Here is a 111945-nt window from a genome sequence, read left to right on the forward strand (position 1 = left end):
TGTAGATCTTCTATGGACGGTCCTCTACTCTGCACCTTCACCCGACCGACGCTCTCTTTCTAGCCAGTGAAACGGAGAATCATGGAAGCGAACGAAGGCGACCCGGGCGAACGTGGTGAGGACAAGTCCAATGCCATGGTTCGCTTCTTCCAGGACATGACGGTCAAGGTCGTCCGAGATGGGGTCGGCCCGATCACCGGATCGGTCACCTATGCACAGGACCGGCTCAGCAAGGCCCTCCCGGCCACAGAGGGCTCGATCATCGACTCCGACGGCCAAGCCCTGGACGGTAAGGCGCGGGAAGCAGCAGTCGAGCGGGTGATCGATCGACTGATCATGGAGTCGGTGGCAGCCTCTTCGACGAACGGGTTCGTCACTGGCCTGGGCGGTTTCGTGGCCATGCCCGTCACGATCCCCGCGAACATCGCCGGGTCACTGGTGATCAACGCTCGACTCGTCGGGTCGATCGCGCACCTGCGGGGCTACGACATCTCGGACCCGCACGTCCAGACCATCATCATGCTCACCACGGCAGGCGGGACGCTGGCGAGCAGCCTCCACGGGGTCGGGGTCAAGATCGGAACGAAGCTGACCGCGCAAATGATCAAGGCGATCCCGGTCACTGCCATCCGACAGATCAACGCGCGAGTCGGCTTCGCGCTCCTCGCCAAGTACGGGACGCAGCGGTCCGTGATCACCTTGGCCAAGGGCATCCCGATCGCCGGTGGCCTCGTCGGTGCCGGGGTGGATGCCACCCTGACCGCTCTGGTCGGTAAGGCAGCCAAGGCGAACTTCCCGGCATCCATCTGACGCCACCCCGGTCCTCCGGGGGAGGGCAGTCCGACCAGCGACGGCTGCCGTGCTGACCGCCGGAACCGGAGAGGGCGGAGGGTCCAGGACGGCCGGGCTAGCCCGCTGAGTCGGCCTTGAGCCCGGTCAGGAAACCGGCCCAGGCGGAGGCGTCGAAGGTGAGCATCGGGCCGCTGCGGTCCTTGGTGTCGCGGACATCCACCGCACCGCCACCGAACCGCACCTCGACGCAGTTGGCATTGTTGGAGCTACGGGAGGACTTGAACCAGCCCTCCCCGGAGCTGTACGACGAGGTCACGTCATCTCCTTGGCGATCTGGCGGATCAGGTCGAGCGAGTCTTCCGAGCCTAACGCCCGCTCGCGCGCCTCGGCGAAGGTGACCTGATAGTCGGTGACCCGGGTGGACTGGTCGATGATGTCGATGGAGGTCAGCACCTCCTGCCAGACCAGGTCGGGCAGCCGGGGAGACGGAAACGACAGGATCTGGAAGGAGCCGCCCAGCGCCGGGTGCGCTCCGGCGGCGAAGGGCAGCACGCGGATCTCGAACTGCTCTGGTCGCTCGACCGCCAGCCGCACCAGGTGGTCAAGCTGCTCGCTCATCACGGCCGAGCCGCCGACCTGCTGGCGTAGTGCGCCCTCGCCGAGCAGCGCCGTCATTCGGAGCGGGTTCTCGGTGTGCAGTCGCGCCTGCCTGGCCATCCGCGCCGTCACCCGCCGCTCCACCTCGGTCAGGCGGATGGTCGTCGTCCCTCCGGCGATGACCGCTCGGGCGTACTGCTCGGTCTGCAACAGGCCGTGCACCAGCTCGTTGTCGTAGAAGCGGATGTGCTCGGCACCGGCCTCGTAGCCGAGGAAGCGGATGAACTCGGCCGGAAAGAGCTGGCCGTACTCGTGCCACCACGCGCGTCGACTGGCGCCCAGGCGCAGCTCCTCCAGCTCGGCCGCCTCCTCCGGCTCCAGTTCGTAGACCTCGATGATCCGAGCGAGGCGGGAGGCAGGGAGCTTCACCCGTCCCGACTCCACTCCCGAGACGTACGCCTGGATGATGCCGATGGCGCGACCAGCCGCCGCTGCGGTCAGACCGACCTCCTCGCGGCGCTGGCGTAGCCGCATTCCCAGCTCCCACGCCTGCACGACCGGCGACTGTCCTGGCTGGACCGGCGACTGACGCACACCCGAGGGCCTTGCGGACGGCACGGACATCTACGACCTCCCACTCCGACGAGGATGGCTCCCAGTATTCTCGTCGTGACACTTGATATCAAGCTTTGTCAGGTGCATCCTCATCTAAGTTTCGGACAACGAGTGGGAGGAGGCGGCATGTCGAGTGCGGTCATGTGGATATCCCGGGAGCCGGAGGTGCGGTACGCCCTGTCGCTCTGCCGGGTGGTCGACCCGGGCACCCGCGACGAGCGGTACGACCTGCTCGGAATCATCCAGGTGCCGGCCGGTGAGCGTGATCCCGACACGCTGCGCGACCAGCTCCGGCGGTGGGCGCTGGCCACCCTGGCGACCGGCGGCTACGGCTTCGGGCGCTACTACGCGAGCTACTCCACCCTCGACGAGGACGACGAACCCCACAGATCCATCGCGGACGACGACATCAACTGGTCCGGCACCCAACTCCTGGTCCCCGCCGAACCACCGACTGATGACTGAGCCGTCGATGACAGCGACGATCGAGCGGGCCGCCCTGGTGGCCCTCCTCCGCCGTCCCCAGGCTCGCTGGTCGGAGACGGCCCTGGACATCCAGGAGAACGGCAGCGCCAAGGCCGTCCTCGACCGCACAGTCGGCCAATCTGACACCCTCTTCCCAGACACGGATTCGACGGCCAAACTGGTCGACGCTGCCGCCGCCGAGATCGCCGACTGGCAGCGGGAAGGGGCGTCCACGCCTTCTTCGACGCCACCTATCCCGCCCAACTGCTCGGCATCCGTGAGATGCCACCACTCCTGTTCAGCCGAGGCGACCTACGGGTCTATGACCGGGCGGTCGCCGTCGTCGGCAGCCGCAAGGCAAGCAGGGACGGACTACGCATCGCCCAAGCGGTCGCCACCACCCTGGCGGGACGTGGGGTGACCGTGGTCAGCGGGCTCGCCGCCGGCATCGACACTGCCGCACACACCGCCGCCCTGGAGGCGGGAGGACGCACCGTCGCCGTCATCGGCACCGGAATCCGCCGGCACTACCCCGCAGACAACCAACGCCTCCAGGACCACATCGCCGACGTCGGGTTGGTGATCTCCCAGTTCTGGCCCGATGCCCCGCCGAGCCGCCAGAGTTTCCCCATGCGCAACGCCGTCATGAGCGGATATGCAGTCGCCACTGTTGTCGTTGAGGCAGGCGAGACCAGCGGAGCGCGCATTCAGGCCCGACTCGCCCTCCAGCACGGCCGCCCCGTGGTTCTCACGAATCAGGTCATGCAGTGCGACTGGGCCAAGGCGTTCGCCGAAAAGCCCGGTGTCTACGTCGTCCACGGCACAGCGCAGTTGTTGGAAGCCGTCGATGACATCCTCAATGACCAACCCACCGAAGCTGGCCTGGAGAACTTCCCTGACTTCGCACTCCACTGACCATCGCTGGACCATCATCCGCCGATACGTCGAAGTTCAGCGCGGCTACCTACGCAATCCGCTGCCGGCGTACCCCTGATCTGTCCCACGTGCCGCGGTCTTCGGTGTGAGCGCACCGGTCCGCTGGCGCGGCTCACCTGAACCGCTTCACCGTGCGATACGGCCTGCTCAGCTGGGCCAGGCGCGCAGGAGCAGGTCGCGGGTGTCACCGAGCAACTGCGGCAGGACCTTGGTGCGGCCGATCACCGGCATGAAGTTGGCGTCGCCGCCCCATCGGGGCACGACGTGCTGGTGCAGGTGGGCGGCGATGCCCGCGCCGGCCACCCCGCCCTGGTTCATCCCCAGGTTGAAGCCGTGGGCGTTGCTGACCTTGCGGATCACCCGCATGGCGGTCTGGGTGAAGGAGGCCAACTCGGTGGTCTCCGGCCCGTCCAGGTCGGTGTAGTCGGCCACGTGCCGGTAGGGGCAGACCAGCAGGTGGCCCGGGTTGTACGGGTACAGGTTGAGCACCACGAAGACGTGCTCCCCCCGGGCCACCACCAGGCTCTCCTCCTGGGTTCGGCCGGGGGCCAGGCAGAAGGGGCAGCCGGAGGGCTTCTCGTAGCCCCCCTCGGGCCGGTCCTCACCGGAGATGTAGGTCATCCGGTGGGGGGTCCAGAGCCGGTCCAGCCCGTCTGCCATGTCCCTGTCGGTGTGCTGCTCGTCCGCCCCAGTCACACGGCGATCCTACGTACCGCGTGGGGGCGGTCCGCCACCCGCACCGTGCGGTATCCGGTGACCGCGGCCGGCGATGAGGTCCGTTCGCAGATGGAAACCAGGATTTATTGACGATTACATCGACATCGGTAAAACTTTCAGTCCCCTCACCTCGAAGATCGTCGATTTGGAGTGGCTGTGGAACGACGTACCGTCCGGCACCGTCTGGGGCGTGCCCTCACCGCCTGCGTACTGGCCGCGCTGGCCAGCCTGGCGGCGGTGGCCGCCACCGGCACCCCCGCCCAGGCCGACGCCTGCTACACCTGGGGTCGAGCCCTCTCCTCCGGCATGACCGGGGAGGACGTACGCCAGTTGCAGATCCGGGTCTCCGGCTACCCCGGCTACGGCGCGGTGCTCACCCTGGACGGGGCGTACGGTCCCGCCACCCGGTCGGCGGTGATCCGCTTCCAGCAGGCCTACGGCCTGGCCGCCGACGGGGTGGCCGGTGCGCAGACCTTCAACCAGATCTACGCCCTGCAGGACCCGGACTGCACCCCGGTCAGCTTCAGCTACGCCGAGTGGAACCGGTGCAACAGCGACTGGTCCGGCGGCGCGGTCCCGGCCAGCACGGCACGGTTCAACGCCCTGGTCTCGATGTGGAAGCTCCAGGCGATGCGCCGGGCCATGGGCAACGCCCCGCTCTACTTGAGCAGCGGATTCCGCAGCTACTCCTGCAACAGCGCGGTCGGCGGCGCCGGCAACAGCCGACACCTCTACGGCGACGGGATCGACCTGGTCGGGTCGCACTCCTTCTGCGCGCTGGCCCAGCAGGCCCGCAACCACGGGTTCACCAACATCCTCGGCCCGGGATACCCCGGACACAACGACCACACCCACCTGGGCACCTCGCCCAGCCGGTCCTGGTCGGCACCGAGCTGCGGGATCTGAGGCACCCATGCGACGGCGGCCCCACCGAACGGGGGGCCGCCGTCGCGGCGGGTCAGGCGGCCGAGGGGCCGATGTTGGTGCGGGACTTGACCACGTCCAGGACGTGGGTCACCGCCTCGGTCAACGGCACCCCGTTGCGCTGCGAGCCGTCCCGGTAGCGGAAGGAGACCGTGCCGGCGGCCACGTCGTCGTCCCCGGCGATCACCATGAAGGGGATCTTCTGCTGCTGGGCGGTACGGATCTTCTTCTGCATCCGGTCGTCACCGGAGTCCACCTGGGCCCGGATGCCCTCGGCGCGCAGCGCGGCGACGAAGCCGTGCAGGTAGTCCGCGTGGTCGTCCCGGATCGGGATGCCGACCACCTGCACCGGGGCCAGCCAGGCCGGGAAGGCACCGGCGTAGTGCTCGGTGAGCACCCCGAAGAACCGCTCGATCGACCCGAACAGGGCCCGGTGGATCATCACCGGCCGCTGCCGGGTGCCGTCCGCGGCCTGGTACTCCAGACCGAAGCGCTCCGGCAGGTTGAAGTCGACCTGGATGGTGGACATCTGCCAGGTCCGGCCGATGGCGTCCTTGACCTGCACGGAGATCTTCGGGCCGTAGAAGGCCGCTCCGCCCGGGTCCGGCACCAGGGCCAGCCCGGACTCCTCGGCCGCCGAGCGCAGGGCCTCGGTGGCCCGCTCCCAGTTCTCGTCCGTGCCGACCGACTTCTCCGGGTTACGGGTGGACAGCTCCAGGTAGAAGTCGTCCAGGCCGTAGTCGCGCAGCAGTTCCAGCACGAAGGCCAGCAGCGACTTCAGCTCGCCGGCCATCTGCTCCTGGGTGCAGAAGATGTGCGCGTCGTCCTGGGTCAGGCCGCGTACCCGGGTCAGGCCGTGCACCACCCCGGACTTCTCGTACCGGTAGACCGTGCCGAACTCGAACATCCGCAGCGGCAGTTCCCGGTAGGAACGCCCCCGGGAGCGGAAGATCAGGTTGTGCATCGGGCAGTTCATCGGCTTGAGGTAGTAGCTGGCCCCCTCCACCTCCATGGGGGGGAACATGCCGTCGGCGTACCAGTCCAGGTGCCCGGAGACCTCGTACAGGTGGCCCTTGGTGATGTGCGGGGTGTTGACGAACTCGTACCCGGCCTGCTCGTGCTTGAGCCGCGAGTAGTTCTCCATCTCCCGACGGATGATGCCGCCCTTGGGGTGGAAGACCGCCAGGCCGGAGCCCAGCTCGTCCGGGAAGCTGAACAGGTCCAGGTCCGCGCCGAGCTTGCGGTGGTCGCGCCGGGCGGCCTCCTCCAGCAGCTTCAGGTACGCCTTCAGCTCGTCGCGGGTCGGCCAGGCGGTGCCGTACACCCGCTGCAACTGCGGATTCTTCTCACTGCCCCGCCAGTACGCGGCGGCCGAACGCATCAGCTTGAACGCACCGATCAGCCGGGTGTTCGGCAGGTGCGGGCCCCGGCACAGGTCCGACCAGCAGACCTTGTCCTCGGTGGCGGCCAGGTTGTCGTAGATGGTCAGCTCGCCGCCGCCGACCTCCATCACCTCGGAGGAGTCCAGCCCCTCACCCTTGACGTCGATCAGTTCCAGCTTGAACGGCTCGGCGGCCAGCTCGGTCTTGGCCTCGTCCAGACTGTCGAACCGGCGCCGCCGGAACCGCTGCCCGGACTTGATGATCTCCTGCATCCGCTTCTCGAGCTTGGCCAGGTCGTCCGGCTGGAACGGCTTGTCGACCGAGAAGTCGTAGTAGAAGCCGTTGTCGATCGGCGGGCCGATGCCGAGCTTGGCCTCCGGGAAGATGTCCTGCACCGCCTGGGCGAGGACGTGCGCGGTCGAGTGCCGCAGCACGTTCAGCCCGTCCGGGGAGTTGAGGGCGACCGGCTCGACGACGGTGTCCTCGGCCGGGCTCCAGTCCAGGTCGCGCAGCATCCCCTGCGGGTCGCGGACCACCACGATCGCCTTCGGGCCACTGGTGGGCAGTTCGGCGGCGGCCACCGCGTCGGCCGCCGTCGTCCCGGCGGCGACGACGACGGGGTCGGCCACGGCGGGGGTACGGGGTGCGGACACGGGAGACTCCTCGCAGCAGATGTGACGGTAGGTGCCGATCTCGGCTCCCTGTGATGCTATCGGTCGCCCCGCAGGCGAGCGCCGCCGATACCGGCCGGGGCCCGTTGCCCCGGCCGGAACCGGGGCCGGCCGTCGTTGAACCTTTCCGGCCCGGCATCCGAACTACCTGGTGTGACCGGAGTCGGTTCCGGTCCTGGGACAGGGATGGGGACCCGGATGGCGAGGACCTGCGGTGGGAGCCGTCGACGCCGGGGCGGGCCGGTCGCCGTACTGGTCACCGCCCTGGTGCTGCTCTGGCCGACGGCGGCCTGGGCCGACGGGGTGAGCTTCACCCCGACCGAGGCTCAGCAGGGCAACTCCGTGAAGATGGAGTTCACCGTGCCGGACGAACGGCCGGGGGTGCGTACCGAGCGCATCGAGATCCGGATGCCGGTGGACCCGCCGATCGCGGAGGTCTATCCGCTGTCGGTGCCCGGCTGGGCCCCGACCATCACCCCCCGCAGGCTCCAGGTGCCGGTGGTCGGCCTGCACGGCCCGCCCACCGATGTCGTCACGGCCGCCCTGACCTGGACCCGGGCCCCCGGTCCGGCGGAGGCCGGCCCGGCCCGGCTGGCCTTCTCGATGGCTCCCCTGCCCCAGGCCGAGCAGGTGACCTTCGAGCTGATCCAGACGTACGCCGACGGGCTCCAGGTGCACTGGGGTGCCGGGCCCGGTCAGCGTCCGCTGCCGCCGCTGACCCTGACCCCGGGCGACCCGGCCTACCCCGCGCACGGTGGACACGGTGCCGCCCCGACCGCAGGGTCGGCCGCCCCGGGCGACACCGGTCCGAACGCCAACAGTCTGCTCGCCGCCGGCCTGGTCGCCGGTCTGGGTGGCGGCGCGGTGGTGGGCTGGCTGATCAGCCGGCGCCGTCGCGGCGACACCATCGACCGCTCGGTGCTCTCCGAGGACCCGGCGGCACCGGCCGCCGGGCGGGAGCAGCCGGCCCGCGCCGGGCGCTGAGCCGATCCGGGTCAGTCGACCCAGTCGGGTAGCGGTTCGCGGGCCGCCAGCCAGTCGGCGGGAACCCCGCCGGGGGTACCGACGGAGGTGTATCCGGCCACCACCCCGCCGACGATGGCGGCCGTGGTGTCCACGTCCCCGCCCGCCTCGACACAGGCCCGTACCGCCGAGGGGTAGTCCGCCAGGTGGGTGGCGGCCACCCAGAGGGTGAAGGCCACGGTGTCCTGCGCGGTGACCCGGGCACCGTTGCCGAGGGCCGCCACGACCTCGGCCAGGGGACGGCCGAGCAGCCCACCCGCCCGGCGTACCCCCTGGTGCACCTCGGTCGCCGGGTCCAGGGCGGCGGCCACCGCGGCCAGCAGCCGGGCCGGGGCGGGGCGGTCCCCGTCCAGGCGGGCCCGGGCGGCCAACGAGGCGGCCACCGCCACCGCCACCGCACCGGCGATGCCCTCCGGGTGGGCGTGGGTCACCTCGGCGGAGGCCCGCGCCTGGGCGGCGGCCCGGTGGGTGGAGTCGGCGAACCAGGCCCCCAGGGGGGCTACCCGCATCGCCGCGCCGTTGCCGCAGGAGCCCTGCCCGTCGAAGGCGGAGGCGGCGGCGACCGGCCAGGGGGTGCCGGTACGGATCAACCGCAGGATGCGCACCGCACCCGGGCCGTAACCCCGGTACGGTTCGCACCGCTGGGCGAAGTCGACCGCCAGGGTGTCCCGGTCGATGGTGCCGGCCTGGGCCAGTGCCGTCAGTACCGAGCAGGCCATCTCGGTGTCGTCGGTCCACTGCCAGGGCGGCGGCGGGAGCAGACCGGCCGCCAGGTCCCCGGGGGCCCGGCCGGGTACGAAGAACTGGGAGCCCAGGGCGTCGCCGACCGACAGGCCGGCGAGACTGTCCCGGGCCAGCATCAGTCGGGTGTCCGGGTAGAGGGTGAAGGTCATCGTTGGACCAGCTTGGCGGGTTCCGGGGTGGGCCGCAACAACGCCCGGTGCGTCGCGCCGAGTACCGTGCTGGGGTGGCCACCGTCCTCCTGGTCGAAGACGATCACGTCGTACGCGGCGCGATGCTTCGTTCCCTCACCGATCGGGGCCACGCGGTGCACGCGGTGGGCACCGCCCTGGACGCCCTGCGTCGGGTCGCCGCGGAGGCACCTGACCTCGTCGTGCTGGATCTGGGGCTGCCGGATCTGGACGGCTCGGACGCCCTGCGGATGTTGCGCGGCATCACGGACGTGCCGGTCATCATCGCCACCGCCCGCGACGACGAGCAGTCCGTGGTGCGGCTGTTGCGCGCCGGGGCGGACGACTACATGGTCAAGCCCTTCACCGGGGCCCACCTGGACGCCCGGATCACCAGCGTGCTGCGCCGGGTGGGGCGGGCCAGTCGGGCGGAGCAGCCGGTGGTGCTGACCGTCGGTGGCCTGCGGGTTGACCTCGGCGAACGCAGCGCGCAGCTGGACGGGGTGGCCCTGGCGCTGACCCGAAAGGAATTCGACCTGCTGGCGTATCTCGCCGCCCGCCCGGGCCGGGTAGTGTCCCGGCGGGAGCTCTTGGAGGAGGTATGGCGGCAGCCATCGGTCGGCGAGGATCAGACAATCGACGTTCACCTGTACTGGCTACGGCGCAAAATGGGCGAGTCCGCGGCGAGACCGCGCTACCTGCGCACCGTGCGGGGGGTGGGCTTTCGGCTGGTCACCCCGGACTGAGGCGGTCGCTGGCCCTGCTGACGGCCGGGATGGGGGCCCTGCTGGCGCTGACCTTCCTGGTGCCGCTGGGGCTGACCCTGGGCGCACAGGCCCGGGAGGAGGCGATCGCCGACGCGGCCCGACGCAGCGCCCTGGTGACCGGGGCCCTGGCGGTGAGCACCAAGCCCGAGGTGGTGGCCCGGGCGATCGACGCCAGTGGCGACGATCCGGCGACCCGCCCGGTCGTGCACGGCCTGGAAGACGTCCCCTCGGCCGGACGCGCCGAGGCCGGGCAGTTGGCGCAGGCCCGCTCCGAGCGGCGGTCCCTGGTGCTGGAGGTCGACGGGGGCGTGCTGCGGCTGGATCCGGTGGTGCTGGCCGACCGTACCGCCGTGGTGGAGGTCTTCGTCTCCGACTCCGCCCTGGACGAGGGCGCCGGCAACCGGTGGCTGCTGCTGGCCGGGGTGGCCGTGGCCCTGGTGGGCGCCGCCGTGCTGGTGGTGGACCGGGTGGCCGTCCGGGCGGTGGACGCCACCCGGGATCTGGTCAAGGCGGCCCTGGCGGTGAGCGACGGCGACCTGGGGGTACGGGTCGAACCCAGCGGCCCCCGGGAGCTGGCCGAGGCGGGCCACGCCTTCAACCGGATGGCGGAGCGTTTCGTCGCGGCCCGCACGGAGGAACGGGAACTCGTGGCGGATCTGTCGCACCGGCTGCGTACCCCCCTGACGGTGTTGCGCCTGGATGCCGAGGCCCTGGAGTCCGACGACACCAGCGTGGGATCGTTCAGCCAGGCGGAGCTGGATCACCGGCGGGGGATCCGGCGGATCCGGCAGGCGATCGTCACCCTGGAGGGTGAGATCGACACCCTGATCAAGACCACCCGCAAGGCGGTGGCCACCGAGGCCGGTCCGGCCATGTGTGATGTGAGCGAGGTGGTCCGGGAGCGGATGGTCTTCTGGGCCGCCCTGGCCGGTGACCAGAACCGCCCATACCGGGTGATCGGGGCCCAGTTGCGGATCCCCGCGCCGGTGCCCCGGGCGGAGCTGGCCGCCGCCCTGGACGCGGTGATCGGCAACGTGTTCCGCTACACCCCGCAGGGCACCGCCTTCGAGGTGGCGGTCTCCCGGCGCGACGGGTACGTGGCCATCCGGATCGATGACGCCGGGCCGGGCATCCCCGATGCGGACCGGGCCCTGCGCCGGGGTGCCAGCGACCAGGGTTCCACCGGTCTGGGGTTGGACATCGCCAAGCGGGTGGCCTTGCAGGCCAACGGTTCGGTGAGCATCGACCGGGCGCGGCTGGGCGGGGCCAGCGTGGTGATGCTGCTGGCCGACCCGGAGGCGACCCCCCGGCAGGTCAGCCGGTTCGGCCTGGTGGGCCGGATGGCCCGGGAGCAGAAGAGCAGTGGACGCCGGTGGCCCCGACAGCGTCCTACGGACAGCTGAATCGCCCGGAAGATCCGGGGATGACCGTTCGGGTTGTGCCCCGGCGCAAGTCTTCCTTAGATCCGGATTAATCCCCACCCGGCACCGGCCGAGCACTGTCAGGATTCGGTGCGAAACCAGCAGTTCCCCGGCCTTCCGCTCCCAGCGCATCGGCCGGTGGAGCCGTGCGCGCGGCGGGAGACACGGTCCCCCCACATACCTTTCTTCCGCCGCGCGCCTCTAGATCGGCTCGGGAACCTCAGGCCGACGCGGCGGCCAGGTAGGCGTCGATCTCCTCGAGGATCCGCCGCTTGCCGGTCTCGTCCAGGAAGGACGCGGTCACCGCGTTGCGGGCCAACTGCGCCACCTGCGCCGGACCGGCCTCCAGCAGGCGGGCCGCCACGGCGTACTCGTCGTTGAGGGTGGTGCCGAACATCGGCGGGTCGTCGGAGTTGATGGTCACCAGCAGCCCGGCCTCGACCAGCCGGGGCAGGGGGTGCTCCTCGATGCGCGGCACCGCCCGGGTCCGCACGTTGGAGGTCGGGCACACCTCCATCGGGATCTGCCGCTCGGCCAGGTGTTCCAGCAGCTTGGGGTCTCCGGCGGCGGAGATGCCGTGCCCGATCCGCTCGGCCCCCAGCTCGCGCAGGGCGTCCCAGACGGTCTGCGGGCCGGTGGTCTCCCCGGCGTGCGGCACCGACCGCAGCCCGGCCGCCCGGGCCTGGTCGAAGTAGGGCTTGAACTGCGGGCGGGGCACCCCGATCTCCGGCCCGCCCAGACCGAAGCTGACCAGCCCCTCCGGTCGCTGCTCCAGACAGATCCGCAGGGTCTCCTCGGCGGCGGCCAGGCCTGCCTCCCCCGGGATGTCGAAGCACCAGCGCAGCTCGATGCCGAAGTCGGCGGCGGCCCGCTTGCGGGCGTCCTCGATGGCCTCGCAGAAGGCCTCAGCGGGGATGCCCCGGTGCACGTGCGAGTACGGGGTCACCGTCAGCTCGGCGTAGCGGACCTGCTGGCGGGCCAACTCCCGGGCCACCTCGTGGGTGAGGATCCAGACGTCCTCCTGGTCGCGGATCAGATCCACGACGCTGAGGTACAGCTCGATGAAGTGTGCGAAGTCGCGGAACACGAAGTAGTCCGCCAGCAGTTGCGGATCCGCCGGGACCGGGGTGCGTCCCTCGTGCCGGGCGGCCAGCTCGGCCACGATCCGGGGTAGGGCGGAGCCGACGTGGTGCACGTGCAGCTCCACCTTGGGCAGTCCGGCGATGAAGGTAGGCAGATCGGTCACAGACTCTCCTGGGCGCTGGCGCCGGTCCGGGCGACGACGAAGATCCGGCGGAACGGGAAGTACACCTGCCCCTGCCGCACCGGGTACGCCTCGGTCAGGCGTACTCCCAGGGCGGCCCGGAAGGCCGACCAGCGGGCGGGGTCCAGCGCGGCCCGGACCGGGCGCAGGGCGGTGCCCTCCATCCAGGTCAACACCGGATGGTCCGCGTCGGGCGGGGCCGCCAGCAGGTGCACATAGACAGTCTCCCAGGCGTCCACCGCACAGTCGGCGGCGACCAGCGACTCGGAGACCGGCTCGGCGGGCGGCCACGGGAGCAGGTCGGCCTGCCAGGCCGACAGACCTTCGGGCCCACATCCCGACCTCCCAAAAATACAAACCGTACGTACGTATTGCTAGATTACGGCCCGACCCGGCCGGAGGCAACCGCGGCCACTAGGCTCCCCCCATGGAGCAACGCACCTTCCCCCGACTCGGCCGGCAGGCCGGCGTGGTGGGCCTGGGCGCCTGGCAGCTCGGCGCCGACTGGGGCACGGTCAGCGAGGACGACGCGATGCAGGTGCTCAGCGCCGCCGTCGAGGCCGGGGTCACCTTCCTGGACACCGCGGACGTGTACGGCGACGGACGCAGCGAGCAGCTGATCGGGCGGTTCCGCGCCGCCCACCCGGAGGCCGCACTGACGGTGGCCACCAAGATGGGCCGCCGGGTACCGCAGGCCCCCGAGGCGTACACCCTGGACAATTTCCGGGCCTGGACCGACCGGTCCCGGGCGAACCTCGGAATGGACACTCTGGATCTGGTGCAGTTGCACTGCCCCCCGACGGTGGTATTCGCCGACGACGCGGTCTTCGACGCCCTGGACACCCTGGTCGAGGAGAAGCGCATCGCCGGGTACGGGGTCAGTGTGGAGACCTGCGAGGAGGCCCTGACCGCGATCGCCCGACCCGGGGTGGCCAGCGTCCAGATCATCCTCAACGCGCTGCGCCACAAGCCGATCGAGCGGGTGCTGCCGGCCGCCGCCAGCGCCGGGGTCGGCATCATCGCCCGCGTTCCGCTGGCCAGTGGGCTGCTCTCCGGCCGCTACGACGAGCACACCACCTTCGCCGCGGACGACCACCGGTCTTTCAACCGGCACGGGGAGGCCTTCGATGTCGGGGAGACCTTCTCCGGTGTCGACTTCGCCACCGGCCTGGCCGCCGTACGCCGGCTGGCCCCCCTGGTCGGCGACGACCGGACGATGGCCCAGTTCGCCCTGCGCTGGGTGCTCGACCAGCCGGGGGTCACCGTGGTCATCCCGGGGGCCCGGGACGGGGCACAGGCCCGCGCCAATGTCGCCGCAGCCGGTCAGCCGCCACTGTCGACATCGGAACTGGCCGAGGTGACCTCGGTCTACGACGAGCTGATCCGACCGCAGGTGCATCACCGATGGTGAACGAACCGGCCGGCGGGGTCACCGACCGGCCCGAGGACAAACAGGTCGTGATGAGCGGCTGGTTCCGGCTGACCCTCGGCCTGCTGGGGGTGGTCCTTGGCGCGGCCTGCACGGTGCAGGGGCTGGGCTATGTCGAGGGCAGTGTGATGGCCGGCCAGCGGATCTGGGCCGTGATCGGCCCGGTGCTGATGGTGGCCGGCCTGGTCCTGCTCTGGCTGGGGGTACGGGCCCGCAACCGCCGCTGACCCCGTACCGGACCTCAGGGTCCGGTACCGGATGCGGCCGGCACGGTCGGAGGTGGATTCGCCCCGGGCCAAGCACGAAAGGGCCCCGCGCACGGGAAAGCCCCGCGTCCGGTAGGAACGCGGGGCTTCACACCGATGTCTGGGGCGGCCTCGCCACTGGCCGGCAGCCGCCGACCGGTGTTGTCAGAGGGGGCGGACCTGCTCGGCCTGCGGACCCTTCTGGCCCTGGGCGATCTCGAACTCCACCCGCTGGTTCTCCTCCAGCGAGCGGTAGCCGCTGGTCTGGATGGCCGAGAAGTGGACGAACACGTCAGCACCCCCGCCATCGACGGTGATGAAGCCGAAGCCCTTGTCTGCGTTGAACCACTTCACGGTTCCCTGCGCCATCTGTATCTCCTTCTAAAACTGGCGGCCAAGCACGCCGGTGCGGCCGGTTGGCCGTTTTCGAGCAGCGGCGCCTGAGGCGGCCCCCGGTGAAGGAGACTTCTCTCAACCCACGCCATCTCTCAACAGCGTGGAATAGCAAACCACGTACGCAAAAACTCTGCACAGCCTACCGGACGAAATTCTCCGACATGTGACCTGACGGATAGGTCAGGCCCACTAGGTGGTGGCCGCGCATGAGTCGAAGGGCCCCTTACCGGGCGGGTCTAATCGGGCCAACTGCCGGTCAACCGGCGTACCCCGACGGCTCCACCCCGGTCCACAGCGGCCCGTACCACCGAGAAGATGGCACCCTGCAAGGCGGCGGCGGCCAGGATCTCGGCCCACCGGCGGTCCTCGTCGGTGGGGTTGGGCGCCTCACCGTCCCCGGCGGTCATCTTCCACACCTGACGGAAGATGACGCCGGCGAGGGCACCGGCGGCCAGCCCCATCAGCACGCCGACCGGTCGGTAGGCCGCCTTGCCGATTGTGTTGCTCATCCACGCCTCCCCTGGATGATGGCCAGAATCACTGCGGCGACGACCGCCCCGGCGGCCAGCGCCAGGAAGGGCGCTGGACCACTGCGGGCGCTGCCTGTGGTGGCGTCGCGCCGCATCCCGGTCTGCGCGCGCATCCGCGCCACCGTCACCGCGGCCTGGTCCCGTACCCGTTCCCGGGTCTGGTCCGCAGAGGACTTCAGCCGCTTCTTGATGTCCGCCTTGGCGGCCAGCGCCTCCATCGTCTCGCCCAGCTCGACCCGGGTGCGCTGGATCTCCTCCCGCAGCGCCTCGGTGTCACCGCTGCCGTTGCGTGTCATGCCCGCCCCCTGTCCCGGACGGCGGCGCTGACCACGTCGACGTCGGCGCGCAGGCTGCGCACGGTGGCCTGCGGCACCGGCGGCACCGCCCGACGAAGCTCCCGTCGTCCGATCAGGGCGAGCACCCCGGCGATCGGGAACATGACCACCCCCACGATCAGGGCGGCGGCCCACGCCGGCAGCACCAGGGCCAGCAGCAGGATCGCGGTGGTGATCAGCGCGGTGAGACCGAAGAACGCGAAGACCCCGCCCCCGGCCAGCAGACCGACCCCGATGCCGGCCCGCTTGCCCTTCTCCGTCACCTCGGCGCGGGCCAGCGTCAGTTCGTCGCGTACCAGGCGGGAGACCTGCTCGGCCGCCCGCTGGACCAACTCGGCGGTGGACGGTTCGCCCCCACTGTGGGGCGTCCGCCCATTGTGGGATGTCCTCCCGTTGTGGGATGCCCGGATGTTCGCCACGTCGGCCATGCTGTCCCCCTCTCGTTCATCTTCGCGCTGTATGCCCGAACTCGGCGCCGGTCAATCCTGCCTGCGGATGGTCGACTTTCCGCCCGGCGGCAGGCACCGAGAGATGGGACAGAAGCGTCCCGCAGCAGGTCCCCGGAAAACCCGGCGACAAACCCGGCCTCCGGTGGTTTCCCTCCGGATCAGGGCGGTTTCTCTGCCCCGAGCAGCCGGGGACCCAGCGGCGCGGCCCGGCCGGGCGGGGGGTCAGTGGCGGGCCTGTGCGGGCTCCTCCGGGCCGACGAAGGCCTCGCTGCGGGCCTCGCCGTCGTCACTGCCGCCGAACAGGCGCGCGTCGTCCGGCACCTCGGCGTGCCGGCGGGGCGCCCGTGCGGGTCGTACCCACTGCCAGGGCAGGGTGCCGGCACCGTCGCCGACCTCGGCGCGCAGCCGGGGCATCGCGGTGGGCCGGTGGTCGCGTACCCACGCCACCAGGTGTTCCCGGACCAGACAGCGCAGGTCCCACAGGGCCCCGGCGCTGCCGGCGCTCACCAACGCCCGAATCTTGATCATGCCGCCGGTGGCGTCCGTCACCTGGAGTACGCAGACCCGGCCGTCCCACAGCTCGGTGCCCTCCACCAGGCGACGCAACTCCTCCCGCATGGCCTGCACCGGGACCGACCAGTCGACCTCGAACTCGGCCGTGCCCAGCACGGCGGCCTCGGTCCGGGTCCAGTTCTGGAAGGGGGTGCTGATGAAGTAGGAGGTGGGCAGGATCAGCCGCCGGTCGTCCCAGATCTGCACGACCACGTAGGTGAGGGTCAGCTCCTCGATGCGACCCCACTCCCCCTCGACCACCACCACATCGTCCAGCCGGACTGCGTCGCTGAAGGCCAGTTGCAGCCCGGCGAAGAGGTTGCCGAGCAGACTCTGGGCGGCCAGGGCGGCGACGATACCGACCACACCGGCGCTGGTCAGGACCCCGGCGCCGATGCCGCGTACGGCCGGGAAGGTCATCAGCATCACGCCGACCGTGAGGATCACGATCACCACGATGGTGACCCGGCGGAGCATCACCACCTGGGTACGCACCCGGCGGGCCTGGCGGTTGTCCGGCACGTCTACCCGGAACCGGGCCAGGGCGGTGTCCTCGACCACCACCAGCAGGGAGGTGACCAGCCAGGCGGTGGCGGCGATGACCGCGAGCACCAGCAGATGCAGCAGCACCTGACGCCAGGCGGTGCCGACGGCGTACCCGGTGCTGAACCGGATGGCGAACTGCACCGCCAACACGGTCGCGGCCACCTGGGCGGCCCGGTGGGCGTGCTCGGCCAACTCGGTCAGCAGCACCGAACGGCGGCCCCACCGTTTGATCAGCCGATGCACCACCTCCACGACGACGACGGCGATCGCCGCCGCAGCGAGCGCGGCGACGACCGTAACCAGGTAGCTGTGCACGTGTTGCTCCTCCTCCGAGCCGACGGCAAGATCCGCACAAAGGGGCTATCGTGCCTCGGATCGCCGCCGCCGGCCACCGCTGGGAGGCGGTGGCCGGCCGGAGGATCAGACCTTGCGGTAGCGGGACTGGAGGAAGCAGTAGACGCCGAAGGCGGCGATACCCAGGCCGATCAGGAGCAGCAGAATGGTGCCGAAGGGCTGGTCACGCAGGGTACGCAGAGCGGCGTCGAGCCCTCGGGCCTTCTCCGGGTCGTAGTTGACCGCGGCCAGCACGACCAGCAGACCGGTGACCGCGAAGGCGCTGCCTCGGGAGATGTAGCCGGCCATGCCGAGACGGCGGGCGAGCTGGGTGGTCCGGCCGTTCATCTCGCCGGTCTTGAGCCGCTTCATGAACTTCTTCTTGGCCCCGTAGATGACCATGCCGACACCGATCCCGGCGAGGACCAGGCCGGCCAGGCCGACCAGCCAGCGGCCACCGGTGGACTCCATCATCCGGGCGGTGAGCTCCTCCTGCTGGGAGGCGCTGTCGGAGTTGGCGTTGGAGAAGACCTTCCAGGCCGTCCAGGCCAGCCAGAGATAGATGACCGTCCGGGCGGCGGAGACGACCCGCTCCTTGGTCCGGTCGTTGCCCTGGGCGGCGTGGTGCCCGACGGCCGCCTCCAGGGCCTGCCAGATCGCCATGGCCAGCATCCCGACGGCGATCGCGACTACAAGGAACTTGCCCATGGGTTGCGCCGCGAGGGTACGCAGCGCGCCGGACTGGTCGCCGTCGTCGGCAGACTTGCCGAACGCGAGCTGGAGGACCAGCCAGCCGAACAACAGGTGGACGATCCCGTAGCCGATGAAACCGGCCCGGGCGAGGAGTTCCAGCCACCGGCTGTCGGCCGTACGGGCGGCGGTGGCTTCGGCATTCCGGGTGAGAGACATGGGCTCTCAATCACCGGACGCGAAGATTTCCAAACGTGGCGCCGCCGCCCGTGGTGACCGTCAGCTCGGGTTGCGGGAGATTCGCACCGCGACCTGGGAATCGGTGACGCTGTCCAGGGTGACCGCGAGACCACCGACCTCGGTGGCCTGCTGGCCGACGGTGAGGGTCAACTGTTCACCGGCGATGTCGAGGGTGACCTGGTCGTTCTGGACGCCGACCAGCTTGGCCTCGACACCGAGAATGTTGGCGTTGGCCTCGACCCCACGGTCGAAGGTCACCGTGCAGGCGTCCAGTCCGCAGTCGGTGCTGGCCCCTTCGGAGCTGCAACCGGCCAGCAGGGCGGCGCCCAGGGCCAGCCCGGCCAGCAGGCCGGCGAGCCTACGGGGGGAGGTGGGGGGAGTCTTACCGGCGGAGGGTCGGTTCATCACGCCGCCAAGGGTACGCAAGACCCGCGAATCCCCATCGGTACGCGACCTGATCACCAGCCGGGGGTGCCGGCGACCCCGCTGAGCACCTCGGCCGCGGCCCGCCCGCAGGCCCGGGTGGCGCCGTGGGTGGCGATGTGCACCGGCCCGGTGACCAGGGCGGGGACCCCCAGTTCCACCACCACCGCGTCGGGTCGGGTGGCCAGGGCCCGGTCGACCGCGGCCCGCATCCAGGAGTGCCGGTGCAGGTCCCGCACGACCAGGACCAGGGGGCGGCCGGCGGCCCCGGCGCTGGGATCGGCCGGGGTGGCCTCCTCGGTGTAGCGGACTCCGGTGGTGCCCGGCAGCAACTCGGCCAGGGGGGTGGCCACCCCCCAGGGGGTGTCCGTACCGATCGCCAGGTGGTGGGGTGGGGCGAACTCCACCACATGCGCGGCGCCGTCCAGGGGCAGGGTCCGCTGCCCGTCGGTGTGGGTGACCCGGACCGCCCGGCGGGCGGCGGCCAGCCCGACCCGCGAACCGGCCCCCTCGGCCCAGCCGTCGCCCGACCCGGTCCGGCCCTCGACCGACCCGTTCCGGCCGTCGACCGTCGCGGTTCGGGCGGCCACCGTCCAGGCGGCCAGTTGGCCGACCCGCTTGGCCGCCTCGGCCAGTCGTTCCTCCGGCAGTTCCCCGGAGACGACCGCGCCGACTATGGCCTCCCGCAGCTGGTCGACGACCTGCTCGTCGGCGTGTTCGCCGCCGACACAGATCGCGTCCGCTCCGGCGGCCAGGGCCCGGACCACCGCCCCGGGCAGGCCGTACCGGCCGGACACCGCCCGCATCTCCATCCCGTCGGTCACCACCACCCCCTGGAAGCCCAACTCCTCCCGGAGCAGGCCACCGAGGATCCGACTGCTCAGGGTGGCCGGGAGCTGCGGGTCCAGCGCCGGCACCAGCAGGTGACCGGTCATCACGGCCTGCACCCCGGCGGCGACCGCGGCCCGGAAGGGGGCCAGCTCGACGGCCGCCAGGCGGGCCCGGTCGGCGGTGATCCGGGGCAGATCGTGGTGGGAGTCGACATGGGTGTCGCCGTGGCCCGGGAAGTGCTTGGCGCAGGCGGCGACCCCGCTGGACTGCAGGCCGCGTACCCAGGCGGTGGTGTGCCGGGACACCAGGGCGGCGTCGGCGCCGAAGGAGCGCACCCCGATCACCGGATTGTCCGGGTTGGAGTTCACGTCCGCGTCCGGGGCGTAGTTCAGGGTCACTCCGGCGGCGGCGAGTTCGGCGCCGAGATCACGGGCCACCTCCTCGGTCAGCGCCGGGTCGTCCACCATGCCGAGGGCCAGGTTACCCGGCCGGGAACTGCCCCGTACCCACTCGATCCGGGTGACGTCGCCGGCCTCCTCGTCGATCGCGACGATCACCTCCGGGCGTTCCGCCCGCAGGGCCGCGGTCAGCGCGCTGACCTGCTCCGGGTCTACGACGTTGCGGCTGAACAGGACGACCGAGCCGAGCCCCTCGCCGAGGAGGCGACGGACCCAGTCGGGCGGGACCGTCCCGACGAAACCGGGCTGCAGCACCGCGTTCGCCAGCGCCGCCAGGTTTCCGTTGGACGCCCTCATGCCTGCTCTCCTCCACTTCGTACCGTCACCCGACGGTTCAGCCATGGTCACACTCGCACCCGGGAATAGTCAATAAACCTTACAGTTGCCTTGGGAGCGCTGTCCGGCGAGAGTGCGGGGATGGAGCTGCTGCTGCTGAGCGACGCGACCAGCCCGGCCGACATCCCCGGCGTACGCCTGCTCGGCCTGGTGGTCGGCGGCCTGCTGTTGCTGCTGGCGATCCGGGCGATGTTCCGGCGCTGAACCGCCGGTGAGGTGGCCCGACCCCGGGAGCCGGTCCGGTTTCGGCATCAGGTCGCCCGGGTACCTGCGGCCCTCGATGAAACTGACCACGCACTCGATGTCGTTGCGCCGCGCGGCTCGCAGCCTGTTCGGTTGGAGCACCCTGCGGCCCAACCAGCTCGCCGCCATGCGGGCCGTGATGAAGCGCCGCGACGCCCTGGTGGTCCTGCCCACCGGCGCCGGCAAGTCGGCGATCTACCAGATCCCGGCCAGCCTGATCCCCGGCCCCACCGTGGTGATCTCGCCCCTGCTGGCCCTGCAACAGGACCAGATCGCCGCGCTCAACGAGCGCCAGCGACCGGAGCTGCGGGCGGTACGGATCAGCTCGGACGAGTCGCCCAGCCAGCAGGCCGAGGCGATCGCGGAGATCCGCGACGGCCGGGCGGAGTTCCTGTTCATCACCCCGGAGCAGTTGGCCAACCCCGAGCGACTGGCCGAGGTGCGGGAGCTGAAGCCCGCCCTGGTCGCCATCGACGAGGCACACTGCATCTCCGCCTGGGGACACGACTTCCGCCCGGACTACCTGGCCCTGGGGCAGCTCATCGAGGGCCTGGGCCGCCCGCCGGTGGTGGCGCTGACCGCTACCGCCTCCCCACCGGTACGCGAGGACATCGTCGCCCGGCTCCGGCTGCGCGACCCGGAGATCGTGGTCTCCGGGTTGGACCGGCCGAACCTCTTCCTGGAGGTGGCGCACTGCCCGACCGAGGACTACCGGTGGCGGCGGCTGATCGCCCTGCTGGAGCAGGACGAGCGGCCCGGCATCATCTACGTGCCCACCCGGCGCGCCGCCGAGGAGTTGGCCGAGCGACTCACCTCGACCGGTTTCCCGGCGCAGTACTACCACGGTGGGATGGCCGGGGGTGCCCGGGCCCGCCTGCACGAGGCCTTCCTCGCCGACCAGGTGCCGATCATGGTGGCGACCTCGGCGTTCGGCATGGGCATCGACAAGCCCAACATCGCCTGGGTGGTGCACATGGCCCTGCCCGACTCGCCGGACAGCTACTTCCAGGAGATCGGTCGCGCCGGACGCGACGGCCAGCCCGCCCGGGTCCTGCTGCTCTGGCAGGCCGAGGACGTCGGGTTGCAGCGGTATTTCAGCGGTGGCCTGCCGGATCTCACCGAGCTGCGCGACCTGGCCGCCTTGCTGCGCAGTGGCCCGAGCACCCGCAAGGAACTGCGCGAGACCACCGGCCTTGGCCCCCGCAAGCTCGGCCAGTACCTGGCGCTGCTGGAACAGGTGGGGGCCGCCCAACCCCGGGCGGGGCAGCGGATCGGGGCACCCCGCTACTCCCCCACCCCCGTCCAGGCCGCCGAGGCCGCCCTGGCCGAGGCCGAACGGCAACAGAACCTGACCCGCTCGCGTACCGACATGATGCGTGCCTTCGCCGAGACCAGCGCCTGCCGGGGCCAGACCCTGCTGGCGTACTTCGGGGAACAGATGAGCGAGATCTGCGGGCACTGCGACAACTGTCACGCCGGCACCAGTGTCGCCGACGACGGCGCGGTGGGTCCCTTCCCGGTGCACAGCCAGGTCCGGCATCCGGAGTGGGGGCCCGGCCTGGTGCTCAGCTACGAGGAGGGCCGGATGACGGTGCTGTTCGACGAGGTCGGGTACAAGACCCTGTCGGTCAGCGTGGTGTCCGAACAAGGGCTGCTGTCGCTGGATTAACCTGGGCCAGCCGTCGGCCGCACCGACCCGGGTCCGGCCGAGGGAAAGACCGACGACGAGCGGGAGAGGCACATGATCGAACAGCCGGCGTACACCGGTTTCGGTTTCACCGACGAGGAATGGGGGCTGCTCGTCGGTCTGCCGCAGTCGGTGCTCACCGCGGCCAGCGCGGCCGAGTCCGACGGCACCAAGGCGACGATGGCGGAGAGCGCCGCCGGGCTGGAGAGCATCTCCGCCGGCCGGGAGTCCGCCAGTCCCCTGGTGGCCGCGGTCGCCGGTGAACTGGTGACCCGGGTGGGCGACCCGGAGGCCGGCGAGGAACTGCCCGCCATCGCCCCCGCCGACCCGCGCGGCTACGCCGAGGACGTGCTGGCCCGGGCCAAGGCGGCCATGGAACTGTTGGCGGCCAAGGTCGACGAGGGGGAGGCCGGGGCGTACCGGCACTGGCTGGTGGAGATCGCCGACCAGGTGGTCGGCGCGGCCAGCAGCGGCGGGGTCCTGGGCCTGGGCGGCAGCGTGGTCAGCGCCTCGGAGCGCCGCTTCCGCGACCGCCTGCAGCAGGTCCTCAACGACTGACCCCCACCCCCACCCAAAACACCCCGTGGATCATGACGTTAGCGGCAGTTGTCGATCTTCGAACTACCGCTAACGTCATGATCGACACGTGAGGGGCGGGGGGTCAGGTGACTCGGTGGCGGAAGAGCACTGCGGAGAGCAGCATGCCTAGGGTCAGGATGGCTAGGGACCAGGCCAACGCTCGGGCGGGTGCCGACCCGACCGGGGTGTCCAGCAGCAGGCCGCGCAGGGACTCGATGACCGGGGTGACCGGCTGGTGCTCCGCGAAGCCGCGCAGCCAACCGGGCATGGTCTCCACCGGTACGAAGGCACTGCTCGGATAGGGCAGGAACATCACCAGGAAGGTGTAGCCGTTGGCCGCCTCCGGGGTACGGGCCAGCAGCCCGAAGGCCGCGGACACCCAGGAGACCGCCAGCAGGAACAGCACCAGCAGCCCGGCGGCGGCCAGCCAGCGCACCGGCGTCACGGCCGGCCGGAACCCGATGGCCACGGCCACCGTCAGCACCAGGCTGGTGGCCACCAGGTTGCGGGCCACGCTGGCCACCACGTGCCCGCCGAGGATCGAGGTGGCTCCCACGTCCATCGTGCGCAGCCGCTCGATCATCCCCTCGGTCAGGTCGGTGGTCACGCTCACCGCGGTACCCGCCGCCCCGAACCCGGCGCAGAGCAGCAGCACCCCGGGTACCACGTAGGTCACGTAGGCCGAGCCGGTGTCGATCGCCCCGCCGAAGAGGTAGACGAAGAGCAACATCAGCAGCACCGGCAACACCAGCGAGGTGAGCAGGGCGTCGATGTTGCGCCGGGAGAGTCGGACGCAGCGGCCGATCATCACCCCGGTCTGGGCACCCCGCAGCGCCAACTCAGACATGGGTAACCTCCGGTCGGCCGGTGAGGGTCAGGAAGACGTCGTCCAGGGTCGCCTCGCGGACGGTGAACCGGACCACCCCGTGCCGGTCCGGGTCGATCTCGTCGAGCAGTCGGCGTACCTGCGGTGCGCTGCCGTCCGTGCTGACCGCCAGGGCCAGCCGGGCCGGATCCTGGCCCAGGACCCGGTCGCCCAGGCGCTGCGCCACCTGCGCGAATCCGGCCGGGTCCCGCCAGATCAGCTCCAGTCGCTGGGCCCCGAACCGTCGCTTGAGTTCGGTGGCGGTGCCCTCGGCGGCCAGCCGGCCCTGGTGCAGCACGGTGATCCGGTCGGCCAGCCGGTCCGCCTCCTCCAGGTACTGGGTGGTCAGCAGCACGGTGACCCCGGCCTGGGCGAGTTCACCGATCACCTCCCACAGGCCCTGCCGACTGCGGGGGTCCAGCCCGGTGGTCGGCTCGTCCAGGAAGATCACCGAGGGGGTGCCGACCAGGCTGGCCGCCAGGTCCAGCCGACGGCGCATCCCCCCGGAGTAGGTCCGCACCCGCCGACCGGCAGCCTCGACGAGGTCGAACCGTTCCAGCAGGGTTGCGGCCCGGCGGCGGGCGGCCGGTCCGGAGAGCCCGGTCAGCCGGGCCAGCATGGTCAGGTTCTCCACCCCGGTCTGCCCGTCGTCCAGGGCGGCGTGCTGGCCGGCGAGGCTGATCACCCGCCGGACCTGCCGCCGGTGGTGCCGTACGTCGTGCCCGGCCACCCGGGCGGTGCCGGAGTCCGGCCGGGTCAGGGTGGCCAGGATCCGCACCGTGGTGGTCTTGCCGGCCCCGTTGGGGCCCAGCAGGGCGTGCACTCCGCCGGTGGCCACCCGCATGGTCAGCCCGTCCAGCACCACCAGTTCGCCGTAGGTCTTGCGCAGGTCCTCCAGCTCCACCGCCGGGGGTCCGTTGGTCATGATCCACCTCCGTTGATCTGCGTACGTCATACGCTTTAATGCGTAGACCGTACGCAGAAGTTAGGATGGCGGTCAAGCCGTTACTGGGAGGTGGGGTGGGCGAGGTCGAACTGCCCGAGAACATCGCGCTCGCGTGGGGGCTGCGCGACCGGTCCAGTCGCGGCCCCAAGCGCAGTCTCAGCCTGGAACAGGTGGTCGCCACCGGCATCCAGGTCGCCCAGGCCGAGGGGCTGCCCGCGGTGTCGATGAGCCGGGTCGCCAGCGAGCTGGGGGTGTCGACCATGTCGCTGTACCGGTACGTGCCGACCAAACACGACCTGCTGGACCTCATGGTCGACACCGCCTTCGGCCCGCCGCCGCCACCTCGCGGCCCCGAGGAGGGCTGGCGATCCGCCCTGGCCCGCTGGGGTGAGGGCAACCTCGTGGCGCTGCGCCGACAGCCCTGGATGCGACATGTGGCGATCAGCGGCCCCCCGATCAACCCGAACCAGGTCCGCTGGTTCGAGTACGGGCTGGTAGCCCTGCGCGGCACCGGGCTGCGGGCCACCGAGCGGATCTCCACCATCATGCTGGTCAGCGGGTACGCGCGCAGCTGGGCCATGATCAGTGTGGATCTCGCCGAGGCCGCCGCCCGGTCCGGGCAGACCCCCGAGGAGGTGGGCCTGCGCTACTGGCGCAACCTGGCCGTGCTCACCGCCCCCGGCCCGTACCCCGCCATCCACGAACTGCTGGCCGAGACCTTCGACGAGGAGGAGCACCCCGACGAGGACTGGCGCTTCGGCCTGGAACGGATGCTCGACGGGGTCGAGGTGCTGATCCGCAACCGCGCCTCGGGCCCGGCCTGAGCAGGCCCCCTCAGGCCCGCTCCAACAGGGTCAGCACCGCCCGCTCGGCCTGGTCACGAGGGGTGTCCGGGCGCACCGGCGCCAGCACCCCGTCGTGGAACAGGTCGACCACCCGGGGATCCACATAGGAGGTACGGGCCACCGTCGGGGTGTTGCCCAGCAGCTGGGCCACCTCCCGCATCACCCCCGCCACCGCCCGACGACGGGCCGTCACCGACCGGGGTGCCCCGAGCGCGGCCAGTTCGGTGGCCGCCCGTACGGTCGCGTGCCAGGTCCGGAAGTCCTTGGCGGTCATCTCCCCGCCGCTGGCCGCACGCAGATAGTCGTTGACCTCGTCGGCCCGCACGTCCCGCCAGTCCCGCCCGTCCCAGTAGCCGAACAGCCGCTGGGCCGCCCGGCGCCGTCTACGCAGGTCGACCAGCACCTGGCAGAGCTGCGGGTCGGAGACCGACCGCACCTGCTCCACACCCCCCTTGGCGGGGAAGGCGAAGACCACACAGCCCTGCCGCAGCCGGGCGTGCTCCGGACGCAGGGTGGCCACCCCGAAGGTCGGGTCCTCACCGGCGGCGTACTGGTCCCCGCCGACCCGGAAGGTGCCCATGTCCAACAGACGGGTCACCGTGGCCAGCACCCGTTCCCGGCGCAGCCCCCGCCCGGCCAGATCCCGGCCCACCCGCTCCCGCAGCACCGGCAGCCGCCGGGCCACCTCCAGCACATGGTCGAACTTCGCCTGATCCTGACGCTGCCGCCAGAGGGGGTGATAGAGGTACTGCTTGCGGCCGGCGGCGTCGATCCCGGTGGCCTGGATGTGCCCGTTGGGGTACGGCGAGATCCAGACCTGCCGCCAGGCCGGCGGGATGACCAGGGCCCGCAACCGGGCCAGCTCGTCGGGATCGCCCACCGGGGTGCCGTCCGGCCCCAGGTACGACCAGCCCTGGCCGCGCCGGCGGCGTCCGTACCCCGGCCGACCCGGATCGCTACGCCGCAACCGCACGGTCCGCACGCACCGCCCGTTCCACCTCGTCGACGGCCCCCAGCACCCGATCGAGATCGAGCGCGGCCATCGTGGGGTGACTACCTACCCCGTCCCAGTCCGGCCATGCCCCCGGCCCGGCCCAGAGCACCCGGTGCCGTCGCCGCTCCGGCGGCGGCCCCCACCGGCTGGGCGGTACCGGGCCGAAGAGCACCACCGAGGGGGTGCGGTAGCCGGTGGCCAGGTGCGCCACCCCGGTGTCCCCGCTGACCACCAGGCGGGCGTCGGCCACCAGGGCCGCCAGCCCGGCCAGGTCGGTCCCCCCGGCCAGCACCGCCTCCGGGGGCAGGCCGGCCCGCGCCGCGATCCGGGCCACCGTCGAGCGTTCCCGGGCACTGCCGGTCAGCACCACCCGGTGTCCCTGCTCGCTCAGCCGCCGGGCCAGGGCCGCGTACCGGTCGGGTGGCCACCGCTTGGCCGCCACCTTGGACCCGGGATGCAGCACGGTCACCCCGGCCAGGTTCGACCGCGGCGGTCGGCGCAGCTCCAGGTCGGTGGGGTCGGCCGGGATGCCGTGGTCGGCCAGCAGCCGGCACCACCGCGCCACCTCGTGCTCCTCGTCGGCCCACCCCGGCCCGTCCAGATGTCCGGCCTCGGGGTTGGCGAAGGCCAGCAACCGGCCGGGGTCCACGGTGGCCAGCAGCCGGTGCGAGTCCGGTCCCCGGCCGTGCAGGTTGACCGCCACCTCGACCGCCGTCCCGGGTCGGTCCAGCCGGTTCAGCCCGGCGGTCGGCAGCAGCCGGTCGACCCCGCCGACCAGCTCGACCAGCGGCGCCAGCCAGGCCGGCGCGGCCAGCACCAACTCCGAATCGGGGTACGCCGCCCGCAACCCCCGCAGCGCCGGGACCGCCGTGGCCAGGTCGCCGACGCCCAGGGCACGCAGGGCCAGGATCACGGGTAGGAGGTTTCCTGCTCGGCGCAGACCACCAGCTCGCGGACCGCGCAGCCGGCGGGCTGGGACAGGGCGAACATGATCGCGGCGGCGGTGTCCCCGGGCTCGTTGAGGATGGCGTCCGGGCCGGGCCGGTACTGCGGGTCCCGGTCGTCGAAGAAGGCCGTCCGCATCCCGCCCGGGATCAGCAGGGTCACCCCCACCGTCCCGGCCAGCTCGGCGGCGAGCGCCCGGGTGAACCCGACCACCCCGAACTTGGCCGCGCAGTACGCGGTGGCGTCACTGACCGCCTTCAGCCCCAGGGTGGAGGCCACCGTGACGATGTGGCCCCGGGAGGCCGTCAGGAAGGGCAGCGCCGCCCGGATCACCGCGGCGGTGGCCAGCAGGTCCACGGCCACGATCCGGTCCCAGGTCTCGCCGGGCACCTCGGCCAGTCGACCGGGCACGTCGATGCCGGCCGCGGTGACCACCGCGTCCAGTCCCCCGGTCCGCTCGACCAGCCGACGGGTGGCCTGCTCCGCCCCCCGGGTGTCGGCCAGGTCGCATTCGATCCACGGCACCCCGTCGGCGGGGGCCTGCCGGTCGAGCACCAGGGGTCGGCCGCCGGATCGGGCCACCGCGGCGACCACGGCCGCGCCCAGACCGCTGGAACCGCCGGTGACCAGCACCGTCCGGCCGATCTCCGGGGTGCTCATGCCAGGGCTCCGGTGGCCCGGGTGGCCGCGATCAGGCCGGTGGTGGAGCGGCCGTCCAGGTAGGGCACCACCACGCTGTGGCCGCCCCAGCGGCGCAGGATCTCCGCCTCGGGCAGGGCCTCGGCCCCACCGGTGGCGTAGTCGCCACCCTTGACCCAGATGTCCGGTCGCAGCCAGGACAGGGCCGCCGCCGGGGTCGACTCCTCGAAGATCACCACCGCGTCGACGCAGCTCAACGCGGCCAGCAGCCGAGCCCGGTCGACCTGCCCGGTGACCGGCCGCTGCGGGCCCTTGAGCCCGGTGACGCTGGCATCGGAGTTCAGGCACACCACCAGGCAGTCGCCGAGTTGCCGGGCGGCCTGGAGGGTGGCCAGGTGACCGGCGTGCAGCAGGTCGAAACAGCCGCCGGTGGCCACCACGGTGCCCCCGGCGGCCCGGACCCGGGCCACCACGGCGGCGGCCGCGGCCACCCCCACCCGGTCCTCGGCGGCCGGGGTGTGCACCGGCTGCGGGGCCCGCCGGACCGGCGGTGGCAGGGCGGTGGCCACTCCCCCCTCGGCCACGTACGCCGAGGCCTCGGTGACGGCCTCCCGGACCGCCTCGGAGACCACCGCCCCACCGGCCAGGGCCAGGCTGGCGGTGGCCGCGAACCGGTCTCCCGCCCCGCAGGTGTCCCCCTCGGCGGCGACCGGAGCGGGCACCATCAGGGGGGTGGAGTCGGCCTGACTGAGCAGGGCGCCCTCAGCCCCCAGGGTCACCGCGACCGCGCCCGAGCGCCACCGCTGCCGCAGCCGCTCGGCCCCCTCGGCGGCGGTGGCCAACCGGGTAGCCCCGACCGGCGCCTCCACCAGGTGCCGCACCTCGGCCTCGTTCGGGGTGGCCAGGTGCACCCCGGGCACGGCCGCCGGTCCGCGTGGGTGCGGATCCCAGACCACCGGGGCCCGGGTGGCCGCCAGGGCCGCCCGCAGCGCCGGCTGCCGGGCCACCCCCCGGCCGTAGTCGCTGACCAGCACCACGGAGGCCCGTTCGATCACCCGCAGCACGGCCGCTGCGGGCTCCCCCGGCTCGCCGGCGCCACCACCCCGGTCGTGGCGCAGCAGCACCCGCCCACCGGCCCGCAGCCGGATCTTCTCCGGGGTGGCCCCGGTCAGCGGCAACGGATACACCTGCACCCCGGCGGCGGCCAGCAGCACCCCCAGGCGGGCCGCACCGGCGTCCTCGGCCAGCGCGGTGATCAGCACCACCTCGGCGCCCTGGGCAGCCGCGAAGACGGCGGCCAGCCCCGCCCCGCCCGGCCGGTCCAGGTGGGTGAGCTCGTCGAGCACCGGCACCGGCGAGTCCGGACAGAGCCGGTTCACCACGCCCTCGACGTCGCGGTCGAGCAGGGTGTCGCCGAGCACCACCACGGGTCCTGTCACGATTGCCTCCTCACGCCTCGACCGGTCGCCCGACGTCGCCGTCCAGCACCACCTCGACACCGGCCCGGACCGGACCCACCGCCGGCGCGACCGTGGACCGCTCCGGCACCACCGCCGGCGCGACCGTCGGCGGCTCCGGCACCGGCAGGCAGTCCGGCAGCGCCTGTTCGACGTACTCGCAGAGCAGGTGGCTGGAGACCAGGTGCAGTTCCTGCACCACCTGGCTGTCCGTCGACTCCACGGCCAGCACCTCGTGGCAGACCTCGGCCAGGGGGTTCGGTGCCGGGCCGGTGAGAGCCCAGCAGCTCAGCCCGGTCTCCCGGCCGGCCCGGGCGGCGGCCAGCAGGTTGCCGCTGCCGCCGCTGGTGGACAGCAGCAGCAGTACGTCCTCCGGCCGGCCGTGGGCTCGGACCTGGCGGGCGAAGACCTCGTCGTAGCCGTAGTCGTTGCCGATCGCGGTCAACGCCGAGGTTTCGGCGTGCAGGGCGATCGCGGACAGGGGCTGCCGGTCCTCACGCAACTTGCCGACCAGTTCGGCCGTCAGGTGTTGGGCCTCGGCGGCGCTGCCGCCGTTGCCGGCCACCAGCAGCCGACCGCCGTTGGTGAGCCGCCGGGCCAGGGTGGCCCCCCACCTGGCGAGCAGCGGCTCGCACCGTCGATACGGCGGCAGGGCCACCGCCAGGTTGGCCAGGTGCCGCTCCAACAGGGTGGTCGCCGGCATCAGGCCACCACCCGGGTCGGCCGACGTACGGCGACCACCTCGGCGTACACCTCGACCAGCCGTTGGGCGGTCACCGTCCAGGAGTAGTGCTGCCGGGCCCGGGCCCGGGCCGCGCCCGCGTAGGCGAACCGGCGGATCCGGTCGTCCAGCAGCCGCCGCAGCGCCTCGCCCAACGACCGGGGATCCCGGGCCGGCACCAGATCCCCGGTCACCCCGTCGACCACGGTGTCCCGCAGCCCCCCGACGGCGGTGGCCACCACGGGTACCCCGCAGGCCATCGCCTCCAGGGGGGTCAGGCCGAAGGGTTCGTACCAGGGGGCGGCGACCAGGATGTCCGCCGACCGGTACCAGCGGCCCATCTCCTCCCGGGGCACCGCCCCCACCAGCCGGACCCGGTCGGCCACCTCGCAACTGCCGGCCAGGGCCCGCAACCGCCGGGCGTACGGGTCGGCCTCCAGCAACCCGGCCGGTGGCCCACCCACGACCACACACTCCGCCTCGGGTACGTGGGCCATGGCCCGCACCACGGTCTGGAACCCCTTGCGTTCCACCAGCCGCCCGACTGTGAGGATCCGGGGCCGGTCCGGTTCCCGCTCGGCGGCCGGGCCCAGCGGGGCGAAGGTGGCCAGGTTCACCCCGGAGGGGATGACGGTCATCGCCGAGCGGGGCACTCCCATCCGGACCAGCTCACCGACCTCGTCCCGGCACTGGGCGACGACCCGGTCGACGGAGCGGCCCAACTGGAGTTCGTAGCCGATGCGGCGGGCCGGGCTGGTGTCCTGCACCCCCTGGTGACGGCGCTTGACCGTGCCCAGGGCGTGGTAGGTCTGCACCACCGGGATCCCGAGGGCCCGGCCGGCCTGGAGGGCGGCCAGTCCACTCATCCAGAAGTGCGCGTGGATCACCTCGGGGGTCCAGTCCCCGCCGCGCCACTGCTCCACCAGCCAGGCCCCGAAGGGGCGCATGTGCGGCAGCAGGGCGTCCTTGGCCACCGGTTCGGCCGGCCCGGCCGGTACGTGCACCACCTCGTAGCCGTCCGGGGTGGGTACGGTCACCGGCAGGTCGACCGCGTCGCGCCGGGTGTAGACCCGTACCTCGTGCCCGGCGGCGACCAGCGCGGCGGACAGCTCCGCGACATGGGTGTTCTGACCACCGGCGTCCTCGCTGCCCAGGATGGCTAGCGGGCTGGCGTGCTCCGAGATCATCGCTATCCGCATACTTCCTCCTCCAGCAGCCGGTCCCAGTCGGCGAGGAAACGGTCGAGGCCGTAGCGCTCCCGGGCGGCGACCCGGGCCGCCCGACCCGCCCGGCGGGCCTGCTGCGGCTGGGCGACGAGGTCGGCGGCGGCCGCCAGCAGGGTGTCCACCCGGGTGGAGAGCGCACCGGCCTGCGGCGGCACCGCCATCGCCGCCTCCGTGGTGGCCAGCGCCACCACCGGCATGCCGATGCTCATCGCCTCGATCAGGCTCAGCCCGAGCGAGGTCCACCGGCACAGGTGCAGGTACGCCCGGCGGCGCGCCAACTCGGCGTGCATCCGGTGCTGCGGGACGTCGTCGTGGCTGGTCAGCCGGTCGGCGGGCAGCCCCAGGTGGTCGGCCAGCCCGGCCACCTTCATGCCGAACACGTCCAGCGGGGCGATCTCGGCGAACCGGGGCAGCAGGTCGGTCCCGGTGACCCGCCACCGGCGTACCGGCTCGTTGATCACCACCGCCAGCCGGTCCAGTTCCCCGGTGTACTCCACCGCCGGTGGCACGATGCCGTGGTCGATGACCGTGGTCCGGGTGGCCCCGGTGTCCCAGAAGAGTTCGTTGAACGCGGTGACGTGCGCGATCAGCAGGTCGTCCCGGTCGGCCATGGGGTGACGGCTGTGCGGGACCTCGCCGTCCTTGGGGGTGTTGTGCTCCACGTAGATCGCCGGCAGGTCCACGCCGGGCCGGCGGCCCAGCCATTCGGTGGCCAGGTCCAACTCCTCCGGGCGTTGCAGGATGACGAGGTCCACCTCGGCGGTACGCAACTGCTCCGGGCTCACCTCGGCCGCGCTGTCCGGCCAGGTGTAGGTGCGGGCCCGACCCAGGCCGTACGGCCCTCGGTCCGGGGTGGCCGGTACCAGGTACCGGTGTTTGCCGTGCACGAAGGAGGTGGTCCAGGAGCCGTGCACGTGCCAGAGCAGGATGTTCATCGGCTGTTCCCGCTGCTGGCTACCGGCACGTCCAGCAACCGCAGGGCGGCCAGGACGGCGTCCGGTTCCACCCGGCTCAGGCAGGGGTGTCCGGGTACCGGGCAGCGCGCGGCCCGGGTGTCGCGGCAGGGGGCGGTGGCGTCGCCCAGGCGTACGGTCGGCACCCGCCAGGGGCCCCACTGTCCGAAGGGGACCGTGGGGGCGAAGAGGCTGACCACCGGCACCTCGTGGGCGGCGGCCAGGTGTGCCGGGCCGGTGTTTCCCACCACGACCGCACCGGCCGCCGCGACCACCCCGGACAGTTCGGCCAGCCCGGTCCGCCCGCCCAGGTCCACCGCGTGAGCACCGGCCACCCGGGCGGTCAGGTCGCGTTCCCGGGCATCCCCGGTGACCACCACCCGGTGCCCGGCGCGCACCAGGTGCCGGCAGATCCGCTCGGCCACCTCCGGTGGGCAGCCCCGGGCCTGGGCCGCCGACCCGGGATGCAGCACCACGTACCCGGGCGCACCGGCCTCGGGTGGCGGCGGCGGGGCCGGACGCAACCGCAGTCGGGGCTGGTCGCCCGGGGGCAGGGGATAGCCCGCCGCTGCGGCCAGGGACAGGGCGCGTTCGGCCTCCGGCACCCCGGGCGGTACCCGGTGCCGCACGTCCAGCAGGGCCCCGGGGTAGTCGTCGCTGATCGCGGCGATCCGGGCCACCCCGGCCATCCGCAGCAGCAGGGCCAACGGCAGCGGCGACTGGTGGAAGGAGGTGAAGATCACCGCCTCCTCGGCCCCTACGGCGGCCAGCCGGGCCACCAGGGCGGTCATCTCCGCCGCCTCGACCGGTGCGGGTGCCGGGTCGATCCACGGCAACCGGTGCTCCACCACCTCGTCGACCCCCGGCAGCAGGTCGGCGGCGGCCCGTCCGCGGGGGCCGCAGAGCAGCACCACCCGGTCGGCTCCGGCGGCCACCGCCCGGATTCCCGGCCCGGTCACCAGCACGTCGCCCGCCGAGTCCGACCGCACCACCAGCACGGTCCGTCCCCGATCGGGCGGGGCCCCGGCGGGGGCGGGTCGCAGGGCCTGCTGGCGGCGCAGGATCTCCCCTACCGCCGAGGGCAGGTCGTCGGCCACCCAGGGGGCCGCGGCGATCTCCTCGGCCCGGGTGACCGGGGTGGGCACCAGGACACCGGCCGCCCCGGCGGCCAGGGCCGCAGTGACGTCCCGTCCGATGTCACCGATCAGCACGCAGCGGGCCGGCACGGTGCCCAGGGCCTCGGCTGCGGCGTACACCAGACCCGGGGCCGGTTTGCGGCAGACACAGGCGTCCCCGTCGTCGTGCGGGCACACCTGCCAACTGTCGAAGGGCCCCAACAGCTCCTCGACCCGGTCGTGCACCCGCTCCAGTTGCCCCTGGGTGAACAGGCCCCGGGCCAGCCCGGACTGGTTGGTCACCACGGCGAGTCGCAGACCGGCGGCCCGCAGCCGGTCCAGCGCCGCGCGGGCGCCGGGCATGGCCCGTACCTTGTCCGGATCACCGTTGTACGGCACGTCCTCGATCAGGGTGCCGTCGCGGTCCAGCAGCACCGCGTCGAACAGTCCGGACCCGCGACCGGCCGGTCCCGCGCCGGCCGCCACCTCGGCTGGCCTGCGCTGATCCGGTTGCCCATGGTCCCCTCGCACGGGCGGCGGGTTCCCGGCGCCCCGAGGAGTAAACGTCGACTGCGACGCGGCGGACGAGGCCGGCGCGTCGGCGGCCGGTGACGCCGCCAGCGGTGGCCTTACCCGTCGCCCCGGAGAAGCTAACCCGCCTGCCGTTAGCCGGCCCGGCGGGCTGGGTAGGGAGACCCGATGGCGATCGTGCAGCGGGTGATCGAGGCCCCGGTCGGGCAGGTCTGGGCGGTGCTCGCGGACGGCTGGACCTACAGCGACTGGGTGGTCGGCACCGCCCACATGCGGGACGTGGACGACGGCTGGCCGGCGGTCGGCACCCGCCTGCACCATCGGGCCGGGCCCTGGCCCTTCTCCCTGGAGGACTCCTCCGTGGTGCTGGAGTGTGAGCCGGAACGCAAGCTGGTGCTGCGGGTGAAGCTCTGGCCGGCCGGGGAGGCCGTGGTGGTGTTCACCCTGGAACCGGTCGGGCCGGAGGCCACCCGGGTGTCCCTCGGCGAGGACTTCGCCGCCGGTCCGCTGCGCTGGATCCGTACCAAACTCAACGATCTGGTGCTGCACCTGCGCAACCGGGAGACCCTCAACCGGCTCGCCGACATCGCCCGGCGGCAGAAGGACTGACCGCGCTGCGCACGGAAGCCCACGTCGGCGTAGCGGTGAAGAACGGGCGGGGGAGCCATTTCGCCCCGGAAGGGGCAACTGGCTACTCTCTGAAGGACCCTGTTCGCAGATTGAGGATGTCCCCCATGATCGAACCCGTCCAGTTACCCTCGCCGTGGCGGGACGTGCGCCTGACTGTCGTGGTGCCGACCTACAACGAGGCCGGCAACCTGCCGACCCTGGTCGAGCGGCTCCTCGCTCTGCCGCTGCCCGGCCTGAAGGTGCTGGTCGCCGACGACAACTCCCCGGACGGCACCGGCGAGGTGGCCGACAAGCTGGCCATCGAGCATCCCGAGCGCATCGAGGTGGTGCACCGGCCCGGCAAGGAGGGTCTCGGGCGGGCCTACGTGGACGGGATCGGGCGGGCCCTGGCCGGCGGCGCGGAGTACGTCGCCCAGATGGACGCCGACCTGTCGCACCCCCCGGAGGCGCTGCCCGGCATGCTGGGTGCCCTGCTCTCCACCCAGGCCGGGGTGGTGATCGGGTCGCGGTACGTCCCCGGTGGCGAGCTGGACGAGAACTGGCCGTTGTACCGTCGGGCCCTCAGCGGCTGGGCCAACCTCTACGTGCACACCCTGCTGCGGGTGCGGATCCGGGACCTGACCGCCGGGTTCAAGATCTGGCGGGCGGACGCGTTGCGTGACATCGGTCTGGAGCGGGTGCAGTCCAACGGCTACAGCTTCCAGGTGGAGATGCACTACCTGGCCACCAAGCTGGGGCACACCATCCTGGAGGTGCCGATCCGGTTCGAGGAGCGGCGGGACGGTGCCTCGAAGATGACCACCGCCACCAAGATCGAAAGCGCCCTGATGCCGTTCAAGCTGCGTACCCGGCATCGTCACCTGGACGGCTGAGGCGGTTCAGCGGTAGATCGCACGGTGGGCGGTGCGTACCGCCCGGTGGTAGACCTCGCCGGTGAGAACGCCGTCGCGGGCCAGCGCGGCCCGGGCGGCGTTCGCGCCGGGTGCGCCGTGCACCCCGCCGCCGGGGTGCGCCGACGAACTGGCCAGGAAGAGCCGGTCGACCGGGGTGTCCGCCCGTCCCAGGCCGGGGACCGGGCGCAGGAACAGTTGCTGGTACGGCGCGGCCGTGCCCCCGCCCAGCGCCCCACCGACCAGACTCGGATTGGCCTGCTCCAACTCGGCCGGCCCGGCGACGTGCCGGCCGACGACCAGGCTCCGGAAGCCGGGGGCGGCGTCCTCCAGCACCCCCTCCATCCGCTCGACATGGGTCATCAGTTCCTCGGCCCGCCAGTCCCGACGGAACGGCAGATGGGTGTACGCCCAGAGGGACTCCGTGCCCGGCGGGGAGTGGCTGGGGTCGGCCACGGACATCTGCCCGAGCAGCAGGAACGGATCACGGGGCAGTTTCCCCCGGGCCAGGTCGGCGGAGTACCCGGTCAGCCCGTCGAGATCCGCGCCCAGGTGCACCGTGCCTACGGTGGCCAGTTCCCGGTTGCGCCACGGCATCGGCCCGGACAGCGCCCAGTCCACCTTCAGGGTGGAGCCGTCCCAGCGGAAGTGCTCCAGGTCGGCCACCAACCTCGGCGGTAGCGCGGCGGCGCCGACCAGGTCCAGGTAGAGGGCCGGGGCGGGCACATCGGCCAGCACCGCCCGCCGGGCCCGCCAGAGGCGTCCACCGGCCGTGCGTACCCCCACCGCCCGACCCCGGGCGATCAGCACCCGGTCGACCCGGGCCCCGTAGTGGATCCGGCCACCCCGCTCGGTCAGCCGGGCCACCAGGGCGTCGGTGATCTTCTGGGCCCCGCCCACCGGCACCGGCCAGCCGACCTGCTGTCCCAGCATCGCCAGCAGCCAGCCGTACACCCCGGAGCCGGCCTCCTCGGGGGACAGGTCGGTGTGCAGGGCAGAGCCGGCCAGCAGGGCGGTGCCGCCGGCACCGGCGAACAGTTCCGCGCCGAGGCGGCGTACCGGCAGCACCATCCGCCGGGCCAGCCGCAGCGAACCGCCGACCCGCAACCGACGCAGCAGGTCCAGCCCCCCGCGTACCGGCGGGAAGGGCCTGGTGATCAGGCCGATCATCGGGTCGGACACCTGCCGCCACTGGTCGTACGCGGTCAGCCAACGCTGCCCGTCACCGGGGGCGAACTCCTCCAGGGAGGCGGCCGTGACCGCCGGATCCCGGTTGAGCAGCGCCGCCCGCCCGTCGGGGAACAGGTGGGCCAGCACGTCCGGGGCGTGTCGCCAGGCCAGCCCGTGACGGGACAACTCCAGTTCCCGCAGCACCGGGGAGGCGTAGCCCAGGGGGTAGAAGGAGCTGTAGAGGTCGCTCAGGTAACCCGGTGCGGTGACCTCGGCCGAACGCACCGCCCCGCCGGGCACCTGGGTGGCCTCCAGGACCACCACCTCCCAACCGGCGTCGGCCAGCAGGTTGGCGGCGACCAGCCCGTTGTGCCCTGCTCCGATGACGAGGGCGTCGGCGCGTTCGGCCCCGATGGAACCCGGCGAAATCATCCACGGACGCTACCCCGCGGCCAACCGGGCGAAACGTTTGCCGGGCGCGACCGGGGGCATGCAGCGCCCATGTACACCGTTACGCAGCTGATCGGTGGGGTGTGGGGGGCCGGCGGGGACGACGGCGAGTTCGTGGTGTGCGACCCCTCGGACGGCAACCGGGTGAGCACCGCGCCGATCGCCCCGGCCGACGAGGTCGACAAGGCCGTGGCGGCGGCCCGTGGGATGGCTGCCCAGTGGGCCAGCACCCCGGCGGCGGAGCGGGCCTCGGCCCTGCTGCGGGCCGCCGAGGCGGTGGCCGAGGTGGCCGACGAGCTGGCCCAGGCCACCACCGCGGAGATGGGCAAGCCCCTGGCCGATGCCCGGGGCGGGGTCGAGGCCGGCATCGCCACCCTGCGCCAGTACGCCGAACTGGCCCCGGCCCGCGGCGGTCGTACCCTGCACGGCGATCCCGCCGCCCTGGACTTCATGACCCCCGAGCCGCGCGGGGTGGTCGCCGTCCTCACCCCCTGGAACGATCCCGTGGCGGTGGCCTGTGGGCTGCTGGGGGCCGCCCTGGTCACCGGCAACGTGGTGCTGCACAAGCCGAGCGAACGGACTCCGGCCACCGGGTGGCTGCTGGCCCGGGCCCTGGACTCCGCACTGCCGGCCGGGGTGCTGTCCCTGCTCACCGGCGGGCCGACCACGGGGGCCGCGCTGGCCGCCGCCGAGGTGGACGTGGTGGCGCATGTCGGCTCCACCGCCACCGGCCGAGCGATCGCCGCGGCGGCCGCCGCCGGGGGCGCCAAGGTGCTGTTGGAGAACGGCGGCAGCGACCCGCTGATCGTGGACGCCGAGGTCGACCCGGTCTGGGCGGCCGAGCAGGCGGCCCAGGGGGCCTTCGCCAACGCGGGACAGATCTGCGTGGCGGTGGAACGGATCTACGCCCACCGGGACATCGCGGAGGACTTCGTCGACGCCCTGGTGGAGCGGGCCGCCGCCCTGCGGGTGGGGCCGGGTCGTGACCCCCGGACCGACCTGGGTCCGCTGGTCGACCGACGCCACCGGGACCAGGTGCACGGGCAGGTCACCGCGGCGGCTGCCGAGGGGGCCCGGATCCGGGTCGGCGGCACCCTGCCCGAGGGGCCCGGCGCCTACTATCCGGCCACCGTGGTCGACAACTGTCGGCACGACCTCACCCTGGTCCGGGAGGAGACCTTCGGGCCGGTGGCCCCGGTGGTGGTGGTCGACTCGTTCAGCGAGGCGCTGCGCTGTGCCGCCGATTCGCCGTACGGGCTGGCCGCCACGGTGTTGACCAGGTCGATGAGTCACGCCCAGCGGGCCTGGCGGGAGTTGCCGGTGGGCACGGTGAAGGTGAACGCGGTCTTCGGCGGGGCCCCGGCCGGTGCCGCCCATCCGCGTCGGGGCAGCGGCCAGGGCTTCGGGTACGGGCCGGAACTGCTCGACGAGTTCACCGCCATGAAGGCGGTGCACCTTCAGGCCCCGGGCGGCGGTCACTGGTGAGACAGTGCGGCCCCGGTGGCGGGCGTACCGCTGCGACCGGGACCGCCTACGAGGGGCCTACCACCGGGTCAGCCGCCGCGGGCCTTGCGGGTCAGCCGGTCGTTGGCCTTCTCGATGGCCTTGACCAGTTCCGGTTTGGCCATGCTGGACCGGCCCCGGATGTCGAGTTTGCGGGCCACCTCAAGGAGATGCTCCTTGGGTGCGTTGGCGTCCACCCCACCGGCGGTGGGTGCGCGACGCTCCGGACCCCCACCTTCGGCCTGCCGGTCGCTGGGACCCTTGCGGCCCTTCGGCTCCCAGTGGTCGCCCACCTTCTCGAACTGGTGCTTCACGGCGGCGAAGGCCGCACGGTGCGCCCGCTGCCCCTCGCCGTAGGTCTGCACCGCGGAATCGTGTGTCTTCTCCCAGGTGCGCTGGGCCTTCTCCGGGGAGCGCCGCAGCGTGCTGGGCAGTACCTCGCGCCCGGGCATCTCGGTTCCTCCTTCGTCGGCTGGGATTCCGGGTCGTCTTCCCGTCGGTCTCGCCGGTAAACCAGGGCGGCGGTTTGTCGTCGTTTCGCACCGGGTACCGGCCGGGCCTGGGTCGCGTACGGCTAGGAGCGGTGATGACCACGACGAACCCCGACCTCCCTCCGGCCGAGGCCCCGACCTCGCCGCTGCCCCGGCGGATCCGCCAGTTGCACCTGTCGACCTGGCGCGGGGTGCTGCTCCGCAGCGGCCGCAACTACCTGCGGGACAACTGCACGGACTGGGCCGCCGCCCTCACCTACTACGGGGTGCTCGCCCTCTTCCCCTCCACCGTGGTGGTGGTCGCCCTGGTCGGTCTCGTCTCCGACGGCGAACGCACCGTCGACACCGTGCTGGACCTGGCCCGGGGGGTGGGTGCCGGAGCGGTGGTGGGCAACGAGGGTTTCGTCGGGGTGGTCCGGGCGGTGGTGGACCAGAACAGCTCCGCCGGGGTCCTGCTGAGTTTCGGCCTGCTGGGTGCCCTCTGGTCGGCCTCGAACTTCATCGCCTCCTTCACCCGGGCCTCGAACGCGATCTACGGGGTGGCCGAGGGACGGCCGGTGTGGCGGCTGCGTCCGATGCAGATCGGGCTGGCCGCCCTGTCCCTGGTCCTGCTGGCCACGGTCGCCGCCGGTCTGATCGTCAGCGGCCCGGTGGCGGACGCGGTCGGTGATCTGATCGGTGCAGGCGGGGCGGCCCGCACCGCCTGGGCGGTGGCCAAGTGGCCGGCCCTGGCGATGATCGCCATGCTGCTGCTGTCCCTGCTGTTCTGGGTGGCCCCGAACGTGCGTCAGCCCCGGTTCCGCTGGCTGACCCCCGGCGGTGCGGTGGCTCTGCTGGCCTGGATGCTGGCCTCCTTCGGCTTCGGGCTGTACGTGGCGAACTTCGGCTCCTACGACGCCACCTACGGCAGCCTCGGGGCGGTCATCGCCTTCCTGGTCTGGCTCTACCTGTCCAACTCGGCGCTGATGCTCGGGGTTCAGATCAACGCCGAACTCCAGCGCGGTCGGGTGCTCCAGTCCGGTGCCGCAGACCCCAGCGAACCGGTGCTGCCCCCGCGATCCCCGGCCGGTTCGTGACCGCTTGCCGGGTTTACCACCCGCCCTGCCGGGTAGCGCAGAAGACATGGATCGCGGCAACAGCAAGCACGCACCCAGGGTCGACGACCAGATGGGCCAGGAGGTCAACGGCCTGGTCCAAGGGCCGGGGACCGGTGGCTCGCGGGTCGACGAGACCCGGGTACCGGAACCGGCCGGCGAGGATCAGCCGGAGACGACCACCGCCGTGGGCGGTGATCAGCGCAGCGGGACTCCGCAGGGGATGACCTCCGAGGACGTCGAGGCGCGCAGCCGGCTAGGGCGATTCATCACGATGACCGCCCTGCCCGGCGACCGGGCCGCCCTGCTCGCCAACGCGCGGGAGAACGAGGCGCCCGACGACGTGCTGGCCGCACTGGAGCGGCTGCCGGAGGGCACCCGGTACCAGACCGTGTCCGAGGTCTGGGCGGCGCTGGGGCACAAGAACGAGACGACGCGCTGGTGAGGTGGGCCACCCAGGTCCACCGCCCTCGCCGGCGCAGGGAGGGATGCTGATGAGTGGCGTTACCGAACATGTCGATGTGGCCGTCCCGGTGCGGACGGCGTACGACCAGTGGACTCAGTTCGAGGAGTTCCCCCACTTCATGGAGGGCGTGGAGTCCGTACGGCAGCTGTCCGACACGATGACCCACTGGACGGTCGAGATCGCCGGGGTCAAGCGGGAGTTCGACGCCGAGATCACCGAGCAGCTGCCCGACGAGCGGGTGGCCTGGCGCTCCACCGGCGGCACCCAGCACGCCGGGGTGGTGACCTTCCACCGGCTGGACGAGCACAGCAGCCGGGTCAGCCTGCAACTGGAGTTCGACCCGCACGGGGTGATCGAGCAGGCCGGGGACAAGCTCGGCGTGGTCGACCGGCGGGCCAAGGGTGACCTGCAACGGTTCAAGCAGTTCATCGAGCGGCGCGGGCAGGAGACCGGCGCCTGGCGCGGAAAGGTCGACCGACCTCAGCCCTGAGCATGATCTGGTCGAGGGGCCGCCGGTGACAACCGGCGGCCCTCGCCCCTGTCTGCCCATGGTCGCCGTCCGTTTGCCGGGACCGGGCCGGGGTACGGCTGAGGGCATGACGGACGACAGGACCTGGCGCGAAGAGGAACGGCTCTCCCTGGAGGAACTGGACCGGGCCGTGGCCCGTAACACCCTGGACGGGCAGGCCGAGGACATGACCGCCAACGACGCCGGTGCGGAGGCCGAATTCGGGCACGGGGCCGAGCCGGCCGACCGGGGCCGGAAGGTGCCCGGCAGCAACCTGGAACCGACCGACCCGGAGCGCGGCTACCGCCCCTCCACCACCGGCCGTACCGGACCCGACACGATGTGATCGTTCTCCCGCGATGCGGAAAGTGCCGGCCGGACGGTCGGAAAATCGGACAGCTCGGCCAGAATCGGCCGTTCGGCTGACGGCAAGGGCCGCATCGCGCGCAAGACTTTCGGAATGCATCAGGGCTCCGGCTTCCTCACCACGCGTCAGCGTCGCCTGGCGTGGCTCGGCTTCCTCCTCGCTGCCGTGCAGGCACCCGTCTCCGCCCGGCTGGTCGCGGACAGCTCCTGGCTGTTCAGCCTCTGTGTCGCGCTGATGGTGGCCACCGTGATCATCGCCGACGACGCCGCAAGGCGGCGTCCCTCCGCGGACGGCCCCTCGCCGGACTGACCCACCGGGGCACCGCCGCCCGGTCCGAATCGCCCCCTTCTCACCGATTCCCGGCCGCTGTGCGTTTGCTCACCCGGCCGCCGGGCGGTGCGGTCGGTTCGGGGCATTCTGCTCCGGTCGTCCCCTTCCTGATGTCCCCTCCTGCCCGGTCCGCACCGAGTTGCACCGTGTGACCGAAGGGGTGACTCCGGCCGTGGAGGGGCCGACCGGCCGAGCGGACGAGGACGCTCCCGGTCCGGGTTGGATAGATTTCTTTTCCATGCAGGTGCCCCCGAACCAGGTTCCCGCCGCCACCGCCGTCGACTCGACGCGCACCACCCTGGTGGGACTCGTCAACGCCGTAGGCCTCGACGGACTGGCCGCGGCACACCAGCTGCCGGGACTGCTCGCGGCCGTCGACCAGCACGCCGCCGCGGTACGCGACAGCCTGCACGGCGATCAGCGTCCGCTGACGGCCCCGGCCCTGGCCGGGTACGCCGAGGGGATCGAGGCCGCCGCGACCGAACACGGCTGGCAGCCGCCCACCGACCCGGTCGACTGGTCGGAGGCCGACTGGGTGCTGGTGCGGCTGCTCGCCGTCTGCGCCCTGACGGCCGCCCTGGACACCCCGGCCGCGCAGCCCTCGCCGCTGTGACGGCAACGGGTGCCCGCCGAGAGCGGACACCCGTTGTGCGCTGCTGCCGTGCTCAGGTACGAAACTGCTGGGTCTCGTCACCGGCGGCGCCGGACTGGTGGGTCCCCCGGCCACCGGCCATCGCCTGACTGCGCTCGGCACCGGCCCGGTCGGCCATCTGCCGCTGCATGTCACTGCGGCCGGCTGCCGCGCCCTGCCGCTGCTCACGGACGGCCCGCGACTCCTCGGAGATGCGGTGCAGCCAGTCCTCCCAGCGGTTCTGCATCGGCTTCACGAGACCACCGCCCACGCCGACGATCAGGATGCCGGCCACGGTGGCGAGTACCGCGATCAGCACCGGAGTGGTGACCGTGGTGGCGATGCCCACCTGGTTCAGCGCCGCGATCACACCCAGGGCGATGACGAAGAACGCCGCCAGGTCCGCCAGCACCTTGCCGTAGGACAGGCCGCCCAGCGCACCGCTGACGATGTCCCGTACGGCGTTGGCGATGGCGAAGGCGATCACCACGATGACGATCGCGACGAACGCTCGTGGCAGCCAGGACACCACCCCTGAGATCAGGTTGCTGATCGCGTTGGGCCCCCAGACCCCGAACGCGAACTGCAAGGTGAACAGCAGCACGGCGTAGTACGCCAGCTTCGCCAGGATGTCGCTGGCGTCGTACTTCGTTCGTTCCAGTGCCCGTTTGACGCCACCCCGCTCGACCGCCCGGTCGAACCCCACCCGTTCCAGGGCCGCGTCAACGATCTTGAGTACGGCTCTGGCGATGAGCCATCCGACCACCAGGATCGCGATGAACGCGATGGCCCTCGGTACGAACAGCAGCACCGACCTCCACATGTCGGCCACGGCGGTGCCGATATCGACCTGCCTGGCCGCGAAGGTTTCCGGCATGATGTCCCTCCTGTCGCATGGTCTGCCCGACGCGCTTACCCCTTCCCTCAGGCCACACGCCGCGCCGTTGCCCTCCTTTTTCCCGACAGGTCACCAGAGAGGGGCTCTTACCTGGCCTTATGCCCCGGCTGCGGCGCACCGGGACGGATGATCGAAACACTGTTCGGCCGTCCGGACTAGGCTGCTGTCATGCCAGGAAAGGTCGGGCGAGTCCCCACGCCAGCAGGCCCCGTGTCGAGCGCGCGGCTGCCTGGCGTCACCGGCCTGGTCGGTCGCCATCAGTGGAGCGCCAGCAGGCTCGGCCCCCCGGAGTTCTGGGACACCGCGGTACGCGCCGCCGCCGAGATCGTGCTCGCCTCCCCCGCCCCGATGGCGCTGCACCTGGGCGACGAGTTCTTCCTGGTCTACAACGACGCGTACGCCGCACTGATCGGCGACAAACACCCCCAGGCCCTGGGGCAGCCCGCGCCGCAGGTCTTCGCGGAGGTGTGGCCGATGCCGGGCATCGGTGACGTCGTGGAACACACCTACCGCACCGGTCAACCGTTCCTGGAACGGGAGACCACCATGCCGCTGCGCCCGGCCCCCGGCCAGCTCGACCAGGCCGAGTACGTGCGGGCCTGCTCCCCGGTCCGGGACAGCCGGGGCCGCATCGTCGGGGTGCTGTCCGTGATCGCCGAGACCAACCCGGCCATCCGGCAGCTGCAGGGGATCAGCGATCTGGCCGCCGCCCTGTCGGCCACCCTCACCCTGGACGACGTGGCCCGGGTAGCCCTGCGCTACGCGATCACCTCCTTCGACGCCGACCGGGTCGCCTTCGCGGTGGACGACGCCGGTGGGTGGCGGATGGCCCGGCGGGTGCGGGGGGAACTGGTGGATGAGGCCGACGAACGGCTCCCCCCGCTGTGGCGGCGGGGTCCGGCGGACTGGCCGGCCCCGGGGGCGGTCAGCGCCCGCACCGGGCGGGCCAACTACATCACCGACGGCGAGCCGCTGCGGGAGGTAGCCGCCGACCGGCACGACCAGAAGATCCGGGCCCTGGCGGCCGTACCCCTGCGGGCCGTCGGGGTACGGGGTGCCCTCACGGTCGGCTACCGGTCCGCGCACACCTGGTCGGCCCAGGAGCGGGCCTTGCTGGAGGCCTCGGCCGAGCTGGTCGGCCAGGCCACCGAACGGGCCCGCCGCTTCGAGACCCAGCACGGCACCGCCCAACTGTTGCAGCGCAGCATGCTGCCGGAGAACCTGCCCAGCCTGCCCCGGCTGCGGATCGCGGCGCGCTACGACCCGGGGGTGGACGGCAACGCCGCCGGTGGGGACTTCTACGACGCCTTCCTGCTGCCCACCGGTGACCTGGGGGTGGTGCTCGGCGACGTCGCCGGACACGACGTGCAGGCCGCCGCCCGGATGGGCCAGGTACGCGCCGCCCTGCGGGCCCTGGCCCTCAACGACCCCCGCCCGGACCAGGTGCTCGTCGGGCTGGACCGACTGGTCAGCAGCCTGGGGGCGGAGGCCGGCACCCACGAGCTGTTCGTCACGGTGGCCTTCGGGGTCATCGATGTCACCGGTGAACTGCTCACCCTGGCCAGCGCGGGTCACCCCGCGCCGCTGATCCGGCGCTGCTCCGCCGACGGGGAGCCCAGAGCCGAGTACGTGCCGGTGCCGGTCGGCGCCCCGCTGGGGGTCGGCTACCGGCCGGCCACCTGCACGGTCGCCTTCCCGCCCGGGGACACCCTGCTGCTGTTCAGCGACGGGGTGGTGGAACGACGGCGACACGGGCTCTCGCACGGCCTGGCGCGACTGGCCGAGTCGGTGGCCGCGGCGCACAGCGGCGACCCCCGCGCGTTGTGTGCCACCGCCACCGCCTCGGTACCCGGCGCCACCGAGGACGACGTGGCCGTGCTCGCGGTCGAGTACGCCCTGCGGCCGAGCCGGTCGGCCCGGATGGAGGTGCCGGCCGAGCCGACCGCCCCCAGCCGGGTACGGCACTGGCTGACCGCCCAGCTCACCGAATGGCAGGTGGCCGAGTCGGTGATCGGGGCGGCGGTGCTGTGCACCAGTGAGCTGACCACGAACGCCCTGCTGCACGCCGGCACGGCGGCCCGGGTGGAGATCGACCTGAGCCCGGAACGGCTGCTCGTGTCGGTGGCCGACTCCGGTTCACGCGGCACGGTGACCCGGGCCCGGACGGACACCCTGAGCAGCCGGGGCCGGGGACTGGGCCTGATCGAGGAGTTGAGCGACGCCTGGGGCACCGATCCCACCGTGCGGGGCTCGACGGTCTGGTTCGAGATCCTCACCCCGCCGCAGTAGCCCGGTCGCAGGGCTCAGGCCAGTCGTTGCGCCAGGGCCCGCCCCAGGTCCCGGCCGGAGCGCCAGGCGGTCTGCACCCGGGGTTGGGCACCGAAGGCGTCGCCGGCCAGCCCGATGCCCGCCTCGTCCAGGTGGAAGGTGGCGGGATCACCGGCCATGGGCTGGGCGTAGCGCCACCGGTGCAGGTGCACCGCCACCGCCGGGTCGGGCAGACCCAGCAGGTCGCGTACGGCCGCCTCGACCGCCGGGGCGGCGGCGGTGGGCTGGGCCAGGTGGCCTTCGGCGAACTGCCCGGTGGTGTGCGCGACGAGCACGGGGGCCTGGTCGCCCCGGCGGTCCCCGTCGTCGCAGACCAGCCGCAGCACCGGGTGGTCGTTGACGAAGGCCCCCCGGAAGTCCGGCCAGCGTCGGGCCGGGAACCGCAGCACCGCCGCCAGGGCGGGTGACCAGCGCTGGGCGGCGAGCGCCTCGGTGGCGGCGGTCAGGGCGGGGTCCAGCAGCAGCGCGGCCTGGGGCCCGGGCATCGCCAGCACGACCGCCTGGCAGCTGCGGCCGTCCACGGCGGGGCCCGGAGCGACGTCGAGCACCAGGCGGTTCACCCGCACGGGCAGGTCCCGGGCCAGGTGTTCGACCAGCGAGCGCAGCCCACCGGGGGCGGCCCACCGCAGGGGACCGCTGACCGTACGCCTGCCCTGCTCGCCGTAGGCGAGGAAGGTGTCGGTCCACTCCCGGGCCAGCCCGACCCCCTGCCACCGGGCCACCTCCTCGGCGAAGTCCGGATCGCTGACCGTGAAGTAGGCCGCCCCGAGGTCGGCCGGGCGTCCGTCGAAGCGTTTGCTGGCCATCCGGCCGCCGACCACCCGGGCCCGTTCGTGGATCTCCACCGGCACCCCGGCCCGGCGCAGCTCCTGCGCACAGGCCACTCCGGCGATGCCGGCACCGACCACCACGACGCCGGTCCGATCGGTAGTCATCCGGTGATCCTACGTACCGGTCGGACCCGAATCCGTTCGTCCGGGGGCTGACCAGGCCGAGAGATACACCTAAAGCTGTCGATGCTTCCGGAAGGTCTTCACAATTTCGCAACGGGCCCGTACCTTGGCGGACATGTGGGAGCGCTTCCACGCAACTTGCTCGATATATCCGAGGAGCAGACCATGAGAACCCGACGCACGTCCGCCGTGGTCGGCGCGGTGACGGCACTGACCGTCGCCGCCACCGTCGGTGTGGGCGCGCTGCTGGCAGCGCCCGCCGCAGCGGCCGACTCCGCCTTCTACGTGGACCCGCAGACCAGCGCCGCCCGCTGGGTGGCGGCCAACCCGGGTGACTCCCGGGCCGCCGTGATCCGGGACCGGATCGCCAACGTGCCGCAGCCCCGCTGGTACACCACCACCAACACCTCGACCGTGCAGGGCGAGGTCAGCCAGTTCGTCGGCGCCGCCGCCGCAGCGGGCAAGATCCCGATCCTGGTGGTCTACAACATCCCCAACCGCGACTGCAGCAACCACAGCGGTGGCGGGGCCCCCAACCACAGCGCCTACCGCCAATGGGTGGACCAGGTGGCGGCCGGCCTGCAGGGCCGACCGGCCACCATCATCCTGGAGCCGGACGTGCTCCCCATCATGACCAGCTGCATGGACGGCAACCAGCAGGCCGAGGTCCGGGCCTCGATGGCGTACGCCGGCAAGGCCCTCAAGCGTGCCTCCTCGGCGGCGAAGGTCTACTACGACATCGGCCACGGCGGCTGGCTCTCTGCCGGCGAGGCCGCCAACCGGCTGCTCGCCGCGGACATCGCCAACAGCGCCGACGGCATCTCGGTGAACGTGTCGAACTACCGGAGCACCGCCGGTGAGGTCTCCTACGCCAAGTCGATCATCGCGGCGACCGGGATCTCCCGCCTGAAGGCGGTCATCGACACCAGCCGTAACGGCAACGGTCCCGCCGGCTCGGAGTGGTGCGACCCGCCGGGGCGGGCCATCGGCACGCCGAGCACCACCAACACCGGCGACTCGGCGATCGACGCCTTCCTCTGGGTCAAGCTGCCCGGTGAGGCCGACGGCTGCATCGCCGCCGCCGGTCAGTTCGTGCCGCAGCGGGCGTACGACCTGGCCATCGCGGCCGGGCCGCTGCCCACCACGCCGGCCCCCACCACCCCCGGCCCGACCACTCCCCCGCCGCCCCCCACCACTCCTCCGCCGCCGCCGACCACCCCGCCGCCGGCCGGTGGGTGCACGGTGACCTTCACCCCGAACACCTGGACCGGTGGCTTCACCGCCGAGATCCGGGTGACCAACCGCGGCAGCGCGGTGAACGGCTGGACCCTGTCCTTCAACCCCGGCTCCGGGGTACGGCTGAGCAACGGCTGGAACGGCACCTGGAGCCAGTCCGGCGACCGCATCTCGGTGCGGAACGCCGACTGGAACGGCAGCCTGCCCAGCGGGGGCACCCTCAGCACCGGCTTCCAGGGCACCTACAGCGGTAGCAGCCTGCCGGCGCCGAGTGGTTTCACCCTCAACGGCACCAACTGCACCTGATCACCCCCCTCCGGACAGGCCCCCCGCCACCGCCTTCGGGCACCGGCGGGGGGCCTTCCTCCTCTCCTCATCCCCGGCGCCGGCGCGTTACCGCTGCCCTCGGACGGGAACGCCTGGTACGACGAAGGAGGAGACCCATGACCACACAGTCGAATCCCCCGGCCTGGCAGCCGGGCGTGACCGGCGGCGGCACCCTCCCGTCGGGCCCGGGTGGCCGGACCGCGGCACCCAGCGGCGACGGGCAGAGTCCGCAGTTCGGTCCACCGACCGTGACGATCGGGGCCTACCCGGACTATCCCTCCGCCCAACGGGTGGTGGACCACCTGGCCGACAACCGGTTCCCGGTGGAACGCAGCGCGATCGTGGGCACCGATCTGACCCTGGTGGAGACCGTTCTGGGCCGGATGACGACAGCTCGTGCCGGACTGATCGGCGCCGGCACCGGTGCCTGGTTCGGTCTGTTCATCGGCCTGCTGTTCGGCATCTTCACCGTCGGCAACTGGATCGCGGTAATCCTGGCCGGCCTGGTCATCGGGGCCCTCTGGGGCGCGGTGTTCGGGGCGGTGGCACACGCCATGACCGGCGGCAAGCGGGACTTCACCTCGGCCAGTTCGCTGCGCGCCAACCAGTACGCCGTGATCGTCGACGCGGACGTGGCCGAACAGGCCCGTCAGGTGCTGGGTCGACTGCACCTGGGCGGGCGGACCCCGCAGACCGCGGGCTGAGCACCCGATCGACGGACGCCGACGACGTCCGGCCGCCCTCGACCATGACGGTCGGGGGCGGATCGCATCTCAGTCGGTGGCCAGTCGGGCGTGCAGATGCTCGTCGTGGCGTCGGCCGTGCGGCCGCTGGAAATCCGATCCGGTCATTCAATCCTTCAATACCTGACCTCGCCTGCCCGTTGGTCAGTCTTCCAGCCAGCAGTCCAGTGAGTTTGTTCAAATTTGAATTTTGAGCTATCGTGGGGCCATGACCGAGAGCCTGAGCGCCGACCGGCTAGCTGCTTGGCGGGCGTACATCGAGGCCAGCCAGCGGTTACTCACCCGGCTGGAGGAGGAGTTGCGCGCCACCAGCGAGCTGAGCCTCGCCGACTACCACGTGCTCGTGCTGCTCAGCGAGGTCCCCGGGCACCGGCTGCGGATGGGCGAGCTGGCCGGCCGACTGGTCTTCTCCCCCAGCCGGCTGACCTACCAGATCTCCTCGATGCAGCGGCGCGGCCTGGTGGTGCGGCAGCCCTGTCCGCAGGACGGCCGGGGCAGCGAGGCGGTGCTCACCGCCGCCGGCCTGCTGGCCCTGCGCGAGGCCGCACCGCAGCACCTGCACTCCGTACGTACCCACCTGATGGACGACCTCGACGACGCCGAGATCGCCTGCCTGACCAGGATCTTCACCCGACTCGGCCAGCGGCTACAGGCAACCGCCAGCCCCGCCCACAGCGACAGTTGAAGGAGCCTTCGATGCCCGCGATCACGGTCGACAACGTCCTCGTCCTGCCCCGCCTGCCCCGGCTGGACGAGTCCACCACCACCATCCGCCCGGTCCGTCGGCTGACCACCGCGCCCAGCGGCTTCGAGGGCGAGGGCTTCCCGGTGCGCCGGGCCTTCGCCGGGGTACCGGTCAGCGAGCTGGACCCCTTCCTGCACCTGGACCAGATGGGCGAGGTGGAGTACGCCCCGGGCGAGCCGAAGGGCACCAGTTGGCACCCGCACCGGGGCTTCGAGACCGTCACCTACATCATCGACGGGGTCTTCGAGCACCAGGACACCCACGGCGGGGGCGGCACGATCACCAACGGCGACACCCAGTGGATGACCGCCGGCAGTGGTCTGCTGCACATCGAGGCCCCGCCGGAGCACCTGGTCGTCAGCGGCGGGCTGTTCCACGGCACCCAGCTCTGGGTCAACCTGCCCAAGGTGGCGAAGATGAGCCCGCCGAAGTACCAGGACATCCGGGGCAACCAGGCCGCCCTGCTCACCACCCCGGACGGCGGTGCGCTGATCCGGGTGATCGCCGGTGAGATCGCCGGGCACCGGGGACCGGGCTCGACGTACACCCCGATCACGGTCACCCACGTGACCGTCGAGCCGGGGGCGCAGGTCGATCTGCCCTGGCGGCCGGACTTCAACGCCCTGGTGTACGTGCTGGGCGGGCGTGGCACGGTCGGTGCCAACGGCCGTGGGGTCCGGACCGGGCAGCTGGCGGTGCACGGCCCGGGTGACGCCCTGCGGATCAAGGCCAACGCCCGGCAGGACAGCCGGACTCCCACCCTGGATCTGTACATCATGGGTGGTCAGCCGATCCGGGAGCCGGTGGCCCAGTACGGCCCGTTCGTGATGAACAGCCGGGACGAGCTGATCCAGGCTTTCGAGGACTACCAGGCCGGACGGCTCGGGGTCATTCCGGCGAAGCGGCTGGCGCACACCGAGGGCCAGGGTTCCCGGCCCTGAGTCAGGCAGGACGACGAGTTGGGGGCGCCCGATGCGACCGGGGCGCCCCCGCTGGTCAGGAAACGGCGAAGATGCCGGCCAAGCCGAGCACCACCATCACCAGTACGGCCAACAGCGCTCCCCGCTCCCCTTCCACCGCCTGCTCGCGGTGCTCGGTCACAGCGCTGGTCGTCTCGCCGGGCATGGTGCGGCCTCCTCGAGTTTGGGGTGCGTGCCGATCCGGCCCTTGAGTAACCCGTCTGGGCCGCCGGAAACCCGGTGGCCGCACCCGACCGCGACCCGCCCGGCGACCGGATGCGGAGAGCAGTAAGCCCGGTCGATGCCCGTTACCCATGACCAATTTGAACCGATTTCACGGTTTAAATCACTTAAACACATCGTCCGTTCGGCTAGATTTCTGTTGGCCTATCAGGCTATGGTGACTCCCGAACGTACCAACAGTGCCCAACCGAAGCGTCACGTCTTTATCCGCGGACGAGGTGCAGGGAGGACCACCATGACCGCGCCAACGATTAGCGAGGCGGCTACCGCGCCGACGACCGCGGCCAAGCTCGACCCGCGAGCGCTCACCGACAGCGCCACCGACCTGCTCAACGCGATGGCCGCGCTGCCCGCCGGACACCCGTCCCGCGCCGCGCTGCGCGACCGGGCCATCGAGGCATGGCTGCCGCTGGCCAACCACCTGGCCCACCGCTACAGCGGGCGGGGCGAGCCGACCGACGACCTGGCCCAGACCGCGGCCGTCGGCCTCATCAAGGCCATCGACAAGTTCGACCCCTCCCGGGGTGTCGACTTCGCCGGCTACGCCATCCCCACCATCATCGGCGAGCTCAAGCGCCACTTCCGCGACCGCACCTGGGACATCCGGGTGCCCCGACGGTTGCAGGAACTGCGCCTGGCCATCTCGGACGCCAACAGCTCGCTGCTGCAGACCCTCGGCCGCTCGCCGACCGTGGCCGACATCGCCGCCCACCTCAAGCTCACCGAGGAAGAGGTCCTGGAGGGCCTGGAGGGCGCCCGCGCGTACAACGCCGTCTCCCTGTCCACCCCCACCGGCGACGGCGACCGGGCCACCGAGCTCGGTGACATGCTCGGCGGTGAGGACAGCGAGTTCGAGCTGGCCGAGCTGCGGGTGGCGCTGGGGCCGGCCCTGGCCACCCTGGACGAGCGTGAGCAGAAGATCCTGACTCTGCGCTTCTACGGGAACCTGACCCAGTCGCAGATCGCCGAGCAGATCGGGGTGTCACAGATGCATGTGTCCCGGCTGCTGGCCCGGGCGCTGACGAAGCTGCGGGGGCAACTCGACGGAACGTACTAGGAGGGGGTGGCGACGGTGGCCGGGCCGGCGGGCCCGGCCACCGTCGTGTCCGCGCTCAGTCGGTACGCGGCTCGCGCCACATCGGCCAGAACGGGGTGCCGTCCGGCAGCCGGAACGGCTCGGACTCCTGGTAGCCGTGCCGGGCGTACAGGACCCGGTTGCTCTCGCTGCTGGCCTCCAGGTAGGCCGGTATCCCGTTGGCGTCCAGCCAGGCGTGGTGGTGCCGCAGCAGGGCGCTGCCCACCCCGGTGCCCTGCCGATCCGGCCGCACGGCCAGCAACGCCAGGTGGTGGTGATCGGCGTGCGGATGGTGGGTGGCGAACAGCTCGTCCAGGTGGGCAAAGCGGGGGGTCCACTCGCCACAGGCGGCGGCCAGCCGGGCGTCGTAGTCCTCCGGTTCGGGCAGCGGGTCGCCGACCGAGGGCAGCCAGACCGCCACCCCGGCCCGGTCGGTGGTGCCGAAGACCAGCCCGTGCCGCAGGGCGTGGGAGACCACGATCTCGAACTGGCCGGCCAGCACCGCCTCCCGCTTGGCCTCCTCCGGCACCAGCCACCGGGTGGCGTCCAGCACCAGGAAGGCCTCCGCGATCCGTTCGGCCACCCACCGGGCGTCGGCCGGTTCCAGCCGTACGATGCTCACCTCGGTCATCGCCCCACCTCCGTGGTGGGCAGCACCGCGGCGGTGCTCTCCGCACCCAGACCGATCCGGGCGTAGGTGTCCGGGCGGCTGTTGCGCAGCACCAGCCCCCAGAGCACACCGAGTGCGGCGGCCACCGGGTATGCCGCCGGGAAGAGCCAGCGCAGCGGCGAGTCGGGCTCCAGCCCGAGCATGTCGGCGAAGTTCTGCACGGCCAGCACGATGATGGAGATCAACGCGATCCCGGCGATGGCGGGAGCGATCAGCCGGCGCCACAGGGTCTCCTGCTCCCCGCTGCGCGCGAAGTAGGCGATGATCGCGACGGCGGTCGTGGCGATCAGCAGCAGCACCCCGAAGCCGCCGGTGATGCCCAGCCAGAAGAACAGTTGGAGCACCGGGTCCCAGCCGTTGATCGCGTACAGCAGGATGACCGCCAGGCCCAGGGTGCTCTGCGCCAGCGAGGCGGCCCGGGGGGCCCCGGTGACCGGGGAGGTACGGCCGAAGATCGCCGGCAACACCCGCTCCCGGCCCAGCGCGAAGGCGTACCGGGCGGTCGTGTTGTGGAACGAGATCATCGCGGCCAGCACCGAGGTCAGGAAGAGTGCCTGCCCGATGGTGAGCACGGTGTCACCCAGGTGCGCTCCCGCCAGGTTGAAGATCAGGTCGATGCTCTGGGCGTTGGCCTCCTCGACGATGCGGTCCGGTCCCACGGCGACCGTCATGCTCCACGAGGACAGGGCGTAGACCACACCGATGATCGCCACGGACAGGTAGGTGGCCATCGGCACGGTGCGCTTGGGGTCCTTGCTCTCCTCGCTGAACACCACCGAGGCCTCGAAGCCGACGAAGCCGAGGATCGCCAGCACCAGCACGGCACCGACCCCGGGCACGAAGAAGTTGTCCGGGGAGAAGGCCGCGAAGCTGACCCCGCCGGAGGCCGGGTTGCTCAACTGGCCCAGGTCGAACAGCAGGATGATGGCGATCTCGGCGCAGAGCAGGGCGGCCAGCACCATGCCGTTGATGTCCACCCGCAGCAGGCCCAGCAGCCCCACCATGGCCCAGGCCACCAGTGCCACCACCCACCACTGGGGGGCGATGCCGAACAGCCGGTCCAGCACCGGGGTGGCCGCCGCGCCGATGGTGCCGTAGAGCCCCACCTGAAGCGCGTTGTAGGCCAGCAGCGCCACCCAGGCCGTACCCACCCCGGCGGGGCGACCCAGGCCCCGCGCGACGTAGGCGTAGAAGGCCCCGGCGTTGGCCATCCGACGGGCCATCGCCACGTACCCGGCGGAGAAGATCGCCAGCACGGCGGCGACCGCCAGGAAGGCCAGCGGGATACCGAGCACCCCGATGACCCCGTAGCCGGTGGTGACCACCCCGGCCACCACGGTCAGCGGCGCTGCCGCGGAGAGCACGAAGAAGACCACGGAGGGTACGCCGAGCCGGCCCCGGGCCAGCGCCTCGGAGACGTTGCTTGGTCGCTGTGGTGTCAGTGTGGAGGACATGGATGACTCCGGATGAGTGTGAGGGGGTTTAGGCGCCGGCTCAGGAGGTGCCGCGCAGCACGGCCGCGCCCACTGCGGCCTCGGTGTGCGCCACGAGCTCCTTGAGGGGGGCCGGCAGAGCGGGGATGATCAGATTGAGTCGGTGGTGGGCACGGGGGCCGGCGCTCCACAGCACTTCCCGGGTCAACCCGGCGGAGGCGACCAGACCCAGCAGCAGCGCGTCCGGCACGCTCGGCGGGTCGGCACGTTCCAGCACCGCACGCAGCCGGGTAGCCGGCCAGGCGGCCACATTGGGATCGATCGGCACGTAGCTGACCGTGGTGCGCAGCAGCCGTCGGCTCTCCTGCCGACGCAGCGCACCGGCCCGACAGAGCCGCTCCCCCACCGAGGTCACCGAGGTCTGGGCGAGGAAGCTGAGCCAGGTGCGTACCGACTGGTGCTGGGCCTCACCGATCAACTGGTCCAGCACGGTGTGCGCCAGGGCGTCCGCGGGCGGACGGCGGTCGATCACGCTGACCTGACCGTTGGTGACGGTCAGGTGTCCATAGAGGATCAACTCGCCGAGCAGCCCGCCGGCCAGGCCCAGACCGGTGGCGGCCGGGTGCAGTTTCGCCTTGCCACGGATGTCGTTGTGGGCGATCAGGAAGAACTCGTCGGCGATGAGCAACGGTCCTCCCCCGAATGGCCGTCCTGTGTGATCGCGAACCCGGGAAAGCATGCACGTCGATGCACTGCAATGCAACTCCCGTTTTCGACAGTTGCACTCCGTGCTGATGCGACCTGCGGATTTCCCCGTGACAGACTCGGAGGGTGACCGCAAGCCCCACTGTTCGCCGCCGCCGCATCGCTCGGGAACTCCGTCAACTGCGGGAAAGCGCCGGAATGACGCTGGATGTCGCCGCCCGGCAACTGGACATGTCCAAAAGCAACCTCTCCCGCATCGAGAACGCCCAGATCGGCATCAAGCCCCGCGACGTACGCGCCGCGTTGGCCCTGTATCAAGTGACCGGAAACGACGCCGAGGCCCTCATCGAGATCGCCCGTGGCGCCCAGCAACGCGGCTGGTGGCAGCACTACAGCGACGTACTGCCGGAATGGTTCGAGTTCTATGTCGGCCTGGAGGCCGAGGCCGCCACCCTGCGCACCTACGAGGCCGAGGCGGTGCCCGGCCTGTTGCAGACCGAGGCGTACGCCCGGGAGGTCTACCGGCTGACCGCCGGCGAGGAGGATCTCGACCGCAAGGTCGCCGCCCGACTCCGCCGACAGGACGTGCTGCACAGCGACGCCCCGGTCGAACTGTCGGTGGTGTTGAACGAGGCCGTCCTGTTACGCCCTGTCAGCGACCGGGCCGTAATGGCGGGTCAACTGTCGCATCTGGAGACGGTCGCTCAACTACCGAACGTCACGATTCAGGTACTGCCCTTCGAGGCGGGCGGGCACCCGGCGATGAACTCCCCGTACGTGATCCTCACCTTCGCCGACGCCGCCGACGCCGCCGTGGTCTACCTGGAAAACCTCACGACAGGCCTGGCACTGGAAGAGGCCGGACAGGTGGGCTCGTATAGCCTTGTGCACGAGCGGCTGCGCCGGTTGGCGCTGGATCCGGCGGCATCTCTGATCCGCCTGAAAGAAGCTGCTCGCTACTTTACGTGATCGCGTCAGCGCGATCACCCTCAGTATTTATGAAGGGATCGCGATGACCGCGCTCGACCTGTCCCGGGCGAAGTGGCGCACCAGCACCCGCAGTGTGGGTAACGGCAACTGCGTGGAAGTCGCCACACTCGACGGTCATGTCGCGGTGCGGGACAGCAAGGATCGCGGCGGGCCGGTGCTGACGTTTCCACCATCGGCCTGGAGCGCCTTCGTCGTCGGCCTCGACGAAGCCGACGGTCGCTGACCGCTGCGACATCAAGGCAGCCGGCACCGCCGGTACGCGGTAGCTGGCACACGGCGTCGCCGCTGCACGGCGGAGACACCGGGCAGGGGCAGCCCTCACACAGGAGTCTGCCCCTGCCACGGCCAGCGCGGTCGTTCTTGAGCGCAGCGGCGCTCAGCTCACACGGCCCCCATCGGCGTCGCTAGCGCAGCGACCGGAAGCCGGCGCGCAGTTCCTCCACGAAGACCTCCGGCCGTTCCCAGGCCGCGAAGTGCCCACCCTTGTCCAGCTTGTGGTAGTAGACGAGATTCGGGTACGCCCGCTCGACCCAGCTGCGCGGGGCCTGGTACAACTCGTCGGGGAAGGCACTCACCGCGGCCGGCACGGAGACCCCCTTGGTGGCGAAGAAGGAGAGCGGGTTCTCCGCGTAGAGGCGGGACGCGGAGACCGCCGTGTTCGTGGCCCGGCAACGACGGGATCACCAGGTGGAAGGCGTCGGACGCGGACGCGCCGTACGCCGTCGGATCGGTGAGCGGCCCGATGATCTTCAACTGCTCGATCACGGACCCGGGCCAGCCGTGCGTGACGATGAGCGGCAGCGCGTCCTCGTGCCGGGAGCGGACGTGGATGAAGTGGATGTCCAGGCCGTCGATCTCGGTAAGGAACTGCGGCAGGTCGTTCAGTCTCGCCTCGATCCTGCGCCAGTCGTACTCGGTCTCCCAGTAGCGCGCGAGTGCCTGGATGGTGGCCAGCGGCACGCTGTCCCCGTCGATCAGGATCACGCAGATGGGATTGCCGGCCGTCGCCCGTCACGGGCGCGCATCCCCTCGACGGCGGCTGCCTCGATCAGGCCGGTCGTCGAGGAACAGGCCGCCTCAGGTCAACACTAGGTCCGCCGCCGCGACGGCGAGCGCCCTCGGCGCAACGTCACGTCCGAACCTGTTCACGGTGTTCGGCTGGCCGACGAAAGCGGTGCCGTCCTTCGGGCGCCCTCAGCCCTCGTCGACCACGTCCGCGACGACGACCGTGACATTGTCCGGTCCACCGGCGCGCAGCGCGAGGTCGATCAGCCGGCGTGCGCACTCCTGACGGTCCGGGTATTCGGCCAGCACCTCGGCCATGGTCTCGGCGCTGACGACGTTGGACAACCCGTCGCTGCACAGCAGCCACCGGTCCCCGGCCCAGGGCAGCATCGTCGCGTACGTCGGGGAGATCTCGTCGCCCTGCAACGCCTGGGTGACCACGGCCCGGCGCGGATGGCTGCCGGCCTGGTCGGGGGTGATCAGGCCCTGGTCGACCAGCATCTGCACGAAGGTGTCGTCCCGGGTGATCTGCTTGAGCACCCCCTCGCGGAACAGGTACGCCCGGGAGTCGCCCACATGCGCCAGGGCCAGGCAGCTGCCGGTACGCGCGAACAGCAGCGCGGTCAGTGTGGTGCCCATCCCCTGTCGTTGCGGATCATCCGCGACCGCCTGACGGATCCGGCTGGTGGCCGACTGGATGCCGCTCTGCAGGGCGGCCACCAGGGCGTCCTCGGGGGTCTCCACGTCCAGTGGGGCCATCGCCTCGATGGCGATCGAGCTGGCCAGGTCGCCCGCGGCCATGCCTCCCATGCCGTCGGCGACCGCCACCAGCCAGGCGCCGGCGTGCAGGGCGTCCTGGTTACCACTGCGGATCAGGCCACAGTCGCTCGTTCCGGCAGAACGCAGCTTCAGGGTCATGGCACGCAGCCTGCCAGGCGAAGGGCGGGGTTGTCTCTAGGAGATCGGGACGACCGGGCGTGGCGCGGCAAATCTCACTGCTGAACGCCCCGATGAGGATCGGGTGCGATCGATTGACACGATCGGCCGTCCCTGGAAACATGCCCGATACCTGGGAGCGCTCCCAGGTTTCCCCCACCATTTGCCCGTCCTGTTCGTCGGAAGGATCCCCCGTGACGCCACCCCGACGTCGTCTAGCGGTGCTCGCTGCGGCAACCGCCGTGGCGCTGGCCGGCACCACCGCCGGCACCGCCTACGCCGACCCCCCGGCAGACGCACCCGAACAAATCACCAACGGCGACTTCAGCAACGGCTCCTCGCCCTGGTTCTCCTTCGGCACCGGCCCCCTCGGCGTGGTCGACGGCCAACTCTGCACCACTGTCGCCGGTGGCCTGGCCAACCCGTGGGACGCCGGCATCGGCCACGACGGAGTGCCGCTGATCGCCGGCGCCGAATACACCCTGGGCTTCGACGTCACCTCGACCCCGGGTGGCTCGGTGACCGCGGTGCTGCAACTCGGCAGCGCCCCCTACACCGGCTACTACTCGGTCATCGCGGCCGCCACCCCCACCCAGCAGCGGGTCGAGCGGACCTTCGTGGCCCCGACCGACGACAGCCGGTCCCAGCTGATCTTCCAGGTCGGTGGGGCCGCCGAACAGCAGACCGTCTGCCTGGACAACGTCTCGCTGCGCGGCGGCAACCCGCCCGAGCCGTACGAGCCGGACACCGGCCCCCGGGTCCGGGTCAACCAGGTCGGCTACCTGCCGCACGGGCCGAAGAACGCCACCGTGGTCACCGACGCCACCGAGGCCCTGCCCTGGCAGTTGAAGTCCGCCTCCGGTGCCGTGGTGGCCAGCGGCAACACCACCCCCCGCGGGGTCGACCCGGCCTCGGCGCAGAACGTCCACTCGCTGGACTTCTCCTCGTACCGCACCCCCGGACAGGGCCTGACCCTGACGGTGGACGGTGAGGTCAGCCACCCGTTCGACATCTCCGGCGCCCTCTACGAGCAGCTGCGCTCCGACGCCCTGCAGTTCTTCTACATCCAGCGCAGCGGCATCGCCATCGACGGTGACCTGGTCGGCGAGGAGTACGCCCGCCCGGCCGGCCACCTGGGGGTCGCCCCCAACCAGGGCGACACCGACGTGCCCTGCCAGCCCGGGGTCTGCGACTACCGGCTGGACGTGCGCGGCGGCTGGTACGACGCGGGCGACCACGGCAAGTACGTGGTCAACGGCGGCATCGCCACCTACCAGTTGCTGAGCACCTTCGAGCGGACCAAGAACGCGGCCACCGCCGGGTTCGGTGCCGCCCTCGGCGACGGCACCCTGCGGCTGCCCGAGCGGGACAACGGGGTACCGGACATCCTCGACGAGGCCCGCTGGGAGCTGGAGTTCCTGATGCGGATGCAGGTGCCGGCCGGCAAGCCGCTCGCCGGGATGGCCCACCACAAGATCCACGACGAGAACTGGACCGGACTGCCGTTGCAGCCCGAGGACGACCCGGAGCTGCGTGAGCTGCACCCGCCGTCCACCGCCGCCACCCTGAACCTGGCCGCCGTCACGGCCCAGTGCGCCCGGCTGTTCGCCCCGTACGACGCCGCCTTCGCGCAGCGTTGCGGCACCGCGGCCAAGACCGCCTACGCCGCGGCGAAGGCCAACCCGACCCGCTACGCCAGCCCGACCGACGGCAACGGCGGCGGCGCGTACGACGACAGCAACGTCACCGACGAGTTCTACTGGGCGGCGGCCGAGCTGTACCTGACCACCGGTGAGGCCGCCTACCTGGCCGACCTGACCGCCTCGCCGCACCACACCGGCGACGTCTTCGACGCCCGGGGCTTCGGCTGGCAGAGCGTGGCCGCCCTGGGCCGCCTCGACCTGGCCACCGTGCCCAGCGGGCTGGCGGCGGCCGAGCTGACCCGCATCCGCAAGTCGGTGACCGACGCCGCGGACGGCTACCTCGCCGAGATCGCCCGCCAGGCGTACGGGCTGCCGATGCCGGGTGAGTCCAGCAGCTACTTCTGGGGCGGCAACAGCAACGTGATCAACAACGCGATCGTGCTGGCCACCGCCTTCGACCTGACCGGTCAGGCCAAGTACCGCGACGGCGCGGTGCAGACGATGGACTACATCCTCGGCCGCAACGCGCTGAACATCTCGTTCGTCACCGGTTGGGGCGAGCACGCGGCGGAGAACCAGCACAGCCGCATCTTCGGCTACCAGCTCGACCCGACCATGCCGAAGCCGCCCGCGGGCTCGCTGGCCGGCGGTCCCAACGCCGACCTGCAGGACCCGTTCGTGGAGAAGCTGCTCGCCGGCTGCGCCCCGATGTTCTGCTACGTCGACGACATCGCCTCCTACTCGACCAACGAGGTGGCGATCAACTGGAACTCGGCGCTGGCCTGGATCGCCTCGTTCCTGGCCGACCAGGGTGACTCGGCGGCCGTGCCGGCACCCACCTGCTCGGTGACGTACACCAACTACGGCTCCTGGCAGGGCGGCACCGGCTTCACCGGCCAGGTGACCATCCGCAACACCGGCACCACCACCCTGAACGGCTGGACCGCCAAGTTCGCCTTCACCGGTGACGCCAAGGTGCGCGAGGCCTGGATGGCAGACGTCAAGCAGTCCGGCGCCACGGTGACCGCGAAGAACGAGTCGTACAACGGCAACATCGCCCCCGGCGGCACGGCGATGTTCGGCTTCAACGCCACCACCGGCAAGGGCGCCAACCCCGCACCGAACCTGATCACGGTCAACGGCGCACCCTGCACCGTCTCCTGATCCCCGGGTGGGGTGCCGTCGGCGACCGGCACCCCACCCGGCCCCACTCGCGAGGGGCCCGGCCCGGCTGCGGCCCGGCCCGCTCGGGGCCCGGTTGATCAAAAAGTTTGGGTCTGGATTCCGCCTCCAGGCGACCAAACCTCTTGATCACCGGGCCCCTCGCTGTTCGCCTGGTCGCCGGGTAGCAGGATGGCGGCATGGATGATCTGGTGTTGCGGGCCGGAGGGCCGGAGGATGCGGCGGCGGTGTTGCGACTGCTGGACGACGCCACCGCCTGGCTGGTGGCGCAGGGGCGTACCGGGCAGTGGGGCACCGAGCCCGCGTCGACCGACCCGCGCCGCATCGCCCAGGCCGACGGCTGGGCCAAGGGCGACGGTCTGTGGCTGGCAGAAATCGGCGACCGACCGGTCGGCGCGCTCGTGGTGGGCACCGCCAACGACTACGTGCCCCCGGCCACCGAACCGGAGCTGTACGTGAACCTGCTGGTCACCGACCGGGCGTACGCCGGAGCGGGAATCGGTGCCCGACTACTGGCGCACGCCGCCGACCTGGCCCGACAAAGCGGTGTCCACCTGCTCCGCGTGGACTGCTACGCCGGCGACGACGGCGCCCTGGTCCGCTGGTACCAACGCCAGGGCTTCACCCCCACCACCCCCTTCACCCTCACCCGCCCCGCCCAACCCCCCTGGCCCGGCCAACTCCTAACCCACCCCCTGTCTCCGCCGCGTTGATCATGAGGTTGACGGCAGTCTGGAGATCGACAACTGCCGCTAACCTCATGATCAACGGGGCACAGACAGAGGGCGCGAGGGGGGTGGGGTTAGGGGGGTGGGTGGGTTAGGGGGTGTGGGGTGGGTGGGTTAGGGGGTGTGGGGGAGTTTGGGGAGGACCTGGGTGCCGAAGGCGTCCAGGAAGGGGCGTTGGTCCTGGCCTACGTGGTGTAGGGCTATCTGGTCGAAGCCTAGGTCGATGTAGTCCTCCAGCCAGCCGGTGTGTCGGCCCAGGTCGGCGGAGATGTTGACCACCTCGGCCAGGCGGGACATGGGTACCTGGGCGGAGACCACGTCGAAGTGTTCCGGGGTGGCCAGGTCCCAGCAGACCGGGGGGGCGAAGACGTTGCTGCGCCACTGGTCGTACGCGATGGCCTCGGCCTCGGCCTGGCTGCCGGCCCAGCTCAGATGCACCTGGAGGTGGATCGGCCCGCGACCGCCGGCTTCCCGGTAGGCGTCGATCATGCGGCGAAGGTGGTCGGTGGAGGCGTTCACGGTGATCAGACCGTCCGCCCATTCGGCACACCAGCGGGCGGTCTCGACACTGACCGCGGCGCCGACCAGGGCGGGCGGCTGCTCGGGTCGGGTCCAGAGCCGGGCCCGGTCGACCCGGACCAGCCCGTCGTGGCTGACCTCCTCGCCGGCCAGCAGGGCCCGGATGACCTCCACGCACTCGCGCAGCCGGGCGTTGCGGACCTCCTTGCGGGGCCAGGCCTCGCCGGTGACATGTTCGTTGGCGGCCTCACCGGAGCCCAGCGCGGCCCAGAACCGGCCAGGGTACATCGCGGCCAGGGTGCCGATCGCCTGGGCGATGATGGCCGGGTGGTAACGCTGGCCCGGTGCGTTGACCACGCCGAAGGACAGCCCGGTGGCCTGGAGCGCGGAACCTAGCCACGACCAGGCGAACCCGGAGTGCCCCTGCCGCTCGCTCCAGGGTGCGAAGTGGTCGGAGCACATCGCGGCGTCGAAGCCGACCTCCTCGGCGTGACACACCGCCTCCAGCAGGGCACGGGGATGAATCTGCTCGTGGGAAGCGTGGAAACCGATCGCCGTCATGCCGGCCTCCCTACCCAGGCCGGCGGAAAAGTAAGCCGGGCTACTCGGCGTGCGCCCCGGCGCCGGCCCCGGCCTCCCCCGCACCGATCCAGACCGTCTTGAGGTTGCAGAACTCGTGCATGCCCTGGGCGGACAACTCCCGGCCGTACCCGGAGTTCTTCACCCCACCGAAGGGCAGCTCCGGGTACGAGGTGGTCATGCCGTTGATGAACACCGCCCCGGCGACCAGGTCGGTGGCGAAACGCTCCTGCTCCTGGGGGTCCCGGGTCCAGGCGTTGGAGCCGAGCCCGAAGGCGGTGCCGTTGGCCACCTCGATCGCCTCCTCGTACGAGGACACCCGGTACAACCCGGCCACCGGCCCGAACACCTCCTCGGACCACATCCGCATGCTCGGATCGAGGTCGGCGACCACGGTCGGCGGGTAGAACCAGCCCTCCCCGGTGGGTTTGCGACCACCGCAGAGCACGGTGGCTCCCTTGTCGACCGCGTCCCGGACCTGGGCGTCGACCTCGTCGCGGCCCCGCTCGCTGGCCAACGGCCCGACATCGGTGTCGGCGTCCATCGGGTCGCCGACCCGCAGCGCCGACATGCGGTGCGCGAACGCCTCCGCGAAGGCCTCGTAGACCTCGGTGTGCACGATGAACCGCTTGGCCGCGATGCAGGACTGCCCGTTGTTCTGGCAGCGTGCGGTGGTGGCCACCTCGGCGGCCAGTTCCACATCGGCCGAGGGCATCACCACGAAGGGGTCGCTGCCGCCCAGTTCCAGCACGGTCTTCTTCAGCTCCCGGCCGGCGATCTGGGCGATGGACCGGCCGGCGGGCTCGCTTCCGGTCAGGGTGGCGGCGCGTACCCGGGGGTCGCCCAGGATCTGCTCCACCGCCTCGGAGCCGACCAGCAGGGTCGTGAAGGCCCCCTCGGGGAAACCGGCGCGGCGGATCACGTCCTCCAGCAGCAGGGCGGTCTGCGGCACGTTGGAGGCGTGTTTGAGCAGCCCGGTGTTGCCGGCCATCAGGGCCGGGGCGGCGAAGCGTACGACCTGCCAGAGCGGAAAGTTCCAGGGCATCACCGCGAGGACCGGCCCGATCGGCTGGTAGCGGACGAAGGCCCGGGTCGCAGAGACCGCCTTCGCGTCGGCCGGTAGATCGGCCAGGAACTCGGCGGCGTGGGCGGCGTAGAAGCGGAAGGCGGCGGCGCACTTGGTGACCTCTGCCTTGGCTGCGGCGTACGTCTTGCCCATCTCGGTGGTCATCAGCCGGGCGATGTCGTCGCGTTCGGCCTCCAGCAGGTCCGCCGCCGCGTTCAGCCACCGCCCGCGCTGGTCGATGGTGGTGCCCCGCAGCTGCTGGTACGCCAGATCGGCCCGTTCGATCGCGTCGCTCAGCTGCTCGTCCGACATCGGCTCGAAGGTCTTGAGCACCTGGCCGGTAACGGGGTTGGTGGTGGCGATGGGCATCAGGGCTTTCTCCCGTCACTCGAAGAGCGAGTGCCGCACACCGGGTTCCTCACGGCGGCGGGCGGCACGGCGGCGTTGGATGACGGCCAGGTCGACGACCGCGACCACCGCGAAGATCACGCAGACCACACCGAGCAAGGCCAGCTCGGCACGGAACGCCAGCACCGCGAAGACGACCATGGTGACGAGCCCGAAGCCGGCCAGCACCAGCCGCAGATTGAGTGCGCTGTACGCGTGGCCGACCGTGCCGCGGGCACGCCGGGGCTGTGATCTCGTCATCACCTCCACCTACCCCGCACCGCCCGGACTAACCGCCACCACCGCGACTAGCACGCTTCTCGACCCGGCGACAGGGATCTGCCGCATCTCCGACAAGGCGGCACGAAGGTCACGCGGCCCACGCGTACAGTCATCCTGCCGTCTCTGCGCGCTACGAGGCTGGGGAAGTCATGCCTGGACGCTGGACAACCGCCGCCGTCTGCCTGCTCGCGTTGGTCGCCCTGGCCTGCGAGGCGGGCGGAGAGGCGACCCCCCGACCCACCGGCAGCCCGCCACCCGGCTCCCCCAAGGTGGTCGCCGCCCTCGGTGACTCCATCACCACCGGCTTCGGCTCCTGCCTCGTGCTCACCTCCTGCGAACGCAACTCCTGGTCCACCGGGTCGGGGCTGCGGGTCGACAGCCACTACCGCCGGCTGCTGGACCGCAACCCCAAGCTGCGGGACAAGGCGTACAACCACGCCCGACCGGGGGCCCGGGCCGCCGCGTTGGCCGGCCAGGCGGAGGCGGCGGTACGCGACCGGGCCGACTACGTGACCGTGCTGATCGGGGCCAACGACGCCTGCCGCAACTCCATCGAGGCGATGACCCCGGTTACCGAGTTCCGGGCCGAGATCGACCGAGGGCTGAAAGTGCTGCGCGAGGGCCGACCCAAGGCCCGGGTGCTGGTGGTCAGCATCCCCAACCTGTACCGGCTCTGGGAGGTCGGCCACGACGACTCCCGGGCCACCCGGGCCTGGCGACGGGGGGTCTGTCCGGCGCTGCTGGCCGAGCCGACCTCGACCGCACCGGCCGACCGGGCCCGCCGCACGGAGTTCAAGGAACGGATCTCGGCCTACAACAGACAACTGTCGGCCGCCTGCCGCGCGTACGGCTCCCGGTGTCGGTACGACGGCGGGGCGGTGCACCGGGTCAGGTTCGACCTGGACCTGGTCAACGCCCTGGACTACTTCCACCCCAACACGGCCGGTCAGTCCCGTCTCGCCGAGGTGACCTGGCGGTCCTCCGGCTACGCCGACTGATCGTCGTCCTCAGGGGAACGGCGAGGGGTCGGGATGTGCGGATGACCGTGCTGACGGTAGTGGGCCCGGGAGCGTTCGGCGAGGTTCTTGGTGGCCGAGGAGTTCGCCCAGGTGCCCAGAATGATGGCCGCCCCCGGTACCACCTTGGCGAAGACCCGCTTCGCGGCCCGTACCCCGGCCATCTGGGCCAGCCGGATCCCGAGCCGCAGCATCGCCCGACCCAGGGTGGTCTGACCGCCACCACCGAACAGCGCACCGGCCCGTTCCCGGCCCGCCGCCACCCCCAGGGCCAGTCGGGCGCTGGCCGCCACCTTGTGCACCTTCTGCAGGACCAGCAGGTCGGCGGCCCGGTCCTGGTGTGCCGGGTCCGCGCCGTAGGCGGCGGCGATGTGCAGCACCATGCGGGCCTGGGTCCAGGCGAGCACCCCGACATCGAGCACCGCACCGGGCAGACCGGCCGCCCCGGAGACGGCACCGGAGAGCCGGGCCTGGTTGACGAATCGGCGTACCACCTGATCGGCCAGGGAGTCCGGGGTGGCGTTCGGGTGCTGCGCGCGGGCCTGTCGGACCCAGGTGGCCGCCTCCGGACCGAGTCGGCGTACCGCCTCCAGGGCGAGATGTTCCGGGGCGTACTGCGGGTCCTGGCGCATCCGGTCCCAGAGGGTGACCGGTGGCGTCTCGGTGGCCTCACCCTCGGGCCGCCGGCCCGGCACTGCCGGGACGCCGGGCTGTCCGTTGACCGGAGCCGGGTCGCTCATCACCACTCCCTTCCACGATGCTCACTCATATGTACCCCCGGGCCGCAACGCCGTATTCGGGCAGGGTCGGATCGAATCCGGGTCGGGCGGACCGGCGCGGCAGGAATGCGCCAGGATGGCGGGTACGTTCTGGCGATCGGGGGAGCCGTCAAACCAGCAACCCCCGTTACGCGCAACCAGGGAGGCCGCACCGGTGCTCGATCCACACGAGCTCTACGAACTCACCACCGATCTGCCCGAACTAGGGCAACCGGTCCTGATCCAGGCACTCACCGGTTTCGTCGACGCCGGCAACGCCAGCCGACTGGCCCGCGAGCAGTTGCTGACCTCGTTGGAGTCCCGCCAGATCGCCCGCTTCGACCTCGACCAGCTCTTCGACTACCGATCCCGCCGCCCGGTGATGACCTTCGTGGAGGATCACTGGGAAAGCTACGACACGCCGGAGTTGGTGCTGCATCTGCTGCACGACGACGACGAGACCCCCTTCCTGCTGCTCACCGGGCCGGAGCCGGATCTGCAGTGGGAGCGGTTCGTCGCCGCGGTCGCCGGGCTCTCCGCCCGGCTGGACGTACGCCTGACGGTGGGGCTCAACTCGATCCCGATGGCGGTGCCGCACACCCGGCCCGCCGGGGTGACCGCCCACGCCACCCGCCCCGATCTGATCGTCGGCTACGAGCCGTGGCTGCAACGGGTCCAGGTACCCGGCAGCGTGGGTCACCTGCTGGAGTTCCGCCTGGGTGAGGCCGGTCGGGACGCCCTGGGCTTCGCCGCCCATGTGCCGCACTACGTGGCGCAGGCGGAGTACCCGGCCGCCGCCGAGGTGCTGCTCGCCTCCGTGTCCCGCAGCACCGGGCTACTGCTGCCCCGCGACGGGCTGCGCTCCGCCGCCGAGGCGGTCCGGGTGGAGATCGACCGGCAGGTGACGCAGAGCGAGGAGGCCAGCACCCTGGTGCAGGCCTTGGAGGAACAGTACGACGCGTACGCCCGGGGTCAGGAAGGTAAGAACCTGCTGGCGGCGGAGACCGGCCCCCTGCCCACCGCGGAGGAACTCGGCGCCGAACTGGAACGTTTCCTGGCCGAACAGACCCGCCCCAACAACGAATGAGGGTGTAAGGAAGGGCCCCTTGTTAACGCCTGGTGCAGAGCAGGGGCCCCCTGTTAACAACCTCAGGGGTGGCGGCGCGCGGAGTCGGGCCGGGATACGGCAGGCTGACATCATGCGTCTGGCGACCTGGAACGTGAACTCGGTGAAGGCCCGCCTGCCCCGGCTGCTCGACTGGTTGGCCGGCACCGAACCGGACGTGGTCTGCCTCCAGGAGACCAAGTGCCCCGACGGCGCCTTCCCGGTGGCCGAGGTGGGCGAGCTGGGCTACACCGTGGCCAGCCACAGCGACGGCCGGTGGAACGGGGTGGCCATCCTGTCCCGGGTCGGCCTGGCCGATGTCACGGTCGGCTTTCCCGGCGAGCCGGGCTTCCCCGAGCCGGAGGCCCGAGCCATCGCCGCCACCTGCGGCGGGGTACGCGTCTGGTCGGTGTACGTGCCGAACGGGCGGGCCCCCGACGACCCGCACTACGCCTACAAGCTGGCCTGGCTGGGGGCCCTGCGGGAGGCGCTGGCCGCCGAGTTGACCGACCATCCGGCGTTGGCGGTCTGCGGGGACTTCAACGTGGCCCCGACGGACGACGACGTGTGGGATCCGGCGTTGTTCGCCACCTCCACCCATGTCACCCCGGCCGAACGGGCCGCCCTGGCGGCGTTGCGGGACCTGGGCCTCGTCGATGTGGTGCCCACCCCGATGAAGGGGCCGTATCCCTTCACCTACTGGGACTATCGGGCCGGCATGTTCCACCAGAACAAGGGCATGCGGATCGACCTGGTGTACGCCTCGGCACCGTTGGCCGGCACGGTCCGCGCGGCCTATGTCGACCGGGAGGCCCGCAAGGGCAAGTCCCCCTCCGACCATGCCCCGATCGTCGTCGACACCACAGTCGAAACCTTCTGAGGTGACGACTCTGCGCCGTGGCGGGCGCTGCCCGCGTCTAGGGTGGGGACATGGCAGTCGTGAAGATCAACGCGATCGAGGTACCCCCGGGAGCCGGCGAGGAGTTGGAGAAGCGGTTCGCCGCGCGGGCGCACGCCGTGCAGAACTCCCCCGGCTTCCTCGGCTTCGAGTTGCTGCGCCCGGTCGCCGGTGACAACCGCTACTTCGTCTACACCCGCTGGGAGAGCGAGCAGGCGTACCAGGACTGGGCCGCCGGCCCGGCCCGTGCCGCCCACGCCGCCCCGCCCGGCGGCGAACAACGCCCCCCGGTCGCCACCGGCGCCACCCTGCTGGAGTTCGAGGTGGTGCAGCAGGTTCCCTGAGTCACCGGCCCGCTCTGGGCTGCTGCTATGCGGGGCGGGTCTCGGTGTGGGTGGCGAAGGCGATGACATTGTCGGCGTAGCCGGTCGCGCCGCCGAGCCACTGACCCCCGCAGGTGATCAGCCGCAGGCTGGGCGGGCCGTCATGGCCGTAGATCCGGTCGGCCGGCAGTTGGTCCTTGGGGAAGCGTTCGACGGAGTCGACCGTGAACACCGCCACCGAGCCGTCCGCCCGCTGCACCTCGACGGTCTCCCCGACCCGGAGCTTGTGCAGGTCGTAGAAGACCGAGGGGCCGCTCTTGGTGTCGACATGGCCGACGATGACGGCGGGACCGGGCTCGCCGGGCACCGGCCCCCGGTCGTACCAGCCGGTCTCCTCGTGCCGACTCAACGGCGGTACGTCGATCGTCCCGTCGGCGGCGTCCCCGACCGGTTTCACCGGGGCGTTGATGTCGACCGTCGCGACCGTGAGGCGTACCGGCCGGGGTGCGGCGGGCGCGGCGACCGTCTCGCGCGCCGGTGGCTCGGCACCACCGCCGGCCGCGGTGGCCCACTGCAACGGATCACCGACGCTGCGCCCCAGCCCGGCGCCGGTGGCGAAGACACCGAGCAGTACCAGCACCACCGCCAACGGCAAGGACCAGGGACTGCGGCCGGAGCGGGTGGCCCGGCGACTGGATCGGGTGCCCCGGGGGGCCTTCCCGGCGGATGCACGCGGGCTGGTCGACGGAGGCGGACCGGCCGAGGGAAGCGGACCGGCCGGGGGCGAGGAGCGGACCGGTCGGGCCGAGCCACGGGCCGGGTGGCCGGTGGATGCCGGTCGCTTCGAGGCCGGTGGGACGTCGCCCGGGACGAAGAGGTCCGCCCGGGCGATGGAAGTCCCGGGCCGCTCGACCGGCGGCACGAACACCTCGGGCCGAGGGTGAGGGCTCGGCCGGCTACCAGCCGGACGCCCGACCCGCACCCCACCAGCCGATCGTGAGATGCGATCAACCCCGGCAGGGCGTGGGGTTCGGGAGGCGGCCATGGGGGCTCACCGGCCGGTGTGCCGACGCCGGACGGTCACGCCCCAGAGGATCACGCCGCTGACGGTCAACGCGAGCCCGCCGGGCACCAGCAGGCCGAAGGTGGTCCCGGCACCGCCGCCGAATCCGGTGGCCGGTCCCCGGCTGGGTCGGACGGTGCGGACCACCTGAAGCATCGTCGAGGCGCTCTCCCCGCCCCGACACTCCAGCTTGACCCGGTAGTTGCCGGGCAGCACCCGGTCCTTCACCTGGGCGGTACCGGTCAGCAGGCCGCGTTGCGGCTGCACGGCGACCCGGCCGAAGGCGTCCGAGACGACGATGGCCCCGACGGAGTTGTCCCGGCAGCTGGCCCGCAGGCCGACCAGATGCCCCGGTTCCACCGTGCTCGGGCTGACCTCGATGAACACGTCCGGGCCAGGTGGCTGCGGAGCGGCGACCACTCGGGCGGCGACCGGCTGGGAGGCGGCGATCGGCTGGCCGGCACCGGCCGCGGCGGCGCGGGCCGGGGTCGAGATCCCGGTCAGGGCGACGGCGAGCAGCGGGGCGACGAGGGCGAACACCGAGGCCGCGACCAGGGTGGCCGACCGGGCCGGGCGAGTACGGGTCACTGACACGATGCCCCCTCCCGGCGCGACGGAGCAGTCGCCGGGCGCCGCCGGACACCCGGTCTGCGGTACGGGAATGATGGTCTCATTCCCGGTCGTACATCACATCCGATCCGGCACCGGGCTCGCGTAAGCTCGGTGCGCTGTGACCTCCACCGAACCGATCTCCGCTGGCGCCGTGCCTCACCCGGCGCGGGCGATCCGTACCTTCCACCCGCGGCGGGGCCGCATGAGCGAGCGGCAGACGGCCGCCCTGCAGGACCTCTGGCCGGTGTACGCGCTGCGCGTGGGCGATGCCACGCCGTTCGATCCGGTCGCCTTGTTCGGCCGCCGGGCTCCGCTGGTGGTGGAGATCGGGTCCGGCATGGGTGACACGACGGTCGAGATGGCCGCCGCCGACCCGGATCGAGACTATCTGGCGGTCGAGGTGCACACGCCCGGAATCGCCAACCTGCTGGACCTGGTCCACCAGCGTGAGCTGCGCAATGTCCGCATCGCCGAGGGCGACGCGGTGGAGTTGATGCAGACGATTCCGGCGGACTCCCTGGACGCGGTGCACGTCTTCTTCCCGGACCCCTGGCCCAAGTCCCGGCATCACAAGCGGCGGCTGATCCAGCCGAGGCATGTCGCCTTGCTGCGCTCCCGGCTGGCCCTCGGCGGCATCCTGCACTGCGCCACCGACTGGGCGGAGTACGCCGAGGCGATGCGGGTCACCCTGGACGCCGATCCGGGCCTGGTCAACCTGCACGAGGGGTACGCCCCCAGGCCCGCCCACCGGCCGGTGACCCGGTTCGAGCGGCGGGCCCTGCGGGCCGGCCGCCCGATCGCCGACCTGATCTACCGCCGCCGCTAACGGGTAAGGAAGGGCCCCTTCTTAACGCCTCGTGCGGTAAAGGGGGCCCCTGTTAACAGCCGGCCCGGCGAAACCGGTCACCCGGTTGGCGTCGGAGGGCACGATCCAGGCACCATGGACCGGCCATGACTCTCACCGCCGCGCTGCCCAAGACCGCCGACCCCGACACCCTCTACGACGCGTTCGCCGGTTGGGCCTCCGCGCGCGGCCTCGACCTCTACCCCCATCAGGAGGAGGCGGTCATCGAGATCGTCTCCGGGGCCAACGTGATCATGAATACCCCGACCGGCTCGGGCAAGAGCCTGGTCGCGATCGCCGCGCACTTCGCCGCCCTGGCCGACGACCGGACGACCTTCTACACCGCGCCGATCAAGGCCCTGGTGTCGGAGAAGTTCTTCGCCCTCTGCGAGGTGTTCGGGGCGGAGAACGTCGGCATGCTCACCGGGGACGCCAGCGTCAACGCCGACGCTCCGATCATCTGCTGCACGGCGGAGATCCTGGCCAACCTGGCGCTGCGGGAGGGATCCCGGGCCGATGTCGGCCAGGTGGTCATGGACGAGTTCCACTTCTACGCCGAACCGGACCGGGGTTGGGCCTGGCAGGTGCCCCTGATCGAACTGCCTCAGGCGCAGTTCGTCCTGATGTCGGCCACCCTGGGGGACACCACCCGGTTCGTCGACGACCTGAGCCGGCGTACCGGGCGGTCCACCGCCGTCGTCCGCTCGGCCGAGCGGCCGGTCCCGCTGATCTTCTCGTACGCGATGACCCCCATGCACGAGACTCTCGAGGAACTGCTGGAGACCAAGCAGGCCCCGGTCTACGTCGTGCACTTCACCCAGGCCGCCGCCCTGGAGCGCGCCCAGGCCCTGATGAGCGTCAACGTCTGCACCCGGGCCGAGAAGGACATGATCGCCCAGGCGATCGGGAACTTCCGGTTCACCTCGGGCTTCGGCAAGACCCTGTCCCGGCTGGTCCGGCACGGCATCGGGGTGCATCACGCCGGCATGCTGCCCAAGTACCGCCGGCTGGTGGAGACCCTGGCCCAGGCCGGACTACTCAAGGTCATCTGCGGGACGGACACCCTCGGGGTCGGCATCAACGTGCCGATCCGTACGGTCCTGTTCACCGGCCTGTCGAAGTACGACGGGGTGCGGACCCGGCTGCTCAAGGCCCGCGAGTTCCACCAGATCGCCGGGCGGGCCGGACGCGCCGGCTTCGACACCCTGGGCCGGGTCGTGGTGCAGGCCCCGGAGCATGTGATCGAGAACGAGAAGGCCCTGGCCAAGGCCGGCGACGACCCCAAGAAGCGCCGCAAGGTGGTACGCAAGAAGCCGCCGGAGGGCTCGATCGGCTGGGGTGAGCCGACCTTCCAGCGGCTGGTAGAGGCCGAGCCGGAACCGCTCACCTCCAGCTTCCAGGTCAGCCACTCGATGCTGCTCAACGTCATCGGCCGCCCCGGTGACGCCTTCGCCGCCATGCGGCACCTGCTCACCGACAACCACGAGGACCCCGCCGCCCAGCGCCGGCACATCCGCCGGGCCATCGCCATCTACCGGGCGCTGAGAGCCGGTGGGGTGGTCGAGGAGTTGCCCGAGCCGGACGAGACCGGCCGACGGGTCCGGCTCACGGTCGACCTGCAACTAGACTTCGCGCTCAACCAGCCCCTGTCGCCGCTGGCCCTGGCCACCATCGAACTGCTGGACAGCGAGTCCCCCTCGTACGCCCTGGACGTGCTGAGCGTGATCGAGTCGATCCTCGACGACCCCCGCCAGGTGCTCTCCGCGCAGCAGTTCAAGGCCCGGGGTGAGGCGGTCGCCGCGATGAAGGCCGAGGGCATCGAGTACGAGGCCCGCCTGGAACTGCTCGACAACGTGACCTGGCCCAAGCCCCTCGCGGAACTGCTGGAGAACGCGTACGAGATGTACCGGCAGGGGCATCCCTGGGTCGCCGACCACCAGCTCTCCCCCAAGTCCGTGGTCCGCGACATGTACGAGCGGGCGATGACCTTCACCGAGTTCGTGCAGTTCTACGGGCTGTCCCGCTCGGAGGGCCTGGTGCTGCGCTACCTGGCCGACGCGTACAAGACCCTGCGGCAGACCGTGCCCGAGGAAGCCAAGACCGACGAGCTGATCGACCTGATCGAGTGGCTCGGGGAGCTGGTCCGCCAGGTCGACTCCAGCCTGATCGACGAATGGGAGCGGCTGCGCAACCCGACCGACCTGCCGGAGGTCGCCGCCGCCCTGGACGACCGTCCCACGGCGGTCACCCGCAACACCCGCGCCTTCCGGGTCCTCGTCCGCAACGCCCTGTTCCGTCGGGTCGAGTTGGCCGCGCTGCGGCAGTGGCACAGCCTCGGCGAACTGGACGGGGCCACCGGGTGGGACGCCGACGCCTGGGCCGAGGCGCTGGAGCCCTACTTCGAGTCGTACGGCGAGATCGGCATCGGGCCGAACGCCCGGGGCCCGGCGCTGCTCATGATCGAGCAGGGTAGGGAACGCTGGACGGTACGGCAGATCCTCGACGACCCCGAGGGCGACCACGACTGGGGCATCAGTGCCGAGGTCGACCTGGCCGCCTCCGACGAGGCGGGCACGGCGGTCATCCGGATCACGGACGTCGGCCAACTCTGAGGCGAGGCCGCCGGTGCCGGCGGCCAGCACGGGCCGTCGGCGTCCGGCGCCGCAGGGGTAGGACCTGAGCGGTCCGCTCACCCCTGCGGCACCGACACCGTCGGTCAGTCGCGCGGGGCCTGGAACGCCACGCGACGACGACGGAACATCACCAGGAGTACGGCGCCGACCGCCAGCACGGCGGCACCGACACCGGCGAGCAGGGTGGCCGAGGTGCCGGTCACCGGCAGGCCGCCGCCGGTACCGCCGTCACCGTCACCGGTGTTGATGACGATGCGGGCGGTGTTGTTCTCCGGCTTGGACTCGCTGGAGTACATGGCGCCGTCGGCCACGATCGTGCCGTCCGTACCGGGCTCGGACTTGATCTTGATCTTGACGGTCGCCTTGATCCGACCGAAGCCGGAGGCGGTGCTCGGGAACTCGCTCTCGAAGTTGCAGCGCAGCTTCTTCGACTCGGGCAGGGTCCGGCCCGGCTCGCCGTCGGTGTAGCACCACTCGGCGGGCAGCAGCACCGTGCCGCTGGGCGCGGTGATGAGCACCCCCGGGCCCCCGCCGTCGGAGGGACCGTGGTTGACGACCTCGTAGGTCAGGTCGACGGTCTCACCCACGGCGCCCTTGATCGCCGGGGCGGTGACAGCCACGTCCAGGGTGTTCTTCTTGCTCCAGAACCGGAAGTCCGCGTAGTTGTTCGACTCGTCGAGCTCCCGCTCGGCGGCGGACCGCCGGGAGGCCTTGGCGTCCGCAGCCTTGACCTGCAGGGCCTTGGCGGCAGCGGCGAGGGAGGAACCCTTGCCCTTGCTGCCGGTGACCTTCTGCGCGGCCCGCGACTGCCCCGCCAGGGCGACGCTGACGACTCCACTGTGCTCCCCCGGCCCGGACAGGTTGCGACCGAAGGTGATGTTGAACAGCGACTCGCCGCTCTCGTCGTCGAACAGCAGCAGTCCCTCACCCGGCTCCAGGGGCAAGGGCAGTACGCAGGTGACCTCACTCGGCCCGTACACGTACGGAGCCCCGGTGGCGTCGGGGTAGTAGTCGGCGTACGTGCAGTCGCTGTAGCGCTCGACGAAGGTGGCGCCGGTGGCCAGGCTGACGCTGAAGCTGAAGCCCTCGGCGGTGGTGTCGCCCTCGTTGAACACGCCACTGTAGAGGGGAGCGGTGTCACCGCCGCCGACCCGGTCGGACTTGTCGTTCAGGTCCACGGCTGCGGCCACCAGATCGGGCCCGGAGGCGACCACCGAGACCGGGAAGGTCGTGGTGTTGTCGTCCGGGTTCGCGTCCTCCTCCGCGCCGGCGATGGTCACCGAGATCGAGCCGGCATCGCCGGGCTTGGCACCCTTCTCGCTGGCCAACGACACCGGGTAGAGGGTGTCGACCTGCCCGGCGACGAGCACCCCGACGGCGCAGGTGATCTTCTTGTCGGCGAGCTTGCACTCGTCGACCCACTCCGGCACGGTCGCGACGACTCCGGCGGAGAGCTTGCTCAGGTCGAGGGTGACGGTCACCGCGCTCGCGTCCGCCTCGCCGTAGTTGTAGACGTACATGCCGACGGTGGTGCCGCTGTTGTCGACCTCCGCGACCGGCTCCTGAGTGAACGAGACGAACAGGTCGGGACGCGCTTCCGCGGCGTGCGCCACCGGGGCGGAGCCGAGGAGGGCCGCCGCCGCCAGCACCGCCGTGCCCACGGCCAGGCGTGGCCAACGGGCCATGCGGGATGTCATGTGTCTGCTCCGGAAGAGAGTTTGGGGGAAGCCCGGACTTTAGACGATCTCCGAGCCGCGCGTTGTCCCCCGCCAGGGCTCGCACCGCACCCGTCGGCCCGTTTTCTCCCCTGGGCGATGTCAGACCCGTCGATTAGAATGTATGTACTAATCGAGTTCCTGACCTGGGAGGATGCTCGTGACCGCGCCCATCTCCGCCCCCCTCACGCCGTACGCCACCCTCCTCGGTTTCACCCGGTACGTCGACCGCACCGGGCCGACGAAAGCCACCTTCGTCGGCGGCCTGCGCCGCCAGCGGGCCAGCCGCTCCGGCTTCAACCCGCACGGCCAGTTCGTCAAGGCCCTCAAGACCGACATCGCCTTCCACACTGGAGGGACCCACCTGGCGCAGGTGGTGGACCTGGTCAAGCCCCGGTGGCGTCCCCTCTACCAGGCACTGGTGCCGGGCGCCACGACCTGGCTGCACTCCCTGGGCGAGCCGCGCACTGTGGACCTCGCCCAGACCCGCGACGCCCTGGCCCTGCTCGGTGACCTCCCCGTCAAGATCAACCCCCACTTCGGCGTACGCCATTCCGACGGCCGCGCCGAGGCGGTCCGCCTGCACTTCGACGAGACCCCACCCAGCGAGGAGGCCGCACTGGCCACCCTGCACCTGATGGCCCGGCACATGGATGCCGTCCTGCCGCACGCCGAGCCGATCCTGGTAGACGTACGCCGGGGCGTAACCCACCGGATGCCCGAGAGCGTTCGGTCCGAGGAGATCGAACGCTGGCTGGCCGGCGAAGCCGCCGCCTTCCGCGCCATCTGGTCCGCCGCCTGACCCCGCCCCACCCGCACGTTGCGTACGAGCAACTTCGGGGAAGATGTCGCCTCCGTGCGCCCAGAGGCAGCATCTTCCCCGAAGTTGCATACCCGCTGCCTGCCGGTGGGAGCAGGGTTATCCACAGGGGTGTCGGGCGGGCAGGGCGGTGGGTCATGGTGGCTGGCGTGGCTACTTCTGCTCGGCGCCCACCGCAGCTACGCGGGCGCGTCTTCCGAGGTTCCCGTGCCGTGGCCCGAGGGCTGTTGACCCGGGGTCAGCTACGCAGCAAGGCATGGCGGCCGATCTTCCGAGACGTGTACGCCGATGCCCAGCTCACGGTCTCGCACCGCATCCGATGTCAGGCTGCCGCGCGGTGGCTGCTCCCACCTGGTGCGGCGATCGCCGGACGGAGCGCCGCAGCGCTGTTCGGCGCCGGGTTCATCGCCGACGCCGACCCCCTCGACGTGCTGGTGCCCGCCGGGCAACGCTTCGGGCCGGTAGCCGGTCTGGCCGTGCACACCGCCGAGGTCGACGGGTTCGAGGTGCTGTCGCACGACGGGATGCCGGTCACCACACCGCTGCGGACCTGCTGGGATCTGGCCCAATGGCTCGACCTGGCAGAGGCCGTGGTCGTGGTGGACCGGCTGCTCGGCCGTCGGCTGGTACGCATCGAACAGTTGCTGGACCTGGCACACGATCGTCGCGGTGCCCGGGGCTGGAAACGCATGCTGCGGGTGGCAGAGCTGGCCGATCCCGGCGCGGAGTCGGCACCGGAGTCACGGCTACGGGTACGGATCGTGCTGGCCGGTCTCCCCCGGCCGGTCACCCAGTTCGTGGTGCAACGGGACGGTCGTTTCATCGCCCGGGTCGACCTGGCCTGGCCGCACCTGCGGATCGCGGTCGAGTACGACGGCCTCTGGCATGACGACCCGGCGCAGTTCCACCGCGACCGACGTCGCCTCAACCGCCTGCTCGGCGAGGACTGGATCGTGTTGCACGTGACAGCGCAACGCCTCCGGGAAGACTTCGACGGCTTCCTGGCCGAACTCCGCCAAGCGATCCGCACCCGCACCCGCTGACCCCCGAGCCCGCTGCCCGCGAGCCTCGTGCAGTTTCGGGGAAGATGCTTCCTCCGGCCGCGCCGAGGCGACAACTTCCCCGAAATTGCACCCCGAGCCTGCCCGGGCGCCCCGGTGACGGGAGTCAGTGGGGGGTGGTTGGGGGGAGGTCGGTGATCGGTAGGACTCGGGGGTCGTCGAGGGGGCCGATGATCACGCGCAGCGACGGGAGCAGGTCGCCCAGGAGTCGGCGGCAGGCGTCGCAGGGGGCGACCAGGGACCGGCCGCGGTCCCCGACCGTGACCATCGTCTCCAGTTCGCCCACACCCTGGGTGACGGCGGTGCCGAGCGCGACCACCTCGGGGCATGCTCCTGCCGTGGGGTGCACCACATTCACGGCGGAGACGACCCGACCATCGGCGGTACGGGCCGCGGTGGCGAGAGTGTGGGCAGCACTACGGCAGCGCAGCTTCGCCACCGCGCTGGCCGCCTGCACCAACGCCCGATCGGTGTCACGCATCGTCATCGGCGTCCCCGCGTTCCGCTCCCAGTTCGACGCCCCACGATAGACCGCCGCCGTCCGGCTGCATTGTCACCGCCCCCTTTGCTCTGCTTCACCCCACGCACAGGTTGCGGACCAGCACCATTGCGCCGGTTGAAGCAGAGCAAAGGGCGCCGGGGAGACCTGACACGGCCGGCCCTGGACCTGGCGCTCCACCGCCCCGGCAACGCCCGACTCGCAACGCCCGGCACCGCACCATCCTGCACCGCCCGGCAGCCCGAATGCCGGCACGGCTCAGGCGGGCACCGTGCCAGCCCCCGACAGCCAGCGCCCGGCGCCGCACGGCGCAGGTCGGCGCGGCAGGCGCCGCGCGTTGTCCGGGCCTTGGCTGGCGGGTGCGGTGAGGGGGTCGGGGGCGGTGGGCGGGGTGGTGGGGATAACCAGGAGGCGGGGGCGGCGGCGGGCTGCATATCCTTGGGCACGACATGCAGAATCCAGTCTCACCTGCCGCGACCGACCCGATCCGCGCGTTGCAGCGTCGCCTTCCCCCGTTGATGTTCCGCGACCAGCGCCAGCTGCGCCGACGGCTGGACGGGGTGCGCAGGCTGCACGACCCGCAGCGGCGGGAGTCGACGCTGGCCGAGATCGCGGCCGAGGTGGCGGCGGCGGAAGGGCGGCTGGAACGGCGCCGGGCCGCGCTGCCGAAGATCACCTATCCGGCGGCGCTGCCGGTCAGCGAGCGTAAGGACGATATCGCCGCCGCCATCCGGGATCACCAGGTGGTGATCGTGGCCGGTGAGACCGGGTCGGGCAAGACCACCCAGTTGCCGAAGATCTGCCTGGAGCTGGGGCGTGGGATCAGCGGGCTGATCGGGCACACCCAGCCTCGTCGGCTGGCCGCGCGTACGGTGGCCGACCGGATCGCCGAGGAGTTGGGCACCGAGCTGGGCGACGTGGTCGGCTACAAGGTGCGCTTCACCGACCAGGTCAGTGAGCAGAGCCTGGTCAAGCTGATGACCGACGGCATTCTGCTGGCCGAGTTGCAGACCGACCGGATGCTGCGCCAGTACGACACCCTGATCATCGACGAGGCGCATGAGCGCAGCCTCAACATCGACTTCATTCTGGGCTATCTCAGGCAGCTGCTCCCCCGCCGACCCGACCTCAAGGTGATCATCACCTCGGCGACGATCGAGACCGACCGGTTCGCCCGGCACTTCGCCGGACCGCCGACCGAGGAGCATCCCGAGGGCGTACCGGCGCCGGTGGTCGAGGTGTCCGGGCGGACCTACCCGGTCGAGGTGCGTTACCGGCCGCTGATCGAGGTGGCGGAGGCCGACGAGGAGGAGGCGGACGAGGAGAACGTCCGCGACCAGATCCAGGCCATCGGCGACGCGGTCGAGGAGCTGGCCGCCGAGGGGCCCGGCGACATCCTGGTCTTCCTCAGCGGGGAGCGGGAGATCCGGGACACCGCGGACGCGCTGGGCAAGCTGGTGCAGAACAAGCGGTCGCTGCTCGGCACCGAGATCCTGCCGTTGTACGCCCGGCTGAGCGTCGCCGAGCAGCACCGGGTCTTCGCCCCGCACAGCGGGCGGCGGGTGGTGTTGGCGACGAATGTCGCGGAGACCTCGCTGACCGTGCCCGGCATCAAGTACGTGGTCGATCCGGGTACCGCCCGGATCTCCCGCTACTCGCAGCGCCTGAAGGTGCAGCGGCTGCCGATCGAGCCGGTGTCGCAGGCCAGTGCCAACCAGCGCAAGGGCCGCTGTGGGCGTACCTCGGACGGTATCTGCATCCGGCTCTACGACGAGCAGGACTTCCAGTCGCGGCCCGAGTTCACCGACCCGGAGATCCTGCGTACCAACCTGGCCTCGGTCATCCTCCAGATGACCGCGATCGGCCTGGGCGACATCGCCGCCTTCCCGTTCATCGACCCTCCGGATCGACGCAACATCGCCGACGGGGTCAACCTGCTGCACGAGTTGGGTGCCCTGGACCCGGCCGAGACCGACCCGGACCGGCGACTCACCGCGCTCGGGCGGCGGTTGGCCCAGCTTCCGGTGGACCCCCGGCTGGCCCGGATGGTGCTCGAAGGGGAGCGCAACGGCTGCGCCACCGAGGTGATGGTGATCGCCGCGGCGTTGTCGATCCAGGATCCGCGTGAGCGGCCGGCCGACAAGCAGGCCCAGGCCGACCAGGCGCACGCCCGGTTCACCGACAAAGAGTCGGACTTCGTGGCGTTTCTTAACCTGTGGCGGTATCTGCGCGAGCAGCAGAAGGAGCTGTCCTCCAGCGCCTTCCGTCGGATGTGCAAGGCCGAGTACCTCAACTACCTGCGGGTACGCGAGTGGCAGGACATCGTCAGCCAGTTGCGCCAGGTGTTGCGTACCGCCGAGCAGGAGGGTCGGGGACGCGGACGGCGAGGCGCCGACGAGGAGGCCCCGCGCGGCGGCGGGCGACGCCAGGCCGGTGCGGACCTGCCGGAGGAGATCGACACCCCTAAGGTGCACCAGTCCCTGCTGCCCGGCCTGCTGTCCCATGTCGGCCTCAAGGACGCCCAGAAGAACGAGTACCTGGGGGCCCGGGGGGCGAAGTTCGGGCTGTTCCCCGGCTCGGCGTTGTTCAAGAAGCCGCCGCGTTGGGTGATGGCCGCCGAGTTGGTGGAGACCTCCCGGCTGTGGGGTCGGGTGAACGGCCGGATCGAACCCGAGTGGGTCGAACCGCTGGCCCAGCACCTGGTCAAACGCAGCTACAGCGAGCCGCACTGGGAGAAGAAGCAGGCGGCCGTGATGGCGTACGAGAAGGTGACCCTCTACGGGGTGCCCCTGGTCACCTCCCGCAAGGTCAACTTCGGTCGGATCGATCCGGTGCTGAGCCGGGAGTTGTTCATCCGGCACGCGCTGGTGGAGGGCGACTGGTCCACCCACCACCAGTTCTGGCGGGACAACGAGCGGCTGCGCACCGAGCTGGAGGAGCTGGAGAGTCGGGCCCGGCGGCGGGACATCCTGGTCGACGACGAGACCATCTTCCAGTTCTACGAGGAGCGGATTCCCGCCGAGGTGGTCTCCGGGCGGCACTTCGACACCTGGTGGAAGAAGACCCGCCGGGAGCAGCCCGACCTGCTCACCTTCACCCGTGAGCTGCTGGTCAACGCCGGTCGGGGCGGGGTGGACGAGGCGGACTTCCCCGACCAGTGGCGCACCGAGGGTGTCGAGTTGCCGTTGACGTACACCTTCGAGCCCGGCTCCCCGGTCGACGGGGTGACCGTCGACATCCCGTTGCCGCTGCTCAACCAGGTACCGGCGGAGAGCTTCGACTGGCAGGTGCCCGGCCTGCGGGAGGAACTGGTCATCGCGTTGATCCGCTCCCTGCCCAAGCCGGTGCGGCGCAACTTCGTACCGGTGCCGGACTACGCCCGCGCCGTGCTGGCCGCGATCACCCCCGGCGAGGAACCCCTGCTGGAGGCGTTGACCCGGCAGCTGCGCCGGATGACCGGGGTGACCGTGCCCCGCGAGGCCTGGGATCCGAGCAAGCTGCCGAACCACCTGCGGGTCACCTTCCGGGTGCTCGGCGAGGACGACAAACCGGTAGCCGAGGGCAAGGACCTGCCGGCCCTGCAACGCCGACTCAAGGCGGAGGTACGCCAGGTGGTGGCGGCCGCCGCGCCGGAGGTGGCCCGCACCGGGCTGACCGGCTGGGAGATCGGCACCCTGCCCCGCACCATCGAGCAGGTCCGGGCGGGGTACGCGGTGACCGCGTACCCGGCGCTGGTGGACGAGGGGACCACGGTCGGGGTGCGGGTCTTCGACTCCCCGGCCGAGCAGGAGGCCGCGCACTGGGCCGGTACCCGGCGACTGCTGCGGCTGACCGTGCCCTCCCCGGCGAAGTTCCTGGCCGGACGGCTCTCCAACGAGGCGAAGCTGGCCCTGTCGCGCAATCCGCACGGCGGGGTGCAGGCGTTGATCGAGGACGCCACCGGCGCGGCGATCGACAAGCTGATCGGCGATGCCGGCGGGCCGGTCTGGGACCCGGAGGGCTTCGCCGCCCTGCGGGACAAGGTCCGCGCCGGTCTGGTGGACACCGTGACGGAGGTGATGGAGCGGGTCCGGGCGGTGCTGGCCGCCGCGTACGCGGTGCAGCAGCGGCTCGGCGCGACGAGGAACCTGGCCGTGGTGGCCGCCCTGGCCGACATCCGCAACCAGCTCACCGGGCTGGTGCACGCCGGTTTCATCACCGAGGTCGGCTACGCCCGACTGTCCGATCTGCTGCGCTACCTGACCGCCATCGAGCGGCGGCTGGACCGGCTGCCCGGCAATCCGCCCCGGGACAAGCAGTTGCAGGACCGGATCGCGGTGGTGCAGCGGGAGTACGACGAGATGCTCGCCGCCCTCCCGCCGGCCCGACGCGGTTCCGTGGCGGTGCGGCAGATCCGCTGGATGATCGAGGAGCTGCGGGTCAGCGTCTTCGCGCAGGCCCTGGGCACCCCGTACCCGATCTCGGAGCAGCGCATCTACCGGGCCATGGACGAGGCAGAGGGGCGCTGACGTCTGCCGAGGAGTACCCGGAGCATCACGTCCGGGCCCAGCAGCCGGGCCGGCGGGTCGATCAGGTTGACCACCCGCAGGAAGGCGGCGCCGAGCACCGCGTCGCGCGCGGCCGCGACATGCAGCCGGGCCAGGTAGGCGTTGACGAACCGGACCTTCCAGGTACGCCGCCCGGTGACTCCCGGGAAGCGCAGGTCGGTGCCGACCGCGATGGACCAGGGCCCGTCGATCACCCGGGCCGCCCGCCGGAAGAACCGCCGGGCCAGCCGGTGGCGGCCCCGGGCCAGCAGGCTCCGCAGCAGCAGGGCCTGTACGGCGGCGACCGTGATGCCCTGCCCGTAGACCGGGTTCAGGCTGCACAGGGCATCGGCGAAGATCAGCAAGCCGTCCGGGAACCGGGACAGTCGTTCGTACCGGCGTCGGACGCTGGCCGGGAAGCGCATCAGCACCGGCTCGTCCAGCGGCTGGGCCTGCCGGACCAGTTCCCCGACCTGCGGGGCGGCCAGCGAGGTGGCGTACCGGATGAATCCGGCCTCGTCGACCGGCGGCGCCTCGCCCAGGATGCCCGCGACGGTGACCGCGAACCGCCCGCCCTCCTGGGGTGCGACCACCCCGTAGCGGGCCCGCCCCGGCATCGCGTTGGACAGTACGCCGAGCTTGTCCTCCAGTTGGCCGTCCTCGCGCCGGTACCGGCGGGTGACGTAGGTGACCCCCACCTCGACACGTTCCTGTTCGACTGCCGGGTAGCCGAGTTCGGCCAGCCAGGTCGGGCTGCGGCTGGCCCGGCCACCGGCGTCGACCACGAGATCGGCGGTCAGGGTCGCTGCCCGGCCCTCGCGGGGGGCCAGCCGTACCCCGGTGACCCGGCGGCCATCGGCGGTGGCCAGCAGGCCGGTCACCTCGCAGTCGGGCACCAGGCGTACCCCGGGCAGGGCCAGGATCCGTTGCCGGACGGCCTGTTCCAGCAGCGGGCGGCTCATGCCGAAGCCGGTCAGGTCGGAGCGGGCCGACCGCATCCGGTGGCCGTCGTTGTACCAGTGCACCTGCCCGTGCAGGTCGACCGGGGTGGCCCCGAGGCGGTACAACTCGGCGCCGAGTTCGGGCAGCAGACACTCCAGGGCCTGCCGACCCCGAGCCAGCAGGACGTGTACGTGCCGGCCCTGCGGTACCCCCCGGCGATGCACCGGTTCGGCCGGCGGGGCGTCGCGGTCCAGCAGGATCACCTCGGTGAAGCTGTCCACCAGCGCCCGGGCCGCGAGCAATCCGCCCAGACTGGCTCCGATGACGACGGCGCGACCGGAGGCTGCCATGCCGGGAGCCTATGCGTGCTCTCATCCCCGGGGCTGCTTCCGTCGTGCTCGATCCGGACAGGTCAGGTCAACGGCTCGACCCCGGGCGGGAGTTCGCTGGCGGTGGTGGCGGTCTGCACGTAGTCGAGCAGGATGCGGCGCAGTTCGCGCCCGGCGTGGGTGGGCACCACGTCGCGGCGGCGGGCCACCGCGATGGTGCGGCGCACCCCGGGTGGGGCCAGTCGGGTGACCCGGATGCCGGGGCGGCGGGCCACCACGATGCCGGGGACCAGAGCGATCCCCAGCCCGGCCTCGACGAAGCTGAGTACGGCGTCCATCTCCCCGCCGTCGACCGACAGGGTCGGCTCGAAACCGGCGTTGCGACAGGCCTGGAGGGTGGCGTCCCGCAGGTCGTAGCCCTCGCGGAACATCACCAGCGGCTGATCCCGCAGGTCGGTGATGCGTAGGTCGGCCCCGGGGTAGGCGGTCGGCAGGGGGTCGACCGAGGCGACCACCAGGCTCTCGGTCAGGATCGGGTCGGCGCGCAGCCCGGGATCGGTGCCCTGGGCGGGCATGATGATCAGTGCCAGGTCCAGCGCCCCCCGGAGCAGTTCCCGGACGAGGTCCTGCGATCCGCCCTCCTCGACCCGCAGGTCGACCGTGGGGTGGACGTCACGGAAGCGGCGCAGCACCGGGGGGGCCAGCGAGGTGGCCAGGCTGGGGGTGGCCCCCAGGCGGACCCGCCCCCGGCGCAGCCCGACCAGCTCCTGCACCTCGCGGGTGGCGGTCTCCACGTCGGCGAGGATCCGCTTGGCCAGGGGCAGCAGCACCTCGCCGGCCGCGGTGAGAGTGATGTTGCCCCTTACCCGCTCGAACAGGGGGGCGCCGAGGGTGGCTTCCAGGGCGTGAATTTGCTTACTCAACGAGGGTTGGGTGATGCCGACGACATCGGCCGCCTGGGTGAAATGTCGTACTTCGGCCACCGCAACGAAGTACCTGAGCTGATGGAGCTGCACCTGGATAGCTTATGGCTATCAAGACTGCGGTGTCGATGCATTGGACGACTGATTGAACTGCTCCTAGCGTCGGCCTCGTGGTAGTCACGACGCGAACTCGGTCGCCCATCCGCTCGAACGTCGGCCTGAAGGCCGTCATGGCGGTGACGGGCATCTTCCTGGTGTTCTTCCTCATCGCACACATGCTGGGCAACCTGAAGGTCTTCTCCGGCGACTCCTCGTTCAACGGCTACGCCCACTGGCTGCGTGACGTCGGCAAGCCGGTGCTGCCGGGGGTCTGGTTCCTCTGGTTCATGCGCATCGGCCTGGTGGTCGCGGCCGTCGGGCACATCTGGGCCGCCACGGTGCTCGCCATGCGGGCCCGCGCCGCCCGCCCGGTCCGCTACGCCCACCGCAAGAAGGTCCAGGGCAGCTACGCCGCCCGCACCATGCGCTGGGGTGGGGTGATCATCCTCTTCTTCGTGATCTACCACCTGCTGGACCTGACCACGGGCACCCTGAACCCGGTCGGCGACCCGACCCGGCCGTACGCCAACGTCGTCGCCGGCTTCGCGCCGGAGCGCTGGTACGTCACCCTCTTCTACGCCCTGGCGGTCACCACCCTCGGCTTCCACCTGCGCCACGGGGTCTACAGCGCGCTGCGCAGCCTGGGCCAGCAGACCCCGCGCGGGGAGCAGCGTGCCCGGGTGGTGGCGCTGGTCCTCTCCGTCGGGCTGGTCGTCGGCTACCTCGTGGTCCCGTTCGCCGTACTCACCGGATTGGTGTCCTGACCATGGATCTGTACATCGAAGGCGACCCGGTCGCCGACACCCGGGCTCCCGACGGCCCGATCGAGAGCCGCTGGGAACGCCGTCGGTTCGAGGCCAAGCTGGTCAACCCGGCCAACCGGCGCAAGATGACCGTGATCGTGGTCGGCACCGGCCTGGCCGGCGGTGCCGCCGCCGCCACACTGGGCGAGCAGGGCTACCAGGTCAAGTCCTACTGCTACCAGGACAGCCCGCGGCGGGCGCACTCCATCGCCGCCCAGGGTGGCATCAACGCCGCCAAGAACTACCGCAACGACGGTGACTCCGTACACCGGCTGTTCTACGACACCGTCAAGGGCGGCGACTTCCGCTCCCGGGAGTCGAACGTGCACCGGCTGGCCGAGGTCTCGGTCAACATCATCGACCAGTGCGTCGCCCAGGGGGTGCCCTTCGCCCGCGAGTACGGCGGCCTGCTGGACACCCGCTCCTTCGGTGGCGCCCAGGTGCAGCGCACCTTCTACGCCCGGGGTCAGACGGGCCAGCAGCTGCTGCTCGGGGCGTACCAGGCCCTGGAGCGGCAGATCGGCCTGGGCAACGTGGAGATGAACTCCCGGCACGAGATGCTGGAGCTGATCGTCGTCGACGGCAAGGCTCGGGGCATCGTGGTCCGGGACCTGGTCACCGGTGAGATCACCAGCGAGTTCGCCGACGCGGTGGTGCTCGCCTCCGGCGGCTACGGCAACGTGTTCTACCTGTCCACCAACGCCAAGGGCTGCAACGTCACCGCGACCTGGCGGGCCCACCGCAAGGGCGCCTACTTCGCCAACCCCTGCTACACCCAGATCCACCCGACCTGCATCCCGGTCTCCGGCGACCACCAGTCGAAGCTGACCCTGATGAGCGAGTCGCTGCGTAACGACGGCCGGGTCTGGGTGCCGAAGGCCAAGGGCGACGACCGCGCCCCCCGGGACATCCCCGAGGACGAGCGGGACTACTACCTGGAGCGGATCTACCCCTCCTTCGGCAACCTGGTGCCCCGGGACATCGCCTCCCGGGCCGCGAAGAACGTCTGTGACGAGGGTCGGGGGGTGGGCCCGACCAAGCTCGGCGTCTACCTGGACTTCGCCGACGCCATCAACCGGCTGGGCCGCAAGGCCATCGAGGCCAAGTACGGCAACCTGTTCGAGATGTACGAGCGGATCACCGGCGAGGACCCGTACGAGGTTCCGATGCGGATCTACCCGGCCGTGCACTACACGATGGGCGGCCTCTGGGTCGACTACGACCTGCAGTCCACCATCCCCGGCCTGTTCGTGATCGGTGAGGCGAACTTCTCCGACCACGGCGCCAACCGGCTGGGCGCCTCCGCCCTGATGCAGGGGCTGGCCGACGGGTACTTCGTACTGCCCAACACGATCGCCAACTACCTGGCCGCCGGGCCGTTCGAGAAGATCGACGGCAGCCACCCGGCCGCGATCGAGGCCCGCCGCGACGTGGAGGACCGCCTCCAGCGGCTGCTCGCCGTCAACGGCGACCGCACGGTGGACTCCTTCCACCGGGAACTCGGCCAGATCATGTGGGAGCACTGCGGCATGGAGCGCTCCGAGGCCGGGCTACGCAAGGCCATCGACGAGATCCGGGCCCTGCGCGAGCAGTTCTGGCAGCGGGTACGGATCGTCGGTGACGCCGACGGGCTCAACCAGTCCCTGGAGAAGGCCGGCCGGGTGGCCGACTTCTTCGAGCTGGCCGAGCTGATGTGCATCGACGCCCTGCACCGGGAGGAGTCCTGCGGCGGCCACTTCCGGGCCGAGCACCAGACCCCCGACGGGGAGGCGCAGCGCGACGACGACAACTTCGCCTACGTCGCCGCCTGGGAGTTCACCGCCACCGGTGAGCCCTCGGTGCTGCACAAGGAAGACCTGAAGTTCGAATACGTCCACCCCACGCAGCGGAGCTACAAGTGAACCTGACCCTGCGCATCTGGCGCCAGTCCGGTCCCCAGGACAAGGGTCGGATGGTGACCTACAAGGTCGAGGACGTCTCCCCGGACATGTCGTTCCTGGAGATGCTCGACGTGCTCAACGAGCGACTCATCCTCGCCGGAGAGGAGCCGGTCGCCTTCGACCACGACTGCCGTGAGGGCATCTGCGGCATGTGCGGCCTCATGATCAACGGCAACGCGCACGGGCCGCAGCGCGGCACCACCGCCTGCCAGCTGCACATGCGGCAGTTCTCCGACGGCGACACGATCGACATCGAGCCGTGGCGGGCCCGGGCCTTCCCGGTCATCAAGGACCTGGTGGTCAACCGGAACGCCTTCGACAAGATCATCGCCGCCGGCGGGTACATCACCGCGCCCACCGGCAGCGCGCCGGAGGCCCACTCGGTGCCGGTGGCGAAGGCCAACGCGGACGCCGCCTTCGAGTCCGCCGCCTGCATCGGCTGCGGCGCCTGCGTGGCGGCCTGCCCGAACGGCTCCGGCATGCTGTTCACCGCCGCCAAGGTCACCCAGCTGGGCCTGCTGCCCCAGGGCCAGCCGGAGCGCTTCACCCGGGTCATCGGCATGGTCGACGCCCACGACGAGGCCGGCTTCGGCGGCTGCACCAACGCCGGTGAGTGCACCGCCGTCTGCCCGAAGGGCATCCCGCTGACCACCATCGGCCGCCTCAACCGCGACTACCTGGCAGCCACCACCACCAAACGCCCCGACTCCCCCACCCCCTAACCCCAACCCACCCCCCCACCCCACCCCCACCCCCACCCCCACACCCACCCCCACGGGGTTGATCATGAGGTTGACGGCAGCGTAGAGATCGACTACTGCCGCTAACCTCATGATCAACGCGGTGAGAGAGGGGGGTGGGGGGTGGGTGGGGTGGGTGGGGTGGGTGGGTGGGTGGTTAGGGGGCGGGTTGTCGGGTAGCAGGGTAGCTACATCGACGGTTGGGGGCAGAGCATGCGGGCGTTGACGTGGCAGGGTAGGCGGGAGGTGCGGGTCGAGCAGGTGCCGGACCCGCGGATCGAGGAGCCTACGGACGCGATCGTACGGATCACCTCCACCGCGATCTGCGGCTCTGACCTGCATCTGTACGAGGTGCTCGGGCCGTACCTCAAGCCGGGGGACATCCTGGGGCACGAGCCGATGGGCATCGTCGAGGAGGTCGGGGCGGGGGTGACCCGACTCAAGCCCGGCGACCGGGTGGTGGTGCCGTTCAACATCGCCTGCGGGTCCTGCTGGATGTGTTCCCGCCAGTTGTACGCCCAGTGCGAGACCACCCAGGTCACCTCGGAGGGCAAGGGCGCGGCCCTGTTCGGCTACACCAGCCTGTACGGCTCGGTGCCCGGTGGCCAGGCCGAGTACCTGCGGGTGCCGCACGCCGAGTTCGGGCCGATCAAGGTGCCGGAGACCGGCCCGGACGAGCGCTGGCTCTACCTCTCCGACATCCTGCCCACCGCCTGGCAGGCGGTGAAGTACGCCGACACCCCCCGTGGCGGCACCCTGGCCGTGTTCGGCCTGGGCCCGGTGGGCCAGTTCTGCGCCCGGGTCGGGCGGCACCTCGGCGCCGAGCGGGTGATCGGCCTGGACCTGGTTCCGGAGCGCCTGGAGATGGCCCGCCGGCACGGTGTCGAGGTGCTCGACACCAGCCAGATCGACGACGTGCCCGGCGCGTTGATCGACCTGGTGGACGGGCGGGGGCCGGACGCGGTGATCGACGCCGTCGGCATGGAGGCGCACGGGGCGCCCCTGGGCAAGATCGCCCAGACCGCCGCCGGGCTGCTCCCGGACAAGCTGGCCGGGCAGATGATCGACAAGGCCGGGGTGGACCGGCTCGTCGTGCTCAAGGCCGCCCTGAAGGCCGTGCGACGCGGCGGCACGGTCTCCATCTCCGGGGTGTACGGCGGTGAGGTCGATCCGCTGCCGCTGATGGAGATGTTCGACCGGGGCGTCCAGGTGCGGATGGGCCAGTGCCATGTCCGACGGTGGACCGACGAGATCATCCCCCTGCTCGCGGCTGACGGGGACCCCCTGGGGGTGGAGGACCTGCGGACCCACCGGCTGCCGCTGGCGCAGGCCCCGCAGGCGTACGAGATGTTCCAGCGCAAGGAGGACGGCTGCGTGAAGGTCGTCCTCGCCCCGTGAGCGCATTCGAACCGCAGGACCGCCCTCGGCCTGGGCAGCATGGCCACGGCCGGCACGGTGTTCGGCGCGGCCGGGCCGGCCGCCGCTGACCCCGGACGGGCCGGGCAGGCCGGCGCGGTGACCGGGCAGGCAGGGGTTGGTGGCGACCGTGGGCGGGTGGCGGCGCGCATCGCTGCCGCGTACCGCCGGGAGAGCGGCCGGGCCGGGGGGAACTGGCAGGCGTACGTCAGCCTGACCGACCCGGCCGGGGCCGACCCGGTGGTCGCGGTGGCCGAGTCGGCGGACCGCCGGATCGAGGCGTACAGCGTCAACAAGATCGCCGTGGCGGTCGCCGTGCTGGACAAGGTCGACCGGGGCCTGCTCACCCTGGACCAGCAGGTCGAGGTGAGCGCCGCGATCGTGGTGCCCGGCGGCGACGGCATCTTCAGCCTGGACGGGGCCTACCCCAGCCAGGTGACCCTGGGACATGTGCTGGCCAACCTGCTGACCGTCTCCGACGACACCGCGGTACGGCTCTGCGGGCTGGTCTGCCCGGCCGCCGAGCTCAACCAGATCCTGCGGGACAAGGGCTTCCCGAACACCCAGGTGCAGCCGGTGGCCAACCCGAACCGGTTCTTCCTCGGCACCAGCACCCCCCGGGAGACCCACGACCTGCTCCGGGCCCTGGTCGGCGGCGCCCTGCTCACCCCGGCCTCGACCGAGGTGGTGCTGCGGCTGCTGCGCTCTCCGGTGGCCTTCACCGACGGCATCCGGCGGGAGATGTCCTCGGCGCAGCGGGCCCGCATCGCCACCAAGGCCGGCTGGTTCGCCGACGCCCGCCACGAGGCCGGGGTGATCTTCGACCCCGCCGGTGCCCCCGTGCTGACGTACGCCCTCTTCGCCGACGGCCAGGCCGGCGCGGACGACTACGGCGCCACCCACCCCGCCGTGGCGGCCCGGGCCCGGATGGGGCGGCGTTTCCTGGAGGCCACCGACCGGCTCGGCGGCAGCGGGACCAGACACCGGGCCCCCGCCCACCGCCCCAGCAACGGCGGCTGAATCGACCGACGGCGACTAACGTGGACCCCGGGCAGTCACGGGAGGGGATCCATGCGGACGCCGAAGAGGTCTACCGGTCGACGGATCGGCGCATCAATGGCCGGGCTGGCGGCCCTGGCCGGGCTGGCCGGCCTGGCCTGGGTCGCCCGGGAGGTGCCGGCCGCCCTGGGTGGTCGGCTCACCGGCCCCCGGGCGGACCGGGCGGCCCGCTCGCCGCAGTTCCGCGAGGGGGTCTTCCACAACCGGCCGGGCACCCCGATCACCGCCCCGGCCCCGGACCGCAACATGCTGCGGGAGCTGCTCTTCGGTAAGCAGAAGCGCCGCCCCAGCGCCCCGGTGCCGCTGGTCCGGGCCGCCCCGGTCACCCCGGTCGACCCCGCCCGGGAACTCAACGTGATCTGGTACGGCCACGCCACCACCCTGATCGAGATCGAGGGACGGCGGGTGCTGCTGGACCCGGTGTGGAGTCAGCGGTGCTCCCCCTCGGCGGCCCTGGGCCCGCACCGGCTGCACGAACCCCCGGCAGGCCTGGCGGAACTGCCCCGCCTGGACGCGATCCTGATCTCCCACGACCACTACGACCACCTGGACATGGCCACGGTCCGGGAACTGACGGCCCGGCAGTCGGCGCCCTTCCTGGTGCCGCTGGGGGTCGGCGCCCACCTGGACCGGTGGGGGGTGCCGGCCGACCGGATCATCGAACTGGACTGGGGGCAGACCCACCGGCTGGCCGGTCTGGAGATCACCTGCGCCGCCGCCCAGCACTTCTCCGGGCGAGGGCTGCGCCGCAACGGCACCCTGTGGAGTTCCTGGGTGGTGGCCGGTCAGCAGCGCCGGGTGTACTACACCGGGGACTCCGGCTACTTCCCCGGCTACGCCGAGATCGGGGCGGCGCACGGCCCCTTCGACGTCACCCTCATCCAGATCGGGGCGTACGACCGGGCCTGGCCGAGCATCCACATGTTCCCGGAGGAGGCGGTCGCCGCCCATGTGGACCTGCGCGGCGGGCTGCTCGTACCGGTGCACTGGGGGACCTTCAACCTGGCCCTGCACGACTGGTCCGAGCCGGTGGACCGGCTCTGGGTCGAGGCCAAGGCCCGCGACCTGCGGCTGGCGGTGCCCCGGCCGGGCGAGCGGGTGGTGGTCGACGACCCTCCGGCGGTCGACGGCTGGTGGCAGGCGATCGCCTGAGACTCGCCGGACCGTGGTCAAGGGGGTACCGGCCCGCTGAGTCACGACCTCACAGCACGAAGGCGTCCGTCCACAGGGCACCGGAGCGGCCGGAGAGGGCGTCCAGCATGGCCACCGCCTGCCCGTCGGTCAGTTGGGCCACGAAGTCCACGATGGCCCGACCCCGGGCCCGGCCGATCCGATCCGGGGTACGCGGATGCAGTTCCGCCTCGGCCAACTCGACCAGGTCGTGCAGGCGTCGGGGCAGCCGGGACTCCTCCTGCGGATCCAGCAGCCACTCCAGCAGCGCCTCGACCAGGGTGCCGAGCAGCCGGGCCTGACCCCGCTGGTGCAGGGCCAGGTCCGGGCGGGCCAGCACGAACCGGTGGTGGACGAACTTGAGCACCTGCACCTCGTGCCACTGCGGTGGGGCCAGCAACACGTGCCCGGAGCGCAGCGAGGGCTTCTCGGTGAGGGTGATCGCGTCGACCAGCCGGGTGGTCCACCGGGCGGAGAACCGGGCCACGTACTGCTCCGCCTCGATCGAACCGTCGAACGGCATGGCCAGCAGCCCCTCGACCAGTTCCTCCCGGACGTGTTCGACCGCCGCGGCGAAAGCCTCGTCGTCGGCCACCCAGCCGTCCTTGTGGTGCAGGTGGCGGCGCAGCCGTTCGATCGCCGCTCCGGGACGACGGGCCGAGGTGGCCAGGGCCGCGTCCGTGATGGCCCGCAGGTGCCCGCCCTCGCGCTGCCAGGCCATCAGTTCGGCGGCCACCGCCCCCTGCTGGAGCACCCCCACCCGGTAGAAGTCCTCCACGTCGTGGATGGCGTACGCGATGTCGTCGGCGATGTCCATCACGGAGGCCTCGACGGTCTGCTGCCAGTCGGCGATCCGCCCGACGAAGGGTGCCCGGGCCTGCCGCAGGTCGTCCAGCTCGGTGCGGTACGCCCCGAACTTCGCCGAGCCGCTGTCCGGGTCCTCCGGCAGCGGAGCCGCCCCGCGCGGCGGAGGGTCCATCAGGCGGGGGTGGGGGTCGGGGTGGTCCAGCCGGGTCCAGGGGTACTTCAGCATGGCCGCCCGCACCGCCGCGGTCAGGTCCAGGCCGGTGGTCGCCGCCCCCCGGATCTCGGTCGAGGTGACTATCCGGTACGACTGGGCGTTGCCCTCGAAGCCGTCGGTGAGACCCAGCCGGTGCCGGGCCAGCCGGTCCAGCACCCGCTCCCCCAGGTGCCCGAAGGGCGGGTGACCTAGGTCGTGGGCTAGGGCGGCGGCCTCGACCACGTCCGGGTCGCAGCCACCCAACTTCTCCGCCAGATCCCGCTGCCAGTCGTCGGCGGTCAGGCGTTCGGCGATCGCCCGGGCCACCTGGGCGACCTTGAGGCTGTGGGTCAGCCGGTTGTGCACCAGCAGCCCGGACCCGCCGGGGCTCACCACCTGGGTGACCCCGGCCAGCCGGGCGAAGAAGGGCGAGCCGACGATGCGGTCCCGGTCGGCCCGGAACGGGCTGGTAGCCAGGTCGCCGAGGGCCCGAGCGCTGCCGCCGAACAGTCGCCGCGCCCGGGGCTCCACAGGTGCTTCCATGATCGCCACGGTAGCCCGGCAGAATGCACGGCGGAACCCACATCAGAAGGCGGAGCATCGTGACCCTCTCTGTTCATCAGCGCATCGCCGGGGAGCTCGGGGTCGCCGAGCACCAGGTACGCGCGGCCGTCGACCTGCTCGACGGCGGCGCCACCGTGCCGTTCATCGCGCGGTACCGCAAGGAGGCCACCGGGCTGCTCGACGACACCCAGCTGCGCACCCTGGAGGAGCGGCTGCGGTACCTGCGCGAGCTGGACGAGCGGCGGGCCGCGGTGCTGGAGTCCATCCGCAGCCAGGGCAAGCTGGACGAGACCCTCGAGGCACAGATCATGGCCGCCGAGTCGAAGTCCCGGCTGGAGGACATCTACCTGCCGTACAAGCCCAAGCGGCGCACCCGGGCACAGATCGCCCGGGAGGCCGGGCTGGAGCCGCTGGCGGACATCCTGCTCGGTGACCCGACGCAGGACCCGAAGACGGTGGCGGCCGGTTTCGTCGACCCCGACAAGGGGGTGGCGGACGCGGCCGCCGCGCTGGACGGGGCCCGGGCCCTCCTGATCGAGCGGTTCGCCGAGGACGCCGACCTGATCGGCACCCTGCGGGAGCAGATGTGGTCGCGGGGCCGGCTGGTGTCCCGGGTACGCGAGGGACAGGAGACCGTCGGGGCCAAGTTCGCCGACTACTTCGACTTCGCCGAGCCGTACCCGAAGCTGCCCTCGCACCGGATCCTGGCCATGTTCCGGGGCGAGAAGGAAGGCGTACTCGACCTGACCATGGACCCGGAGGCCGAGGGGGACGCCGATGCGGTCGTCACCGGCCCGACCCGGTACGAGGCCGCGATCGCCGGCCGTTTCGGGGTCACCGACCAGGGGCGGCCGGCCGACAAGTGGCTGACCGACACGGTGCGCTGGGCCTGGCGTACCCGCATCCTGATCCACCTCGGGGCAGACCTGCGGATGCGGCTGTGGCAGGCGGCCGAGGAGGAGGCCGTCCGGGTCTTCGCCACCAACCTGCGGGACCTGCTGCTCGCCGCCCCGGCCGGTGCCCGACCCACCATGGGGCTGGACCCGGGTCTGCGTACCGGGGTGAAGGTGGCCGTGGTGGACGCCACCGGCAAGGTGGTCGCCACGGACACCATCTACCCGCACGAGCCGCGTCGGCAGTGGGACGCCTCCCTGCACACCCTGGCCACCCTGGCCGCCGCGCACGGCGTCGAGTTGATCGCGATCGGCAACGGCACCGCCAGCCGGGAGACCGACAAGCTGGCCGCCGACCTGATCAAGCGGCATCCCGAGCTGAAGCTGACCAAGCTGGTGGTCTCCGAGGCGGGCGCCTCGGTCTACTCCGCCTCCGCGTACGCCGCCCAGGAACTGCCCGGGCTGGACGTGTCGCTGCGGGGTGCGGTCTCCATCGCCCGCCGCCTCCAGGACCCGCTGGCCGAACTGGTCAAGATCGACCCGCGGTCCATCGGGGTCGGGCAGTACCAGCACGACCTGTCCGAGGTGAAGCTCTCCCGGTCACTCGACGCCGTCGTGGAGGACTGTGTGAACGCCGTCGGGGTGGACGTCAACACCGCCTCGGCGCCCCTGCTCACCCGGGTCTCCGGCATCGGCGCCGGCCTTGCCGAGAACATCGTGCTGCACCGGGACGCCAACGGCCCCTTCCGCACCCGGGCCGAGTTGAAGAAGGTGTCCCGGCTGGGCCCCAAGGCCTTCGAGCAGTGCGCCGGCTTCCTGCGCATCCCCGGCGGCGACGACCCCCTGGACTCCTCCAGCGTGCACCCGGAGGCGTACCCGGTGGTGCGCCGGATCCTCGCCTCCACCGGTCAGGACCTGCGCTCCATCATCGGCCGCAGCGCCATCCTGCGGGGGTTGCGCGCCACCGACTTCGTGGACGACACCTTCGGTCTGCCCACTGTCACCGACATCCTCGCCGAGTTGGAGAAGCCGGGCCGCGACCCCCGCCCGGAGTTCAGGACGGCGACCTTCGCCGAGGGGGTGGAGAAGATCAGTGACCTGACCCCCGGCATGGTGCTGGAGGGGGTGGTCACCAACGTCGCCGCCTTCGGCGCCTTCGTGGACGTCGGGGTACATCAGGACGGCCTGGTGCACGTGTCGGCGATGTCGCGCACCTTCGTCAAGGACCCGCACGAGGTGGTGAAGTCCGGCGACGTGGTCCGGGTCAAGGTGCTGGACGTGGACGTGCCGCGCAAGCGCATCTCGCTGACCCTGCGGCTGGAAGACGAGGCCGAGCCGGGCACCGGCGGGCGACGCGACCGCGACAGCCGACAGGGTACCGACGGCCCGCGTGGCGGGCAGGTCACACGCGATGGGCAACGTGGCGGGCAGCGCGCAGCCCGCACTGGCGAGCGTGGCGGACCACAGCAGCGGTCGGGGCGGGCGGCGCCCAGGCCGGCGAACGACGCGATGGCCGAGGCGCTGCGCCGAGCCGGCCTGGCATGAGGACGACGGAGGCGCTGTCGAGCGAAGCGGTCACGGATCCAGGTGGCGACGCAGGTCCGCTCGACAGCGCCTCCTGGGGCACCGGAACCAGTCAGCCTGGTTGGCCGCGTACCGTGTCGGTGTGGCGGACGACGGCATCGAGTGGCGGGAGCGGCAGCGTCGAGCAGTGCGGGCACACGCCGACGCGGACGCGCGGCAGCGCGCGGCCGAGCAGGCCAGGGCGGCGGAGTTGGTGGCCGAATTCGCGGCCGAGGCGGCCCGACGCGGTCTGCGCACCGACCGCCTCACCGCGACGTCCTACGACGGACGCCGCCGATACCGCACTGCGGTCAGCGGCTGGTACGTGGACCGGGCGCGGACCCGGGCGGTGGACACCGAGGGTCGTTTCTACCTGCTGGTCGTGCCGTCCAGCCTCCGGTCCCGGGTGCTGGGCAGCCGACCGGAGCCGTCGATGCCGCCTCTGGTCGTGGGCGCAGGCGGGCGGGACGGTGAGTCGCTGCCGTTGGCGACGCTGCTGGAGCGGCGTCTCGCCGCGGGCGACGACTGGCGGTGACTCGTCTCGGCGCCGGTCGGGCCGTCCCGGTTGATGTCCGTCCAAAGTTCGGTCAACGAGTCAGCTAGGGGATGCATCGGCACCCAGTCAAGGATGCGCTCGGCCCGAGCACGGTCGGCGCACATCCACCCGACCGCAGCTGACCTGGCCGCTTCTGGCGCGAACGGCCCTGCGGCCACCACGCCCGCGTAGCCGGCGGTCTCGGCAAGCTGGTCGATGGCGGTGCTCAGCGAGAGCGCCCGGCCGCTGCCGATGTTGAATACCCGGTCACCGGCAAGTTCGGTGCGAACGGCCGCCCAGGTGGCGCTGGCGACGTCACGCACGTCGATGAAATCCCGCCAGGCGGCGTGCAGGCCGAGGTCCACCGTCTCCGCTCCGGCGCGGATGGCTTCCCGGAACAGGAGCGCGGCGCGCGCGAGCAGGAAACTCTTCGGCATGCCCGGCCCCACCGGGTTGAAGACACGCAACACCCGCCCGTCCACCCGACCGGCCGAACCGGCGAGCTCGACCAACGCGGTCGCCGTGAGATGGCTGAGGCCGTATTCACCGACTGGGCGGGCCGGATCGTCCTCCCGGACCGTGTGCCCGTGCGGTACCGGTCCGTACTCCGCAGCCGAGCCAATCCTGACCAGTCGCGCCTGCGGGGCTGCCAGGGCGATGGCGTCGATGAGTTTGGCTGTCACCATGGTGTGCGCCTGAAGCAGTTCGGTGGCGGTGCCGAAGGTCCTACCTGCGGCGATCACGATGGCTTCGGGGCGGACCCGGCGCAGCAGCCTGACAAGTGCACCGTGGTCGATCTCCGCCAGGTCACAGTCCTGTCGGGTCGGGGCCAGCACTTCGGCGTGCGCGGCCAGGCAGGCGTGGATGTGCCGGCCCAGGAAACCACCGCCGCCGAAGAGGAGCACCTTCATCGGGCGCTCGCCGAGGTCACGCCCTCCCGTATCTTCGGCGGACCGGTGTACTCGTGCCAGGTGGCGGCGCCGGGGGCGGCGATGCCCTCCCGGCGGACGACGACGCGGACGGTCGCCGCCAGGATCCGGAGATCAAGCAGCAGGGACCTCTCGTCCACGTACTCGATGTCGTACGTGAACTTCTCCTCCCACCCGATGGCGTTGCGCCCCCGTACCTGCGCCAGCCCGGTGATCCCCGGCCGGACATCATGTCGACGTGCCTGCTCGGACGTGTAGAGCTCGAGGTACTTGACGAGGTGCGGTCGGGGACCTACCAGGCTCATCTCACCGCGCAGCACGTTCCACAGCTCGGGCAACTCGTCGAGGCTGCTGGCACGTAACCACCGACCGACCCGGGTGAGTCGCTCGGCATCGGTCACCAGCCCGCGCGCCGGGTCGACCTCGTGCATCGTCCGGAACTTCACCAGGTCGAAGAGCGTGCCGTGTCGGCCCGGTCGGGTGTGGCGGAACAGCACCGGCCTACCCATCGTGGCCAGCACCACCAGCGCCACGACGAGCATCACCGGCGCGGCGAGCACCAGGAGAAGGCTCGCGGCGACCAGGTCGAAGAGTCGCTTCAGCGGGTCGTACACCCGGGTTCGGGAGTCGCGATCAGGAGCGGCGTCATTCGTCACATTCCGAGTTCTACCAGCTCTTGCTACTACATCTCAGACACCACTCCGTTCCCAGTTCCCACAATCGCAACAGATGCGCTGTATGGTCGATACGCCTGATTCTCAAGCAATCGAAGGATTCTTCATGATTGTCGCCATTGCGACAGGCTCAGGTGGGTTTCGCCGGTTGTCCGGTGAACTGGCCTCGTACACCCATTGGTCGGTGGATGTCCGCGACCGCGACGGGCTCGCGAAGATCTTCGCCCGCTACGGCCGCGACATCCACACGGCGAACGTCGACAGATGGCTCCCGGGTGCGGCGGTGGCGCGTTGACCAGGATCGGCATCATCTCCCAGTGGTACGACCCGGAAGGCGGCTCAGCCGTTCTCCCGGGGATCATCAGCCGGTCCTTGGTCGCGCTCGGTCACGAGGTGCACGTACTCACCGGCTTCCCGAACTACCCGTCGGGCAGGCTGCACCCGGATTACCGCCTCCGGGCATACCAGTTCGAGATGATGAACGGCGTCTCCGTACATCGGGTGCCGCTGTTTCCCAGTCACGACGGGTCGGCGGTCAGGCGGACCGCCAACTACCTCAGCTTCGCCGCCTCGGCGGTGGCCCGGCTGGACCTGCTCCGCAAGGTCGACGTCTGGCTCGTCTACTCGTCACCGGCGACCGTGGCGCTTCCCGCGATGGTGGCCCGGTGGCTGCACGGACGCCCATACGTCATCCTGGTCGAGGACATGTGGCCGGACACTCTGGCGGAGAGCGACTACGTGCGTCCCGGCCGTGCCCTGGATCAGATCGTCCGGATCCTGCACCGGTTCTGCAACGCCAGTTACCGCCAGGCGACGCACGTGGCCGTCATCGCGCCCGGCATGGTCGACATCCTCGCCGAGCGCGGTGTCCCCCGGGACAAACTCTCGGTCGTCTACAACTGGGTCGACGAGCGCCGCTTTCGCCCCCGGCCCCGCGATCCGCAGCTGGCCGAATCGCTCGGGCTCTCCGGCTTCGTGGTGATGTACGCCGGCAGCATGGGAAACCTGCAAGGGCTCGACGTCGTGATCGACGCCATGGAGCACCTGACCGACATCTCGGACCTGACGCTCGTGTTCGCTGGCAGCGGGGTGGAGGAGCAGCGGCTGCGCGAGTTGGCCAGCGGCTACCCGCCCGGCCGGGTGGTCTTCCTCGGTCAGCAACCGCTCGAACGGATGATCGAGCTGATGCCGCTCGGCGACGTCCAGTTAATCTCTCTGCGTGACCGGCCGTTGCACCGCAAGACCATGCCGAGCAAGGTGCAGAGCTCGCTCGCCTGCGGCCGGCCGATCGTCGCCGCCCTGGCGGGCGACGCGGCGCGGCTCGTCGACGAGTCCGGCGCCGGTTTTGTGGCACCACCCGGTGACCCCCGCGCCCTGGCCGACGCGATCCGCCGGATGTACGAGTTGGGCACCGAAAAACGCCAGGAACTGGGCCGAACCGGCCGCCAGTTCTACCTGGAGCACCTCTCGGAGCGGATCGGCAGCGTGGCCCTGGCGAATCTGCTGGAGCAGGCGCGGGGCCAGGACCCGCTGCGCCGTTAGGTGGTGTGGTCGGCGTCCTCGGTCACTCTCGTACCATCACGTTCCGGAATGAACGGCCGAGACGCCGGTAGACGTTGACCGCGGTGCGTGACGTCTGAAGTCGCAACTTGTCGCTGTTCGTGAGGACGGCACGGGTGACCGCAAACTGCCCGGAGAGCGCCTGTCGAAGCCACGGCAGCACGACGTCGGCCGCGCGCGGGACAGAGTTCGGCTCCACCGCAGGTGCCACCACCTGGTCGTACGTCTTCAAGCCAGCGAACGGTTGGCCGAAGAACGCCGCCGTCTTCGGCGCGTACGAGATCGGGAAGATCGGCACACCGAGTGCCGCCCACAGCGCGCTCGAATGCAACTTCATCGAGACGGCGACCGAACATCCGGCCATCGCCTCGGCGAAATCGAGCACGTCCGCGCCCAGGTACGGGACGACCTCCGCTTCACGGCCACCGAGTTGCCGACACACCTGCTCGGTAAAGGCCACGTCCACTCCGCTGGCACTCGTCTCTAGGACGAACAGCCGAATGTTCCCGACACCGTACGCCTCTGCGACGCGTCCGATGTGGCGGGCGGTGCCGATGGGGTCGAGCCCCGGCCATCGGCGTAGCGCCACCCCGAGCAGGCCTTGACCGTCTGCCGAGGAGCCGCGCCGACCGATGCCGAGTCGAGTGAGAAATGCGGAGTCGACGAAATCCCGGCACCGGCCGACGCGCCAGCCAAGTCGCTGTTCGGCATAGGCGACCGAGTCGTCATCACGCAGGTAACACTCGTCGAACGGGGAACCAAGCTGGTGCAAGCGCCGCTGCCAGTAGTCGCTCAACGGGCCGAGGCCGAGGCCGACGGCAAGCACCGGAACCGCCGGATGGTGCCGCGGCAGAAAGCTGAGCCAGTGGTAGGGGGTGTGCGGATGGTGGCTGGTTTGCAGGAGACCACCGCCGCCGAACAGCACCGCCTGACAGCTTTGGAAGCTGAGTTCGCTGCGTCGCGAGCCGGGTAGGTCTCTGGTCGGACGTACCGCTTGCGGGCTCAGGTCACGACCGATGCGTGCGGAGACCGCAGGCCAGTTGACGGGCCTTCCGAAACTGAGATGCCGGACCGCGACGTCGTCCCCTGTCTCCGTGGCCGCCACGACCGCGGCAATCATGATCAGGTCGTCCCCGAAGTTTCCCGCCTCACCGAGACAGATCAGCCCGACGGTTGGTCGCGCCATCGCTTCTCCCTTTGCACATCGAGGGTCAGGTAGCTGAGACACCAGCAGCTCGCGCTGACCACGACGATCAGGGCAAGCGCTCCGGCAGCGCCGTACGCGCCGAACAGGACACCGCCGGCGACGATCGAGACGACTCGGATCGGGCCGAGCACCCCGCCGATCAACAGAGCCCGCCCCCCGGCTCCCTGCACCCGATGCCCGGCGAATCCGACGAGCGCGATCGGCGCCAACAGAACCTCGACGGCGATCAACGGCAGCAACGGCCGGGCCACCGCCCAGTTGTCCGCGAGCAGCGCCGCACCAGCCCGGTCCGGCAACAGGCAGACGCCGATCACCACCGGGGCGCTGAGGGCAATCGTCAGGCCGACCACCGGCCCGGCGGTACGCAGCCGCGTACGGACTCCCCGGGGGCGGCTGCGCGCGAGAAACGGGACGATCAACGAATTGAGCGTGGCGGTCAGCAGGGCCACCGGCCCGAATACGGTCCGGGCCGCACCCAGCGCTCCGACGACGGCGACGCCGGCAGCGCCGCCGACGACGGCCAGTCCGGTCAGGGCCAGTTGCGCGGACCCGGTGGTGACCAGGAACTGCGCCGCAAAGGTCGCGGAGACCTTGGTCCGCCGTCGATCGAGGTTCCATCCCGGCCGGACCGGATACCGCTGACCGACGGCGGTGAGAACCCCGATGAGGGCTCCCGTGGTGGCCCAGGTCGCGAAGACCAGAACGGGCGTGATGGGCAGAACGAGGGCTGACAGCGTGATCGTCAACACGCACCCGGTCCACAGCCCCTCCTGCACCACGGCAACCCGGGTCTCGCCTGCGCCGAGGCTCATCGCCTTCACGTAGTCATACAGCACCAGGCCCGGCAGCATCCCGCCGGCGATGGCGAGGTACGACGATCCGTGACCGACCCCCACCACCACGACCACTGCCCCCGTCAACACGCCGAGCAGGCAGGCTCGGCGGGCTCCGTACGCCGCCTCGGCCGACGAAGGTTCCGCGCGCTCCGCGAGAACCGACTCCGTAACCGTCGTACGCGACAGCCCGGTGACCAGCACGTAGATCGAGAACGCGAGGGCGAACTGCCCCAAGCGACCCAGCGGTTCACCACGAGCAACCGACACCGACACGGCAAGGTTGCCGATACTGGACAGCCCGTTGACCGCAAACGCCACGACGGCACGCCGCCCGAAGGAGCGCCCGGCCGGCGATGACGCGGATGCCCGACCTCCGCCGGTCGCGCCACGGAGATCCGCCGATGCGGTCAACTGGCGTACCCGCTGGCGGCAGGCGGGACAGGTGCTCGGGTCTGCCTGGTCAGGTGAATGATCAGAAAAACCGGCAGCGCAGCGACCGAGTACTGCACAAACGCGATCATGGACTCGGGGTAGGTGGCCGACCAGACGAGCGGAGTCGCCATCACGAAGCACAGGTACGCGAGCCGCACCGGTCCCGGCGCGCCCCGGATCCGCATCAGCGCGACGACGGCGAGCGCCCAACCGCTGTAGAAGAGGATTACCCCCCAGGGGCCGTCAAGAAAGTAGATGGTGCCGAGAGCGAGGAATGTATAGGCGGACGTAGGGCTTCCACCGAGGAACTCGTTGATCCGCGCGCCGGTCGACAGCGCCGGCCGATCCGGATCCAGTATCCGGGGCACAACGCCATACCGAACGATTTCCGGCAGGCCGGGACGGCCGATGTCGACCGGCACCTCGTAGTCACTCGCCCGCGAGACCTGAAGGTCGAAGCGGAGTCGGTCGCTGGCACTGATCCTCTCGTCCACCGCATACCCGCCCCCGACCCTCACTTCGTTGCGCTGCGCGAAGATCGTCGGCCAGACGAGGAACAACACAAGCACAGCGGCGATCACGAAGCGTGGGCGGACCACACCACAGATGGCGGTCACCGCGAGAAGAAAGGACAGGAACCCGATCAGCGGGGCCGAGATTGCCGTGATCAGTATGAGCACAACCTGGGTGGCGACGAGGAGGGTCGCCCACAGCAGGAAACGCAGGTGACCCACGTGGCCCCCGAGCAGGCTCGCCAGCAGCAGGGCGACCGCGAGGTAGCGCCATCCCGAGAGAGCGGAGGTGACGAAGGCCGCGGGTGATGAGGCCAACTCGCCCGCAGCCTGGGTGAAGACAGTGCCACGGCCTTCCAGCGCACCGACCACGTCCGCGACGATGCTGACGACAGCGGTCAGCCGGGCGAGGAGGAACAGGTGTGGGTAACCGGCGTTGGCCTGTGCAAGGCCGCGCTGCCAGTCACCGCGCTTGCCTATCCGGCTGCGAAAGGCTAGTTCCACGGCCAGGGTACTGGCCAGGGCCAGCCCCAGCAGGCTCAGTATGAACCCGGTCTTCGGGTTGCCGTGGAACACCGCCATCGGAACCACAAGGATCGCGTACGGTGCCAGGATCACCGCAGTCACCGGGAACTGCTGGAGCAACCCGGTGAGTCGGGAGGTCTGCCGCCGGGCGATCCGATGCTGCCCCCGTTCCCTTGAGGGCTGGACCGCCGCTGGTGCGCTCACCGCGTCTCTGCCCCGTGCGCGAGCAGCCGATCGTACGTGTCGATGAAACGGCGGAGCGTGACGTGCCGGGAAAAATGTTCTTCGCAGCGGCGGCGAGCTGCGGTGGCCATACTGGCACCGGCGCCGTCGAGGATCTCGTGCACCCGCGCCGCCACTGACCGGCTGACATCGGCCGCGGGTTCCAGCGGAACCAACCAGCCGGTCCGTCCGTCGGCGACGCTCTCGCGCGCGCCGTAGGTGGCCGTGACCACGCTCGGAACCCCGCAGGCCATCGCCTCGATGACGGACAGACCGAGGCCCTCCTCGTAGGAGGTCTGCAGAAACACCGAGGCACTACGGTAAAGCTCGACCAGTTCATTGACCGGAACATCGGCACGCACCACGATCCGCCGGTTCAGCCCGAGATCGGCGATGAGCGCGCTGATCGAGGGATCCAGGCGTCCCTTTCCCGCGAGCACGAGCGGGGGCGCGTCGGGCCGATCACACACGAGCTTCCCGTACGCGCGGACCATTCGGTCCAGTCCTTTACGTGGGTCGGCGAGTCGACAGACCGAGAGCAGGTGTCCATCGGCACGCCAGCCGTCGGATGGCGGTGAGAAGATGGTCGTGTCGACGCCGGGAGGCGCGAGCACGACGTTGGAATGGCCGGCTGTCCTCATCCAGTCGAGGATCACCTTGTTCTCGACGAGGACCGCGTCGGCCGCGCTCAGGGCCGACCTCTCGATCCGTGCGGTGATCCGGGTCATCATCGCTCGCCAAGCGGCTACGGCGGACGCTCCCGCTTTCGGATATGAATCACGTTCCCACTCCACCAACGTCGCCATCTGGATCACGACCGGCGGGCCGGCGTTGAGAATCGGTGCCGCCCACGCGGGCGAACCGCAGACAACCTGGATGAGGTCGTACCCCGCCAGCGCCTTGGTCAACTCACGTCGTGGCCGGTACCGCATGAACTCGAGTTCGACCGCGTTCGCACCCCAATACCATTCGTCCGGCCTCTCCCCTTTGCGCGTGAGCACGCTCGGCTGCAGCCACGACCGGGGCGCCAGAATGCGCCGGCTGGAACTGTCCCGATACGACATCGCCAAATCGTGTATGTCCACGGCGTACCGACCGCTCGCGGCAAGACCCTCGCAGAGCCAGCTGACAACGCTTTCCACGCCGCCACTCCTGTGCAGCCCATGGGTGACAACCGCAACGCGACGCGTCCCCTCCCTAATGGGAAGAAGGTTGGCCCGATCCTTGACCGGCTGGTTCACCGCTATCTCCCATTCACGAATCAGCGCCACAGCACGACGGGTGGATCGGGTCACCGGGCCGTACCCATGACGCCCGGCGAGCCTGCTCGAGGATGTTCGGGCCGTCAACGCGCCGACGCCACGATCGGTATGCGTCGCCAGCTGCACGACGCGCGTGCGCCCGAGCCACCTGATCCAACGCGGCGAACCGTTCGAGCTGCCCGGCGAGATCGTCGGCGGTGAGCCGCTTCAGGACCGCGCCACCACCAGCGGTCAGCAGGTCCGTCCAAGGCGTCTGGTCGGAGCAGATCACGGGACAGGATGCGGAAAGGCTCTCGGCGATGACATGCCCAAAGTTTTCGCCGAGCGTGGGGAAGACAAAGGCGTCGTACCTGGCGAAGGTGCTCCGTACCTCGTCCGCAGCCAACTCGCCGCAGTACCGCACCTGTACCGTCGTCGGCAGGCGCGCGAACAGGTTCTGGCACTTCTCCCAGTAGCCGACATTCTCCATCGGCCCGTATATGTCGAGATCCATCGGCGTCGAGACCTGCTGCAACGCCCGCAGTACAAGGATCAAGTTCTTCTCGGGGCTGATGCGACTGATAAACACGAGCCGGGCAGGGCCGGGTGCGACCGGTCCCGGCGGAAGCGGTTCGTACGGCAGCGACACCTGCGACCTGTTGATCTCGATCTGTGCCCATGGGCACGCTCGCCGGATACTCTCCGCCTCACGATCACTGGTGGCATGCCAGACGACTCCCAGCGTCCTGAGCAGCGGCAGCCAGAACCGGAGGAACACCTGCTTCTTCCGCCGCTTGAGGGAGAGCGAGCCGGGCGACAACTCCCCCCGCGGGGCCACGAGGATCCGCGACACCCTCAGCACACCCAGCCGTGCCGCGATGATCGGCACGAGTGAGAACATCGAGAAGAGACTGTTCACGTACAGCAGGTCGAAGGAAGTATCTCGGAACTCGCGCCGCAGCTGACGCCATTGACCCGCCCGTGAGACGGTCAGGTAGAACACCCGCGCTCCTGACTGCCTGACCCAACGGCCAGAGAGACCCGGATACGGAGTCGGCGTGGCGAGATCGCGGTCACGCGTCACCAAGGTCAGGTCGATGCTCTCGGATATCGATTCCACGATCTGGACGAGAGAGCGCACCGGGCCTCCATACCGATGCCCCGGCACGAACCCGCCACAGGTAGCCAGGACGCGAAAGGGTTCAAGGTCGTGTTCCCGAGTCGGGTTGGCCTCAGCTCCCACCGCATCGAGCACCAGCTTCTCCTCTCCCCCTGCGAGCACACCGGGACAAACGACCGACCCGGGCGACAGGTAGCGCGGGAATCAGCGGACCTGAAAACCCTTCGATTTCGTCGCGCCCTGATCGACGCATTGGCATGTGTCCCGTCGGAGATCGAGACGGTGCTCAGCCGTAGCCGGGCCGAGCGGCTGGCCCGCAAGGGCATCGACCTCAGGGTCAAGAAGGTTCGTGGTAAGACCAGTCGACGGTTGCGCGCGGCCCGCTGGCATGAATGGCATTCGACTGTTCCTGAATACCGGTGGGCGGAGGCGACAATATTTTCGCCCCAGCGACGAACCATACCAACAACCGGCCACAGAAACGCGAAACCCAGAACCCGCAGAGCAAACGTCGGCTAAGCAGTTACGGGATGCACGTGGCCCTGACCTGCCGTAGGTCATCATCGGCCACCGACAGCAGGACAGGGGAGTTTGTACATGCTGCGGGAAATTGAGCGTGTCCAGCGAACGCAATCCACGGCCACCGACCGCATCAGGGCGAGCAGCCGACGTACCGCCGTCTTTCTCGTCGCCGACGCGCTCGCCTGGGTCGGTGGATTCACCGTCGCCGGTTGGGCAAGGTACGAACAAATCCTCACCATCGATCAGGCTGTCAACGCGGTGATGCTCGGCGGCGCTGCCGCCGTACTGCATGTCGGATTGAGCGCGCTGCGCCGGATCTATTCGGGTCGGCAGCCGCTCGGCAGTGTCGAGGAGGTCCGCGGTCTCGCGGGCACCACCGCCACCACGGCTGCCGTTGTGCTGATCGCCCTGCTGGCGTTCGACCAACGCCCGGTGCCTGGCAGCACCCCGGTGGTCGGTGGGGCGTTGGCACTGTTGCTGATGCTCAGCTGCCGTCTGCTGCATCGGCACCGGCGGGACCGGGCCATGCGTCCGGACGCCCGCTCAGCGACCCCGGTGCTGCTCTTCGGCCTCGGCGAGGCCGGACAGGGACTCGTCCGCGCGATGCTCGGCGACCCGAAGGGCCGCTACCTGCCCGTCGGCGCCCTCGACGACGACCCGGACAAGCAGGACCTGCGCATCGCCGGCGTCTCGGTCCTGGGTGGCCGGGCCGAGATCGCCAAGGCCATCCACCGCACCGGCGCGACCGCGCTGATCTTCTCCGTGGCGAACGCCGACGCCACGCTGATCCGCGAGATCCGGGAGGCCACGCTCCGCACGGGCGCCACATTCAAGATCCTTCCACCGATGCGGGAGCTGGTGGATCACCGCATCACGGTCAGGGACGTACGGGACGTCCAGATCAGTGACCTGCTCGGCCGACGTCAGGTCGTCGGTGATCTAACCCTGGACGACAACGTGCTCGCCGGCCGGCGCGTCCTGGTCACCGGCGCCGGCGGCTCGATCGGCTCCGAGTTGTGCCGGCAGATCATGCAGGCCAACCCCGGTGAGCTGATGATGCTGGACCGGGACGAGTCAGCGTTGCACGGCCTCCAGATGTCGCTCACCGGTCGGGCACTGCTGGACGGCCCCGAGCTGATCCTCGCCGACTTGCGCGACGACGAGGGTGTCCGGCGCATCATGCGGCAACGACGCCCCGAGATCGTCTTTCATGCTGCGGCGCTCAAGCACCTGACGCTGCTGGAACGGCACCCGGGAGAGGCTGTCAAGACCAACGTCTGGGGCACTCTCACCGTGCTCGACGCCTGCCGGGACGTGGCCCGGTTCGTGAACATCTCCACCGACAAGGCCGCCGACCCGATCAGCGTGCTGGGTTACTCGAAACGCATCACCGAGATGCTCACCGCGCACGCCGCGGCGGCCTACCCGGGCACCTTCCTCAGCGTGCGGTTCGGCAACGTGCTGAGCAGCCGCGGCTCGGTGGTGACCGCCTTCCAGCGACAGATCGAGGCCGGGCAGCCGCTGACCGTCACCCACCCGGACGTGACCCGGTATCTGATGACGGTGCAGGAGGCCGTCCATCTGGTCCTTCAGGCGGCGAACATAGGCCGGGACGGCGAAGCCCTGGTGCTGGACATGGGTGAACCGGTACGCATCGACGACATCGCGCGCCGGATGGTCGAACAGGCCGCCAGCACAGTCGAGATCGTTTACACCGGTCTGCGGCCGGGCGAGAAGCTGCACGAGGATCTGCTGGGTAGCGGCGAGTCCGACCACCGGACGCTGCATCCGCTGATCTCGCACGTCAGAGTGCCTGTGTTGGATCCCCTGGAGGTCAGCGGACTGGATCCGTTCGACGAGCCGGACAAGGTCATCGACCAGCTCGCCCGGCTCTGCGGCGTCCTTCCCGGCGCGCTTCTCAACCAGAAGACCGGCATACCGCTCGCCCGCTGAGCCGGAACGGGATGCATACGGCGGGGACCCTGTTGTTGGGGTCCCCGCCGTTCAGCCTGTCGCCTTCAGCACCTCGGTGACCAGGTCCTGGGCCTCCTCCTGGAGGCGGGCCAGGTGTTCGGGGCCCTGGAAGGACTCGGCGTAGATCTTGTAGACGTCCTCGGTGCCGGACGGACGGGCGGCGAACCAGCCATTGGCCGTGGTCACCTTCAGCCCGCCGATCGAGGCGCCGTTGCCGGGTGCCGTGGTGATGGTGGCGGTGATCGGTTCACCGGCAAGTTCGGTGGCGCGTACCTGTTCCGGAGAGAGCTTGCCGAGCACGGCCTTCTGCTCCCGGGAGGCGGGGGCGTCGATCCGAGCGTACGCGGGGGCACCGAAGCGTTCGGCCAACTCTGCCCAGTGTTCACTCGGGGTGCGGCCGGTCAGGGCGATGATCTCGGAGGCGAGCAGGCAGAGCAGGATGCCGTCCTTGTCGGTGGTCCAGGTGCCACCGTCGCGCCGCAGGAAGGACGCCCCGGCGCTCTCCTCCCCGCCGAAGCCGACCGTGCCGTCGAGCAGCCCGGGCACGAACCACTTGAAGCCGACCGGCACCTCCAGCAGCGGACGCCCGAGGTCGGCCGCCACCCGGTCGATCATGGAGGAGGAGACCAGGGTCTTGCCGACCGCCGCGTCCGGGCCCCACTTCTCCCGGGTACGGAACAGGTGGGAGATGGCCACGGCGAGATAGTGGTTCGGGTTCATCAGCCCGGCGTCGGGGGTGACGATGCCGTGCCGGTCGGCGTCGGCGTCGTTGCCGGTGGCGACCTGGTAGTCGGCGCGCATGGCGATCAGCGAAGCCATCGCGTTCGGCGACGAGCAGTCCATCCGGATCTTGCCGTCCCCGTCCAGGGTCATGAACCGCCAGGTCGGATCGACGATCGGATTGACCACGGCCAGGTCGAGGCGGTGCCGGTCGGCGATCTCGTCCCAGTAGGCGACGCTGGCCCCGCCGAGCGGGTCGGCGCCGATGCGGACCCCGGCGGCGCGGATCGCGTCCAGGTCGAGCACGGCCGGCAGGTCGTCGACGTACGCGCCGAGGAAGTCGTACGTGCCGGTGGTGTCGACGGTGCGGGCCCGCGCGTACGGGACGCGGCGCACCTGCTGGAGCCCGGCAGCGAGGATCGCGTTAGCCCGGTCCTGGATCCACTTCGTGACGTCGGAGTCGGCCGGGCCGCCATGGGTGGGGTTGTACTTGAATCCCCCGTCGTCCGGCGGGTTGTGCGACGGGGTGATCACGATGCCGTCGGCGAGCCCGGCGGTGCGGCCCCGGTTGTGGGTGAGGATCGCGTGCGACACCGCGGGGGTGGGGGTGTAGCCGTCGCGGCTGTCCAGCAGCACGGTGACCCCGTTGCCGGCGAGCACCTCCAACGCGTCCACGGCGGCGGGCGCGGAGAGCGCGTGGGTGTCCCGGCCGAGGAACAGTGGCCCGTCGATGCCCTGCTCCCGCCGGTAGTCGCAGAGCGCCTGGGTGACGGCGAGGATGTGGTCGGAGTTGAAGGCGTTGCGCAGGCTCGACCCACGGTGCCCCGAGGTGCCGAAGGAAACCTGCTGAGCCGGGTCGGCCGGGTCCGGATGCTCGGCGTAGTAGGCGGTCACCAGCCGCGGCACGTCGACCAAGTCGGCAGGCTGAGCCGGCTGCCCGGCCCGGGGGTGAGTACCACCACTCACGGTTCCACCTTCTGTCCTTTGCCGATGACCACGATGCCGTTGTCGGAGACGGTGTAGCGCTGTCGGTCGCGTTCCAGATCGACACCGATCTCGGCGCCCTCGGGAACGTGGACATTCTTGTCCAGAATGGCCCGACGCACCACCGCGTGCCGACCGATCTCCACCCCCTCCATCAACACCGAGCCGTCCACATGGGCCCAGGAGTGCACCTTCACCTTCGGCGAGACGATCGAGTTCTCCACCAGTGAGCCGGAGATCACCGCCCCGGGGGAGACCATCGAGGCGACCGCCCGACCGACCCGCTCCCCCCACTGGTGCACGAACTTGGCCGGCGGGTACGGCGGCTGCTCGGTGTAGATCGGCCAGTCGAAGTTGTAGAGGTTGAACACCGGGTGCACGTTGATCAGATCCATGTGGGCGTCGTAGAAGGAGTCCAGGGTCCCCACGTCCCGCCAGTAGCCCCGGTCCCGGTCGGTGCTGCCGGGCACCTCGTTGTCACGGAAGTCGTAGACGTTGGCCTCACCGCGCTCGACGAGCATCGGGATGATGCTGCCGCCCATGTCGTGCTTGCTGGAGCGGTCCTCGGCGTCCCGCTCGACCGCCTCGACCAGGGCCCGGGTGGTGAAGACGTAGTTGCCCATCGAGGCGTAGATCTCGTCGGGGGCGTCCGGCAGCCCCACCGCGTCGGTGGGCTTCTCCCGGAAGGCCCGGATCCGCCGGCCGTCCTCGGCCACCTCGATGACCCCGAACTGGTCGGCCGTGGACAGCGGCTGCCGGATGCCGGCCACGGTCACGGCGGCCCCGGAGGCGATGTGCTCCTCCACCATCTGCCGGGGATCCATCCGGTAGATGTGGTCGGCTCCGAAGACGATCACGTAGTCGGGCTGCTCGTCGTAGATCAAGTTGAAGCTCTGGTAGATCGCGTCCGCCGAGCCGGAGAACCACCAGGGGCCCCGGCGCTGCTGCGCGGGCACCGGGGTGACGTAGTTGCCGAGCAGGGTCGACATCCGCCAGGTCTTGGTGATGTGCCGGTCCAGGGAGTGGGACTTGTACTGGGTCAGCACGACGATCTTGAGGTACCCGGCGTTGGCCAGGTTGGAGAGGACGAAGTCGACCATGCGGTACATCCCGCCGAACGGGACGGCCGGCTTGGCCCGATCCGTGGTGAGCGGCATCAGGCGCTTGCCCTCTCCGCCGGCCAGGACGATCGCGAGCACCTTCTCAGCCATGACCAGACGCTATCCATCCCGGTGCCGCTTCACCACTTGTACGGCCACACTTCTGCACTAGGGTGCCGGGCATGACCGACTCCATCCCGCTGCGCGTCGACCTGCTCACCCGGGAGTACCCACCGGAGGTCTACGGGGGCGCCGGGGTGCATGTCGAGTACCTGGCCCGGGAGCTGCGCCGGCTGACCGAGGTCCGGGTGCACTGCTTCGGCGCGCCGCGTACCGAGCCGGGAGTGCGGGCGTACCCCGAACCGGCGGGCCTGGCCGGCGCGAACCCGGCCCTGCGGACCATGGGGGTGGACCTGGAGATGGCGGCCGGGTGTGCCGGCGCGGACGTGGTGCACAGCCACACCTGGTACGCCAACCTGGCCGGGCACACCGCGAAGCTGCTGTACGGGGTGCCGCACGTGGTGACCGCGCACAGCCTGGAGCCGCTGCGACCGTGGAAGGCCGAGCAGCTCGGCGGCGGGTACGCCCTCTCCTCCTGGTGCGAACGCACCGCCTACGAGTCGGCCGACGCGATCGTGGCGGTCAGCGCGGGGATGCGCCGGGACGTGCTGACCGCGTACCCCTCGGTGGACCCGGACCGGGTGCACGTGATCTACAACGGCATCGACACCGCGCAGTACGCCCCCGATCCGGGCACGGACGTGCTGGCCCGACTCGGCATCGACCCGGCCCTGCCCAGCGTGGTCTACGTCGGGCGGATCACCCGGCAGAAGGGCCTGCCGCACCTGCTGCGCGCCGCCCGTGACCTGCCCCCGGACACCCAGCTCGTGCTGCTGGCCGGGGCACCGGACACCCCGGAGCTCGCCGCCGAGGTGGAGGGCCTGGTAGCCGAGCTGCGGGCGGGCCGCTCCGGGGTGATCTGGGTGGCCGAGATGCTGCCCAAGCCCGAGGTGATCCAGGTGCTCACCCACGCCACCATCTTCGTCTGCCCCTCGGTGTACGAGCCGATGGGCATCGTCAACCTGGAGGCGATGGCCTGCGAAACCGCGGTGGTGGCCACGGCCACCGGCGGCATCCCCGAGGTGGTCGCCGACGGCGAGACCGGCCTGCTGGTCCCGATCGAGCAGACCGGTCTGGACGGCACGCCCGCCGACCCGGCCCGCTTCGAGGCCGACCTGGCGGCCCGGCTCAACGAGCTGCTGGCTTCTCCCGACCGCGCCGCCGCGCTTGGCCGGGCCGGCCGCCGCCGGGCGGTCGAGCACTTCTCCTGGGACGCGATCGCCGCCCGCACC

Annotated in this window: 107 protein-coding genes and 3 pseudogenes (1 of these 110 cut by a window edge); 54 read left to right on the forward strand and 56 right to left on the reverse strand. The window is 71.2% G+C overall.

The genetic code is table 11. From position 1 onward, the window contains the following. The first annotated feature begins 81 nt into the window (after positions 1 to 81). Positions 82 to 810 carry an EcsC family protein gene (locus ACGFIK_RS16200; RefSeq protein WP_327026826.1) on the forward strand — a complete coding sequence of 243 codons (729 nt, stop codon included), beginning with the start codon at positions 82 to 84 and terminating at the stop codon, positions 808 to 810. Between the two features lie 97 nt (positions 811 to 907). On the opposite strand, the gene ACGFIK_RS16205 is transcribed toward ACGFIK_RS16200, so the two are convergent. After that, positions 908 to 1108 (reverse strand): DUF397 domain-containing protein, encoded by a 201-nt coding sequence (locus tag ACGFIK_RS16205; protein WP_327026827.1) that lies wholly within the window; start codon positions 1106 to 1108, stop codon positions 908 to 910. Beyond that, positions 1105 to 1944, reverse strand: a complete 840-nt coding sequence (locus ACGFIK_RS16210) for a DUF5753 domain-containing protein (protein ID WP_327026828.1) — start codon at positions 1942 to 1944, stop codon at positions 1105 to 1107. Before ACGFIK_RS16210 ends, ACGFIK_RS16205 begins: the two co-directional genes overlap by 4 nt. Before the next feature lie 186 nt (positions 1945 to 2130). Between ACGFIK_RS16210 and ACGFIK_RS16215 the strand changes: the two genes are divergently transcribed. Further along, positions 2131 to 2469, forward strand: coding sequence for a hypothetical protein (locus tag ACGFIK_RS16215; protein WP_327026829.1), 339 nt, complete (start codon positions 2131 to 2133; stop codon positions 2467 to 2469). Between the two features lie 282 nt (positions 2470 to 2751). After that, a complete protein-coding gene (locus tag ACGFIK_RS16220) occupies positions 2752 to 3384 on the forward strand; it encodes a DNA-processing protein DprA (RefSeq protein WP_327026830.1) in 633 nt (210 codons plus the stop codon). 168 nt (positions 3385 to 3552) lie between these two features. Here ACGFIK_RS16220 and ACGFIK_RS16225 read toward each other — a convergent pair whose 3' ends face one another. Then, positions 3553 to 4065, reverse strand: a complete 513-nt coding sequence (locus ACGFIK_RS16225; RefSeq protein ID WP_327027172.1) for an HIT domain-containing protein — start codon at positions 4063 to 4065, stop codon at positions 3553 to 3555. A 213-nt stretch (positions 4066 to 4278) separates the two neighbouring features. On the opposite strand from ACGFIK_RS16225, the gene ACGFIK_RS16230 reads away from it, so the two are divergent. Beyond that, positions 4279 to 5028 carry a D-Ala-D-Ala carboxypeptidase family metallohydrolase gene (locus ACGFIK_RS16230; protein ID WP_327026831.1) on the forward strand — a complete coding sequence of 250 codons (750 nt, stop codon included), beginning with the start codon at positions 4279 to 4281 and terminating at the stop codon, positions 5026 to 5028. Between the two features lie 52 nt (positions 5029 to 5080). On the opposite strand, the gene thrS is transcribed toward ACGFIK_RS16230, so the two are convergent. After that, positions 5081 to 7081 (reverse strand): threonine--tRNA ligase, encoded by a 2001-nt coding sequence (gene thrS / locus ACGFIK_RS16235; RefSeq protein ID WP_327026832.1) that lies wholly within the window; start codon positions 7079 to 7081, stop codon positions 5081 to 5083. A gap of 216 nt (positions 7082 to 7297) precedes the next feature. Between thrS and ACGFIK_RS16240 the strand changes: the two genes are divergently transcribed. Then, a complete protein-coding gene (locus ACGFIK_RS16240) occupies positions 7298 to 8083 on the forward strand; it encodes a DUF1775 domain-containing protein (RefSeq protein ID WP_327026833.1) in 786 nt (261 codons plus the stop codon). An 11-nt stretch (positions 8084 to 8094) separates the two neighbouring features. Here the strand turns inward: ACGFIK_RS16240 and ACGFIK_RS16245 are convergent, their stop codons facing one another. Further along, positions 8095 to 9015: an ADP-ribosylglycohydrolase family protein gene (locus ACGFIK_RS16245; protein WP_327026834.1), complete on the reverse strand. Its 921-nt coding sequence runs from the start codon at positions 9013 to 9015 to the stop codon at positions 8095 to 8097. A 74-nt stretch (positions 9016 to 9089) separates the two neighbouring features. Between ACGFIK_RS16245 and ACGFIK_RS16250 the strand changes: the two genes are divergently transcribed. Together ACGFIK_RS16250 and ACGFIK_RS16255 are read left to right on the forward strand one after the other, a co-directional pair. Continuing rightward, the gene (locus tag ACGFIK_RS16250) at positions 9090 to 9779 is read left to right on the forward strand and encodes a response regulator transcription factor (RefSeq protein WP_327026835.1); all 690 of its coding nucleotides are present in this window, start codon (positions 9090 to 9092) and stop codon (positions 9777 to 9779) included. A gap of 29 nt (positions 9780 to 9808) precedes the next feature. Next, positions 9809 to 11203, forward strand: a complete 1395-nt coding sequence (locus ACGFIK_RS16255) for a HAMP domain-containing sensor histidine kinase (protein WP_327026836.1) — start codon at positions 9809 to 9811, stop codon at positions 11201 to 11203. Positions 11204 to 11441: 238 nt separating this feature from the next. On the opposite strand, the gene ACGFIK_RS16260 is transcribed toward ACGFIK_RS16255, so the two are convergent. After that, complete coding sequence (locus tag ACGFIK_RS16260; RefSeq protein WP_327026837.1) at positions 11442 to 12467, reverse strand: adenosine deaminase; 1026 nt, start codon at positions 12465 to 12467, stop codon at positions 11442 to 11444. Next, positions 12464 to 12799 (reverse strand): annotated as a pseudogene (locus ACGFIK_RS16265) (trans-aconitate 2-methyltransferase); the annotation flags it as partial. The gene ACGFIK_RS16260 and the pseudogene ACGFIK_RS16265, both read right to left, overlap by 4 nt. A 113-nt stretch (positions 12800 to 12912) precedes the next feature. Here ACGFIK_RS16265 and ACGFIK_RS16270 point away from each other — a divergent pair. Both ACGFIK_RS16270 and ACGFIK_RS16275 read left to right on the forward strand, forming a co-directional pair. Next, positions 12913 to 13896 (forward strand): aldo/keto reductase, encoded by a 984-nt coding sequence (locus tag ACGFIK_RS16270; RefSeq protein ID WP_357530812.1) that lies wholly within the window; start codon positions 12913 to 12915, stop codon positions 13894 to 13896. After that, positions 13890 to 14141: a hypothetical protein gene (locus ACGFIK_RS16275; protein ID WP_393339995.1), complete on the forward strand. Its 252-nt coding sequence runs from the start codon at positions 13890 to 13892 to the stop codon at positions 14139 to 14141. The genes ACGFIK_RS16270 and ACGFIK_RS16275 overlap by 7 nt, the downstream gene beginning before the upstream one ends. Positions 14142 to 14324: 183 nt before the next feature. Here the strand turns inward: ACGFIK_RS16275 and ACGFIK_RS16280 are convergent, their stop codons facing one another. The 8 genes from ACGFIK_RS16280 to ACGFIK_RS16315 all read right to left on the reverse strand — a co-directional run bounded on the left by ACGFIK_RS16280 (position 14325) and on the right by ACGFIK_RS16315 (position 20239). Then, positions 14325 to 14528 (reverse strand): cold-shock protein, encoded by a 204-nt coding sequence (locus ACGFIK_RS16280; RefSeq protein ID WP_007458127.1) that lies wholly within the window; start codon positions 14526 to 14528, stop codon positions 14325 to 14327. Between the two features lie 263 nt (positions 14529 to 14791). Next, positions 14792 to 15064, reverse strand: a complete 273-nt coding sequence (locus tag ACGFIK_RS16285) for a DUF4235 domain-containing protein (protein ID WP_327026839.1) — start codon at positions 15062 to 15064, stop codon at positions 14792 to 14794. Further along, positions 15061 to 15381 carry a DUF3618 domain-containing protein gene (locus ACGFIK_RS16290; RefSeq protein WP_327026840.1) on the reverse strand — a complete coding sequence of 107 codons (321 nt, stop codon included), beginning with the start codon at positions 15379 to 15381 and terminating at the stop codon, positions 15061 to 15063. Before ACGFIK_RS16290 ends, ACGFIK_RS16285 begins: the two co-directional genes overlap by 4 nt. After that, positions 15378 to 15848, reverse strand: a complete 471-nt coding sequence (locus ACGFIK_RS16295; RefSeq protein ID WP_327026841.1) for a phage holin family protein — start codon at positions 15846 to 15848, stop codon at positions 15378 to 15380. Before ACGFIK_RS16295 ends, ACGFIK_RS16290 begins: the two co-directional genes overlap by 4 nt. 243 nt (positions 15849 to 16091) lie before the next feature. Continuing rightward, on the reverse strand, positions 16092 to 17282 hold the full coding sequence (locus ACGFIK_RS16300; protein ID WP_393339999.1) for a mechanosensitive ion channel family protein: 1191 nt from the start codon (positions 17280 to 17282) through the stop codon (positions 16092 to 16094). A gap of 105 nt (positions 17283 to 17387) precedes the next feature. After that, positions 17388 to 18209 (reverse strand): DUF1206 domain-containing protein, encoded by an 822-nt coding sequence (locus ACGFIK_RS16305; RefSeq protein ID WP_393340002.1) that lies wholly within the window; start codon positions 18207 to 18209, stop codon positions 17388 to 17390. 60 nt (positions 18210 to 18269) lie between these two features. Continuing rightward, positions 18270 to 18635 (reverse strand): hypothetical protein, encoded by a 366-nt coding sequence (locus ACGFIK_RS16310; protein ID WP_327027174.1) that lies wholly within the window; start codon positions 18633 to 18635, stop codon positions 18270 to 18272. A gap of 53 nt (positions 18636 to 18688) precedes the next feature. Then, complete coding sequence (locus ACGFIK_RS16315; RefSeq protein WP_327026844.1) at positions 18689 to 20239, reverse strand: glycoside hydrolase family 3 protein; 1551 nt, start codon at positions 20237 to 20239, stop codon at positions 18689 to 18691. A 120-nt stretch (positions 20240 to 20359) separates the two neighbouring features. Here ACGFIK_RS16315 and ACGFIK_RS16320 point away from each other — a divergent pair, with 120 nt between their 5' ends. The 3 genes from ACGFIK_RS16320 (at position 20360) to ACGFIK_RS16330 (ending at position 22766) form a co-directional block, all read left to right on the forward strand. Then, positions 20360 to 20482 carry a hypothetical protein gene (locus tag ACGFIK_RS16320; RefSeq protein ID WP_327026845.1) on the forward strand — a complete coding sequence of 41 codons (123 nt, stop codon included), beginning with the start codon at positions 20360 to 20362 and terminating at the stop codon, positions 20480 to 20482. Positions 20483 to 20558: 76 nt separating this feature from the next. Continuing rightward, the gene (locus ACGFIK_RS16325; RefSeq protein ID WP_327026846.1) at positions 20559 to 22190 is read left to right on the forward strand and encodes a RecQ family ATP-dependent DNA helicase; all 1632 of its coding nucleotides are present in this window, start codon (positions 20559 to 20561) and stop codon (positions 22188 to 22190) included. Between the two features lie 72 nt (positions 22191 to 22262). After that, positions 22263 to 22766: a hypothetical protein gene (locus ACGFIK_RS16330; RefSeq protein ID WP_327026847.1), complete on the forward strand. Its 504-nt coding sequence runs from the start codon at positions 22263 to 22265 to the stop codon at positions 22764 to 22766. A 103-nt stretch (positions 22767 to 22869) separates the two neighbouring features. Here the strand turns inward: ACGFIK_RS16330 and ACGFIK_RS16335 are convergent, their stop codons facing one another. Both ACGFIK_RS16335 and ACGFIK_RS16340 read right to left on the reverse strand, forming a co-directional pair. Next, entirely contained in the window at positions 22870 to 23634 is a 765-nt protein-coding gene (locus ACGFIK_RS16335) for an ABC transporter permease (RefSeq protein ID WP_327026848.1), read from the reverse strand. Next, complete coding sequence (locus ACGFIK_RS16340) at positions 23627 to 24577, reverse strand: ATP-binding cassette domain-containing protein (protein WP_327026849.1); 951 nt, start codon at positions 24575 to 24577, stop codon at positions 23627 to 23629. The genes ACGFIK_RS16335 and ACGFIK_RS16340 overlap by 8 nt, the downstream gene beginning before the upstream one ends. A gap of 95 nt (positions 24578 to 24672) precedes the next feature. On the opposite strand from ACGFIK_RS16340, the gene ACGFIK_RS16345 reads away from it, so the two are divergent. Beyond that, positions 24673 to 25422 (forward strand): TetR/AcrR family transcriptional regulator, encoded by a 750-nt coding sequence (locus ACGFIK_RS16345; RefSeq protein ID WP_327026850.1) that lies wholly within the window; start codon positions 24673 to 24675, stop codon positions 25420 to 25422. A gap of 10 nt (positions 25423 to 25432) precedes the next feature. On the opposite strand, the gene ACGFIK_RS16350 is transcribed toward ACGFIK_RS16345, so the two are convergent. The 8 genes from ACGFIK_RS16350 to ACGFIK_RS16385 are packed head-to-tail and all read right to left on the reverse strand — an operon-like array spanning position 25433 to position 33979. Further along, positions 25433 to 26416, reverse strand: a complete 984-nt coding sequence (locus tag ACGFIK_RS16350; RefSeq protein WP_393340166.1) for a DNA topoisomerase IB — start codon at positions 26414 to 26416, stop codon at positions 25433 to 25435. Further along, entirely contained in the window at positions 26400 to 27350 is a 951-nt protein-coding gene (locus ACGFIK_RS16355) for a glycosyltransferase family 9 protein (RefSeq protein ID WP_327026851.1), read from the reverse strand. The genes ACGFIK_RS16350 and ACGFIK_RS16355 overlap by 17 nt, the downstream gene beginning before the upstream one ends. Beyond that, the gene (locus ACGFIK_RS16360; protein WP_327026852.1) at positions 27347 to 28042 is read right to left on the reverse strand and encodes an SDR family oxidoreductase; all 696 of its coding nucleotides are present in this window, start codon (positions 28040 to 28042) and stop codon (positions 27347 to 27349) included. Before ACGFIK_RS16360 ends, ACGFIK_RS16355 begins: the two co-directional genes overlap by 4 nt. Continuing rightward, a complete protein-coding gene (locus ACGFIK_RS16365) occupies positions 28039 to 29460 on the reverse strand; it encodes a PfkB family carbohydrate kinase (RefSeq protein ID WP_327026853.1) in 1422 nt (473 codons plus the stop codon). The genes ACGFIK_RS16360 and ACGFIK_RS16365 overlap by 4 nt, the downstream gene beginning before the upstream one ends. A gap of 10 nt (positions 29461 to 29470) precedes the next feature. After that, on the reverse strand, positions 29471 to 30184 hold the full coding sequence (locus tag ACGFIK_RS16370) for an SIS domain-containing protein (RefSeq protein WP_393340169.1): 714 nt from the start codon (positions 30182 to 30184) through the stop codon (positions 29471 to 29473). Beyond that, positions 30181 to 31398, reverse strand: a complete 1218-nt coding sequence (locus tag ACGFIK_RS16375) for a glycosyltransferase (protein ID WP_327026854.1) — start codon at positions 31396 to 31398, stop codon at positions 30181 to 30183. Before ACGFIK_RS16375 ends, ACGFIK_RS16370 begins: the two co-directional genes overlap by 4 nt. Continuing rightward, complete coding sequence (locus ACGFIK_RS16380) at positions 31389 to 32360, reverse strand: glycosyltransferase (protein WP_327026855.1); 972 nt, start codon at positions 32358 to 32360, stop codon at positions 31389 to 31391. The genes ACGFIK_RS16375 and ACGFIK_RS16380 overlap by 10 nt, the downstream gene beginning before the upstream one ends. Continuing rightward, complete coding sequence (locus tag ACGFIK_RS16385) at positions 32357 to 33979, reverse strand: HAD-IIIA family hydrolase (protein WP_393340008.1); 1623 nt, start codon at positions 33977 to 33979, stop codon at positions 32357 to 32359. The genes ACGFIK_RS16380 and ACGFIK_RS16385 overlap by 4 nt, the downstream gene beginning before the upstream one ends. Positions 33980 to 34192: 213 nt before the next feature. On the opposite strand from ACGFIK_RS16385, the gene ACGFIK_RS16390 reads away from it, so the two are divergent. Both ACGFIK_RS16390 and ACGFIK_RS16395 read left to right on the forward strand, forming a co-directional pair. Then, entirely contained in the window at positions 34193 to 34633 is a 441-nt protein-coding gene (locus tag ACGFIK_RS16390) for an SRPBCC family protein (RefSeq protein WP_327026856.1), read from the forward strand. Positions 34634 to 34758: 125 nt separating this feature from the next. Then, positions 34759 to 35526 carry a polyprenol monophosphomannose synthase gene (locus ACGFIK_RS16395; RefSeq protein ID WP_327026857.1) on the forward strand — a complete coding sequence of 256 codons (768 nt, stop codon included), beginning with the start codon at positions 34759 to 34761 and terminating at the stop codon, positions 35524 to 35526. Between the two features lie 6 nt (positions 35527 to 35532). On the opposite strand, the gene ACGFIK_RS16400 is transcribed toward ACGFIK_RS16395, so the two are convergent. Further along, positions 35533 to 37146, reverse strand: coding sequence for an NAD(P)/FAD-dependent oxidoreductase (locus tag ACGFIK_RS16400; protein ID WP_327026858.1), 1614 nt, complete (start codon positions 37144 to 37146; stop codon positions 35533 to 35535). A 69-nt stretch (positions 37147 to 37215) separates the two neighbouring features. On the opposite strand from ACGFIK_RS16400, the gene ACGFIK_RS16405 reads away from it, so the two are divergent. Continuing rightward, positions 37216 to 38649 (forward strand): aldehyde dehydrogenase family protein, encoded by a 1434-nt coding sequence (locus ACGFIK_RS16405; RefSeq protein WP_393340011.1) that lies wholly within the window; start codon positions 37216 to 37218, stop codon positions 38647 to 38649. 68 nt (positions 38650 to 38717) lie between these two features. On the opposite strand, the gene ACGFIK_RS16410 is transcribed toward ACGFIK_RS16405, so the two are convergent. Further along, positions 38718 to 39119, reverse strand: a complete 402-nt coding sequence (locus tag ACGFIK_RS16410) for a ChaB family protein (protein ID WP_327026860.1) — start codon at positions 39117 to 39119, stop codon at positions 38718 to 38720. Positions 39120 to 39253: 134 nt separating this feature from the next. Between ACGFIK_RS16410 and ACGFIK_RS16415 the strand changes: the two genes are divergently transcribed. The 6 genes from ACGFIK_RS16415 to ACGFIK_RS16440 all read left to right on the forward strand — a co-directional run bounded on the left by ACGFIK_RS16415 (position 39254) and on the right by ACGFIK_RS16440 (position 42536). Next, positions 39254 to 40234: a YihY/virulence factor BrkB family protein gene (locus tag ACGFIK_RS16415; protein ID WP_327026861.1), complete on the forward strand. Its 981-nt coding sequence runs from the start codon at positions 39254 to 39256 to the stop codon at positions 40232 to 40234. Between the two features lie 46 nt (positions 40235 to 40280). Then, positions 40281 to 40697 (forward strand): DUF2795 domain-containing protein, encoded by a 417-nt coding sequence (locus ACGFIK_RS16420; RefSeq protein WP_327026862.1) that lies wholly within the window; start codon positions 40281 to 40283, stop codon positions 40695 to 40697. Between the two features lie 49 nt (positions 40698 to 40746). Next, entirely contained in the window at positions 40747 to 41208 is a 462-nt protein-coding gene (locus tag ACGFIK_RS16425; RefSeq protein ID WP_013732637.1) for an SRPBCC family protein, read from the forward strand. A 106-nt stretch (positions 41209 to 41314) separates the two neighbouring features. Further along, positions 41315 to 41572, forward strand: coding sequence for a hypothetical protein (locus ACGFIK_RS16430; protein ID WP_327026863.1), 258 nt, complete (start codon positions 41315 to 41317; stop codon positions 41570 to 41572). A 114-nt stretch (positions 41573 to 41686) separates the two neighbouring features. Beyond that, entirely contained in the window at positions 41687 to 41902 is a 216-nt protein-coding gene (locus ACGFIK_RS16435; protein WP_327026864.1) for a hypothetical protein, read from the forward strand. 259 nt (positions 41903 to 42161) lie between these two features. Next, entirely contained in the window at positions 42162 to 42536 is a 375-nt protein-coding gene (locus tag ACGFIK_RS16440; RefSeq protein WP_327026865.1) for a DUF6401 family natural product biosynthesis protein, read from the forward strand. 52 nt (positions 42537 to 42588) lie between these two features. Here ACGFIK_RS16440 and ACGFIK_RS16445 read toward each other — a convergent pair whose 3' ends face one another. Beyond that, a complete protein-coding gene (locus tag ACGFIK_RS16445) occupies positions 42589 to 43431 on the reverse strand; it encodes a hypothetical protein (RefSeq protein WP_357530822.1) in 843 nt (280 codons plus the stop codon). A 189-nt stretch (positions 43432 to 43620) separates the two neighbouring features. On the opposite strand from ACGFIK_RS16445, the gene ACGFIK_RS16450 reads away from it, so the two are divergent. Then, entirely contained in the window at positions 43621 to 45741 is a 2121-nt protein-coding gene (locus ACGFIK_RS16450; protein ID WP_393340016.1) for a SpoIIE family protein phosphatase, read from the forward strand. A gap of 14 nt (positions 45742 to 45755) precedes the next feature. Here the strand turns inward: ACGFIK_RS16450 and ACGFIK_RS16455 are convergent, their stop codons facing one another. After that, a complete protein-coding gene (locus ACGFIK_RS16455) occupies positions 45756 to 46715 on the reverse strand; it encodes an NAD(P)/FAD-dependent oxidoreductase (protein ID WP_393340019.1) in 960 nt (319 codons plus the stop codon). 183 nt (positions 46716 to 46898) lie between these two features. Here ACGFIK_RS16455 and ACGFIK_RS16460 point away from each other — a divergent pair, with 183 nt between their 5' ends. The 4 genes from ACGFIK_RS16460 to ACGFIK_RS16475 all read left to right on the forward strand — a co-directional run bounded on the left by ACGFIK_RS16460 (position 46899) and on the right by ACGFIK_RS16475 (position 50725). Next, the gene (locus ACGFIK_RS16460; RefSeq protein ID WP_327026869.1) at positions 46899 to 48275 is read left to right on the forward strand and encodes a glycoside hydrolase family 6 protein; all 1377 of its coding nucleotides are present in this window, start codon (positions 46899 to 46901) and stop codon (positions 48273 to 48275) included. A 137-nt stretch (positions 48276 to 48412) separates the two neighbouring features. Next, complete coding sequence (locus ACGFIK_RS16465; protein WP_327026870.1) at positions 48413 to 49000, forward strand: general stress protein; 588 nt, start codon at positions 48413 to 48415, stop codon at positions 48998 to 49000. Between the two features lie 247 nt (positions 49001 to 49247). Continuing rightward, positions 49248 to 49724, forward strand: a complete 477-nt coding sequence (locus tag ACGFIK_RS16470; RefSeq protein WP_327026871.1) for a MarR family transcriptional regulator — start codon at positions 49248 to 49250, stop codon at positions 49722 to 49724. 11 nt (positions 49725 to 49735) lie between these two features. Next, positions 49736 to 50725 (forward strand): pirin family protein, encoded by a 990-nt coding sequence (locus ACGFIK_RS16475; RefSeq protein ID WP_327026872.1) that lies wholly within the window; start codon positions 49736 to 49738, stop codon positions 50723 to 50725. A 55-nt stretch (positions 50726 to 50780) separates the two neighbouring features. On the opposite strand, the gene ACGFIK_RS16480 is transcribed toward ACGFIK_RS16475, so the two are convergent. Beyond that, positions 50781 to 50909: a hypothetical protein gene (locus ACGFIK_RS16480; protein ID WP_327026873.1), complete on the reverse strand. Its 129-nt coding sequence runs from the start codon at positions 50907 to 50909 to the stop codon at positions 50781 to 50783. A 312-nt stretch (positions 50910 to 51221) separates the two neighbouring features. Here ACGFIK_RS16480 and ACGFIK_RS16485 point away from each other — a divergent pair, with 312 nt between their 5' ends. Beyond that, on the forward strand, positions 51222 to 52043 hold the full coding sequence (locus tag ACGFIK_RS16485) for a SigB/SigF/SigG family RNA polymerase sigma factor (protein ID WP_327026874.1): 822 nt from the start codon (positions 51222 to 51224) through the stop codon (positions 52041 to 52043). A gap of 55 nt (positions 52044 to 52098) precedes the next feature. On the opposite strand, the gene ACGFIK_RS16490 is transcribed toward ACGFIK_RS16485, so the two are convergent. From ACGFIK_RS16490 to ACGFIK_RS16500, 3 genes are read right to left on the reverse strand one after another with little or no spacing between them, the layout of a single operon-like run. Beyond that, positions 52099 to 52692, reverse strand: coding sequence for a GNAT family N-acetyltransferase (locus ACGFIK_RS16490; RefSeq protein WP_327026875.1), 594 nt, complete (start codon positions 52690 to 52692; stop codon positions 52099 to 52101). Then, the gene (locus ACGFIK_RS16495; RefSeq protein WP_327026876.1) at positions 52689 to 54185 is read right to left on the reverse strand and encodes an APC family permease; all 1497 of its coding nucleotides are present in this window, start codon (positions 54183 to 54185) and stop codon (positions 52689 to 52691) included. The genes ACGFIK_RS16490 and ACGFIK_RS16495 overlap by 4 nt, the downstream gene beginning before the upstream one ends. A 40-nt stretch (positions 54186 to 54225) precedes the next feature. Further along, entirely contained in the window at positions 54226 to 54852 is a 627-nt protein-coding gene (locus ACGFIK_RS16500) for a GPP34 family phosphoprotein (protein ID WP_327026877.1), read from the reverse strand. 143 nt (positions 54853 to 54995) lie between these two features. On the opposite strand from ACGFIK_RS16500, the gene ACGFIK_RS16505 reads away from it, so the two are divergent. Both ACGFIK_RS16505 and ACGFIK_RS16510 read left to right on the forward strand, forming a co-directional pair. Next, positions 54996 to 55838 (forward strand): helix-turn-helix transcriptional regulator, encoded by an 843-nt coding sequence (locus ACGFIK_RS16505; protein ID WP_327026878.1) that lies wholly within the window; start codon positions 54996 to 54998, stop codon positions 55836 to 55838. 43 nt (positions 55839 to 55881) lie between these two features. Further along, positions 55882 to 56082 (forward strand): DUF397 domain-containing protein, encoded by a 201-nt coding sequence (locus tag ACGFIK_RS16510; RefSeq protein WP_327026879.1) that lies wholly within the window; start codon positions 55882 to 55884, stop codon positions 56080 to 56082. A 181-nt stretch (positions 56083 to 56263) separates the two neighbouring features. Here ACGFIK_RS16510 and ACGFIK_RS16515 read toward each other — a convergent pair whose 3' ends face one another. The 3 genes and pseudogenes from ACGFIK_RS16515 to ACGFIK_RS16525 form a co-directional block, all read right to left on the reverse strand. Continuing rightward, complete coding sequence (locus tag ACGFIK_RS16515) at positions 56264 to 56446, reverse strand: hypothetical protein (RefSeq protein WP_393340179.1); 183 nt, start codon at positions 56444 to 56446, stop codon at positions 56264 to 56266. 229 nt (positions 56447 to 56675) lie between these two features. Beyond that, positions 56676 to 56843: pseudogene (locus ACGFIK_RS16520) on the reverse strand (epoxide hydrolase N-terminal domain-containing protein); the annotation flags it as partial. A gap of 210 nt (positions 56844 to 57053) precedes the next feature. Then, positions 57054 to 57782 carry a protein phosphatase 2C domain-containing protein gene (locus ACGFIK_RS16525; protein ID WP_327026880.1) on the reverse strand — a complete coding sequence of 243 codons (729 nt, stop codon included), beginning with the start codon at positions 57780 to 57782 and terminating at the stop codon, positions 57054 to 57056. 212 nt (positions 57783 to 57994) lie between these two features. Between ACGFIK_RS16525 and ACGFIK_RS16530 the strand changes: the two genes are divergently transcribed. Together ACGFIK_RS16530 and ACGFIK_RS16535 are read left to right on the forward strand one after the other, a co-directional pair. Continuing rightward, entirely contained in the window at positions 57995 to 60607 is a 2613-nt protein-coding gene (locus tag ACGFIK_RS16530; protein ID WP_327026881.1) for a glycoside hydrolase family 9 protein, read from the forward strand. 197 nt (positions 60608 to 60804) lie between these two features. Further along, the gene (locus ACGFIK_RS16535) at positions 60805 to 61338 is read left to right on the forward strand and encodes a GNAT family N-acetyltransferase (RefSeq protein ID WP_327026882.1); all 534 of its coding nucleotides are present in this window, start codon (positions 60805 to 60807) and stop codon (positions 61336 to 61338) included. Positions 61339 to 61467: 129 nt separating this feature from the next. Here ACGFIK_RS16535 and ACGFIK_RS16540 read toward each other — a convergent pair whose 3' ends face one another. The 3 genes from ACGFIK_RS16540 to ACGFIK_RS16550 are packed head-to-tail and all read right to left on the reverse strand — an operon-like array spanning position 61468 to position 64165. After that, entirely contained in the window at positions 61468 to 62433 is a 966-nt protein-coding gene (locus ACGFIK_RS16540) for a TIGR03885 family FMN-dependent LLM class oxidoreductase (protein ID WP_327026883.1), read from the reverse strand. Positions 62434 to 62473: 40 nt separating this feature from the next. Continuing rightward, positions 62474 to 63886 carry an NADP-dependent succinic semialdehyde dehydrogenase gene (locus tag ACGFIK_RS16545; protein ID WP_357530835.1) on the reverse strand — a complete coding sequence of 471 codons (1413 nt, stop codon included), beginning with the start codon at positions 63884 to 63886 and terminating at the stop codon, positions 62474 to 62476. A gap of 15 nt (positions 63887 to 63901) precedes the next feature. Further along, the gene (locus tag ACGFIK_RS16550; protein WP_327026885.1) at positions 63902 to 64165 is read right to left on the reverse strand and encodes a DUF6343 family protein; all 264 of its coding nucleotides are present in this window, start codon (positions 64163 to 64165) and stop codon (positions 63902 to 63904) included. Between the two features lie 170 nt (positions 64166 to 64335). Here ACGFIK_RS16550 and ACGFIK_RS16555 point away from each other — a divergent pair, with 170 nt between their 5' ends. Continuing rightward, positions 64336 to 65184 (forward strand): GDSL-type esterase/lipase family protein, encoded by an 849-nt coding sequence (locus ACGFIK_RS16555; protein WP_327026886.1) that lies wholly within the window; start codon positions 64336 to 64338, stop codon positions 65182 to 65184. Here ACGFIK_RS16555 and ACGFIK_RS16560 read toward each other — a convergent pair. Continuing rightward, entirely contained in the window at positions 65172 to 65942 is a 771-nt protein-coding gene (locus tag ACGFIK_RS16560; RefSeq protein WP_327026887.1) for an EcsC family protein, read from the reverse strand. The two genes, ACGFIK_RS16555 and ACGFIK_RS16560, sit on opposite strands and share 13 nt — an antisense overlap. 193 nt (positions 65943 to 66135) lie before the next feature. Here ACGFIK_RS16560 and ACGFIK_RS16565 point away from each other — a divergent pair, with 193 nt between their 5' ends. The 3 genes from ACGFIK_RS16565 to ACGFIK_RS16575 all read left to right on the forward strand — a co-directional run bounded on the left by ACGFIK_RS16565 (position 66136) and on the right by ACGFIK_RS16575 (position 68307). Further along, positions 66136 to 67047 carry a PAC2 family protein gene (locus tag ACGFIK_RS16565; RefSeq protein ID WP_327026888.1) on the forward strand — a complete coding sequence of 304 codons (912 nt, stop codon included), beginning with the start codon at positions 66136 to 66138 and terminating at the stop codon, positions 67045 to 67047. 112 nt (positions 67048 to 67159) lie between these two features. Further along, entirely contained in the window at positions 67160 to 67945 is a 786-nt protein-coding gene (locus tag ACGFIK_RS16570) for an exodeoxyribonuclease III (protein WP_327026889.1), read from the forward strand. Between the two features lie 50 nt (positions 67946 to 67995). Then, the gene (locus ACGFIK_RS16575) at positions 67996 to 68307 is read left to right on the forward strand and encodes an antibiotic biosynthesis monooxygenase (RefSeq protein ID WP_327026890.1); all 312 of its coding nucleotides are present in this window, start codon (positions 67996 to 67998) and stop codon (positions 68305 to 68307) included. Between the two features lie 25 nt (positions 68308 to 68332). Here the strand turns inward: ACGFIK_RS16575 and ACGFIK_RS16580 are convergent, their stop codons facing one another. Next, positions 68333 to 68941: a class F sortase gene (locus tag ACGFIK_RS16580; protein ID WP_327026891.1), complete on the reverse strand. Its 609-nt coding sequence runs from the start codon at positions 68939 to 68941 to the stop codon at positions 68333 to 68335. Between ACGFIK_RS16580 and ACGFIK_RS16585 the strand changes: the two genes are divergently transcribed. After that, positions 68898 to 69230, forward strand: a complete 333-nt coding sequence (locus ACGFIK_RS16585; RefSeq protein WP_327027483.1) for a hypothetical protein — start codon at positions 68898 to 68900, stop codon at positions 69228 to 69230. The two genes, ACGFIK_RS16580 and ACGFIK_RS16585, sit on opposite strands and share 44 nt — an antisense overlap. Positions 69231 to 69337: 107 nt before the next feature. Here the strand turns inward: ACGFIK_RS16585 and ACGFIK_RS16590 are convergent, their stop codons facing one another. After that, positions 69338 to 69946: a hypothetical protein gene (locus ACGFIK_RS16590; protein WP_393340172.1), complete on the reverse strand. Its 609-nt coding sequence runs from the start codon at positions 69944 to 69946 to the stop codon at positions 69338 to 69340. Positions 69947 to 70163: 217 nt separating this feature from the next. Between ACGFIK_RS16590 and trmB the strand changes: the two genes are divergently transcribed. Further along, positions 70164 to 70787, forward strand: coding sequence for a tRNA (guanosine(46)-N7)-methyltransferase TrmB (gene trmB, locus ACGFIK_RS16595; protein WP_327026892.1), 624 nt, complete (start codon positions 70164 to 70166; stop codon positions 70785 to 70787). Between the two features lie 125 nt (positions 70788 to 70912). Then, positions 70913 to 73417, forward strand: a complete 2505-nt coding sequence (locus ACGFIK_RS16600) for a DUF3516 domain-containing protein (protein ID WP_327026893.1) — start codon at positions 70913 to 70915, stop codon at positions 73415 to 73417. A 104-nt stretch (positions 73418 to 73521) separates the two neighbouring features. Here ACGFIK_RS16600 and ACGFIK_RS16605 read toward each other — a convergent pair whose 3' ends face one another. Beyond that, on the reverse strand, positions 73522 to 75135 hold the full coding sequence (locus ACGFIK_RS16605; protein WP_393340030.1) for an LPXTG cell wall anchor domain-containing protein: 1614 nt from the start codon (positions 75133 to 75135) through the stop codon (positions 73522 to 73524). A 178-nt stretch (positions 75136 to 75313) separates the two neighbouring features. Here ACGFIK_RS16605 and ACGFIK_RS16610 point away from each other — a divergent pair, with 178 nt between their 5' ends. Both ACGFIK_RS16610 and ACGFIK_RS16615 read left to right on the forward strand, forming a co-directional pair. Further along, entirely contained in the window at positions 75314 to 75955 is a 642-nt protein-coding gene (locus ACGFIK_RS16610) for a hypothetical protein (protein WP_393340032.1), read from the forward strand. A gap of 167 nt (positions 75956 to 76122) precedes the next feature. Beyond that, a complete protein-coding gene (locus ACGFIK_RS16615) occupies positions 76123 to 77016 on the forward strand; it encodes a hypothetical protein (protein WP_393340034.1) in 894 nt (297 codons plus the stop codon). A 124-nt stretch (positions 77017 to 77140) separates the two neighbouring features. Here ACGFIK_RS16615 and ACGFIK_RS16620 read toward each other — a convergent pair whose 3' ends face one another. Next, positions 77141 to 77515 carry a cytidine deaminase gene (locus ACGFIK_RS16620; protein WP_327026897.1) on the reverse strand — a complete coding sequence of 125 codons (375 nt, stop codon included), beginning with the start codon at positions 77513 to 77515 and terminating at the stop codon, positions 77141 to 77143. Positions 77516 to 77982: 467 nt separating this feature from the next. Here ACGFIK_RS16620 and hrpA point away from each other — a divergent pair, with 467 nt between their 5' ends. After that, on the forward strand, positions 77983 to 82041 hold the full coding sequence (gene hrpA, locus ACGFIK_RS16625; protein ID WP_327026898.1) for an ATP-dependent RNA helicase HrpA: 4059 nt from the start codon (positions 77983 to 77985) through the stop codon (positions 82039 to 82041). On the opposite strand, the gene ACGFIK_RS16630 is transcribed toward hrpA, so the two are convergent. Together ACGFIK_RS16630 and ACGFIK_RS16635 are read right to left on the reverse strand one after the other, a co-directional pair. Continuing rightward, positions 82008 to 83351, reverse strand: coding sequence for an FAD-dependent oxidoreductase (locus ACGFIK_RS16630; protein ID WP_393340037.1), 1344 nt, complete (start codon positions 83349 to 83351; stop codon positions 82008 to 82010). The two genes, hrpA and ACGFIK_RS16630, sit on opposite strands and share 34 nt — an antisense overlap. A 62-nt stretch (positions 83352 to 83413) precedes the next feature. Continuing rightward, positions 83414 to 84352, reverse strand: coding sequence for a LysR family transcriptional regulator (locus ACGFIK_RS16635; RefSeq protein WP_393340174.1), 939 nt, complete (start codon positions 84350 to 84352; stop codon positions 83414 to 83416). Positions 84353 to 84423: 71 nt separating this feature from the next. On the opposite strand from ACGFIK_RS16635, the gene ACGFIK_RS16640 reads away from it, so the two are divergent. From ACGFIK_RS16640 to ACGFIK_RS16665, 6 genes are all read left to right on the forward strand, one after another. Beyond that, the gene (locus ACGFIK_RS16640; protein ID WP_327026900.1) at positions 84424 to 85116 is read left to right on the forward strand and encodes a succinate dehydrogenase cytochrome b subunit; all 693 of its coding nucleotides are present in this window, start codon (positions 84424 to 84426) and stop codon (positions 85114 to 85116) included. A 2-nt stretch (positions 85117 to 85118) separates the two neighbouring features. Then, positions 85119 to 87056, forward strand: coding sequence for a fumarate reductase/succinate dehydrogenase flavoprotein subunit (locus tag ACGFIK_RS16645; protein ID WP_327026901.1), 1938 nt, complete (start codon positions 85119 to 85121; stop codon positions 87054 to 87056). After that, the gene (locus tag ACGFIK_RS16650) at positions 87053 to 87817 is read left to right on the forward strand and encodes a succinate dehydrogenase/fumarate reductase iron-sulfur subunit (RefSeq protein ID WP_327026902.1); all 765 of its coding nucleotides are present in this window, start codon (positions 87053 to 87055) and stop codon (positions 87815 to 87817) included. The genes ACGFIK_RS16645 and ACGFIK_RS16650 overlap by 4 nt, the downstream gene beginning before the upstream one ends. Positions 87818 to 88048: 231 nt before the next feature. Further along, complete coding sequence (locus tag ACGFIK_RS16655) at positions 88049 to 89233, forward strand: zinc-dependent alcohol dehydrogenase (RefSeq protein WP_327026903.1); 1185 nt, start codon at positions 88049 to 88051, stop codon at positions 89231 to 89233. A gap of 39 nt (positions 89234 to 89272) precedes the next feature. Then, positions 89273 to 90271 carry a serine hydrolase gene (locus ACGFIK_RS16660; protein ID WP_327026904.1) on the forward strand — a complete coding sequence of 333 codons (999 nt, stop codon included), beginning with the start codon at positions 89273 to 89275 and terminating at the stop codon, positions 90269 to 90271. A gap of 51 nt (positions 90272 to 90322) precedes the next feature. Further along, complete coding sequence (locus tag ACGFIK_RS16665) at positions 90323 to 91462, forward strand: MBL fold metallo-hydrolase (RefSeq protein ID WP_327026905.1); 1140 nt, start codon at positions 90323 to 90325, stop codon at positions 91460 to 91462. Between the two features lie 49 nt (positions 91463 to 91511). On the opposite strand, the gene ACGFIK_RS16670 is transcribed toward ACGFIK_RS16665, so the two are convergent. Next, entirely contained in the window at positions 91512 to 93023 is a 1512-nt protein-coding gene (locus ACGFIK_RS16670) for a dGTP triphosphohydrolase (protein WP_327026906.1), read from the reverse strand. A 59-nt stretch (positions 93024 to 93082) separates the two neighbouring features. Here ACGFIK_RS16670 and ACGFIK_RS16675 point away from each other — a divergent pair, with 59 nt between their 5' ends. Further along, positions 93083 to 95482 carry a Tex family protein gene (locus ACGFIK_RS16675; RefSeq protein WP_393340041.1) on the forward strand — a complete coding sequence of 800 codons (2400 nt, stop codon included), beginning with the start codon at positions 93083 to 93085 and terminating at the stop codon, positions 95480 to 95482. A 121-nt stretch (positions 95483 to 95603) separates the two neighbouring features. Further along, positions 95604 to 96035 carry a hypothetical protein gene (locus tag ACGFIK_RS16680; RefSeq protein WP_393340044.1) on the forward strand — a complete coding sequence of 144 codons (432 nt, stop codon included), beginning with the start codon at positions 95604 to 95606 and terminating at the stop codon, positions 96033 to 96035. 122 nt (positions 96036 to 96157) lie between these two features. Here ACGFIK_RS16680 and ACGFIK_RS16685 read toward each other — a convergent pair. Both ACGFIK_RS16685 and ACGFIK_RS16690 read right to left on the reverse strand, forming a co-directional pair. Then, positions 96158 to 96946, reverse strand: a pseudogene (locus tag ACGFIK_RS16685) (NAD-dependent epimerase/dehydratase family protein); the annotation flags it as partial. Continuing rightward, the gene (locus ACGFIK_RS16690) at positions 96943 to 97578 is read right to left on the reverse strand and encodes a sugar transferase (protein WP_393340047.1); all 636 of its coding nucleotides are present in this window, start codon (positions 97576 to 97578) and stop codon (positions 96943 to 96945) included. The gene ACGFIK_RS16690 and the pseudogene ACGFIK_RS16685, both read right to left, overlap by 4 nt. Before the next feature lie 115 nt (positions 97579 to 97693). Here ACGFIK_RS16690 and ACGFIK_RS16695 point away from each other — a divergent pair, with 115 nt between their 5' ends. Together ACGFIK_RS16695 and ACGFIK_RS16700 are read left to right on the forward strand one after the other, a co-directional pair. Further along, positions 97694 to 97933, forward strand: a complete 240-nt coding sequence (locus ACGFIK_RS16695; protein WP_393340049.1) for a hypothetical protein — start codon at positions 97694 to 97696, stop codon at positions 97931 to 97933. Beyond that, positions 97930 to 99180 (forward strand): glycosyltransferase family 4 protein, encoded by a 1251-nt coding sequence (locus ACGFIK_RS16700; protein WP_393340052.1) that lies wholly within the window; start codon positions 97930 to 97932, stop codon positions 99178 to 99180. Before ACGFIK_RS16695 ends, ACGFIK_RS16700 begins: the two co-directional genes overlap by 4 nt. 22 nt (positions 99181 to 99202) lie before the next feature. Here the strand turns inward: ACGFIK_RS16700 and ACGFIK_RS16705 are convergent, their stop codons facing one another. From ACGFIK_RS16705 to ACGFIK_RS16725, 5 genes are all read right to left on the reverse strand, one after another. Beyond that, complete coding sequence (locus ACGFIK_RS16705; RefSeq protein ID WP_393340055.1) at positions 99203 to 100384, reverse strand: polysaccharide pyruvyl transferase family protein; 1182 nt, start codon at positions 100382 to 100384, stop codon at positions 99203 to 99205. Further along, the gene (locus tag ACGFIK_RS16710; protein ID WP_393340058.1) at positions 100360 to 101559 is read right to left on the reverse strand and encodes a hypothetical protein; all 1200 of its coding nucleotides are present in this window, start codon (positions 101557 to 101559) and stop codon (positions 100360 to 100362) included. The genes ACGFIK_RS16705 and ACGFIK_RS16710 overlap by 25 nt, the downstream gene beginning before the upstream one ends. An 89-nt stretch (positions 101560 to 101648) precedes the next feature. After that, positions 101649 to 102812: a hypothetical protein gene (locus ACGFIK_RS16715; protein ID WP_393340059.1), complete on the reverse strand. Its 1164-nt coding sequence runs from the start codon at positions 102810 to 102812 to the stop codon at positions 101649 to 101651. Positions 102813 to 102910: 98 nt separating this feature from the next. Next, positions 102911 to 104074 (reverse strand): glycosyltransferase, encoded by a 1164-nt coding sequence (locus ACGFIK_RS16720; protein WP_393340062.1) that lies wholly within the window; start codon positions 104072 to 104074, stop codon positions 102911 to 102913. Positions 104075 to 104186: 112 nt separating this feature from the next. Continuing rightward, positions 104187 to 105176: a glycosyltransferase gene (locus ACGFIK_RS16725; RefSeq protein ID WP_393340064.1), complete on the reverse strand. Its 990-nt coding sequence runs from the start codon at positions 105174 to 105176 to the stop codon at positions 104187 to 104189. A 714-nt stretch (positions 105177 to 105890) separates the two neighbouring features. Here ACGFIK_RS16725 and ACGFIK_RS16730 point away from each other — a divergent pair. Next, positions 105891 to 107768 (forward strand): polysaccharide biosynthesis protein, encoded by a 1878-nt coding sequence (locus ACGFIK_RS16730; protein ID WP_393340067.1) that lies wholly within the window; start codon positions 105891 to 105893, stop codon positions 107766 to 107768. 51 nt (positions 107769 to 107819) lie between these two features. Here ACGFIK_RS16730 and pgm read toward each other — a convergent pair whose 3' ends face one another. Further along, the gene (pgm, locus tag ACGFIK_RS16735; protein WP_393340070.1) at positions 107820 to 109475 is read right to left on the reverse strand and encodes a phosphoglucomutase (alpha-D-glucose-1,6-bisphosphate-dependent); all 1656 of its coding nucleotides are present in this window, start codon (positions 109473 to 109475) and stop codon (positions 107820 to 107822) included. After that, positions 109472 to 110704, reverse strand: a complete 1233-nt coding sequence (gene glgC, locus ACGFIK_RS16740) for a glucose-1-phosphate adenylyltransferase (protein WP_327026918.1) — start codon at positions 110702 to 110704, stop codon at positions 109472 to 109474. The genes pgm and glgC overlap by 4 nt, the downstream gene beginning before the upstream one ends. 71 nt (positions 110705 to 110775) lie before the next feature. Here glgC and glgA point away from each other — a divergent pair, with 71 nt between their 5' ends. Continuing rightward, positions 110776 to 111945: the 5' portion of a glycogen synthase gene (glgA, locus tag ACGFIK_RS16745; RefSeq protein WP_393340074.1), read on the forward strand. Its footprint extends 27 nt past the window's final position; 1170 of the gene's 1197 nt are visible here — the first part of the coding sequence; it begins with the start codon at positions 110776 to 110778; its stop codon lies off the right edge, out of view.

The sequence above is a fragment of the Micromonospora sp. NPDC048871 genome, assembly GCF_043198155.1.
Lineage (GTDB): Bacteria > Actinomycetota > Actinomycetes > Mycobacteriales > Micromonosporaceae > Micromonospora.

Bases quoted from the DNA above. Each gene is read 5' to 3' on its own strand.
- ACGFIK_RS16620 (WP_327026897.1), bottom strand. From the start codon at position 77,515: ATGCGTGACACCGATCGGGCGTTGGTGCAGGCGGCCAGCGCGGTGGCG.
- ACGFIK_RS16600 (WP_327026893.1), top strand. From the start codon at position 70,913: ATGACTCTCACCGCCGCGCTGCCCAAGACCGCCGACCCCGACACCCTC.
- ACGFIK_RS16340 (WP_327026849.1), bottom strand. From the start codon at position 24,577: ATGACCAACGGACCCCCGGCGGTGGAGCTGGAGGACCTGCGCAAGACC.
- ACGFIK_RS16510 (WP_327026879.1), top strand. From the start codon at position 55,882: ATGACCGCGCTCGACCTGTCCCGGGCGAAGTGGCGCACCAGCACCCGC.
- ACGFIK_RS16240 (WP_327026833.1), top strand. From the start codon at position 7,298: ATGGCGAGGACCTGCGGTGGGAGCCGTCGACGCCGGGGCGGGCCGGTC.
- ACGFIK_RS16525 (WP_327026880.1), bottom strand. From the start codon at position 57,782: ATGACCCTGAAGCTGCGTTCTGCCGGAACGAGCGACTGTGGCCTGATC.
- ACGFIK_RS16490 (WP_327026875.1), bottom strand. From the start codon at position 52,692: ATGACCGAGGTGAGCATCGTACGGCTGGAACCGGCCGACGCCCGGTGG.
- ACGFIK_RS16220 (WP_327026830.1), top strand. From the start codon at position 2,752: ATGCCACCACTCCTGTTCAGCCGAGGCGACCTACGGGTCTATGACCGG.
- ACGFIK_RS16475 (WP_327026872.1), top strand. From the start codon at position 49,736: ATGCCCGCGATCACGGTCGACAACGTCCTCGTCCTGCCCCGCCTGCCC.
- ACGFIK_RS16485 (WP_327026874.1), top strand. From the start codon at position 51,222: ATGACCGCGCCAACGATTAGCGAGGCGGCTACCGCGCCGACGACCGCG.
- ACGFIK_RS16540 (WP_327026883.1), bottom strand. From the start codon at position 62,433: ATGACGGCGATCGGTTTCCACGCTTCCCACGAGCAGATTCATCCCCGT.
- ACGFIK_RS16275 (WP_393339995.1), top strand. From the start codon at position 13,890: ATGGTGAACGAACCGGCCGGCGGGGTCACCGACCGGCCCGAGGACAAA.
- ACGFIK_RS16465 (WP_327026870.1), top strand. From the start codon at position 48,413: ATGACCACACAGTCGAATCCCCCGGCCTGGCAGCCGGGCGTGACCGGC.
- ACGFIK_RS16560 (WP_327026887.1), bottom strand. From the start codon at position 65,942: ATGAGCGACCCGGCTCCGGTCAACGGACAGCCCGGCGTCCCGGCAGTG.
- ACGFIK_RS16245 (WP_327026834.1), bottom strand. From the start codon at position 9,015: ATGACCTTCACCCTCTACCCGGACACCCGACTGATGCTGGCCCGGGAC.
- ACGFIK_RS16310 (WP_327027174.1), bottom strand. From the start codon at position 18,635: ATGAACCGACCCTCCGCCGGTAAGACTCCCCCCACCTCCCCCCGTAGG.
- ACGFIK_RS16545 (WP_357530835.1), bottom strand. From the start codon at position 63,886: ATGCCCATCGCCACCACCAACCCCGTTACCGGCCAGGTGCTCAAGACC.
- glgC (WP_327026918.1), bottom strand. From the start codon at position 110,704: ATGGCTGAGAAGGTGCTCGCGATCGTCCTGGCCGGCGGAGAGGGCAAG.
- ACGFIK_RS16575 (WP_327026890.1), top strand. From the start codon at position 67,996: ATGGCAGTCGTGAAGATCAACGCGATCGAGGTACCCCCGGGAGCCGGC.
- ACGFIK_RS16470 (WP_327026871.1), top strand. From the start codon at position 49,248: ATGACCGAGAGCCTGAGCGCCGACCGGCTAGCTGCTTGGCGGGCGTAC.
- ACGFIK_RS16255 (WP_327026836.1), top strand. From the start codon at position 9,809: ATGGGGGCCCTGCTGGCGCTGACCTTCCTGGTGCCGCTGGGGCTGACC.
- ACGFIK_RS16550 (WP_327026885.1), bottom strand. From the start codon at position 64,165: ATGACGAGATCACAGCCCCGGCGTGCCCGCGGCACGGTCGGCCACGCG.
- ACGFIK_RS16325 (WP_327026846.1), top strand. From the start codon at position 20,559: ATGAAACTGACCACGCACTCGATGTCGTTGCGCCGCGCGGCTCGCAGC.
- ACGFIK_RS16445 (WP_357530822.1), bottom strand. From the start codon at position 43,431: ATGCCGGAAACCTTCGCGGCCAGGCAGGTCGATATCGGCACCGCCGTG.
- ACGFIK_RS16360 (WP_327026852.1), bottom strand. From the start codon at position 28,042: ATGAGCACCCCGGAGATCGGCCGGACGGTGCTGGTCACCGGCGGTTCC.
- ACGFIK_RS16440 (WP_327026865.1), top strand. From the start codon at position 42,162: ATGCAGGTGCCCCCGAACCAGGTTCCCGCCGCCACCGCCGTCGACTCG.
- ACGFIK_RS16665 (WP_327026905.1), top strand. From the start codon at position 90,323: ATGCGGACGCCGAAGAGGTCTACCGGTCGACGGATCGGCGCATCAATG.
- ACGFIK_RS16375 (WP_327026854.1), bottom strand. From the start codon at position 31,398: ATGCGGATAGCGATGATCTCGGAGCACGCCAGCCCGCTAGCCATCCTG.
- ACGFIK_RS16415 (WP_327026861.1), top strand. From the start codon at position 39,254: ATGACCACGACGAACCCCGACCTCCCTCCGGCCGAGGCCCCGACCTCG.
- ACGFIK_RS16495 (WP_327026876.1), bottom strand. From the start codon at position 54,185: ATGTCCTCCACACTGACACCACAGCGACCAAGCAACGTCTCCGAGGCG.
- ACGFIK_RS16335 (WP_327026848.1), bottom strand. From the start codon at position 23,634: ATGTCTGAGTTGGCGCTGCGGGGTGCCCAGACCGGGGTGATGATCGGC.
- ACGFIK_RS16330 (WP_327026847.1), top strand. From the start codon at position 22,263: ATGATCGAACAGCCGGCGTACACCGGTTTCGGTTTCACCGACGAGGAA.
- ACGFIK_RS16320 (WP_327026845.1), top strand. From the start codon at position 20,360: ATGGAGCTGCTGCTGCTGAGCGACGCGACCAGCCCGGCCGACATCCCC.
- ACGFIK_RS16225 (WP_327027172.1), bottom strand. From the start codon at position 4,065: ATGGCAGACGGGCTGGACCGGCTCTGGACCCCCCACCGGATGACCTAC.
- ACGFIK_RS16280 (WP_007458127.1), bottom strand. From the start codon at position 14,528: ATGGCGCAGGGAACCGTGAAGTGGTTCAACGCAGACAAGGGCTTCGGC.
- ACGFIK_RS16400 (WP_327026858.1), bottom strand. From the start codon at position 37,146: ATGATTTCGCCGGGTTCCATCGGGGCCGAACGCGCCGACGCCCTCGTC.
- trmB (WP_327026892.1), top strand. From the start codon at position 70,164: ATGAGCGAGCGGCAGACGGCCGCCCTGCAGGACCTCTGGCCGGTGTAC.
- ACGFIK_RS16535 (WP_327026882.1), top strand. From the start codon at position 60,805: ATGGATGATCTGGTGTTGCGGGCCGGAGGGCCGGAGGATGCGGCGGCG.
- ACGFIK_RS16420 (WP_327026862.1), top strand. From the start codon at position 40,281: ATGGATCGCGGCAACAGCAAGCACGCACCCAGGGTCGACGACCAGATG.
- ACGFIK_RS16555 (WP_327026886.1), top strand. From the start codon at position 64,336: ATGCCTGGACGCTGGACAACCGCCGCCGTCTGCCTGCTCGCGTTGGTC.
- ACGFIK_RS16645 (WP_327026901.1), top strand. From the start codon at position 85,119: ATGGATCTGTACATCGAAGGCGACCCGGTCGCCGACACCCGGGCTCCC.
- ACGFIK_RS16570 (WP_327026889.1), top strand. From the start codon at position 67,160: ATGCGTCTGGCGACCTGGAACGTGAACTCGGTGAAGGCCCGCCTGCCC.
- ACGFIK_RS16410 (WP_327026860.1), bottom strand. From the start codon at position 39,119: ATGCCCGGGCGCGAGGTACTGCCCAGCACGCTGCGGCGCTCCCCGGAG.
- ACGFIK_RS16630 (WP_393340037.1), bottom strand. From the start codon at position 83,351: ATGGCAGCCTCCGGTCGCGCCGTCGTCATCGGAGCCAGTCTGGGCGGA.
- ACGFIK_RS16730 (WP_393340067.1), top strand. From the start codon at position 105,891: ATGCTGCGGGAAATTGAGCGTGTCCAGCGAACGCAATCCACGGCCACC.
- ACGFIK_RS16660 (WP_327026904.1), top strand. From the start codon at position 89,273: ATGGCCACGGCCGGCACGGTGTTCGGCGCGGCCGGGCCGGCCGCCGCT.
- ACGFIK_RS16215 (WP_327026829.1), top strand. From the start codon at position 2,131: ATGTCGAGTGCGGTCATGTGGATATCCCGGGAGCCGGAGGTGCGGTAC.
- ACGFIK_RS16270 (WP_357530812.1), top strand. From the start codon at position 12,913: ATGGAGCAACGCACCTTCCCCCGACTCGGCCGGCAGGCCGGCGTGGTG.
- ACGFIK_RS16200 (WP_327026826.1), top strand. From the start codon at position 82: ATGGAAGCGAACGAAGGCGACCCGGGCGAACGTGGTGAGGACAAGTCC.
- ACGFIK_RS16460 (WP_327026869.1), top strand. From the start codon at position 46,899: ATGAGAACCCGACGCACGTCCGCCGTGGTCGGCGCGGTGACGGCACTG.
- ACGFIK_RS16290 (WP_327026840.1), bottom strand. From the start codon at position 15,381: ATGACACGCAACGGCAGCGGTGACACCGAGGCGCTGCGGGAGGAGATC.
- ACGFIK_RS16425 (WP_013732637.1), top strand. From the start codon at position 40,747: ATGAGTGGCGTTACCGAACATGTCGATGTGGCCGTCCCGGTGCGGACG.
- ACGFIK_RS16605 (WP_393340030.1), bottom strand. From the start codon at position 75,135: ATGACATCCCGCATGGCCCGTTGGCCACGCCTGGCCGTGGGCACGGCG.
- ACGFIK_RS16395 (WP_327026857.1), top strand. From the start codon at position 34,759: ATGATCGAACCCGTCCAGTTACCCTCGCCGTGGCGGGACGTGCGCCTG.
- ACGFIK_RS16295 (WP_327026841.1), bottom strand. From the start codon at position 15,848: ATGGCCGACGTGGCGAACATCCGGGCATCCCACAACGGGAGGACATCC.
- ACGFIK_RS16705 (WP_393340055.1), bottom strand. From the start codon at position 100,384: ATGGCGCGACCAACCGTCGGGCTGATCTGTCTCGGTGAGGCGGGAAAC.
- hrpA (WP_327026898.1), top strand. From the start codon at position 77,983: ATGCAGAATCCAGTCTCACCTGCCGCGACCGACCCGATCCGCGCGTTG.
- ACGFIK_RS16315 (WP_327026844.1), bottom strand. From the start codon at position 20,239: ATGAGGGCGTCCAACGGAAACCTGGCGGCGCTGGCGAACGCGGTGCTG.
- ACGFIK_RS16380 (WP_327026855.1), bottom strand. From the start codon at position 32,360: ATGAACATCCTGCTCTGGCACGTGCACGGCTCCTGGACCACCTCCTTC.
- ACGFIK_RS16695 (WP_393340049.1), top strand. From the start codon at position 97,694: ATGCGCTGTATGGTCGATACGCCTGATTCTCAAGCAATCGAAGGATTC.
- ACGFIK_RS16450 (WP_393340016.1), top strand. From the start codon at position 43,621: ATGCCAGGAAAGGTCGGGCGAGTCCCCACGCCAGCAGGCCCCGTGTCG.
- ACGFIK_RS16390 (WP_327026856.1), top strand. From the start codon at position 34,193: ATGGCGATCGTGCAGCGGGTGATCGAGGCCCCGGTCGGGCAGGTCTGG.
- ACGFIK_RS16430 (WP_327026863.1), top strand. From the start codon at position 41,315: ATGACGGACGACAGGACCTGGCGCGAAGAGGAACGGCTCTCCCTGGAG.
- ACGFIK_RS16655 (WP_327026903.1), top strand. From the start codon at position 88,049: ATGCGGGCGTTGACGTGGCAGGGTAGGCGGGAGGTGCGGGTCGAGCAG.
- ACGFIK_RS16305 (WP_393340002.1), bottom strand. From the start codon at position 18,209: ATGTCTCTCACCCGGAATGCCGAAGCCACCGCCGCCCGTACGGCCGAC.
- ACGFIK_RS16285 (WP_327026839.1), bottom strand. From the start codon at position 15,064: ATGAGCAACACAATCGGCAAGGCGGCCTACCGACCGGTCGGCGTGCTG.
- ACGFIK_RS16670 (WP_327026906.1), bottom strand. From the start codon at position 93,023: ATGGAAGCACCTGTGGAGCCCCGGGCGCGGCGACTGTTCGGCGGCAGC.
- ACGFIK_RS16405 (WP_393340011.1), top strand. From the start codon at position 37,216: ATGTACACCGTTACGCAGCTGATCGGTGGGGTGTGGGGGGCCGGCGGG.
- ACGFIK_RS16455 (WP_393340019.1), bottom strand. From the start codon at position 46,715: ATGACTACCGATCGGACCGGCGTCGTGGTGGTCGGTGCCGGCATCGCC.
- ACGFIK_RS16480 (WP_327026873.1), bottom strand. From the start codon at position 50,909: ATGCCCGGCGAGACGACCAGCGCTGTGACCGAGCACCGCGAGCAGGCG.
- ACGFIK_RS16435 (WP_327026864.1), top strand. From the start codon at position 41,687: ATGCATCAGGGCTCCGGCTTCCTCACCACGCGTCAGCGTCGCCTGGCG.